General features: G+C 45.1%; 111 protein-coding genes and 2 tRNA genes (1 of these 113 cut by a window edge). 35 read left to right on the forward strand and 78 right to left on the reverse strand.

All coding sequences use genetic code 11. The features are described 5' to 3' along the window. Positions 1-183: 183 nt before the first annotated feature. The 15 genes from VRK_RS10705 to VRK_RS10775 all read right to left on the reverse strand — a co-directional run bounded on the left by VRK_RS10705 (position 184) and on the right by VRK_RS10775 (position 16,192). The gene (locus VRK_RS10705; protein ID WP_059121356.1) at positions 184-1,317 is read right to left on the reverse strand and encodes a flagellin; all 1,134 of its coding nucleotides are present in this window, start codon (positions 1,315-1,317) and stop codon (positions 184-186) included. Between the two features lie 545 nt (positions 1,318-1,862). Continuing rightward, positions 1,863-3,002, reverse strand: a complete 1,140-nt coding sequence (locus VRK_RS10710; protein WP_059121357.1) for a flagellin — start codon at positions 3,000-3,002, stop codon at positions 1,863-1,865. Positions 3,003-3,437: 435 nt separating this feature from the next. Beyond that, positions 3,438-4,631, reverse strand: a complete 1,194-nt coding sequence (flgL, locus tag VRK_RS10715) for a flagellar hook-associated protein FlgL (RefSeq protein ID WP_059121358.1) — start codon at positions 4,629-4,631, stop codon at positions 3,438-3,440. A 13-nt stretch (positions 4,632-4,644) separates the two neighbouring features. Beyond that, positions 4,645-6,519 (reverse strand): flagellar hook-associated protein FlgK, encoded by a 1,875-nt coding sequence (gene flgK, locus VRK_RS10720; protein WP_059121359.1) that lies wholly within the window; start codon positions 6,517-6,519, stop codon positions 4,645-4,647. A 154-nt stretch (positions 6,520-6,673) separates the two neighbouring features. Then, on the reverse strand, positions 6,674-7,612 hold the full coding sequence (gene flgJ, locus VRK_RS10725) for a flagellar assembly peptidoglycan hydrolase FlgJ (RefSeq protein ID WP_059121360.1): 939 nt from the start codon (positions 7,610-7,612) through the stop codon (positions 6,674-6,676). Positions 7,613-7,622: 10 nt separating this feature from the next. Next, a complete protein-coding gene (locus VRK_RS10730; RefSeq protein WP_059121361.1) occupies positions 7,623-8,714 on the reverse strand; it encodes a flagellar basal body P-ring protein FlgI in 1,092 nt (363 codons plus the stop codon). A 70-nt stretch (positions 8,715-8,784) separates the two neighbouring features. After that, on the reverse strand, positions 8,785-9,567 hold the full coding sequence (gene flgH / locus VRK_RS10735; protein WP_059121362.1) for a flagellar basal body L-ring protein FlgH: 783 nt from the start codon (positions 9,565-9,567) through the stop codon (positions 8,785-8,787). 24 nt (positions 9,568-9,591) lie between these two features. Further along, positions 9,592-10,380: a flagellar basal-body rod protein FlgG gene (gene flgG, locus VRK_RS10740; protein ID WP_059121363.1), complete on the reverse strand. Its 789-nt coding sequence runs from the start codon at positions 10,378-10,380 to the stop codon at positions 9,592-9,594. A 19-nt stretch (positions 10,381-10,399) separates the two neighbouring features. After that, positions 10,400-11,149 (reverse strand): flagellar basal body rod protein FlgF, encoded by a 750-nt coding sequence (locus tag VRK_RS10745; protein ID WP_059121364.1) that lies wholly within the window; start codon positions 11,147-11,149, stop codon positions 10,400-10,402. A gap of 185 nt (positions 11,150-11,334) precedes the next feature. Further along, positions 11,335-12,639, reverse strand: coding sequence for a flagellar hook protein FlgE (gene flgE / locus VRK_RS10750; RefSeq protein ID WP_059121365.1), 1,305 nt, complete (start codon positions 12,637-12,639; stop codon positions 11,335-11,337). Positions 12,640-12,666: 27 nt separating this feature from the next. Beyond that, positions 12,667-13,377, reverse strand: a complete 711-nt coding sequence (gene flgD / locus VRK_RS10755; protein WP_059121366.1) for a flagellar hook assembly protein FlgD — start codon at positions 13,375-13,377, stop codon at positions 12,667-12,669. 17 nt (positions 13,378-13,394) lie between these two features. Continuing rightward, complete coding sequence (flgC, locus tag VRK_RS10760) at positions 13,395-13,811, reverse strand: flagellar basal body rod protein FlgC (RefSeq protein WP_038183591.1); 417 nt, start codon at positions 13,809-13,811, stop codon at positions 13,395-13,397. A 5-nt stretch (positions 13,812-13,816) separates the two neighbouring features. Beyond that, positions 13,817-14,212 carry a flagellar basal body rod protein FlgB gene (flgB, locus tag VRK_RS10765; protein WP_059121367.1) on the reverse strand — a complete coding sequence of 132 codons (396 nt, stop codon included), beginning with the start codon at positions 14,210-14,212 and terminating at the stop codon, positions 13,817-13,819. A 202-nt stretch (positions 14,213-14,414) separates the two neighbouring features. Then, the gene (locus VRK_RS10770; RefSeq protein WP_059121368.1) at positions 14,415-15,242 is read right to left on the reverse strand and encodes a CheR family methyltransferase; all 828 of its coding nucleotides are present in this window, start codon (positions 15,240-15,242) and stop codon (positions 14,415-14,417) included. Continuing rightward, positions 15,239-16,192, reverse strand: coding sequence for a chemotaxis protein CheV (locus tag VRK_RS10775; protein WP_059121369.1), 954 nt, complete (start codon positions 16,190-16,192; stop codon positions 15,239-15,241). Before VRK_RS10775 ends, VRK_RS10770 begins: the two co-directional genes overlap by 4 nt. 84 nt (positions 16,193-16,276) lie before the next feature. Between VRK_RS10775 and flgA the strand changes: the two genes are divergently transcribed. The 3 genes from flgA to VRK_RS10790 all read left to right on the forward strand — a co-directional run bounded on the left by flgA (position 16,277) and on the right by VRK_RS10790 (position 17,947). After that, positions 16,277-17,020 carry a flagellar basal body P-ring formation chaperone FlgA gene (gene flgA, locus VRK_RS10780; protein WP_059121370.1) on the forward strand — a complete coding sequence of 248 codons (744 nt, stop codon included), beginning with the start codon at positions 16,277-16,279 and terminating at the stop codon, positions 17,018-17,020. A 118-nt stretch (positions 17,021-17,138) separates the two neighbouring features. Next, positions 17,139-17,459, forward strand: a complete 321-nt coding sequence (flgM, locus tag VRK_RS10785; RefSeq protein ID WP_059121371.1) for a flagellar biosynthesis anti-sigma factor FlgM — start codon at positions 17,139-17,141, stop codon at positions 17,457-17,459. A gap of 62 nt (positions 17,460-17,521) precedes the next feature. Continuing rightward, complete coding sequence (locus tag VRK_RS10790) at positions 17,522-17,947, forward strand: flagella synthesis protein FlgN (RefSeq protein ID WP_059121372.1); 426 nt, start codon at positions 17,522-17,524, stop codon at positions 17,945-17,947. 141 nt (positions 17,948-18,088) lie between these two features. Here VRK_RS10790 and flgP read toward each other — a convergent pair whose 3' ends face one another. After that, positions 18,089-18,520: a flagellar assembly lipoprotein FlgP gene (gene flgP, locus VRK_RS10795; protein ID WP_059121373.1), complete on the reverse strand. Its 432-nt coding sequence runs from the start codon at positions 18,518-18,520 to the stop codon at positions 18,089-18,091. A gap of 9 nt (positions 18,521-18,529) precedes the next feature. Beyond that, complete coding sequence (locus tag VRK_RS10800; protein WP_038183568.1) at positions 18,530-19,165, reverse strand: FlgO family outer membrane protein; 636 nt, start codon at positions 19,163-19,165, stop codon at positions 18,530-18,532. Positions 19,166-19,336: 171 nt separating this feature from the next. Between VRK_RS10800 and VRK_RS10805 the strand changes: the two genes are divergently transcribed. Both VRK_RS10805 and VRK_RS10810 read left to right on the forward strand, forming a co-directional pair. Next, positions 19,337-20,476 (forward strand): flagellar assembly protein FlgT, encoded by a 1,140-nt coding sequence (locus tag VRK_RS10805; protein WP_059121374.1) that lies wholly within the window; start codon positions 19,337-19,339, stop codon positions 20,474-20,476. Between the two features lie 86 nt (positions 20,477-20,562). Then, positions 20,563-20,638: transfer RNA gene (locus VRK_RS10810), tRNA-Arg, on the forward strand. Positions 20,639-20,651: 13 nt separating this feature from the next. Here the strand turns inward: VRK_RS10810 and VRK_RS10815 are convergent. Together VRK_RS10815 and ompW are read right to left on the reverse strand one after the other, a co-directional pair. After that, the gene (locus VRK_RS10815; RefSeq protein WP_059121375.1) at positions 20,652-21,248 is read right to left on the reverse strand and encodes a class I SAM-dependent methyltransferase; all 597 of its coding nucleotides are present in this window, start codon (positions 21,246-21,248) and stop codon (positions 20,652-20,654) included. A 203-nt stretch (positions 21,249-21,451) separates the two neighbouring features. After that, positions 21,452-22,096, reverse strand: coding sequence for an outer membrane protein OmpW (gene ompW, locus VRK_RS10820; RefSeq protein ID WP_059121376.1), 645 nt, complete (start codon positions 22,094-22,096; stop codon positions 21,452-21,454). Between the two features lie 303 nt (positions 22,097-22,399). Between ompW and VRK_RS10825 the strand changes: the two genes are divergently transcribed. After that, positions 22,400-22,825 carry an Hsp20/alpha crystallin family protein gene (locus VRK_RS10825; RefSeq protein WP_059121377.1) on the forward strand — a complete coding sequence of 142 codons (426 nt, stop codon included), beginning with the start codon at positions 22,400-22,402 and terminating at the stop codon, positions 22,823-22,825. A gap of 74 nt (positions 22,826-22,899) precedes the next feature. On the opposite strand, the gene VRK_RS10830 is transcribed toward VRK_RS10825, so the two are convergent. Further along, positions 22,900-23,811, reverse strand: a complete 912-nt coding sequence (locus tag VRK_RS10830; protein ID WP_059121378.1) for a DMT family transporter — start codon at positions 23,809-23,811, stop codon at positions 22,900-22,902. Positions 23,812-23,923: 112 nt separating this feature from the next. On the opposite strand from VRK_RS10830, the gene VRK_RS10835 reads away from it, so the two are divergent. Beyond that, a complete protein-coding gene (locus VRK_RS10835; RefSeq protein WP_059121379.1) occupies positions 23,924-24,439 on the forward strand; it encodes a MarR family winged helix-turn-helix transcriptional regulator in 516 nt (171 codons plus the stop codon). Between the two features lie 300 nt (positions 24,440-24,739). Then, positions 24,740-25,246 carry a hypothetical protein gene (locus VRK_RS10840; protein ID WP_059121380.1) on the forward strand — a complete coding sequence of 169 codons (507 nt, stop codon included), beginning with the start codon at positions 24,740-24,742 and terminating at the stop codon, positions 25,244-25,246. Positions 25,247-25,409: 163 nt separating this feature from the next. Here the strand turns inward: VRK_RS10840 and VRK_RS10845 are convergent, their stop codons facing one another. Both VRK_RS10845 and gltX read right to left on the reverse strand, forming a co-directional pair. Next, a complete protein-coding gene (locus VRK_RS10845) occupies positions 25,410-26,411 on the reverse strand; it encodes an OmpA family protein (RefSeq protein ID WP_059121381.1) in 1,002 nt (333 codons plus the stop codon). A 260-nt stretch (positions 26,412-26,671) separates the two neighbouring features. Then, positions 26,672-28,099 (reverse strand): glutamate--tRNA ligase, encoded by a 1,428-nt coding sequence (gltX, locus tag VRK_RS10850; protein WP_059121382.1) that lies wholly within the window; start codon positions 28,097-28,099, stop codon positions 26,672-26,674. Between the two features lie 246 nt (positions 28,100-28,345). Here gltX and VRK_RS10855 point away from each other — a divergent pair, with 246 nt between their 5' ends. Further along, entirely contained in the window at positions 28,346-31,084 is a 2,739-nt protein-coding gene (locus tag VRK_RS10855; protein ID WP_059121383.1) for a heavy metal translocating P-type ATPase, read from the forward strand. Positions 31,085-31,169: 85 nt separating this feature from the next. After that, positions 31,170-32,048 (forward strand): TraB/GumN family protein, encoded by an 879-nt coding sequence (locus VRK_RS10860; RefSeq protein WP_059121384.1) that lies wholly within the window; start codon positions 31,170-31,172, stop codon positions 32,046-32,048. Between the two features lie 79 nt (positions 32,049-32,127). On the opposite strand, the gene VRK_RS10865 is transcribed toward VRK_RS10860, so the two are convergent. Beyond that, positions 32,128-32,204, reverse strand: a tRNA-Pro gene (locus VRK_RS10865). Between the two features lie 654 nt (positions 32,205-32,858). Here VRK_RS10865 and smrA point away from each other — a divergent pair. After that, positions 32,859-33,440, forward strand: coding sequence for a DNA endonuclease SmrA (gene smrA, locus VRK_RS10870; protein ID WP_059121385.1), 582 nt, complete (start codon positions 32,859-32,861; stop codon positions 33,438-33,440). A gap of 118 nt (positions 33,441-33,558) precedes the next feature. On the opposite strand, the gene upp is transcribed toward smrA, so the two are convergent. Further along, complete coding sequence (gene upp / locus VRK_RS10875; protein WP_059122740.1) at positions 33,559-34,185, reverse strand: uracil phosphoribosyltransferase; 627 nt, start codon at positions 34,183-34,185, stop codon at positions 33,559-33,561. 234 nt (positions 34,186-34,419) lie between these two features. On the opposite strand from upp, the gene purM reads away from it, so the two are divergent. The 5 genes from purM (at position 34,420) to nudI (ending at position 38,355) form a co-directional block, all read left to right on the forward strand. Beyond that, on the forward strand, positions 34,420-35,460 hold the full coding sequence (gene purM / locus VRK_RS10880) for a phosphoribosylformylglycinamidine cyclo-ligase (RefSeq protein ID WP_059121386.1): 1,041 nt from the start codon (positions 34,420-34,422) through the stop codon (positions 35,458-35,460). A 3-nt stretch (positions 35,461-35,463) separates the two neighbouring features. Continuing rightward, positions 35,464-36,111, forward strand: coding sequence for a phosphoribosylglycinamide formyltransferase (gene purN / locus VRK_RS10885; RefSeq protein ID WP_059121387.1), 648 nt, complete (start codon positions 35,464-35,466; stop codon positions 36,109-36,111). A 239-nt stretch (positions 36,112-36,350) separates the two neighbouring features. Beyond that, the gene (locus tag VRK_RS10890) at positions 36,351-37,220 is read left to right on the forward strand and encodes a radical SAM protein (protein WP_059121388.1); all 870 of its coding nucleotides are present in this window, start codon (positions 36,351-36,353) and stop codon (positions 37,218-37,220) included. Beyond that, positions 37,217-37,957 carry a deoxynucleoside kinase gene (locus tag VRK_RS10895; RefSeq protein ID WP_059121389.1) on the forward strand — a complete coding sequence of 247 codons (741 nt, stop codon included), beginning with the start codon at positions 37,217-37,219 and terminating at the stop codon, positions 37,955-37,957. The genes VRK_RS10890 and VRK_RS10895 overlap by 4 nt, the downstream gene beginning before the upstream one ends. Then, complete coding sequence (nudI, locus tag VRK_RS10900) at positions 37,927-38,355, forward strand: nucleoside triphosphatase NudI (protein ID WP_059121390.1); 429 nt, start codon at positions 37,927-37,929, stop codon at positions 38,353-38,355. The genes VRK_RS10895 and nudI overlap by 31 nt, the downstream gene beginning before the upstream one ends. A gap of 38 nt (positions 38,356-38,393) precedes the next feature. Here the strand turns inward: nudI and VRK_RS10905 are convergent, their stop codons facing one another. Then, on the reverse strand, positions 38,394-39,239 hold the full coding sequence (locus tag VRK_RS10905) for a class II glutamine amidotransferase (RefSeq protein WP_059121391.1): 846 nt from the start codon (positions 39,237-39,239) through the stop codon (positions 38,394-38,396). A gap of 29 nt (positions 39,240-39,268) precedes the next feature. Beyond that, the gene (gene lpcA, locus VRK_RS10910; protein WP_059121392.1) at positions 39,269-39,844 is read right to left on the reverse strand and encodes a D-sedoheptulose 7-phosphate isomerase; all 576 of its coding nucleotides are present in this window, start codon (positions 39,842-39,844) and stop codon (positions 39,269-39,271) included. A gap of 313 nt (positions 39,845-40,157) precedes the next feature. On the opposite strand from lpcA, the gene fadE reads away from it, so the two are divergent. Then, complete coding sequence (fadE, locus tag VRK_RS10915; protein ID WP_059121393.1) at positions 40,158-42,644, forward strand: acyl-CoA dehydrogenase FadE; 2,487 nt, start codon at positions 40,158-40,160, stop codon at positions 42,642-42,644. Between the two features lie 122 nt (positions 42,645-42,766). On the opposite strand, the gene VRK_RS10920 is transcribed toward fadE, so the two are convergent. Further along, a complete protein-coding gene (locus VRK_RS10920; RefSeq protein ID WP_059121394.1) occupies positions 42,767-44,014 on the reverse strand; it encodes a TIGR03503 family protein in 1,248 nt (415 codons plus the stop codon). 14 nt (positions 44,015-44,028) lie between these two features. Then, positions 44,029-44,766 (reverse strand): DNA polymerase III subunit epsilon, encoded by a 738-nt coding sequence (dnaQ, locus tag VRK_RS10925; protein WP_059121395.1) that lies wholly within the window; start codon positions 44,764-44,766, stop codon positions 44,029-44,031. A 57-nt stretch (positions 44,767-44,823) separates the two neighbouring features. Here dnaQ and rnhA point away from each other — a divergent pair, with 57 nt between their 5' ends. Continuing rightward, positions 44,824-45,285 (forward strand): ribonuclease HI, encoded by a 462-nt coding sequence (gene rnhA / locus VRK_RS10930; RefSeq protein ID WP_059121396.1) that lies wholly within the window; start codon positions 44,824-44,826, stop codon positions 45,283-45,285. Between the two features lies 1 nt (position 45,286). On the opposite strand, the gene VRK_RS10935 is transcribed toward rnhA, so the two are convergent. Continuing rightward, the gene (locus tag VRK_RS10935; protein ID WP_059121397.1) at positions 45,287-46,018 is read right to left on the reverse strand and encodes a class I SAM-dependent methyltransferase; all 732 of its coding nucleotides are present in this window, start codon (positions 46,016-46,018) and stop codon (positions 45,287-45,289) included. A gap of 51 nt (positions 46,019-46,069) precedes the next feature. Here VRK_RS10935 and gloB point away from each other — a divergent pair, with 51 nt between their 5' ends. Then, positions 46,070-46,828: a hydroxyacylglutathione hydrolase gene (gene gloB, locus VRK_RS10940; RefSeq protein ID WP_059121398.1), complete on the forward strand. Its 759-nt coding sequence runs from the start codon at positions 46,070-46,072 to the stop codon at positions 46,826-46,828. 74 nt (positions 46,829-46,902) lie between these two features. Further along, positions 46,903-48,477 carry a lytic transglycosylase gene (locus VRK_RS10945; RefSeq protein WP_059121399.1) on the forward strand — a complete coding sequence of 525 codons (1,575 nt, stop codon included), beginning with the start codon at positions 46,903-46,905 and terminating at the stop codon, positions 48,475-48,477. Positions 48,478-48,562: 85 nt separating this feature from the next. Here the strand turns inward: VRK_RS10945 and VRK_RS10950 are convergent, their stop codons facing one another. The 20 genes from VRK_RS10950 to rpsB form a co-directional block, all read right to left on the reverse strand. Further along, positions 48,563-49,423 (reverse strand): endonuclease/exonuclease/phosphatase family protein, encoded by an 861-nt coding sequence (locus tag VRK_RS10950; protein ID WP_059121400.1) that lies wholly within the window; start codon positions 49,421-49,423, stop codon positions 48,563-48,565. A 97-nt stretch (positions 49,424-49,520) separates the two neighbouring features. Further along, on the reverse strand, positions 49,521-49,859 hold the full coding sequence (gene glnB / locus VRK_RS10955; RefSeq protein ID WP_038183495.1) for a nitrogen regulatory protein P-II: 339 nt from the start codon (positions 49,857-49,859) through the stop codon (positions 49,521-49,523). Positions 49,860-50,129: 270 nt separating this feature from the next. After that, positions 50,130-51,488 carry a tRNA lysidine(34) synthetase TilS gene (gene tilS, locus VRK_RS10960; protein WP_059121401.1) on the reverse strand — a complete coding sequence of 453 codons (1,359 nt, stop codon included), beginning with the start codon at positions 51,486-51,488 and terminating at the stop codon, positions 50,130-50,132. A 184-nt stretch (positions 51,489-51,672) separates the two neighbouring features. Continuing rightward, entirely contained in the window at positions 51,673-52,632 is a 960-nt protein-coding gene (accA, locus tag VRK_RS10965; protein WP_059121402.1) for an acetyl-CoA carboxylase carboxyl transferase subunit alpha, read from the reverse strand. Positions 52,633-52,676: 44 nt separating this feature from the next. Beyond that, positions 52,677-56,156: a DNA polymerase III subunit alpha gene (dnaE, locus tag VRK_RS10970; RefSeq protein ID WP_059121403.1), complete on the reverse strand. Its 3,480-nt coding sequence runs from the start codon at positions 56,154-56,156 to the stop codon at positions 52,677-52,679. 81 nt (positions 56,157-56,237) lie between these two features. Continuing rightward, complete coding sequence (rnhB, locus tag VRK_RS21005; protein ID WP_059121404.1) at positions 56,238-56,852, reverse strand: ribonuclease HII; 615 nt, start codon at positions 56,850-56,852, stop codon at positions 56,238-56,240. After that, positions 56,853-58,004, reverse strand: coding sequence for a lipid-A-disaccharide synthase (lpxB, locus tag VRK_RS10980; protein WP_059121405.1), 1,152 nt, complete (start codon positions 58,002-58,004; stop codon positions 56,853-56,855). A 92-nt stretch (positions 58,005-58,096) separates the two neighbouring features. Further along, the gene (gene lpxA, locus VRK_RS10985; protein ID WP_059121406.1) at positions 58,097-58,885 is read right to left on the reverse strand and encodes an acyl-ACP--UDP-N-acetylglucosamine O-acyltransferase; all 789 of its coding nucleotides are present in this window, start codon (positions 58,883-58,885) and stop codon (positions 58,097-58,099) included. 1 nt (position 58,886) lies between these two features. Continuing rightward, entirely contained in the window at positions 58,887-59,318 is a 432-nt protein-coding gene (fabZ, locus tag VRK_RS10990) for a 3-hydroxyacyl-ACP dehydratase FabZ (RefSeq protein ID WP_197413155.1), read from the reverse strand. Between the two features lie 149 nt (positions 59,319-59,467). Further along, complete coding sequence (gene lpxD, locus VRK_RS10995) at positions 59,468-60,499, reverse strand: UDP-3-O-(3-hydroxymyristoyl)glucosamine N-acyltransferase (protein ID WP_059122742.1); 1,032 nt, start codon at positions 60,497-60,499, stop codon at positions 59,468-59,470. A 7-nt stretch (positions 60,500-60,506) separates the two neighbouring features. Then, on the reverse strand, positions 60,507-61,016 hold the full coding sequence (locus tag VRK_RS11000) for an OmpH/Skp family outer membrane protein (RefSeq protein ID WP_059121407.1): 510 nt from the start codon (positions 61,014-61,016) through the stop codon (positions 60,507-60,509). A gap of 16 nt (positions 61,017-61,032) precedes the next feature. After that, positions 61,033-63,453: an outer membrane protein assembly factor BamA gene (bamA, locus tag VRK_RS11005; protein ID WP_059121408.1), complete on the reverse strand. Its 2,421-nt coding sequence runs from the start codon at positions 63,451-63,453 to the stop codon at positions 61,033-61,035. A 51-nt stretch (positions 63,454-63,504) separates the two neighbouring features. Continuing rightward, on the reverse strand, positions 63,505-64,863 hold the full coding sequence (gene rseP / locus VRK_RS11010) for a sigma E protease regulator RseP (RefSeq protein WP_059121409.1): 1,359 nt from the start codon (positions 64,861-64,863) through the stop codon (positions 63,505-63,507). After that, complete coding sequence (gene ispC, locus VRK_RS11015; RefSeq protein WP_059121410.1) at positions 64,860-66,071, reverse strand: 1-deoxy-D-xylulose-5-phosphate reductoisomerase; 1,212 nt, start codon at positions 66,069-66,071, stop codon at positions 64,860-64,862. The genes rseP and ispC overlap by 4 nt, the downstream gene beginning before the upstream one ends. Before the next feature lie 63 nt (positions 66,072-66,134). Continuing rightward, on the reverse strand, positions 66,135-66,977 hold the full coding sequence (locus VRK_RS11020) for a phosphatidate cytidylyltransferase (protein ID WP_059121411.1): 843 nt from the start codon (positions 66,975-66,977) through the stop codon (positions 66,135-66,137). Positions 66,978-66,988: 11 nt separating this feature from the next. After that, the gene (gene uppS / locus VRK_RS11025) at positions 66,989-67,744 is read right to left on the reverse strand and encodes a polyprenyl diphosphate synthase (protein ID WP_059121412.1); all 756 of its coding nucleotides are present in this window, start codon (positions 67,742-67,744) and stop codon (positions 66,989-66,991) included. 91 nt (positions 67,745-67,835) lie between these two features. Further along, the gene (frr, locus tag VRK_RS11030; protein ID WP_059121413.1) at positions 67,836-68,393 is read right to left on the reverse strand and encodes a ribosome recycling factor; all 558 of its coding nucleotides are present in this window, start codon (positions 68,391-68,393) and stop codon (positions 67,836-67,838) included. A gap of 34 nt (positions 68,394-68,427) precedes the next feature. Next, positions 68,428-69,165 carry a UMP kinase gene (gene pyrH, locus VRK_RS11035; protein ID WP_059121414.1) on the reverse strand — a complete coding sequence of 246 codons (738 nt, stop codon included), beginning with the start codon at positions 69,163-69,165 and terminating at the stop codon, positions 68,428-68,430. 162 nt (positions 69,166-69,327) lie between these two features. Beyond that, entirely contained in the window at positions 69,328-70,170 is an 843-nt protein-coding gene (gene tsf / locus VRK_RS11040; RefSeq protein ID WP_059121415.1) for a translation elongation factor Ts, read from the reverse strand. 130 nt (positions 70,171-70,300) lie between these two features. Continuing rightward, complete coding sequence (gene rpsB, locus VRK_RS11045; protein ID WP_059121416.1) at positions 70,301-71,032, reverse strand: 30S ribosomal protein S2; 732 nt, start codon at positions 71,030-71,032, stop codon at positions 70,301-70,303. Positions 71,033-71,392: 360 nt separating this feature from the next. Here rpsB and map point away from each other — a divergent pair, with 360 nt between their 5' ends. The 3 genes from map to VRK_RS11060 all read left to right on the forward strand — a co-directional run bounded on the left by map (position 71,393) and on the right by VRK_RS11060 (position 75,597). Further along, on the forward strand, positions 71,393-72,235 hold the full coding sequence (gene map, locus VRK_RS11050; protein ID WP_059121417.1) for a type I methionyl aminopeptidase: 843 nt from the start codon (positions 71,393-71,395) through the stop codon (positions 72,233-72,235). Positions 72,236-72,447: 212 nt separating this feature from the next. Next, positions 72,448-75,072 carry a bifunctional uridylyltransferase/uridylyl-removing protein GlnD gene (gene glnD, locus VRK_RS11055; RefSeq protein WP_059121418.1) on the forward strand — a complete coding sequence of 875 codons (2,625 nt, stop codon included), beginning with the start codon at positions 72,448-72,450 and terminating at the stop codon, positions 75,070-75,072. Positions 75,073-75,213: 141 nt separating this feature from the next. Continuing rightward, the gene (locus tag VRK_RS11060) at positions 75,214-75,597 is read left to right on the forward strand and encodes a DUF3461 family protein (RefSeq protein WP_059121419.1); all 384 of its coding nucleotides are present in this window, start codon (positions 75,214-75,216) and stop codon (positions 75,595-75,597) included. A 47-nt stretch (positions 75,598-75,644) separates the two neighbouring features. Here the strand turns inward: VRK_RS11060 and pgpA are convergent, their stop codons facing one another. The 14 genes from pgpA to VRK_RS11130 form a co-directional block, all read right to left on the reverse strand. Beyond that, on the reverse strand, positions 75,645-76,151 hold the full coding sequence (gene pgpA, locus VRK_RS11065; protein WP_443083425.1) for a phosphatidylglycerophosphatase A: 507 nt from the start codon (positions 76,149-76,151) through the stop codon (positions 75,645-75,647). Beyond that, positions 76,152-77,129, reverse strand: a complete 978-nt coding sequence (thiL, locus tag VRK_RS11070; protein WP_059121421.1) for a thiamine-phosphate kinase — start codon at positions 77,127-77,129, stop codon at positions 76,152-76,154. A gap of 100 nt (positions 77,130-77,229) precedes the next feature. Continuing rightward, a complete protein-coding gene (nusB, locus tag VRK_RS11075) occupies positions 77,230-77,697 on the reverse strand; it encodes a transcription antitermination factor NusB (protein WP_059121422.1) in 468 nt (155 codons plus the stop codon). Further along, a complete protein-coding gene (gene ribH / locus VRK_RS11080; RefSeq protein WP_059121423.1) occupies positions 77,697-78,167 on the reverse strand; it encodes a 6,7-dimethyl-8-ribityllumazine synthase in 471 nt (156 codons plus the stop codon). The genes nusB and ribH overlap by 1 nt, the downstream gene beginning before the upstream one ends. Positions 78,168-78,306: 139 nt before the next feature. Then, the gene (gene ribBA, locus VRK_RS11085; RefSeq protein ID WP_059121424.1) at positions 78,307-79,416 is read right to left on the reverse strand and encodes a bifunctional 3,4-dihydroxy-2-butanone-4-phosphate synthase/GTP cyclohydrolase II; all 1,110 of its coding nucleotides are present in this window, start codon (positions 79,414-79,416) and stop codon (positions 78,307-78,309) included. Positions 79,417-79,497: 81 nt separating this feature from the next. Next, a complete protein-coding gene (locus VRK_RS11090; protein ID WP_059121425.1) occupies positions 79,498-80,157 on the reverse strand; it encodes a riboflavin synthase in 660 nt (219 codons plus the stop codon). A gap of 16 nt (positions 80,158-80,173) precedes the next feature. Then, positions 80,174-81,289, reverse strand: a complete 1,116-nt coding sequence (ribD, locus tag VRK_RS11095; protein WP_059121426.1) for a bifunctional diaminohydroxyphosphoribosylaminopyrimidine deaminase/5-amino-6-(5-phosphoribosylamino)uracil reductase RibD — start codon at positions 81,287-81,289, stop codon at positions 80,174-80,176. Between the two features lie 12 nt (positions 81,290-81,301). After that, complete coding sequence (gene nrdR / locus VRK_RS11100; RefSeq protein WP_059121427.1) at positions 81,302-81,751, reverse strand: transcriptional regulator NrdR; 450 nt, start codon at positions 81,749-81,751, stop codon at positions 81,302-81,304. Between the two features lie 111 nt (positions 81,752-81,862). Beyond that, positions 81,863-83,113 (reverse strand): glutamate-5-semialdehyde dehydrogenase, encoded by a 1,251-nt coding sequence (locus VRK_RS11105; protein ID WP_059121428.1) that lies wholly within the window; start codon positions 83,111-83,113, stop codon positions 81,863-81,865. 14 nt (positions 83,114-83,127) lie between these two features. Then, positions 83,128-84,267, reverse strand: coding sequence for a glutamate 5-kinase (gene proB / locus VRK_RS11110; RefSeq protein WP_059121429.1), 1,140 nt, complete (start codon positions 84,265-84,267; stop codon positions 83,128-83,130). Between the two features lie 118 nt (positions 84,268-84,385). Then, positions 84,386-84,778, reverse strand: coding sequence for a sigma factor-binding protein Crl (gene crl / locus VRK_RS11115; protein ID WP_059121430.1), 393 nt, complete (start codon positions 84,776-84,778; stop codon positions 84,386-84,388). Between the two features lie 84 nt (positions 84,779-84,862). After that, the gene (gene frsA / locus VRK_RS11120; RefSeq protein WP_059121431.1) at positions 84,863-86,107 is read right to left on the reverse strand and encodes an esterase FrsA; all 1,245 of its coding nucleotides are present in this window, start codon (positions 86,105-86,107) and stop codon (positions 84,863-84,865) included. Between the two features lie 98 nt (positions 86,108-86,205). After that, positions 86,206-86,670 (reverse strand): xanthine phosphoribosyltransferase, encoded by a 465-nt coding sequence (gpt, locus tag VRK_RS11125; protein ID WP_059121432.1) that lies wholly within the window; start codon positions 86,668-86,670, stop codon positions 86,206-86,208. Between the two features lie 37 nt (positions 86,671-86,707). Next, a complete protein-coding gene (locus VRK_RS11130) occupies positions 86,708-87,997 on the reverse strand; it encodes an NCS2 family permease (protein WP_059121433.1) in 1,290 nt (429 codons plus the stop codon). Positions 87,998-88,829: 832 nt separating this feature from the next. Between VRK_RS11130 and VRK_RS11140 the strand changes: the two genes are divergently transcribed. From VRK_RS11140 to rimK, 3 genes are all read left to right on the forward strand, one after another. Then, complete coding sequence (locus tag VRK_RS11140) at positions 88,830-90,311, forward strand: aminoacyl-histidine dipeptidase (RefSeq protein ID WP_059121435.1); 1,482 nt, start codon at positions 88,830-88,832, stop codon at positions 90,309-90,311. A gap of 356 nt (positions 90,312-90,667) precedes the next feature. Beyond that, positions 90,668-91,108: an ATP-dependent zinc protease family protein gene (locus tag VRK_RS11145; RefSeq protein ID WP_059121436.1), complete on the forward strand. Its 441-nt coding sequence runs from the start codon at positions 90,668-90,670 to the stop codon at positions 91,106-91,108. Continuing rightward, a complete protein-coding gene (gene rimK, locus VRK_RS11150) occupies positions 91,105-92,010 on the forward strand; it encodes a 30S ribosomal protein S6--L-glutamate ligase (protein ID WP_059121437.1) in 906 nt (301 codons plus the stop codon). Before VRK_RS11145 ends, rimK begins: the two co-directional genes overlap by 4 nt. Before the next feature lie 89 nt (positions 92,011-92,099). Here the strand turns inward: rimK and VRK_RS11155 are convergent, their stop codons facing one another. From VRK_RS11155 to VRK_RS11165, 3 genes are all read right to left on the reverse strand, one after another. Beyond that, positions 92,100-93,461: a sodium-dependent transporter gene (locus VRK_RS11155; RefSeq protein ID WP_157371902.1), complete on the reverse strand. Its 1,362-nt coding sequence runs from the start codon at positions 93,459-93,461 to the stop codon at positions 92,100-92,102. Between the two features lie 218 nt (positions 93,462-93,679). Further along, positions 93,680-94,738, reverse strand: a complete 1,059-nt coding sequence (gene dinB / locus VRK_RS11160) for a DNA polymerase IV (protein ID WP_059122743.1) — start codon at positions 94,736-94,738, stop codon at positions 93,680-93,682. Positions 94,739-95,016: 278 nt separating this feature from the next. Next, positions 95,017-95,946: a DMT family transporter gene (locus VRK_RS11165; protein ID WP_059121439.1), complete on the reverse strand. Its 930-nt coding sequence runs from the start codon at positions 95,944-95,946 to the stop codon at positions 95,017-95,019. A gap of 93 nt (positions 95,947-96,039) precedes the next feature. Here VRK_RS11165 and VRK_RS11170 point away from each other — a divergent pair, with 93 nt between their 5' ends. After that, complete coding sequence (locus VRK_RS11170) at positions 96,040-96,933, forward strand: LysR family transcriptional regulator (RefSeq protein ID WP_059121440.1); 894 nt, start codon at positions 96,040-96,042, stop codon at positions 96,931-96,933. Positions 96,934-96,979: 46 nt separating this feature from the next. Here the strand turns inward: VRK_RS11170 and VRK_RS11175 are convergent, their stop codons facing one another. The 9 genes from VRK_RS11175 to bolA form a co-directional block, all read right to left on the reverse strand. After that, complete coding sequence (locus VRK_RS11175; RefSeq protein WP_059121441.1) at positions 96,980-98,047, reverse strand: PA0069 family radical SAM protein; 1,068 nt, start codon at positions 98,045-98,047, stop codon at positions 96,980-96,982. 227 nt (positions 98,048-98,274) lie between these two features. After that, positions 98,275-98,508: a (Na+)-NQR maturation NqrM gene (gene nqrM / locus VRK_RS11180; RefSeq protein WP_059121442.1), complete on the reverse strand. Its 234-nt coding sequence runs from the start codon at positions 98,506-98,508 to the stop codon at positions 98,275-98,277. A 272-nt stretch (positions 98,509-98,780) separates the two neighbouring features. Continuing rightward, a complete protein-coding gene (nqrF, locus tag VRK_RS11185; protein WP_059121443.1) occupies positions 98,781-100,004 on the reverse strand; it encodes an NADH:ubiquinone reductase (Na(+)-transporting) subunit F in 1,224 nt (407 codons plus the stop codon). Between the two features lie 32 nt (positions 100,005-100,036). Continuing rightward, positions 100,037-100,633: an NADH:ubiquinone reductase (Na(+)-transporting) subunit E gene (nqrE, locus tag VRK_RS11190; protein WP_038183383.1), complete on the reverse strand. Its 597-nt coding sequence runs from the start codon at positions 100,631-100,633 to the stop codon at positions 100,037-100,039. Between the two features lie 6 nt (positions 100,634-100,639). Beyond that, the gene (locus tag VRK_RS11195; RefSeq protein WP_059121444.1) at positions 100,640-101,272 is read right to left on the reverse strand and encodes an NADH:ubiquinone reductase (Na(+)-transporting) subunit D; all 633 of its coding nucleotides are present in this window, start codon (positions 101,270-101,272) and stop codon (positions 100,640-100,642) included. After that, a complete protein-coding gene (locus VRK_RS11200) occupies positions 101,272-102,057 on the reverse strand; it encodes a Na(+)-translocating NADH-quinone reductase subunit C (RefSeq protein ID WP_059121445.1) in 786 nt (261 codons plus the stop codon). Before VRK_RS11200 ends, VRK_RS11195 begins: the two co-directional genes overlap by 1 nt. Continuing rightward, positions 102,044-103,294 carry an NADH:ubiquinone reductase (Na(+)-transporting) subunit B gene (locus VRK_RS11205; RefSeq protein ID WP_059121446.1) on the reverse strand — a complete coding sequence of 417 codons (1,251 nt, stop codon included), beginning with the start codon at positions 103,292-103,294 and terminating at the stop codon, positions 102,044-102,046. The genes VRK_RS11200 and VRK_RS11205 overlap by 14 nt, the downstream gene beginning before the upstream one ends. A 5-nt stretch (positions 103,295-103,299) precedes the next feature. Continuing rightward, the gene (locus VRK_RS11210) at positions 103,300-104,640 is read right to left on the reverse strand and encodes a Na(+)-translocating NADH-quinone reductase subunit A (RefSeq protein ID WP_059121447.1); all 1,341 of its coding nucleotides are present in this window, start codon (positions 104,638-104,640) and stop codon (positions 103,300-103,302) included. A 465-nt stretch (positions 104,641-105,105) separates the two neighbouring features. Further along, the gene (gene bolA, locus VRK_RS11215; protein ID WP_059121448.1) at positions 105,106-105,420 is read right to left on the reverse strand and encodes a transcriptional regulator BolA; all 315 of its coding nucleotides are present in this window, start codon (positions 105,418-105,420) and stop codon (positions 105,106-105,108) included. Positions 105,421-105,603: 183 nt separating this feature from the next. On the opposite strand from bolA, the gene VRK_RS11220 reads away from it, so the two are divergent. From VRK_RS11220 to VRK_RS11250, 7 genes are all read left to right on the forward strand, one after another. Beyond that, a complete protein-coding gene (locus VRK_RS11220) occupies positions 105,604-106,740 on the forward strand; it encodes a methyltransferase (RefSeq protein ID WP_059121449.1) in 1,137 nt (378 codons plus the stop codon). Positions 106,741-106,946: 206 nt separating this feature from the next. Then, on the forward strand, positions 106,947-107,516 hold the full coding sequence (locus tag VRK_RS11225; RefSeq protein WP_059121450.1) for a YajG family lipoprotein: 570 nt from the start codon (positions 106,947-106,949) through the stop codon (positions 107,514-107,516). Beyond that, a complete protein-coding gene (locus tag VRK_RS11230) occupies positions 107,516-108,115 on the forward strand; it encodes a peptidylprolyl isomerase (RefSeq protein ID WP_059121451.1) in 600 nt (199 codons plus the stop codon). Before VRK_RS11225 ends, VRK_RS11230 begins: the two co-directional genes overlap by 1 nt. A gap of 11 nt (positions 108,116-108,126) precedes the next feature. Continuing rightward, positions 108,127-109,494 carry an AmpG family muropeptide MFS transporter gene (locus tag VRK_RS11235; protein ID WP_443083426.1) on the forward strand — a complete coding sequence of 456 codons (1,368 nt, stop codon included), beginning with the start codon at positions 108,127-108,129 and terminating at the stop codon, positions 109,492-109,494. 58 nt (positions 109,495-109,552) lie between these two features. After that, entirely contained in the window at positions 109,553-110,449 is an 897-nt protein-coding gene (gene panE / locus VRK_RS11240; RefSeq protein ID WP_059121453.1) for a 2-dehydropantoate 2-reductase, read from the forward strand. After that, the gene (locus tag VRK_RS11245) at positions 110,439-111,041 is read left to right on the forward strand and encodes a DJ-1 family glyoxalase III (RefSeq protein WP_059121454.1); all 603 of its coding nucleotides are present in this window, start codon (positions 110,439-110,441) and stop codon (positions 111,039-111,041) included. Before panE ends, VRK_RS11245 begins: the two co-directional genes overlap by 11 nt. Positions 111,042-111,046: 5 nt before the next feature. Beyond that, positions 111,047-112,249 carry an aminotransferase class V-fold PLP-dependent enzyme gene (locus VRK_RS11250; RefSeq protein ID WP_059121455.1) on the forward strand — a complete coding sequence of 401 codons (1,203 nt, stop codon included), beginning with the start codon at positions 111,047-111,049 and terminating at the stop codon, positions 112,247-112,249. A 49-nt stretch (positions 112,250-112,298) separates the two neighbouring features. Here VRK_RS11250 and csdE read toward each other — a convergent pair whose 3' ends face one another. The 3 genes from csdE to mltA all read right to left on the reverse strand — a co-directional run bounded on the left by csdE (position 112,299) and on the right by mltA (position 114,761). Further along, on the reverse strand, positions 112,299-112,730 hold the full coding sequence (csdE, locus tag VRK_RS11255) for a cysteine desulfurase sulfur acceptor subunit CsdE (RefSeq protein WP_059121456.1): 432 nt from the start codon (positions 112,728-112,730) through the stop codon (positions 112,299-112,301). A gap of 16 nt (positions 112,731-112,746) precedes the next feature. Beyond that, entirely contained in the window at positions 112,747-113,556 is an 810-nt protein-coding gene (gene tcdA, locus VRK_RS11260) for a tRNA cyclic N6-threonylcarbamoyladenosine(37) synthase TcdA (RefSeq protein ID WP_059121457.1), read from the reverse strand. A 101-nt stretch (positions 113,557-113,657) separates the two neighbouring features. Next, positions 113,658-114,761, reverse strand: a complete 1,104-nt coding sequence (mltA, locus tag VRK_RS11265; protein WP_082671372.1) for a murein transglycosylase A — start codon at positions 114,759-114,761, stop codon at positions 113,658-113,660. Between the two features lie 198 nt (positions 114,762-114,959). Here mltA and argA point away from each other — a divergent pair, with 198 nt between their 5' ends. Then, a protein-coding gene (gene argA / locus VRK_RS11270; protein WP_059121458.1) for an amino-acid N-acetyltransferase crosses the window boundary here: on the forward strand, positions 114,960-115,343 show its beginning. It continues 960 nt past the right edge of the window; only the first 384 of its 1,344 coding nucleotides appear in the window; it begins with the start codon at positions 114,960-114,962; its stop codon lies off the right edge, out of view.

The following is a 115,343-nucleotide window of genomic DNA, read 5'->3' on the forward strand; positions in this document are numbered from 1 at the left end:
CACCATCATTCTAACCCAGACATTTGTCTGGGTTTTCTTTTATCTGTATCTGAATCGCGCAAATAACACCTGATAATAATCGATTCTAGTGCTTATTCTATTCTGATTAAAATCTCTTATCCCGTTTGCTAACCATAAAAAAATCCAGCCGAAGCTGGATTTTTCTCGTCAGGATAAAGCAGATTATCCAAGTAGTCCTAATGCAGCACTTGGTGCCTGTTTCGCTTGTGCCAAAACAGAACTTGATGCCTGAGAAAGGATCTGAGACTTCGTCAATGCTGTAGTTTCTTTCGCAAAGTCGGTATCTTTGATCCGGCTCTTCGAAGCATTCACATTCTCATTGATGTTATCCAAGTTACTGATCGCATGTCCGAAACGGTTTTGGAATGCACCGAGCTCAGCACGATGACTATCCACATACTTCAGTGCAGCATCAACGACAGCAACCGACTGTTGGGCACCGCCAACCGAAGTGACATCAATATTGCTGACTGTTGTTTCTTTACCTTCACCGATACCCAGTTCACCCGCGAGACTGCCACCAAAGCTCACTGTACCATCCACTTTATTATTATCCGTGAATAATTGCAGTTTGCCTTCATCATCAACGGACGCCTTAACCATGTCAGTCTGACCATTGATGTAGGTTGCCAGCTCTTCAATATCATCACCTGCTTTCGCATTGATATTGATGGTTTGCTCGCCGGTGAGTTTGTCATTGACTGTAATGGTCAGATCATTGGCACCATTTTGAACCTGCCAATCTTTCCCTTTACCGTTTTCAGCAATATAAGACATGCCGCCCATCTGGTTATTGTCGCTACGCATATCTTTCAGATGGAGCATAACCGCTTCACCGCTATCAGAACCGATCTGGAAAGATTTGGTATCGAAAGTACCGTTTAGAAGCTTATTACCACCAAATGATGTTGTTTCCGCAACACGGTTTAATTCATCATTCAATGCTGTAATTTCTTCCTGAATCGCAACACGATCCGATTTCGAGTTAGAACCATTCGCTGATTGAAGAGACAAGTCTCTCATCCGTTGCAAAATGCTGGTTGTTTCATTCATTGCCCCTTCCGCAGTCTGAGCAATTGAAATCCCGTCATTCGCATTACGAACAGCAACACCCAATCCCCGGCTTTGAACACTCAAACGGTTTGAGATTTGAAGGCCAGCCGAATCATCCTTAGCACTGTTGATTCGATATCCTGAGGATAAGCGTTCCATTGATGAGTTCATCGACTTCGTTGCACTGTTAAGATAGCGCTGTGCAGTCATCGCAGAAACGTTTGTGTTAACATTAACCGCCATAGTGGTTTCTCCTATTGATTTTCCGACGTCGCGGAAATTCTTGACTGTTTTCCGACGTCTCGGAAAACTATAGTTCTCTCAAAGTTCGACCTTTTAGCGACTCAGGATGAATTTCCTTTAGAAAAAAGGTGGTTTTTTCGTAGCGAAGTGATGGTCCGGAGGAGAAAATGAGAGAAGTAACACAAATTTCATATAAAACGAAGAAAAAACTCAAGTTTTTCTTCGTTGTGCCGAGGGAGGCCGAATTCATGCCACAGATGAGTCAATCACAATAGCACTTGAAGTCTTCCGATTTGGGGATAACGAATTGATATGATGAGAAAAGAAAAGCCCCTTATCTTTGAGAGAACCGGGGCTATTGGTGGCAAGTCAATCACGTGGAGATCAAGAGAAATGAACACATCATGACTAACCGGGCGTATGATGAGGAATGAATATAAAGCAGGTGTTAAACTTGAGAGAGCTTTATACCATCCACAAATCACACTTTACCAAGCAAGCTTTATCACATACCCACGTCTGAGCTGAATGATAAAGCTCGGTTACTACTGCAATAGTGACATTGCAGAGTTTGGTAACTGTTTTGCCTGAGCAAGTATTGAAGTACCTGCCTGTTGCAATATTTGAGCTTTTGTCATCTGCGTCGTTTCTTTCGCAAAGTCGGTATCTTTAATCCGGCTCTTCGACGCTTCAACATTTTCCTGTATATTCGACAAGTTATTGATACTGTGGCTTAAACGATTTTGTTTTGCCCCTAGATCTGCACGTTGTGCATCAACATAATGAAGGGCAGCATCAAGAACACCGACAGAGTTCTGTGAATTACCAACATTCATGATATCGGTTGTTTGAACCGTCGTATTCTGTCCCGGACCACCATTCAGACCTAACTCGGTGGCTAACCCGCCGGATATGGAGAGGTTCCCCTGAAGATTAGATTCCGGCATAAAGAGCTGCAGGTGTCCATCATCATCCACAGACGCGGTAACATCATCCACCTGACCATTGATATAAGTTGCCAACTCTTCGATGTCATCACCCGATTTTGCCATGACATCCACTGAAACCTGTTCACCATTTTTCTTGGTAAACTCTAACTTCAGATCTCGAGCATTCGCTGGGACTCCCCAACTCATGTCTTTCCCTTGTTCGGACACAAATGTCTGACCGCCCATACGGAAATCATCGGCACGAATACTTGTAAGACCAACAATGATCGCTTCACCGGAACTGGCACCAATTTGGAAAGCAGACTCACCAAACGTACCGTTCAACAGTTTACGACCACCAAACGAAGTCGTTTCTGCAATTCGGTTCAATTCATCCTGAAGGGCCGTATACTCTTCATTCAGCGCCTTACGCTCAGATGAGGAGTTCGTACCGTTTGCAGACTGGAGTGCCAGATCTCGCATCCGTTGCAATATACTGGTTGACTCATTCATTGCCCCTTCAGCAGTCTGTGCAATCGAAATACCGTCATTGGCATTTCGCATCGCGACATCCAACCCTCGGGACTGAGCAGTCAACCGGTTCGAAATCTGAAGACCTGCCGCATCATCTTTTGCGCTGTTAATCCGGTTTCCCGAAGACAGACGCTCCATTGAGGTGTTCAACTCACCCGTTGCCTTATTCAGGTAACGCTGAGCGGTCATCGCTGACACATTGGTATTGACTGTGATGGTCATAGTTTGCTCTCCTATTGAGTCCGCAAGCTTTCTGCGAAGCGGTCAGCTTTAACTCTTATTTGGAAGCACTGACCGTAAATAACTTGCCACATCTGCAACATTGCCGGTTCCAAACCGATAACTTGCGCTCTGATAGATTTAATTCAATTACTGTGCCAACTTTAAAATAAAAAAATTATTAAATAAAATCAACATGTTAAACACAATCAAATCGCACAATAACGTATCTGGTTATCTCTGCAATCCTGTTTCATTTCCGCTTTGCCGCTTCGTTGCCGCTTGATTGCCTCAGCAATGACAACTTTGACATTTACCACTGACAAAGCTTTGCTTTCTCAAAACGAGCCTCAAATCAAAGCTCTCGTCTCAACGAAAAACAATATTCAACACAACTCCTTTCGCGACTTATGGCATGGCACATAAGGCAAGTGAAAGTTAGATATAATTGAACAGTGTTAAGTCCTTCGTTTTACTGAAAGCCTGCTGAGATGCCTGAAGTGAACGAGTATTCTCATTAAACTCGATCACGGCATCCGCATAATCAAGATCCTCAAAACTGCTTTTAGATTTTGCCAATGTCAGTTTGAAGTCTTCATGTTCTTGTTCCTGAATATCCAATGTATTCAGCCGCGCACCGATATCTGTTCTCACTTTTGTTAAGTGAATAAAGGCCGCATGAAATTCTCTGGTCACTTGATGGAGCTTCGCGGTCGCTGATCCATCGGCAACGGAGTCGCGTGAGTACTCCATTGCCTTTTTGAAACTGTCAAAAATGTTGAATGTCTTTCTGGGAGACAGCTCGATAACATCTCCCGGCGAAATTTGGCCTTTCAGCTCAATATTCACACCTTCGTAATTGATACCGGTTTTAGGATCGAATTCTCCGGCCTGAACGGCGCTACCATCTTGTTCCAACTGATAGCCATATTTGCCATTACCCATATCGACAAAGGTAACCGTATATTTTGACTGATCCTGAGGATCAGTATTGGTTGCTTTTTCCAGCAATAGCTCAGAGCCTTCCTGCAACCGATAATCGGGCTCATAGTCCCCAAAAGGATTATCGATTTGCATAAACACTTTACTGCCGGGATTATTGAACGGCATTTCCAGACTATTAGAGATTTTCATCTTGCGTTGATAATCATCACCGGCATAAGTCACATTGCCTTCTTTATCACGAAAAAAGGGCTGCTTATCCGGTTTGGTACCGGCAAAAATGTAGTTACCCAGTTCATCCTGAACATTCGCCAGATTGAGAAAGTTATCGGCTAACTCTTCCAGTTCACGCTCTTTCGCCTGACGATCTTCAGGTGATAATGAACCGTTGATCATCTCCATGACGGTACGCTTTGCCTCATCGGCATAATCTTCCGCATTGGAGATAATGACTTCTTGATGTCCCAATCGGTTACGAACCAGAACAATCGAATCAAGGTATTGGCGCAATTGCTCTTCTTGCTGACCAACATTCTGAATGTAATGCGTTGCCAGTGGATTATCACTGGGAGACATCAGTTTTTTACCCGACGCCAATTGAGCCTGATTGTGATAAATTTTAGCTTCTTGACGGCGAATATCATTCTGAACAGCCTGATAGTTATGGAAGCTTGAAATACGACCAACCATAAGATCCTCCTCCCTATCTCAACTGTAAAATGGTATTAAAGGTGTCATTGGCCGCCTGCATAATCCGCGAAGATGCCATATATGCTTGTTGAAATTTCATCATATTGGCGGCTTCTTCATCCAGATTCACACCTGACACGGAGGCAATCCGTTCTTGGGCTGCTTCTTTCTCGAGGCGGGCCACATCAGTCAACCGAGACGCGGTGGACATTCTCAGACCGACATTGGTATTCAGATTGTGGTAGACATCCAGAATCGTGGACTCATTGTTATCCAGTTTTTTCTCGGTCTGGATATCCTGCATTTTTCTCAGGTTGCCGTTATCCCCTTCAGAGGGCACCAAGTTCGCGGTAAACTTGTCTTTTGGCAAAGCACCGGCAGACAGTTCAAATGTCGTGCCCATCACAGTCACAGGGCCTGATGGCGGATAAGCTTGATTTTCTGCCACAATATTGCCGTCTTTATCTTTAACCGTGAAGGTATCTCCTAGTTCAGAGACATCAATTTCAAATTCTCGCAACTCACCGGCTTGTACAATTTTAAAAGTGGCGCTTCCCTGAGCGAAGGTGGTTGAAGCTTCATAACTCTGAGCGGCAATTTTTGCCGGATCGTTCATTTCCATTTTGATGGTTGCCGCACCGGAACGAGTTGGCCGAACGAGCACTCGCTCACCCTCTTTCGGTTCATTGCGAATTTCAATTCTCATCCCGTCAAGATGGATTTCTCCACTACTGGGAGAAAGCACCCGCTGCTCACCATTCGGTAAAATCGCAATGTAGTCACTACCGTTATAAAGTAGTGAATACTCACCACCTTTCAATTGTGAAACATCTTCGATATAAGCCGCCATATCCGCTTCAGAGTCACTACTAGTGATCACCCGCTCTTTGGCAATCCGTTCATCGTTCACATCGGTGAACATCAAGTCACCGATGTCGCCGTTCAGATCAAGCCCCTGCCGCTGCAACTTATTCACGTCATAAGAGAAGCTGGTCGCAAGCCGGCCAATTTCATCAAGCACGTTAGGAATTTCGTTATCGCGCATATTAAATAACGCCCCGATCTTGCCGCCCATATCTTTAGACGTAATCGCTTTAATCCCCTTCCCTTCAACCATCGCCAGACGCCATTGATGTGTATCGGGATAACCATCAATCATCTTCAACTGGCTGGCTTCAGTACCAGAAACCAAGGTGTGTCCATTACCAATATGAATATTGAACCCCTCGGCATTTTTCCGTGGCGTTACGGTTACTTTGGTGTACTCGGAGAGCTCTTTCACTAACTTTTCATGTTGGTCCATCAGGTCATTATGTGGCCCGGGAGTACGCATCATTAAACGCTGTAAATCTCTAATCTCTAAAGCAAGTTGGTTGATTCTCTTGATACCGAGATCCAATCCTTTATTGACCGTCTCATACTGGCGACGAATCGTTTCATGAAAATCATTCAGGTTCTGAGTCATTAACTGAGATTTTTCCAGCACCACTTTCCGTGCACCCATATCATTGGGGCTATCAGCCAGCGTTTTCAGTGCGTCAAACCACTCGTTCATGTTTTCCGGGATTTTCTTGGAAGCAACAGAAGAGAGCATCTTGGATAACATATCCAGATTTTGCTCGGTATCATGCTTGTAGGAGTAATCGGTGGTGGCAATATTTAGCTCTTTGACGGCAAACTGATCCCATGAGCGGCGAACATTTTCCACATGGACACCCATGCCATAGGTCTGACCGCCGTACATACGCGGAGCATTCACGCCCTGAATCACAGATTGACGACTGTAACCTTCTGTATTTACGTTAGATATATTGTGACCGGTCGTGTTGAGCTGTCTTTGAGATGTTAAGACACTCTGAGTCCCAATATTCAATAAATCAGACGCCATACCGCCCCCACAAGATAAAAATCATCAGTAAAAACTGAACCTTCTATCAACATGGTAGCAATATGTATGCCATTAAATTAATCAGATAAAATACAATGAGTTATTAAGATGCCGGAAGAAAATTTCCACCCGGCAGAAGAAGAGAGGAAGTGTACTAATCCATTTGCTGAATTTGAGAACGAACACGCAGAACCTTGTCAGCGTAATCAGGGTCAGTTGCATATCCTGCTTGATGAATTCCTTCAATGAAAGAGGTCGGATTTCCCTGATGATTATTCAGTGCAGTTATGTAACGAGGATTCTTTTTCAGGAAGTTAACATAGTCATCAAAACTGTCTTGATACGAGTCATAAGATCGAAATGAAGCTTTTTCAACAACTGGTGTCTGGTCATAATATTCTAGGGTCTGAGTCGCCATTTTACCGCCCTGCCAACTCCGATCCGCTTTGATATTAAACAGGTTATGGCTGCTGCCCCGGGCGTTCGCGACGACTTTAGTCCCCCATCCTGTTTCCAGTGCGGCCTGAGCCAACAATACCGATGCGTCAATGCCCAGAGCCCGGGCTGCTTTTTCGGCATAAGGCTTCAATGTCTGGATAAAGGATTCAGGTGAATCGAATCGACGCGGCTCTGTCACCGCGTCAGATGACTGAATATCGGCAAGATTTGCCTGCTCGGACACTTGCTGCTGATGCTCACGAACACGAGCCAATGCCTGCAACAAAGGATCAGGTTGAGATGACTTTTGATCGGGTTGAGAGCTCTTCCCATCTATATTGGTAGAGAGCTGAGCGACAATCATATCTGCCAGCCCTAACCGACCTGAAGAACTCAATTGGCCCGCCATCTGTTCATCCAGCATCTCGCGGTAAAAATCTTCCGTTTTACTATGCAACAGATCGGATTCAAAGCCGGAGTTCGCTTTGCGCATCGACTTGAAAAGCATTGATGTAAACACCGCCTCAAATTGTTTGGCTGCAGCGGTTAATGCTGATTTCTCACTCGCTTTATCACCACTGACCGCTTGCTTACGCAATTGGTCCAGTTGGGTAATATCCTGAACAAAGCCGATATCTTTTACATCATTGACCATTGCGTGCCCCTTAAATGATAATCAGCTGGCCTTCAATCGCACCGGCCTGTTTGAGTGCCTGCAAAATAGCCATCAAATCAGATGGTGCTGCCCCGACCTCATTCACTGCACGGACGAGATCATCAAGCGTCACACCCGGCTGGAAATTAAACATTTTTCCTTTCTTCTCTTTCACAGAGATATCGGAATCCGGTACCACAGCCGTTTGGCCATTTGAAAATGGCTCAGGCTGGCTCACACTCAGTTTCTCTTTGATAGCAACAGTCATGCCACCATGAGTAACGGCAGCCGGTTTTAACCGTACGTATTGACCAACCACAATCGTGCCTGTCCGTGAATTGACAATAATTTTCGCGGCACCCACAGCGGTATTAAATTCAAGGTTTTCAACTGCAGAGAGAAACGCAACACGCTGCCCCGCATCTCTTGGTGCCCGCACTTGCACGGATGTTGCATCAATTGCTGTCGCCATTTGAGGACCAAGAAATTGATTGACGGTATCCGCCATACGCTGGGCAGTGGTGAAATCAGAATCGATCAGATTAAAGGTAATGTAATCGCCCCGGGCAAATGGGTTGGGGACTTCACGTTCAACACTGGCACCATTGGAAATGATACCGACGGTAGGGTTATTGCCAACGATTTTTGAACCATCAGCACCATCAGCACTGAATCCACTGACCACCAGATTGCCTTGTGCAATCGCATAAACCTGACCATCCAGACCTTTGAGGAAAGTCTGCATTAGAGTGCCGCCACGTAAACTTTTTGCCGAACCAATCGAGGAGACGGTGACATCAATGGTCTGTCCCGGCTTGGAGAATGGTGGCAACTCAGCTGTGACAATCACAGCGGCAATATTTTTAGTCTGCGGTTTTGTTCCGCGCGGCAATTGAATGCCGAAATTTTGCAACATCGCATTGAAACTTTGATCGGTAAATGGTGTTGACTCCCCGGTTCCCGGCAACCCGGTGACTAAACCATAGCCCACTAACTGGTTACTCCGCACCCCGGCCACTTGTGCGACATCTTTAATTCTTGCCGCCTGCCCCTGCAAGGAAACAAACAGTGTCGCCAGTAAAAAAAGTGTTAACTTTTTCATTCAATTTACCTTGTGCTTCTCTACCATGCACGTCATCTTCTATGCCAAAAAAACGACGTTTAAACTTAACTTATAAAGCAATATTGAAAAATCGTGCCAAAAAGCCAGGCTCTTGCATATCTTGATTGGTTCCGGTCCCTGAATACTGAATTCGGGCATTCGAAATCCGATTCGATGAAATGGTATTATCAAAACCGATATCATCCGGACGAACGGTACCACTCAAACGAATGTACTCATCACCAGTGTTCAATGTCAGCCATTTTTCACCACGAATCACGAGGTTCCCATTGGCAAGCACATCAATGACTTCAACGGTGATTGAACCCGAAATACTGTTACTCTGGTTGGCTGCCGCACTACCGGAAAATTTATTATCATTACCTAATTTGTATGAAAAGTTGTAATCACCAATTTTCATTTCCTTACCACCGACTTCCAACGGATCCATCGAAGCATCATTCTTTTTCGATAAATCAGCATCAGCACTTTTGGCTGCTTTGGTGCTTTCATTCAGTGTGACGGTGATGATGTCGCCGACTTGTCTCGGCTTTGAATCATTATATAAGCTAGTCGCAGCGCTCAGATTAAACAAAGATCCCGTTTCCGCAGCATAGTGCTTCGGGCGATGGTTGGGATGGATCGGTGCCCAGGCTGGATCATCGGCAACCGGGTCGGCACGCCGACTCAGTCCATCCAACAATCCTGAACTACTGGTATCTCCGGATTTATCGCCTTCGACTGCATCAACCAACGTTGTGCCATTCTCACTTGGTGTTTCCGTTGAGCCTTGTGGCATGAGTGAGCAGCCGGATAAGAGACCAATCAATCCCAAAGTCAATAAGCGTTTCATCGAATACCTCTCATATAATCCGGATTAGAGCTGCTGGTTCACGTAGCTCATCATCTTATCTACCGCAGAAATGACTTTGGAGTTCATCTCATACACGCGCTGTGCTTCGATCAGATTGACTAGTTCTTCGGTGACATTCACATTTGAACTTTCCAACATCGACTGACGAATATTGCCCAAACCATCCAATCCGGGAACCCCTTCTTGCGGATCGCCGCTGGCACCGGTGGGTAAATATAAGTTCTGGCCGACAGGCTCAAGACCTCCGGGATTAATAAAATCAACCGTCGTGATTTGACCGATGACCTGATTATTTTGCTGTCCACGGATCCGGACGGAAACCTGACCGTCGTTGCCAACCGTTACAGAGACTGCATTTTGCGGCACCACGATTTCAGGTTGTAATGGATACCCGGCACCAGATGTGACAATGGTCCCTTCAGCATTTAAGGTAAACTGCCCGTTTCGTGAATATCCCATGTTGCCGTCAGGCATCATAATCTGAAAGAACCCGTCGCCTTCAATCATCATATCCATACTGTTATTGGTTGTTTGCACATTACCGTTGGTATGAACTTTCTGCGTCGCAACAACTTTAGAGCCGGCACCGAGCATTAACCCGCTCGGCAACTCGGTATTCTGCGAGGATTGACCGCCAGGTTGGTTGATATTTTGATAGAAAAGGTCTTCAAACACCGCCCGGCTTTTCTTAAAGCCCACGGTGGAGGCGTTCGCAAGGTTGTTCGAAATCGTCGCAATATTCGTCTGCTGCGCATCTAAACCTGTTTTACTTACCCATAGAGCTGGATGCATGTTCTTCTCCTTTCACTCATTAACCGGTGCGCAACAGAGAGTTGGATGCTTTATCCATTTCTTCTGCTGTACTCATCATTTTGACTTGCATTTCAAACTGACGCTGTAGATCAATGAGATTGGTCATTTCTCCGACAGCATTGACATTGCTGCCTTCCAAGGCACCGGTCAGTAATGTCACGCTCGCATCCGCATTAAATACGGTATTCAGCGCTTTGGCCCGAAACAGGCCCACCGAGTCCTTGTATAACGTCCGATTATCAGGGCGAACCAATTTAATTCGTCCGACAACTTCCAGAGCGTCAGCCGGTGCACCTTGAGGAATGACGGATACGGTGCCATCTTTGCCGATCTCAATTTTACTCAGTGGAATTGGCAAGGTAATCGGTGCATCATTGTCACCCAGAACCAGATGCCCACTGCCACTGGTCAGTAAACCATTGGGGTCGATCTGGAAGTTCCCGTTGCGGGTCAGGCCTTCAGTGCCGATATCATCCAACACCGAAATCCATCCATCCCCCTGAATGGTGACATCCAAATCTCTGCCTGTTGTCATAACGCTGCCTTGAGCAAAATTATTTCCCGGACGTTCCGTCATACTAAAGACTCGGGTTGGTAGCCCATCTCCGTAGCTCTGCATGGAGCGAGCCTGAGCCAGATCAGCCCGAAAGCCAGTCGTGCTCACATTGGCTAAGTTGTTCGCTCTGAGCTGCATTTCCTGCATATTTTGCTTTGCGCCACTCATTGCCAGAAACAATGCACGGTCCATAATTTACTCCTATCATCGTCATACGATAGAGATAAAGCAATTGGTGTGCCAAGTGTAAATAATTATATAATTCAGATAATTATGAGGAAAAATAGAAACAGAGAGGCTGCTTTTGCCGCAAGATTGCCGGAGGAGGAGGGAAAAGTCAGACCGACTTTGCCGTCGGTCTGAATAAACGTGACTAATTAGCGGATCTGTAGAATCGTCTGTTGGGTCTGGTTATGCACTTCCAATGCACGAGAATTCGCCTGGAAGTTCCGTTGTGCAGAAATCAAATCCACCAACTCTTGGGTCATATCAATATTGGATTGCTCCAACGTCCCGCTATTAATCGTACCAAATGAGCCTTTATTGGATTCACCCCAGATCTTATCACCAGAAGCATTGGTCGAATCCCACTGGGTTCCGCCTTTCTTATCCAGCCCTTGTTCATTCGGAACCCGGACTAAAGCAACACGACCCAAGGTCACATTCTCACCGTTTGAGTATGTCCCAAGAATACTACCTTCTTCATTGACATCGACTTTGGTCAAAAATCCGGTTGTCGCACCATCTTCATCAAACTTCGTCAGCTCAAACGGTGCTGCGAATTGAGTTGAAGAATCCAGACCGAATGAAAGCACTTGGTTAATATCTGCACCATTGAGGTTAATTGGGTTTGCCCCGGCACCCAATGGTTCAGAAACGACATTTTGTCCGTTGTTGATACTCGCCAAAGTCCCGTCATTGTTAAATTTCAGAGTATGACCAACATGCCCTGTCGGAGTCGTCGCATCACCACCGACGATGTTGATCGGTTTTTCGCCAGCCGAATCGGTCATCGTATAGTAGACCTGCCAAGCATTCGGCTGAGTCTGATCCTTGAGGTAATACGTTGTCATTTTGTAGGCTTGCCCCATCGAGTCATAGATTGTCGATGAAGTCGAACGGTTATAGGTTTCCGGATCCTCAAAATCGAACAGCGCAGGATCTTTCAAGTCACCGTTTGCTGGCAGGTTAACGCCGACATCAATATTGGAGGTCTGCTTCGGTTTACCGAACTCAGCAGGAATATTGATTGGTGATGCCTCATAAGACAATACATCACCCGTTTCCGGATTGACGTTATATCCGAGCAGATATTCGTCATTCGAGGTAACTAAATAATTATCATGGTTAATGTGAAAAGCACCGTTACGGGTCAACTCATTTTGTTGTGGTACCAGACGATCTTTTGCGACGGCAAAAAAACCGGTTCCGGAAATCCGCAAATCCATGGGGTTGTTGGTATAAATACTCGACCCTTCATGAAACTGTTGAGCGACTTTGTTTACCTGAACCCCTTTCCCCGGGGTTGTTTTCGCATTGGTAAACAATGAATTTGAATATACATCACCAAATTCTGCACGCGATTCTTTAAAACCATAGGTGTTCGCGTTGGCAATATTGTTACTGGTGGTATTGAGGTCAAGTTGAGCGGCCGATAAACCACTTAATGATACATATGACATCCTGAATTCTCCTATCTAGCTAGCGTATTACGCTTTGCCTACTTCCAGTACCTCAGCAAGTCGAACTGGCGAATCAAAGCCAGCCAGATTGAGTAGTACGTTACCATCACCTTTGCCAAGAAGAACGCTGTTGACGTTTGCATAAGTTGAAACATCAAACTCTTTGCTCTTTCCGTCGACGAGACCTGAAGCTTTAACTTTATATTTGCCTCCCGGTAAAGGGTTGCCGTTTTGGTCTTTGCCGTCCCATTCAATCCGGTTATCACCCGCAGGCTTTGCACCGACATCAAATGTTCTTACCAGTTGCCCGGCAGTATCTTCAATCCGGACCAGCAAATTATCGACAGATGCGGGAAGTTTCACCATCGCCGCCATGTTGCCTTGATCTTTCTTCACGCCACTGGCTCCGGGAACAAGGACGTCCCGACCGACTAATGAAGAAGCCTGCAGCGCTTGATTAGACGTCATCGAAGAATTAAGACTTTCAAACTGAGAGTTCATCTTCCCGATACCATCAACCGTCGCAAATGATGCCATCTGAGCAATCATCTGATCATTACTGACCGGTTTAAATGGATCTTGCTGTGCCAGTTGTTTGGTGAGCAGTGACAAAAAGTCTTCCTGTTTCAGATCCTGTTTACCAGTGACCTCATCAGGCTTTTTCTGCTCTTGAAGTTTCTTGAGTTGATCGATATAGGACAAGCTGCCATTTTGACCAACATTATCTATTCCGGCCATATGTTATCTCCTATACCTCACTGACCCATCTGCAATGTTCTGAGCAACATCTGCTTACTTGCTTCAGCCAGTTGAACATTGGTTTCATATGCTCGTGAAGCTGAAATCATATTTGCCATTTCTTCCATCACATTCACATTCGGCTTATAAATATAACCATCTGCATTTGCCAGAGGATGGTCAGGATTATATTCCGCAACTAATGGTTTGTTACTTTCCAAGACCCCTAAGACCTTCACCGGTACGGTATAGTCATCTTTAGATTTTGCTCGGTTTAATTCAGCGGCAAATATCGGATGACGCGCCTTATAAGTATCTTTTGCAGAACTACTCACACTATCAGCATTCGCCAAATTACTTGAGGTTGTATTTAGACGAACAGACTCAGCACTCATGGCAGAACCTGTAACATTGAATACGTTAAATAGACTCATCTAATTTACTCCCCTTTAATTGCTTTGGTCATTCCTTTGAACTTTCCACCCAGAAAGTCAAGGGAAGCCTGATGACGAAGCTGATTTTGCATAAAAAGATTTCGTTCTAAATCGACATCAACCGTATTGCCGTCACCGGTATCAGGTTGTGTCGGGATGCGGTAAAGCTCTTCCCCTATCATCGACATGGAGGCAGGAATATGCCGTCCATTGGTACGAGTCAGACTAATACTTGCCCCCGAACTTGCCGCTTGTAGTGCTTTGTCAAAATCTAAAGCTTTTGCCTTATATCCCGGCGTATTCGCTTGCGCGATGTTGCTGGAAATCATCTCTGCATTACGCTCACGGACACCGACAGTGTACTGGTGAATGCCTAACGCTTTATCAAATGAGATTGCCATATACGCCTCTTCATGGATATATTGATTGCCACACCATAACTTTAGCAATTTATGTACCAACTTTAACGCTTATTCTGAGATAATCACGGTGAACATATCATCACTTTACTTCATCATGAATATAGGCAAATTTCAGACCAAAGTTGTAACGGTAAAAAAGAAAAACCCGGCAATGCCGGGTCTAAAAAGAGAATGAAGATATTTATTTAAGTTTATAGATAATGCCGGGGTTACAACGCACCATCTCAAAACGATCCGTCAGGCCAGTCAACGATTCAGAAGCTCCCAACAACAAATATCCGTTCGGATTCAAGCTATTCGCCATTTGATTGAGAACTTTCGACTTCATATCCGCTGAGAAGTAAATCAAAACGTTCCGGCAGAAAATAATGTCAAACTTACCCAGCAAAGAATAACTTTCCATCAAATTCTGAGGTTTAAAACTCACCAACCGTTTTACATTATCTTTGATCTTCATTCTGCCATCTCCGGCATCTTCAAAGAAAGTACGGCGGCGTTCGGGGGATAAACCACGTCCCAGCGCTAAACTATCATAACTACCGATACGGCAAATATCTAACATCGTTGAAGATATATCCGTCGCAGTAATCGAACAATTTGTTAACAATCCCGGTTTCTTCTGCTGTGTTTCTAGAATCGTCATCGCAATCGAATAAGGTTCCTGACCGGAAGAACTCGCTGCCGACCAAATTTTAATCGGCCGACGATTGGCTGCCAATTCAGGCAGCAATCGTTCTGACAGGACAGTAAAAGGGTAACCATCGCGAAACCACAAGGTTTCATTGGTTGTCATGGCATCGACAGCGGCAATTCTTAGATCTCGGCTGACACCTCTCACCACTTCTTTCAGTAATGTCGATAAGGAGTCCATCTTATACTTTGTAACTAACGGACTAAGACGGCTTCGAACTAGATATTGCTTACTATCCCCAAGAACAATCCCACATTGAGACTCTAAAAAGCGGCAAAAATCTTTATATTCTTGTTCGCTGATCGTTATTGCAGTCATTCACTTCTCTTTAGCTCAGTATCAACCAATGCAGCTTTTACCGCATTACCAAGTTCATCAGGATTAAACTTCGCGATGAATGTATTCGCGCCTACTCTTTCTACCATAGCCTGATTAAATACACCACTTAATGATGAATGGAGAATAACATAAAGATCTTTCAGCTTCGGATTACGACGAATTTCAGCAGTGAGAGTATATCCATCCATCTCAGGCATTTCGATATCTGAAATAACCAATGAAATATGATTAAATATATTGTCCGTGTCAGAAAGCTCAATCAATTTTTCATAAGCTTCCTTACCATCTTTTACGGCAATCACTTCAAATCCGATCGACTCCACTGCACGCTGTACCTGTTTACGGGCGACGGTTGAATCATCAGCAATCAAGATACGACGAACAAATTCCTGTTTCGTATTTTCTTCGGCATGAGCAATCTCTTCTGCAATGGTTGAATCCATCGTTTCATCAACCGGAGCAATTTCCGCTAGGATTTTCTCAACATCAATAATTTCAACCAGTTCGTTCTCAATATTGGTAACAGCCGTCAGATAGTTTGCTTTCCCGGCTCCTTCAGGCGGTGGTAAAATTTCTTCCCAACGCATATTGACAATACGTTCGACCGAAGCGACAAGAAACGCTTGAATTGTCCGGTTAAACTCAGCAATGACAACAAAACTTTTCTCGACATCGGTCGTTGCCCGTCCGCCAATCGCTAAGCTTAAATCAATGACAGAAACGGTCTGTCCACGAATGTGAGCAACACCTTTCACTAAACGATGTAGATTTGGCATTGCAGTCAGCTTTGGGCACTGCAACACCTCTTTTACTTTAAATACATTAATGCCGTAACGCTGGCGCCCATTCAACCGAAATGTCAACAATTCTAAGCGGTTCTGCCCAACGAGTTGTGTACGCTGATTCACAGAATCAAGAATACCCGTCATAACCCCATCTCCATCTCTCAAACTTTTTCTGTAAAAAAGTGATAGTCTACAACAAGCGATGAATAAATTAAGGGAACCAGAATCATGTTCAAGAAACTGTGCTTATCCCCTCTGCCTTTTACTAAGTGTAGAGCTTTCTTTAAACTTTTTTATAGCATTATCGTCATTTTATCTGTTTTCTTTAATATTTCGACTCAGGCAGCAACTCAAGAACAACTTGATCATATTAGAGAAACCGCAGAGAAATACGCTACCACTGTTATCGAGCATCCATCAGGCGGGAAAATTGTTGCCACAGCGGCACCTCTTGATAATCGGATACAAGCATCCGATTGTCCAACTGGATTAAAGGCTTTTTCCTCATCAAGAAATGGTTCTGCAAGCCATATCACTGTTCTTGTTGAATGTCCGACAGATAATTGGCGGATTTATGTTCCCGTTCAGTTGGATATCACAGTCCCTGCCGTGCTCGCTGCCACCCCGCTCAATCGAGGACAAATCATTAGTCAACAAGATGTTACTTTGGGTATGGTAGATCTGCTTCGCTTCCGACAGCAAGGTTTTTCGACAATTGATCAAGTGATCGGAGCAAAAGTAAAAAGAAACATTCCACTAAACGATATCATTAGTGACCGGGATATCTGTATTGTATGCCGTAATGAAACCGTGACAATTAAAGCAGTTAAAAATGGTTTATCCATTATTACGCAAGGCACAGCATTGTCAGACGGTGACTTGGGTGAACAAATTCGGGTTAAAAACGATAAATCCAACCGAATTATTGATGCACAAGTCTCAGGAATTGGTGAAGTGACAGTCCGGTTTTAACATTTCTAACCATGGCGCATAAAAAAACATCATTTTTGGCAAAGAAAATGCTAAAGTAAAAAGTAGGTCTGTCGATATTGACGGTACAGATGTTTAACTTTGATAAAAAGGCTCAATTATGGCAAGCATTGATAATGTGCGTTCTGGCCAGTCTCTGACGAATACGAGTCGGAAATCGACCCGTACAGAGAACAATACATCAAACTCAGAGAAAATAAATCACCCTTCATCATCGGATAGAAAAGATGCTGTATCTCTGAGTTCACAAAGTAAAGCAATGGGTGAAATTCATAGCAAACTTGCATCAAGCCCCGCTTTTGATAGCGCGAAAGTTGAGGCAATTAAAGAAGCAATCGCGAATGGTTCTTATCGTGTTGACGCAGAAAAACTAGCAGACAACATGATCAAATTCGAAAAAGAGCTGGATGGTCTGCAATAATTGACCGATTGTTATCGGTCGATACAACAGATATCTGTGCCAAGAAATCAGGTAATTAAGTCATGGCGGCAATACAAGACCTACTTGAGTTTCAGTTGAAAAACGCTCAGTCTCTCTCCGAACTTTTAGAACAGGAGAAGGTAGTCATTACGCAACGTAATTCATCGCAAATTGAAGCTATTGCCAAACAGAAAATTACTTTGATTAACCAGCTCAACGAAACTGACCGACGGATTGAATCACATTCTCATGTATCGAGCCTGCAAGAGGATGAGACATTGAAAAGTCTGGTCGAACAGATAAAGTCCGTCATTTGGGATTGCCAACAGGCAAACAGTATTAATGGCGAAGCCCTCAATCGAGCTCAGATGAGTTTTCATAAACTGAACAATTTGATGCAACAGAGTCAGGGGAAAATGGGCATGACTTATACCGCCGAAGGGCAAACGCGTTCCATTTCTACTTTGGGCACGAATATCAAAGCTTAATACAAGTTCCCCATTATTATTCTGTTCTCTCCACACTCTCGTAGAATTTAATGTAAAAAAGCGGCAATCATTGCCGCTTTTTTATGTTCTGGAGAGAAAGGACTTGCCGCTATGGGCAATAAAATTGTCAATCATGACAGATTAAAATAAAGTCTGCTGCCGCTTTTCAGGAACCTGCTGAACTTCACCATAATCTCTCAGCTTTTCCATTTTATCCACGTTCAAACGCAGCTCTGTTACATAACTATCTCCGACTTTATAACTTCTGACAACCTCGGCCCCCCGAATCACTCCGTCAACAGCACCAGATGTCGCTTCCGTTCCAAGTCTTTGATCCATGAGTTCCGCTCGCCCGCTAACCCGCATACCATAAACCTGCTCAGCCAGCTCACGATAAGCATCAATTTTAGATGCTCGCATGGCACGAACTTGCTTTTCTTCTACATTGCGACCTTTTTGTTCACTAATCGAAGCATAGCCGACAGCTGTCAGCCATTCCTGCTTATTCATGGTCTGCAACGGCTGGCATCCGACCAACAATAAGAATATCGTACTCATTAACCAAACTTTCATCAGCAACTCCTAAGGACGCAGAATAACAGTGTAAGGTTGAGTCATTGTTGGATCAGAACGAATCAATACCCCATCTTCAGTCCGAACCGCATTCAATGTATCCAGATCCCGGCCAATTCGATCCGCTGGCAAGAATCCCTGAGCGGTCGCGACAACCACACGGGATTGCATCCCAACCACCCGGGCATTGACCAGTACCCCGCCTTCCTGACGCAACATTGTTCCGGTCAGCACATATTGAATTTCCTGCTGTTGGGCCAGATCTTTCCAATCACGACTAAACGCAAAATCCCCTTGATGGGTCACCTGAATGGAACCTGTTGTTTTAAAGTCAACAACTTGGAACCCTCGTTGTTGCAACTGATGAATGAACCCTTCCGTGACTGAATTCCCTAACCAGTTGGTGGTATCCATATTTTGCAAGTCAACGAATGAAGTGACTGCAATCGGTGTTCTTGCCGTGACACTGGTATTCGACTTCATTAAATCTTCAGTCATACTCTCAACAAAAAAATCTAAAGTGTGACGAGGACTTTCTAATAACATAAACTGGGAGCCTTTATAGGGCTCTTTACCATTATATATCGGGGCATAGGCGCACGCTGTTAAAAATAATGCGGGCACTAACGATAGCCATTTTTTCATTTTCCGCTCTCCAGATAGCTCGGTCATTCAAGCGTCCAGTTTTTGACGCAAAAGTGGAACACTCTTTGCTTTTCTCTTGTTATTCATCATAAAGAAAAGCTTTGCCGATAACTGCTCTTGTCACCGTTATCAGAATAACAAGCAAATTTTATACCTGATTGGTAGGTAAATATGAAAAATGTAGGAACCATCCTCTTATCACTTTCTTTGTTCATATGCGGTACAGTACCGGCAACGGCCTCATGGTATGAAGTCACCGGCAGTGCGGCGATCGTGTCATCTGAATCTCAGGCAAAGCTATACGCACTTGAAGATGCTGTATATAAAGCGATCCGTTTTTCCGGTGCGGATATCGGTAGCATCAGTAACCTCTACCCATTACTGGATGCTCAACGTACTGAGTTTCAGTTTACCAATCATGAGGTCCGCTACATTCTGGTCGAAGAACAAGCGGTCAAAAACAACGTTGCCTATGTCAAAGTTCGGATCGATATTTATCCATCTTCATCTGGTTGTCAGGTGGAACAATATAAGAAAACCGTATTGGTGAGTAATATTACGCTTGCTTCACCGCAACAGGCGGTGATGGGACAGATCTATCAGATTGGCGATGACTTTGCCCAAGTATTAAATAAACAGTTGGATAAAGAATCTCATAGTTTTATCTCGGTCGGCACAACAAATTATGAGATTGATAAAAATCATCCGGCTCGACTCAAAATGATAGCTGAAGATAATAATGCCCAATACATTATTGCCGGCAATATCACAGACCTCACGGCAACAATTGCTGCTGCCCCATCAGGAAATGAAGTGGTTAATCGTCAGTTTGCAATGGATCTGAATGTCTTTGATGGCGAAACAGGCAACGCGATCATCAATCGTAATTATCGTGAAATCGCCCGTTGGCCGTTTCCGAGAACCAGCCAGGTCGATACCCAAAGCGCTCGTTTCTGGTCTTCAACTTATGGTGAAATGTTACTCCGTCTCAGCCGTCATATGATGTTGGATCTTGAATCAGAACTGTCGTGTAAAATCACTTTGCCGGAAGTCATTTCTAAATCAGACCGTATCGTGATGATGAATTTAGGAAGAATCCACGGTGTTCAAAAAGGAGATAAGCTTCAATTATGGCATACAGGTTCCTTTATCGATCAAAGAGGATTAGCCCGGAATAAGGTCACTCAAAGCGATATAACACTGACAGTCAATCGAGTTTATGAAACGGAAGCGGAACTGTCGGTTGATCAGGCTGAATTAGCTGATAGCATTCAAATTGGCGATGTAATGCACAAACAGCTCATGAAATAAAATCAGGACTTAACTTATCTCAGTTAAATCAGTACTATATGAATATATTGCTGTACAGTTATCTCAGCTGTGCAGCAAATACCGATGTCCCCTTAGTTCAGTTGGATAGAACAAGGACCTCCTAAGTCTTAGACGTGAGTTCAAATCTCGCAGGGGACGCCACATCGGCCAAGTCCTATGGCATATTCTTCATTATTGCCTGAACGACATGGCTTCTACCGCGATGCATGACACCTTCATAGATCTCCCTCTCTTTCTCTTCAATATACCAAGGAGACAACGTCGGAAGTTCCTGAATCAAAACCTGCCTCGATAACATCATATCAGCTTCAGGAGGGCCGCCAGTTTTATATTTCAACTGTTCTGGTGTATATCCTTCAACCAAATAAACTCCCTTCGCTTTAAGACTTCTCGGTAATGACTGGTGTAATTTTTGCCGCACCACGGGCGGAAGATGGCAAAAGACCGCCACAACGGCTTGCCACTGTGCTAGCCCTAAATCGAACTCACTCAGATCAGCCTGAATAAAATTCACAGACACATGATTCTCGGCTGCAAACCGACGGGCTTTTTCGAGCGCAACGGCAGATAAATCCACAGCCGTCACGTCATAGCCACATTTCGCCAGATAGACAGAGTTCCGTCCTTCACCATCAGCCAGACACAAAACCGATCCTAACGGCAAGTATTGATGTTGCACGCTTTCACGCAGAAAATCATTTGGTTCTTTGCCATAAATATATGTATCGACCTGATATCGGTCATCCCACACAATATTACCTCATTATTTAAATTAGAAAGTTCTAATTTATAGAAAACAAGTTGTCATTTCAAGCGACAAGCAAATTCAACCCTCGTGATTCAACCACTTAGCAGAACGACGAGCATGAGCAAAACCTTGAATGATGAAAGATTGCACGAACGAAAAAGGCAGCTTGATAAGCTGCCTTAGTTGTATATAAAAAGGTGGGGGGGCTAAAACTTATAACCACCAGAAATCATCACGATAACTGGATCAATGTGCACTTCAGTGGATTTTTCAGCGCCATTGAACTTATAGGTTGCCGTAGAATCAATATCGGCATACCAAACTGAAGCGTTTACAAACCAGTTGTCATTGATCATGTAGTCAACACCGGCATTCACCGCCAATCCCCAAGAATCATCTAGCTTCAGATCACTTAAGCCGGCAGAAGCACCGGTACCATTGATTTTTTCATCAAAAAATGTGGTGTAGTTGATACCTGCACCCACATAAGGGCGAATTTGTGAATCTGACTGACCGAAATAGTATTCAAACATAAATGTTGGCGGCAGATGTTTCGTCTCACCAATCTCACCTAAATTAGCAAGTGGTGTGGAGATATCATGAGAAAATGGTGTCGCAGCCAAAACTTCAAAGCTGACGTTATCCGTAATCATATAACCAAGAGTTAAACCAAGCTGAGTATTGGTATTGACTTCCAATTCTTCCTGACTGCCTAGGATTTTATCACTGCTATCATTCGGGATAACCGATGCAATCCCGGCACGCACAATAAAATCACCCTCTTGATGGGCAAAAGCACCAGCAGAAACAAAGGCTGTCATGATGGCTAATCCACAAAGTGTTTTTTTCATTATATTTTTCCTTGTCATTGGGCTAAAAGACTTTACTGGTGCGCACGGTAGCACATAAAAACCACACTGTTTTGATGGAAATCAATTTGTAAAATTTATACACAAAAATCGCATCATTATGATAAAAAAATCACATTTTCTATGAAACATAATGTTACAAAACTTTAAAAAAGTATTCATAACTACATAAAGAATGCTGCTCGCAAATTGATTTAAATCAATTTATCTGCATATTTTCATTTAATTCTCAGAACGAGTTCTACACTTATAGAGAGTTTGAAGATGGCAAACAGGAGGATTGTGATGAGCTTAATTCCACGAGACTCATGGTCTGATTTCTATCATTTGTTTGATCATGCTTTTCCGTCTATTCGGCCAAGTTTCAATATCGAATCTTTTGCTCCACGGGTTGATGTACTGGATAAAGAAACTGCATTTGAAATTATCGCGGATTTACCCGGAGTCGAAAAAGATGATATTTCGGTGAGCTGTCAACATGGCACTCTGACTATCGAAGCATCGACCTTAAAAAATGAACAGAAAACCGATGGAGATAAAGTCATTCACAGAGAGCGTTATCAAGGCAAAATGGTACGTAGCTTTACTTTAGGTGACAATATCAACGCGAAAGAAATTTATGCGGAGTATCAAGATGGTGTACTGGTTGTTGTCGTGCCGAAAATAGAAATGAAGCCGGACGAAGCAGCTCAGCACATTAAAATCAACTGATGTCTGAAAGTCTAAACGACTAAAAAGCGGTGTATCCCACCGCTTTTTCTGTTTAATTCATAATGAAATTCTCGTTATTTTTCAGAAAGTGGCTGAAGATGATTTTTCGATGTACTACGGTGCTTCTGATAACTTTTAACGAACTGTGGGAATAAAGACATCACAATCATGCCTATCATGAGGCTGTATTGTATCGGTGTATAAGATTCGCCCACCAACATCAGACCACACAGAATTCCTGCAACAGGATTGGCAACCCCGGCAAACGTAAATTCAACGACAGAAAGCTGTTTCAGCGTCCAGACACAGAGGGTGTATGCAACCGTAGTATTCAGAATACAAAGCCAAAACAGTCCTAACAGGTTCTTTCCTGACAGGTGCTGCCATGCATTGATATAGAGAGTCGGCTCATAGCTCAAGTGAACTAATGTAATTAATAACAATGCAAGGCCACCAAGAATTAGTTGCCAAGTCAGCACACTCCACCACGCTAATTTCTGACTCAACATTTGAGTCAATGTGCTGCCGCAAATCAGGCATAAGATACCAATGAGCATCGCGGAAAGCCCGATCAAACTCAGATTCAGACGACTGGGGTCAAATAGTAACGCAGCGAATCCAAGCAGAGCCAAACCAGAAATCATCTGAATGACTGAAGGTCGTTGTTTCATCACTATCCATTGGGCCAGCATGGCAAATACAGGCACAGCCATCATCCCGACACTGGATATAGCTGAAGGTAAGGTAAGCGCCATCACAAATATACAGCAGAAAAATATAGCAATGTTCACCAACCCGGTGGTGATCAATACTTTCCAAGTCCCTTTATCAGGAAAAGTCGGCTTAATTGTGAAAAGGATTAAACCTGCCGGTAAAGCTCGTAACACACCGAGCAACAACGGGGGCCAACCCGGTAATGTTGCCTGAGTAACTGCATAAGTCGTTCCCCACAAAAATGTTGCGACCATTGCTAATATTATATTCATATAAAGTATCTTTACATTGAGATTTTATTAATCATAAAAAAGTAATTTATCTTTGTAAAGAATCTTTATGTTAAGATATTATGTACAATCTTCTAACTAGATACATGTAGCAATGGATATTATCGACAGGATCGTCAATCAGTGGGCGGCAGAAAAACCAGAATTGAATACTCTGCCAATGAGTATTTTTGGCCGGGTACTGCATTTGACTAAACATTTAGAGCAGGAAATCGCCAGCATTCATAAGCGATATGATCTAAAAATGGGAGAGTTTGACGTACTGGCAACATTACTCCGCTCTGGCGCACCTTATCAATTAACCCCTTCTGCATTAATCAGCACCGCGATGCTTACCTCCGGTGCGATGACAAATCGGCTCGATAAGCTGGAAAAGAAAAATTTAATTACCCGCATTCATAGCCACGTTGATCGTCGGAGTATCTCTGTGCAATTGACCGAGCAAGGTTACCAACTCATCAATCAAGCACTGACGGAACATGTACAGGCTCAGGAGAGATTGATCAGCGTCTTAAACCAAACAGAGCAATCACAGCTCTCTGCCCTGCTTAAGTCTTGGCTATCATCATTTAATAACCCAAATAACCCGTCAGACAGTGATATTGAGTAAGAAGGTGTATCGGTGTTACTTTTCTTGCAATAAAAATTGAATGGATTTCTCGAATATTGTCACAATTGTTGTGTGTTATCTCAAACTAGCTCAGAATACCTGAGGCGTTGGTCGTATGACTTGGATCAGTCCGAATTGAATCCTTATCTGGATTGAAGAATAGATTGAAACGCGCTGATCATAACAGCCATGATCTGTATTCTCTGTCTCCATACTCATGACTGAAGTGAACGGAACCACTTCACCTTAGTGGTGATTTGATCTACTATTGTTAATAATAAAAATATAGATAACAAACGGATGAAGAAGAGTAATCTTGAAACCAATACTGGCCATCGCTTTATTTCTAAAGCGAAAACAGCTTACAAAATTCACATACATACGCCAGATGATAAAGTTTTACACCGCTCTGTTGGTTTCATTCGTATTGGTGAAAAAAAAGGGCTAAAAAAAGCGATCTTGCTCCGTAATGAACTTGGTCGTCAAATGTGGGGAAAGCACTGGCGAATGCTGCTCAAAGATCCTTACCTGATGACTCGGTTACCCCACAGCCTTGAACCTAAGATTATCTATAAACCTCGCCCCACAAAAGAGAACCCAAGCTATCGGGATGCTTGCTACATTGCAGCCTGGCGGACTTATGACAATCAAGGGAAGTGCCACTTCAAGAGCGTTGTCTGTTCAATCAACAAGCATGGTAAACTGGCCGCATATACAAGAACCAAAAAGGCGCTGCTCGACGCTCATAAAGATTATCTCGACATTCTTATTTTTATGGGCAGATTAAATAGCATCGACCTGAAGTAATCACGATCTTACCGTCTTCACCGATCCATTCCATTGGTATCGGTATCGTGCACATTTCCTATCATGATCTTTTTTACTGATAAATAAGAACGCTGCGATATGCGTGCTTTAAGCTCTCATATCACAGCGCTCAACAAAGTTGAATCCGATAGTAGCAACTTGTTTATTCTTTAATGACAACCTGATAAGTAAATATCGGTATTTCAACTTCAACCCGACGGTTTTTCGCCCGGCCTTCTTTGGTATCGTTGGATGCTACGGGAGCTGATTCCCCCATGCCGCGAACGGTGATTCGATCAGCATCAATCCCCTGAGAAACGAGCTGCTCGGCAACAGCCTGAGCTCTTTTCAATGAAAGTGATTGGTTGTATTCCTTTGAACCTGTTGAATCGGTATAACCAGTCACCGTCGCTGTTGCTTGAGAATGACGAGACATCAATTCAACGGCTTCCTGAAGATCAGCAACGCCCTGTTTGTTTAGTACAGCACTGTTTAACGCAAAACTACTTTCACTACTCAGGCTTTTCTTCACCGTTTTAATCACTGGCGTGTCAGCCGACTCTGCCGGAACAGGTTCAGGTGCTTCTTCAACAACGGCCGGTTCAACAATAGTAGGCCGAGGCTCACTTGTCGTAACGGGTGTAGACTCCGAGTGGCCAAAACGATATGTCACACCTAGTGTTGCCATATTACCTTCAGCTCGAACAATATCATTATTCATATCAGTGAGCGTCTGATATTCCAGACGCACAGCAACATTGTCAGTCGCATTCAGTTCAAGACCAGCCGCCGCCAGATAAGACCAATCATCTTTAGAGCCATAGTCAACGTAAGCACCACCGAGTTTTGCATACAGGTCGAGGTTTTTATAGAGAGGAAAGTCAAACTTAGGCGCAATGGTCACCGCGTTGACATGATCATTGACCATGCCAGCCCCGGTAAATTTTCCCAGATAATCATATCCGGCCTCAAGTGCCACATGATCCCAAACCTGATATCCAAGAAAAGCACCGACTGCCGATGAATCGTCATCGCAGACATCTGTCGGACGACATCCGTCATCCAACCAAGACTGACCCACTTTACCACCGACATAAACCTCGGCATGAATCATTGCGGAAACCATCCATGATGTTACAGATACCACCATTAACATTTTATTCATGCTTCTATTCCTTTTTTATTGTGAATGCTCGAATTTGCCTCAGCACCGAACACATAGAATCAGTGTCACTCTATTGCATCACTGTAAAAAATGAGAGAAGAGGGTGTTAAATTACTGTCACCTTTTACCGAGTCTGAAACACGACAATGGATCAGTTGCATCAATCCAGCTCAATGCAACATATATTATATACAATCGGAATAGAAAAAGCCGCGACATACGTTGCGGCTTCTCAACTATATTCAAATTATCTTGTGGCGTTAGCCTGCATTCGCTTCTCGCTGCTCAATAAATTCGAGTGCCATCTGAATCCGCTTCATGACACGCGCTTTACCAATGAGTTGCATTGTTGCATCGACAGACGGAGACTGCCCCCCGCCAGTGACTGCAACACGCAACGGCATCCCCACTTTGCCCATCCCGAGTTCAAGGCTCTCACATACATCAGCAATGACCTGATGAAGACTCTCAGTGGTCCACGTCTCCAGCGCTGTTATTTTTTCCAAAGCCAGTGCGAGAGGCTCTTTGGCAACCGGACGTAAATGTTTTTTCGCGGCAACATCATCAAACGCATCAAAATCTTCATAGAAATAACGCGCCTGCTGCGCCAGCTCAACCAGTGTCTGCACGCGGTCAGCCAGCAGTTGAATCACTTCCGTTACCGCCGGGCCATTTTCAGGGTTGATTCCCTGATGGTCCAGATGCCATTGCAGATGTCCGGCAACATATTCAGGATCCGAGTGTTTGATATAGTGATGGTTTAACCATAACAATTTATCCGTATTAAACGCAGATGCCGATTTGCTAATCGCATTCAGACTAAAATGTTCAATCATTTCATCACGAGAGAAGATTTCCTGATCACCATGAGACCAACCCAGCCGTACTAAATAGTTATTTAATGCTTCTGGCAGGTAGCCTTCATCACGATATTGCATCACCGAAACAGCGCCATGACGTTTCGAGAGTTTGGCACCGTCATCCCCTAAGATCATGGCACAATGCGCAAACGTCGGAACCGTTGCTCCCAGCGCTTCATAGATATTGATTTGACGCACGGTGTTGTTGATGTGGTCTTCCCCCCGGACAACATGGGTGATGCCCATATCCCAGTCATCGACAACCACACAGAAATTATAAGTCGGAGAACCGTCGGTCCGGCGGATAATCAAATCATCGAGTTGATCATTACGGATTTCTATCCGTCCGCGAATTTGATCGTCAAATACGACACTTCCCTCTTTCGGATTACGGAAGCGCACCACAAAAGCATCGCCATCTTTTGCCGCGTCATTCACAGCTTTGATTTTCGGATGATTGGCATCATAACGAGGATTCTCTTTGTTCGCTTCCTGCTCGGCACGGACTTCATCCAACAGCGCTTTAGATGCATAACACTTATACGCTTTTCCGGCAGCAAGTAACTGCTCCACAACTTCATCATAACGGTCAAAACGTTTCGTCTGATAATAAGGGCCTTCATCCCAATCCAACCCTAACCAGCTCATGCCTTCCAGAATTGCATCGACCGCTTCCTGCGTTGAACGCTCTAAATCGGTATCTTCAATTCTTAAAACAAACTCCCCGCCCTGATTTTTTGCATAGAGCCAAGAATACAGTGCCGTACGGGCACCACCGACATGAAGAAACCCTGTAGGGCTTGGAGCAAAACGCGTTTTAACCGTCATGAGATTTACCTTTATTCTGATCGAGTTTATTAACTTCAGATCTAGATGTATCAGCCAAAATTTGGCCAGTATTCTAGCACCTGAGTATCAATCTCGACAATGACCCTTTATCCTGATCTTTCAGACATGTCAGTGGATAGCTCGTCATCGCTTCAGCAACAAGAACCGACAATAGCGAAATGCCTTGACCTTCCCCTTGCGTCAAGGTTTATTTTTAAGCAACATGGGATTGAGGAAGAGGCAAACATGCATCATTTAAAACTACCGTTATCAGGCTTGCATTGTATGGGCTGCGCTCGAAAAGTAGAACGTCAGCTAAAAGCGAATTTGAATGTCGAAATCCACAATCTATCCCCGTCTCTTATTGAGATGGATACCGATGCATCCATCGATGAGATCGTCGAAAATATCGAATCTCTCGGATATCAGGTTGGTAAAAAACAACACTACACATTGCAGGGGTTGCACTGTGGCAAATGTGTCCAAAAACTCACCGACCTCCTGAGTGAAAGTGAACAGATTCAAGATTTGGATGTGACCAAGGCGTCGCTCTCACTAGTCACAACCTTACCGCAACAGACCATTCTCGATAAAGTTGCATCACTTGGTTATGAAGCCTTTACAGAAACACTACCTTCAAGCAGAAATCCTGCACCCCAAACCACAGAAACAGAAAAACAGACGGAATCAACTCCGGATGCAACAAAACCCCGTCAACAGCATCGTGCGGACATCACGACAAATTTACTCGTCAAAGGGATGACTTGTGCCAGTTGTGTTTCTTCCGTAGAAAAGGCCCTGCTATCCGTTTCCGGTATTGAAGGCGCTCAGGTCAATTTATCAGAACAGAGTGCCGCGACATTTTCAGCACAACAGCCGAATCAAGAACAGTTGATTGCCGCGATACGTTCTGCCGGATACGACGCTGAAATCGTTGATGACCCGGCACTGCAACAGGAAAAACAGCAAGCCCATTTAATGACGACGCTCAAATATCATCGCCGCCACGCTATCATGGGACTATCACTGGGTGTTCCGATTATGGCATGGGGTATCTTCGGCGGCAGTATGCTGATCCAAACCCAACAACAGCAACTGGGCTGGGGTATCGTCGGCCTGTTATGTTTAGGGCTACTGTGTACCGCAGGCCAAGGCTTCTATCAAAGTGCATGGCAGGCACTGCGGCACAAAAGAGCCACCATGGATACACTGGTCGCTTTAGGTACGGGTGTCGCATGGCTTTACTCAATCATGGTCGTCATCGCTCCAGACTGGTTTCCAATCCAAGCGCGTCATGTCTATTTTGAAGCCAGTGCCATGATTATCGGTCTTATCTCTTTGGGACATGCCATTGAATCAAAAGCCAAAGCAAAAACGACCCAGTCGTTACAGGCATTGATCCAACTCCAACCCCAACAAGCAACACTCATTACCGAAAGTGACGATCAAAGCATTCCTGTATCGCAGATTGAGAAACGAATGCATCTGAGAATTAAACCCGGAGATAAACTCCCGGTTGACGGAGTCGTCATAGACGGAGAATCCTATCTGGATGAATCCATGCTGACCGGAGAACCGATTCCTACCCTGAAACGTGCCGGAGATACAGTCTCCGCAGGGACCATCAATCACGATGGCGGTCTGGTGATTGAAGCAACCGGTGTCGGCAGTGACACGATGCTTTCCCGTATTATTCAGATGGTCAGAAGAGCACAAAGTAGTAAACCGCCAATCGCAAAACTCGCCGATCAAATTTCTGCGGTGTTTGTCCCCGTTGTCGTGGCTATCGCTATCGTGGCTGCATTGGTCTGGTTTTGGTTCGGGCCCGAGCCCAAAGTAAGCTACATGCTTGTCGTTGCTACAACAGTTCTGATTATCGCTTGCCCCTGTGCATTGGGACTCGCAACCCCGCTATCGGTGACAGTTGGTGTCGGCAAGGCCGCAGAAATGGGGATCCTGATCCGCGATGCCGAGGTACTCCAAACCACCAGCCACATCGATACGGTAGTCTTTGACAAGACAGGTACATTAACTGAAGGAAAACCAAAGGTTCAAGCGGTTGAAAGCTTCCAGAGGGAACAACACGAGTTGTTATCCATCGCCTACGCACTAGAACAACAATCAGAACACCCGTTAGCTAAAGCGGTGTGTGAGTATGCACGTTCAAAACAAATCTCAGCGGCTCAGATTTCATCATTTCAAAATCTGCGAGGACGTGGTGTCAAAGCGGCTTACAACGATCATGCTGTTCATATTGGTTCGGTGCATTACATGACATCTTTGGGGTTCTCATTCAGCCAGATACAAACCACACTTGATAATGTTCTGGCTCAGGCATGGACACCGATTCTGATTGCCATTGATCAAGATATTCAAGGCGTGATTGCCGTGGCAGACCCAATTAAAGCTGATGCGGCAGAAGCGATTCAAGCACTCAATGCGCTGGGGATCAAAACAGTGATGTTGACGGGTGATCATCACGCTGTCGCACAAAGTATCGCCAATCAGTTAGGTATTCAGGAGATCATTGCACAGGTCCTCCCCGATCAAAAAGCAGCACATATCATCGAACGTCAACAGGCCGGACATAAAGTCGCAATGGTCGGTGATGGCATTAATGATGCCCCTGCGTTAGCGCAAGCTGATCTCGGTATTGCAATGGGGAGTGGCAGTGATGTAGCCATCGAAAGTGCTCAAATGACATTTCTCAACAGCTCACCCCTGTCAATTCTTAATGCCATCTCACTGTCAAAAGCAACCGTAAAAAATATCAGGCAAAACCTGCTCGGTGCTTTTATTTACAATACCCTCGGTATTCCGGTCGCAGCCGGTGTATTGTATCCATGGTTCGGCTTCCTGCTCAGCCCTGTCATTGCAGGTGCTGCGATGGCTTTATCGTCGATTACTGTGGTCACAAACGCCAACCGGTTACGGTTATTCCAGAATCAGCATCAGCCACATGACTCAGGACAAAAAGCTAAATGATTTTGGATCATAAACAGTTGCTCATCAGTCACGACGCAATCTATGCTAGCGTTCAGATGAATGCCAGAAGATAGGAAATCAACTTATGCAACTTACCCGTCTGCTTTCAGTCGGTGCCATTATTCTCAGCTTCTATACCCATGCTGAGCCACTGTACTGGCTTGCCAGTAAAAATCAGATGCAACTGATGCTATTGGGATCGATTCATGTCGGGCACCCGGATATGTACCCTTTACCGAAACCGGTGATGGATTTTCTTCATGGCAGTGATGGATTAATTGTTGAAGCCGATATCCGTCAGGCAAACAAGTTACAATATCCGCCCGTCAAGTGGACATCACAGCAAGTGCTCTCCGCTTCAGAGCTGGAAAAATTAGAAAATATCGCTGAACAGTTAAACCTCAATGCTCAACATCTGAAAGCGTCACCGCCATGGCAAACAGCGATCGGTTTACAAATGCAGGCAATCAATCGGTTAGGGTATCGCGCTGATCTCGGCATTGATCAATATATGATTCAACAAGCAGCGTCAGAATCCATTCCGATTATTGGCCTCGAATCACTCCAGTCTCAAATCGATCTACTGGCTGGTATGAAGCAGAATGGTAAAGAGCTACTGACGACAACGCTGAAAGACTGGGGAGAAAACACACGTGAAACCGAGTGTTTGGTGGCGAGCTGGCATCAGGGCGATCCAGAACAATTGAAACAACTGATTGACCATCATGACATGTCCCAGGAAATGTCTGAACAGCTTGAGATCCAAAGAAATCATCGCTGGTTAAACCAACTGACGTCCCCGCCGATCTTTTCTGAACATTCCTCAAAATACCTCATCGTCGTTGGCGCCTTACACTTAATCGGTCAGGAAAACTTAATTCAATTACTGACCAAGCAAGGATTCACCGTCACCCGACAAAATACCATTCAGAAAGGGACGATTCAGATGAATGAATGTCACTAAACAATCACCACCGCCCAAGGAGGTGGTTTAGGAATGACAAAACGAAAAAAGCCTCAGCATATGCTGAGGCTTCTTAATATGGTCGGTGAAGAGGGATTCGAACCCCCGACCCTCTGGTCCCAAACCAGATGCGCTACCAAACTGCGCTATTCACCGAGTCTTGGTTGGACAGCTGTCAATAGCGTCTCAACGGATGGGTATAATACGGATTCTTATTATAGACGCAACTCATTTTCGCTAATTTTTCAAAAAAAATAATCAAGTGTTCAAAAGACATCCATCTCTGGCTATAAATGTGACAATGGACACATGAATTTCAACAAATAAGCAACTTCATCAATACACTTGATCCAGATCATCACTTTATTCATTGACTCACTTTATGTTTAGTACGTCTTCGCAACTTTGCAGAAACATCACTTGAAACTGAACATCAGGGTTTTGCTTTGACAGACAGTTTGTCACTGCGTAAACACGGTTTGGTCACAGTGTGTCGTTTCTTATCAACAAAGTCATGAATGACAAATCTCCTCACTAGATCGCTTAGCTCCTGTAAAAACAGTTATAAGCTATGCACCGGAGCGGACTCTTTTCCACTCCGGTTTTTTATTTTTATCTGCTGCGAATCTTTCCCAACATCCCTCAAACGCAATTCTTTAGCCGATACACCGATTTAGCCGAGCCCCCAGTGTTTATGCTACACACCTTTGGTAAACGAATATTGCGAGAGTCTTGCATCTGAAAGTCACTTCGGTATATATACCAAATGACCTCAAGGTACGTGATTGACAACAATTCGGAGGAATACGCATGTCTCAGGAAGATTTCGAGTTATTTCAACAAATGATGGAAGATGTCAAACCTCTGAAACACGATACTGCCGAACTCAAAAAAGATTTACAGGTTACCGATGCGCATCTTGCCCGGCAAGACGCAGCGATGAAACTAGAACAGCATGAGTCGGATTACTTGTCTCTGGAACATGCGCCACAAATCAAACCTCATGATCTGATCGAATTTAAGAGAAGCGGGGTTCAAGACGGTGTTTACAGAAAACTCAGACTGGGCAAATATCCGATTCAGGCGCGTTTGGATCTGCACCGTAAAACACTGGAACAAGCGCGTGATGAGATTGTGAAATTTTTACGTCAATGTATGCGAATGGATATCCGGACCGTACTCATTATTCACGGAAAAGGCGAACATTCAAATCCACCGGCACTAATGAAAAGCTACGTCTCATACTGGCTTCCCCAGATCGATGAAGTCCAGTGCATCCACAGTGCACAACGATTCCACGGCGGAAGTGGCGCACTTTATGTTCTCCTGCGTAAAAGTCAGGTACAAAAACTGGAAAACCGCGAGCGGCACCAAAAAAAACGGCCTCACTAAATGAGACACCAACAGCCGATACACTTTCTTTATCCACGTACTTTGGATGACAAATCCGAAAATAAAAAAACAGTCAGACTTCGCGAGACTGACTGTTTTTTTATCTGATGAACCAAATTTACTTGGTACCGAAGATTTTATCTCCGGCATCGCCGAGCCCGGGCACAATATAACCTTGTTGATTCAGATGATCATCGATTGCAGCAGTGTACAATTCAACATCAGGATGCGCTTTTTCTAAGGCTCGAATCCCTTCAGGTGCAGCAACCAGAACCAAGACTTTAAATTGTGTACATCCCTGCGCTTTCAGCAAATCAATCGTTGCAATCATCGAACCACCGGTTGCCAACATCGGGTCAATAACCAAAGCAATTCGCTCCTCGATATTTGAAGCAATCTTATTAAAATAAGGCACCGGTTCGAGCGTTTCTTCATCCCGATAGATACCCACCACGCTAATGCGGGCACTCGGGATATGCTCAAGTACCCCATCCATCATCCCCAGTCCGGCACGAAGGATTGGCACAACGGTGACTTTTTTACCTTTGAGTTGATCCACTTCAACCGGGCCATTCCACCCTTCAATCGTCACTCTCTCGGTTTCAAAGTCTGCGGTTGCTTCATAAGTGAGTAAGCTGCCGACTTCAGTGGCTAACTCGCGAAAGCGCTTGGTACTAATATCTATCTCTCTCATCAAACCCAATTTGTGTTTGACAAGCGGGTGCTTCACTTCAACAACTTTCATCTGCATCTCCGACATTCAATCAAATAAACTTTCCGATTATACATACTTTCTATCGTTAATTTTATCCTTAACCTCAGGGAATATCATGATTTAGCGCATTGAGAAGCCATGATTGCCAAGTATTTTCAGTCTATCCCGCCAGATAAAAAAATCAGCGCAAACGTTTTCCTTTTACTTTTTTCCCCTGTAGAATAGCGCCGTTTTCATATCCAACCAAAGAACGAGGATGACCCCGTGAGTGGCAAAAACACATCTCTGAGCTATAAAGATGCAGGCGTTGATATTGATGCAGGCAACGCGCTTGTAGAGCGAATTAAAGGTGCAGTAAAGAAAACGCGTCGCCCGGAAGTGATGGGTGGTATCGGTGGTTTCGGTGCCCTGTGTGAATTACCAACCAAATATAAGCATCCTGTGCTTGTATCAGGAACGGATGGTGTCGGCACTAAATTACGTCTGGCACTGGATATGAAAAAGCATGACACAATTGGGATCGATTTAGTCGCAATGTGCGTCAACGATTTGATTGTACAAGGTGCAGAGCCACTGTTTTTCCTTGACTACTATGCCACCGGAAAACTGGATGTCGATACCGCAGCAGACGTCGTTTCAGGGATTGCCGAAGGCTGTCTTCAGGCCGGTTGTGCACTAATCGGCGGAGAGACCGCAGAGATGCCCGGCATGTATGAAGGCGAAGATTACGATGTCGCTGGATTCTGTGTCGGTGTCGTTGAAAAAGAAGCAATCATCGACGGTTCTAAAGTTGAGTCCGGTAACAGCTTAATTGCCGTTGGCTCAAGCGGCCCTCATTCCAATGGCTATTCATTGATCCGTAAAATTCTGGAAGTCTCGAATGCTGATAAATCCGAATTGCTGGAAGGAAAAGCCGTCGGTGAACATTTACTCGAACCCACTAAAATCTACATAAAATCAGCACTCAAGCTCGTTGCTGAACACGATATCCACGCCATTTCTCATATTACCGGTGGCGGATTCTGGGAAAATATTCCACGTGTGTTACCGCAAGGAACCAAAGCCGTCATCGATGGTAGCAGTTGGGAATGGCCGGCTATTTTCAAATGGCTGCAAGAAAAAGGGAACGTCGAGACTTACGAAATGTACCGTACTTTCAACTGTGGCGTCGGTTTGATTATCGCGTTGCCGGAAGCGCAAGCGCAAGCGGCGGTCGAACTTCTCCAGTCAGAAGGAGAAAACGCTTGGATCATCGGACATATTGCAGAAGCACAGGCTAATGAAGCGCAAGTAGAGATTAAATAGTTCATGAAAAGTATTGTCGTTTTAGTTTCGGGCAACGGGACCAACTTACAAGCAATCATTGATGCTTGTGACTCTAAAATGCCTAATGGCAGGGTTACTGCTGTTTTTTCAAACAAAGCAGATGCTTATGCGCTGGAAAGAGCCAAAAAAGCAAATGCAGCGGCAATCTTTGTCGATCCCAAAGCCTTTGACACACGGGATGCATTTGACCGTTCACTGATGGAGCAGATTGATGAATACGCGCCAGACCTGATAATTCTGGCGGGTTATATGCGTATTCTGAGCGCAGAGTTTGTTCGTCATTACATGGGAAAAATGATTAACATTCACCCTTCACTGCTGCCGAAATATCCCGGGCTGAATACTTATCAGAGAGCCATTCTTGCCGGCGATGAAGAGCACGGTACCAGCGTTCACTTCGTGACAGAACAACTTGATGGCGGCCCGGTCATTCTACAAGCCCGGGTTCCTATCGATGACGGGGATACTATTGAATCCCTGACTCGTAAAGTTCAAGAGCAGGAACACCGGATCTACCCGTTAGTCGCTCAATGGTTTGTTGAAGAGCGCGTCGAGATGCGTGATGGTAAAGCCTACCTTGATGGCGAACAACTGGGGATTTATGGCTATAAAGGCCATTCAGCGCGTTAATCACCGATTTTTTCTCAATCTTGAATAGGCGTCTCTTCGGAGCCGCCTTTTTTATTTCATCTTCGATTATATTCACGCCAGTATTCAACTGGCCTTGTACTGATACTTTTATTCACAATTCGGTTCACAACCGTGTCACATCGCTTACACCTTACGCAAACCAAACAAATGCATCTATTTGCGCAATACCAATATAAAGACTATGGTTATTTGAATACACATAGACTGGATTACTAAATATGTTAGATATCAATACATTATTATTAGATTTTCGAATTACATCCTACTGTAATCTCGACTGTGATTTGTGCTTCAGAAACCCGGGAATTGAAGATCAATCAACCGAAAGTGCATTAAAGATATTAGACAAAATGTATCAAGTCGGATTTCGCCGGGTGGGGTTTACCGGAGGTGAACCAACCACACGGAAAGATTTTCTAGTTTTAATCGAACACGCTAAAAAACTTGGCTTTATGACTTATCTATCGACCGTTGGTCACCGCTTTATTATGGATCACGAGCGGTTAAATGGTGTACTGGACTGGGTTGGCATTCCTATTGATGGTATAGAAAAACAAACCAACAGTGACATCAGAAGTGAGAAAATGGGAAACCAACATCGCGTGATCAAAGATATCCTCATCTGGTTATCACAGACAAATAACACCATCAATATCAAACTCACCACCGTTGTTTCTCAGACCAATGCCCATCAAATCTCCGATATTGTTCGTTGGGTAAATAGTTTTCCCTATAAGATTCAATCGTGGCGGTTTTATCAATTCTGTCCACTCGGTGTGGGTAAGGAAAAACGGGATAAATTGGAAATTGATACTGATTTATTTCTCAGCACAATGACACAGACAAAAAATGAATTCCCGGACTTGCCATTGAGTTGGGCCACATTTGAAGAACGGGACAAAGCCAATATCGTTATGGAACCCAACTTTGATGTTATTATTCCCGACGGAGAAAACTATACCTATCTATGTAATATGGAAAAAGATTCACCAGAACAGATCATTCACCATATTTTTGGTCAACCTGAAATTATGGAAAAATGTGAAAACAATCGCTTCTGGCTTGATGAAATGGAGTTTATCTCATGAATCAACATCATCTCTATACTCCTCCCTGGACAGTCGGTGAACTGCCGGATGCACCCAATGCCAACCCATTATATATTGTTCTGTCCGGTAACTCCGGTGTTGGTAAAAGCACACTACTCCGCGCGATCTCAACCCATATTTATGAAAACAATCCTCAGACAATTGCGATTGATGAAAAGTCACTTCATCATCCATTACTACAAAACCTTTTTGATAAAACAGCAACGTACGGTTACCCATTACAGCTTAATTTTATGATCCAGCGAGTGCTTCTGGTTAAATCTTGGCTAGATAAAGGCGTTAATGTTATTATGGAGCGCTCTCATATCGAGGATTATATATTTGCAAATTTTATGTATAAGCAAGGATATATATCTGGAGAACAACATAAAGCATATATGTCTTTATGGCATGAACTTATGGATATCATCCCCGATCCTGATGTGATTATTTACATGAATTTTCCGCCCGACTTTTCATTAAAAAATTTATTCAATGACGAGTTAAAAGGAATTCGTCCCCGGGAATTTCCTGATGAAACCACTAAACAACGGTGGATTCATGGCTGGGGAGAGGAATATCAATCATTGCTTGATAACTTACCGGCACATTTGAAAGATCGGGTCATTGAATATAATCAGCAGATGACGATTGAAGCCATTACCAATCTAGTTATCAATAAAATTCAGAATAAACAGGAGCCTTTATGCGACAGAGAACCATTGTTTGTCCCTTGATTACCAATAACGGGGATTACTTACTTTGTAAAATGGCGAATGATCGCGGTGTATTCCCCGGTCAATGGGCGCTTCCCGGGGGAGGAATGGAACCGGGAGAAACAATGGAAGAAGCATTAAGGCGTGAAATCAGAGAAGAATTAGGCCCTGATTTAGAACTCACGCGAATCTCCCCTTGGACATTCAGAGACGATACTCGGGTCAAAACTTATCCCGATGGGACTCAAGAAGAAATCTATATGATTTATCTGATATTCGACTGTGAAAGTGCCAATCGTCATATTGCAATTAATGACGAGTTCCAAGAATTTAAATGGGCAAGTCCCGAAGAGCTCCTAACGCTGGATCTCAATGACGCGACAAAAGTGACCTTCGCACAGAAAGGGCTGTTGAAATAATGCCGGAGGCTTGCGCATTGCAAGCCTCTGCTGTTCCTTTATTCGAGTGGCTCCGTCGGTGCCTGAGAGCCGGGTTTTGCTTCCGCGAACGGTACATCGGCTAACTGACACTGGTTGGTATCAATTAACTCTCCGTGATGAAAGACATTGTATTCTCCGGGCTTCATTCGATGCCACTGCTCGTTCAACGTCAGTGGCTGAGTCGCAATTACAGTGACAATATCATTGGGTGTCGTTTCTTCCTGAAAATTGACTTCAACTTCTTCATCAATCAACGTCGCCTTACCAAAAGGTGCCCGACGTGTAATTGAATATAAATGATTGGTACAGTAGGTCATCACATACTCGCCATCGGTCAGGAGCATATTAAAAACCCCCAGTTGTCGAAGTTGATCACACTGCGCGGCAATGAAACGACAAACTTCTATCGCATCGTCAGGTGGTGTCGGATATTGATCATCCAAACGCTTTAACAACCAACAAAATGCGAGTTCGCTGTCTGTACTCCCCACGGGACGATGGTTGGCGGTATCGAGATCCTGATAACCACTCAGTTGTCCATTATGGGCAAATGTCCAGAAACGCCCCCAAAGTTCGCGTGTAAACGGATGGGTATTCTCTAAACTGACGCCACCACGATTGGCCTGACGAATATGGCTGATCACTGCACGACTTTTGATTGGATATTTCCGAACCAGCTCTGCAATGGTGGACTGATAGCCCGGCTTCGGGTCCTTAAATGTGCGAAACCCCTTGCCTTCATAGAACGTAATCCCCCAGCCATCACGATGCGGGCCTGTTCTACCACTGCGCTGAATCAGCCCAGTAAAACTAAAACAGATATCGGTCGGAATATTAGCGCTCATGCCGAGCAATTCACACATAACCTGCACTCTCCCTATTAAACCGATACTTAAGCCATTTCTTTCTCGATCAACATGATCAAGATATGGATGATTTTAATATGAATTTCCTGAATGCGATCAGCATAACCGAAATGAGGGACTCGAATCTCAACATCAGCAACGCCAGCCATCTTGCCGCCATCTTTACCGGTTAACGCAATTGTTTTCATCCCTTTGGCTTGTGCCGCTTCAATCGCTTTCAAAATATTACCGGAATTCCCGGAAGTCGAAAGCCCGAACAATACGTCGCCTTTGGCACCGACAGCCTCGACATAACGAGAAAATACAAATTCATAGCCAAAATCATTACTGACGCACGACAGATGGCTAGGATCTGAAATCGCAATCCCCGGATAACCCGGCCGATTATCACGGTAACGTCCCGTCAACTCTTCAGCAAAATGCATCGCATCACAATGGGATCCACCGTTCCCACAAGAAAGCACTTTACCACCCAGTTTAAAAGAATCTGCAATCAGCTTGGCAGCCGCCTCAATCTGAGCAATATTGTGCTCATCACTTAAAAACTTGTTTAGTACGTCGGCAGCTTCGTTCAGCTCGTTCTTAATTAAATCGTGGTACATAACTCAATTCTCTTTGATGTATGCTGAAATGGCACTCTTACGACAAGAGCGATACTGTTTATCCGGATCACTCAGGATATCGTGGTGAAATCTTCCGGAGATAATCATGAGTTTACCCCAACAATTCATTCTGTCGAGCCTTGCTCTGCAGAATCCTGTTTCTTCCCTCAGATTCAGCGCATCATCTCACCAAATCATCAGAAAGTGACTCACAATTCGATCTCCTTAACACTTTTGCAACATTGTAACTGGTAAGACCTCTTTGATAGTTCTACGATAGAAACATCTGAATCTCCCGATTAAGGAAAAGAATATGAGTATTTTGCTCTCGATCGTCGTATTACTCGCGGTATGGGGAATTTGCGCCTATCATCGTCTCTCAATGGCATTGGGAACAGGAATGCTTACTGCGTCACTGATTGTGTTAACGCTACTTGGCCATGTCGGTTTCACATTCTGGGTCATTTACGCACTGGTCATTGCCTGCGTCACTGTTCCATCGATTCGGCAAAACCTGGTGACATCCCAAATTTTTACGCTCTTTAAACGTCAACTCCCAACGATGTCTAAAACCGAAAAAGAGGCCTTAGATGCAGGAACTGTGTGGTGGGAGGCCGAGCTATTCCGAGGCAAGCCAGACTGGCAACAACTACACCGCTATCAGGCACCTCATCTGACCGAAGAAGAACGTGCATTTTTAGACGGACCGGTCAATCAGGTCTGTGAGATGGTCAATGATTATCAGGTCTCTCATGAACTGGCAGACTTACCACCTGAAATCTGGGAATACCTCAAAGAACAGAAATTCTTTGCCATGATTATCAAAAAACAATATGGCGGCCTGGAATTTTCAGCCTACGCACAATCTCTGGTGCTACAAAAACTTGCCGGTGTATCCGGTATTCTGGCTATCACGGTCGGTGTCCCAAACTCTTTAGGTCCCGGAGAATTATTGCAACATTACGGTACCGAGGATCAAAAAGACTACTATCTACCTCGGCTAGCAACCGGTCAGGAAATTCCCTGTTTTGCCCTCACCAGCCCTGAAGCGGGTTCCGATGCCGGTTCAATCCCTGACTTTGGCGTGGTTTGTAAAGGAACATGGGAAGGAAAAGAAGTCGTCGGAATGCGTCTGACCTGGAACAAACGCTATATTACGCTTGCCCCCGTGGCAACCGTATTAGGGTTAGCATTTAAATTACAAGACCCGGATCATCTACTCGGTGAAGAAGAAAATATCGGCATCACCTGCGCGTTGATTCCAACCGATATGGCTGGCGTAGAAATTGGGCGTCGTCACTTTCCACTGAATATTCCATTCCAAAACGGTCCGACTCAGGGAAAAGATGTCTTTGTTCCGCTCGATTTCATTATCGGCGGCCCGAATATGGCCGGTAGCGGCTGGCGCATGCTGGTTGAATGTCTGTCGGTTGGTCGCGGCATCACCCTGCCATCCAACTCAACCGGTGTCACCAAAACAGCGGCAGTCACAACCGGAGCCTATGCAAGAATCCGTCGTCAGTTCAAACAACCGATTGGAAAAATGGAAGGGATAGAGGAACCCTTAGCGCGCTTAGGCGGGAACGCCTATCTGATGGATGCCGCCTGTCAACTCACCGTGACCGGTATTATGCAAGGCGAGAAACCATCGGTCATCTCTGCCATCGTCAAATATCACTGTACCCACCGCGGGCAACAATGTCTTAAAGATGCAATGGATATTACCGGCGGGAAAGGAATTTGCCTTGGCCCATCGAATTTCCTTGCCAAAAACTATCAAGGAGCCCCAATCGCAATTACGGTTGAAGGGGCAAACATTCTCACCCGCTCAATGATTATCTTCGGTCAAGGCGCAATTCGCTGTCATCCCTATGTACTCAAAGAAATGGAACTGGCTCATTCTCAAAGTGAGAACGCGATGGCGCAGTTCGACCAGACGCTCAGCGCGCATATTGCTTACACCGTAAGTAATGCCGCTCGCAGTTTCTGGCTGGGTCTCACCAATGGGCTCGGGTCGGCAACACCGCATCAGGATGAAACCAGACGTTACTATCAGAGACTCAATCGTTACAGTGCCAATCTCGCACTCATGGCAGATCTGACAATGCTGACCCTCGGTGGTAGCCTGAAACGCAAAGAACGCATATCAGCCCGTTTGGGAGATTTGCTGAGTCAATTGTATTTATCTTCAGCGACACTGAAACGCTATGACGATGATGGCCGTCACATCGGAGATTTAGACTTGGTTCGTTGGGCTTTGGAAGATAGCCTGAAACAGATGGAAGTGGCGCTGTCGGAATTGCTGGACAACTACCCGTCCCCTATCTTGGGTTACCTGCTCAAACGGATACTGATGCCCTTTGGACGTGTTTGCCACGGTCCCAGCGACAAACTGGATCACCGGGTAGCGAAGCTATTGCAATCCAACACTGCGCCAAGAAACCGTCTGGGGCGTTATCAATACTGGTATGCAAGTGAACATAACCCTGCGGGTCGGATTCATCAGGCGCTGGACACAATCATTCAGGCAGAACCGATTTTTGATAAGATTTGCCAGTTGAAAGGTAAACATTATCCATTTACTAATTTGGACCAACTGGCGAAAACAGCGCTGGATGAACAGCTGATTTCAAGCGACGAGTCCGATTTACTGATCAAGGCAGAACAGGAACGACTCTATGTGATTAATGTCGATGACTTTGCACCGGAAGCGTTAGCTGCGGGATCACTGGATCATCCGAAACAGGAAAAAGCAAAACGTACTAGCCGCAAAGCAGCCAGTCCGGTACAAGAATCATAATCGGCAGGTGTCGCAGAAAGTAGAAAAGGCAGTGATCCCCATAAGCAAGAATGCCAGTCAGTGATGCTGACCGGCATTCTTTTATACGAATAGCGTTCCCCAAATCACCCAGGGTACCACCATTACTTTTTCGGCATATCGAGCTGTAGTGACACTTCAGATTTTTTCGCTTTCATCTTGCGGACAACTATCCAGATCACTAATCCCAGAATCAAAGCGCCGATATTCCCTAATGCGATATAAATCAGCTTCCACTTCCTCGCTGACTCCCGCTGTTGCAGTATCTCTTCCTGCTGTTCCTGCTTAATTTTTTCAGCGAGGGCTTTCTCTTGCATAAGACGCGTCTGCTCGATATTCAGATCTTCCACCACACTATACGTATGTTCAGGGATAGGAAAAATAAGCGGCCGCTGAGAGTTGACCTCAGTCGCATAGACTTGGCCATTCCATTTAAAGTTACCCACTTCACCATTGTTAGGAATCGTCAGTTTAACGGTCAGAGATTCACGGCCGGATTGGCCTTCGGCAGTAAAGTGGTTGTCATACCGATCCCAGTGATCGATATGTGCAATCACCGACCCCGGTTCGATGGTTCCTTCTAATCCGGTAAACACCACTTGATGGGGTTGATCATCAACACGGGACTGAATAAAAGACGTGGTAATCGGTGACGGATAAACCAGCACTTCTTGTTCCTGCGCACGTAAAAAGACGCCATTCCCTGAGGTAATCCGGGCCCGGTATCTTCCCGGTTCAGAGAAAACGTTCAATTTGACGGTAAAGACACCATCTCCGGGTTTCTCATCGAGTCCCCGGCCATCATCGGAAAATTCCCCGATCACATCCGGAGTCGGGCGCGCTTCTTTGACCAGTTGGGCTTCATTCTCGATATATTTAGTAAAGGTCACTTTCAGTTTTACGCGATCCAAAAAATCACGAATCGTTAACGGTTTATCATCGGAAGTCAGTCTGGCGGTAAACTTAATCTCTTCGCCCTGATATAACCGTAACGGGAGCTGGTCGGTGGTCAACGCCAGATTTGAGATCAATCTAATATTATTTTTGGGTGTTACTTTCCCCACCGCTTGCCAAGGGCCGGGCATAGGCTTATCAATTGAGATAATATCCATTGATGGTTCCTGATACCAACGCACATTATCCGGATGCCGCCATGAATAGTATTTGGTACCATCGGGGCGAACTAATACCACAGGTTTCGAGGGCTTTTCTCGGTAAACGACGAAAGTAATCTGACTGATCGTCGGGTCCACCCGAACACGATTATCCAACAAAGACACCGGAGAATTTGTTGCAGCATAACTTCCCAGCGATACCCATAGCCCGATAAAGATCGTTAACACCCGCAACATATATATTCACTCTCCTACTGACGCCAAAGACAGCTGCCATTTTTTTCAACTAAATCTAAACGATCTTGATGTGCTTGTATTTCATCGGCAGTTGCGCTTAAAACCTTTAGTGATTTTCGGCCGGTAGCCACTCTGCGAATCGCTTCACCGCCATCTCCGGAGCTTTGTCCTGCCGAGAACTGCAGTGAGGTTTGCCCACCAGTCATGAACAAATAAACGTCAGCAAGAATCTCCGCATCGAGCAAAGCCCCGTGCAATGTCCGATGTGAATTATCGATGCCATACCGTTCACATAACACATCCAGATTGTTCCGCTTACCGGGGAAAATCCGTTTAGCCATTGCCAGTGTATCCGTCACCTTGCAATACTGCTCGGTTTTACCAATATTGGCATTCAGCTTGGCAAATTCATAATCCATGAAGCCGACGTCGAACGGTGCATTGTGGGCGATCAGCTCAGCCCCGCGAATAAATTCCAGAAAAGCCGCATGGACATCTTTATACTCCGGTTTATCGACGAGAAATTCATCGGTAATACCGTGAACTTCAATCGCTTCGGGCTGAATTTGACGATCCGGCTTGAGATAGACATGAAAATGTCTGCCGGTCAGTTTACGATTGATGATTTCAACCGCTCCGATCTCGACGATCCGATGTCCTTCATAGTGCGGACCACCATCTTGGTTCATACCTGTGGTTTCCGTATCAAGAACCACGATACGATGTATTTCAGAATTGTTGCTAGTATTCATTGGGATAACTGTGTCAGACTATGTTGATTCAATCACTGTGGCTTATAGTATCAAATCATGGCGAAACAGGTGGAAATTTTCACAGATGGTTCTTGTCTCGGCAATCCGGGACCGGGTGGGTATGGGATTGTTCTGCGTTATAAAAGCACTGAAAAAAATCTTTCTCAAGGCTTTCGGTTAACCACGAACAACCGAATGGAAATGATGGCAGCCGTTGTCGCACTGAAAAGCCTCAAAGAGTCCTGTCATGTCATTCTGACAACGGACAGCCAGTACGTCCGGCAGGGGATTACTCAATGGATTCATAACTGGAAAAAGAAAGGCTGGAAAACCGCAGATAAGAAGCCCGTCAAAAATGCAGACTTATGGCAAGCACTGGATCAAGAAACCCAGCGCCATAAAATTGAATGGCGCTGGGTCAAAGGCCATGCCGGTCACCGGGAAAATGAAATTTGCGATGAGCTGGCTCGCACAGCGGCCGAATCACCCACCGCTGATGATCAGGGATATCAACCGTAACTTATTGCTCAGAATGGACGCTGTAGTTGACTCGAACCGGGCTCAGCGAACGTTTTAAACGCCAGTGCGGTTTAATCGGCTTCAGCGGATAGGTTCTTTTTCTGGCAACGATAAAGTACAGACTACCGAACGTACGACAGCAATCACTGATATTGTTTTCCAGCCAAGTCCAGAGCGGGCGATAATTCTGGACCGGAAACAACGCATACCGTTCACATTCAAGCACTTGATAATTCAAAACGCCGAGCCAATCACTGATACGGCTGGGCGTAAACATACGCCCACTCCACGGCAAATATTTCTTGCGCCACGGTAAGATACTCGCACATCCGGTCAGGCTCATCGGATTAAATCCAGTCACAATCAGATAACCATCATCAACCATCACCCGATCAACTTCTCTGAGCATTCGGTGCGGATCATTACAATAATCGAGTTGATGCGCCAAAATGACTACATCAATACTTTTTTCCAGAAAGGGTAAGTCATAACCATCGGCAATGAGTGTATGCAATGGGTTTTTTATATCCAAATGGACTTGATGTTGAATATTTGAAAGACTACTGGCAAGCTCACAACTTAAGCCGCCCAATTTCAACATATGATAACCAAATAATCTCGGCCACCACTCATCTAACCGGGTCTGTATCGACTCACTGACCCATTGACCATTTTTCAACTGGTCCCAAGAGTGTGGCTTATCGATTTTTTTTTCACTGCGTGCCGGTTCCATGACTGCCCCGCTACATAAGCTCAATAAAAAGAAGGTGAATGGAGATAACTCATGTTAAACATCAAAAGCATACCTGCATTTCGCGATAATTACATCTGGCTCATCCAAAATCGAGATCAACACTGTGTCGTTGTCGATCCCGGCGATGCAGGCGTTGTCATCGACTACCTTACATCCAATCATCTGACTTTAGATGCCATCCTCATTACACATCATCATGCCGATCATACCGGTGGCATCAGTGAACTCGTGCGACACTTTCCTCATATTCATGTCGTCGGTCCGATCAATGAAGCAATACCGGGCATCACTCATGCCGTCTCCGGTGGTGATCAAATTGAAGTTTTCGGCCATATATTCCATATTCTCGATTTAAAAGGTCATACTTTGGGACATATTGGCTATTTGGGTGAATCTGAAGTTTTCTGTGGTGACACGCTATTTTCTGCCGGATGTGGCCGCCTATTTGAAGGGACTGCGGAGGAGATGTGGCAGTCATTACAAAAATTGAGTGCCTTGCCGGAAGATACTAAGGTCTACTGTGCTCATGAATATACGGCCAGTAATATTGCTTTTGCGTTAGCCGTCGAGCCGGAAAACCCGGAACTACAGGCTTATCGCGATACAGTTAACCGTTTGCGCGCCCATCATCAGCCCACTGTACCAACAACCATAGGGCTAGAGAAACAAATTAATCCTTTTTTGCGCCCGGATCAGGCTGAAATTATTAAATCCGTCTCAGATAGGACCTCCGACCTTGACCCCCTTTCTGTTTTTACAGTATTACGTGAATGGAAAAATGAATTTTAACACTTCCTCTCTTGTCATCATTATCCCGAGACAAGTATTATCACGGGCTGTGTAAAAAGGGCTGCTATTAATTTATGAGAATACATATCAGTTGGGTGCTAATGTTGTTAGTCACCGGATGTCAAACCACCCAACCGTTTGAACAAGCGAGTGATTCCGAACCGACACATACACCGTCTCCGGAGCATTCAGAAAACGCAGCCGCAAAGCCGCCTGCAACGTTCCGGACGGCTGTCGAAAAACAGAAAAAAATACCAACTCCACAAGAACAAACCGACTTGTGGCAACGCATTATTATGCAGTTCCGTCTGCCGGTACCGGATGAAGCATCGGTGAACCGATATCGGGCTTGGTATCTCAAACATCCCAGACATTTAGAAACGGTCGCCCAAAGAGCAACACCGTTTCTCTATCTGATCGCCGAAAAGATTGAACAACGTCATCTGCCGCTGGAACTCGCACTACTCCCCGTCGTTGAGAGCTCGTTCGATGCCTTTGCCTACTCTTATGGCAGAGCAGCCGGTTTATGGCAGTTTGTGCCTTCAACCGGAAAAATATATGGTCTGAAACAAAATTTTTGGTATGACGGACGTAGAGATGTTGATGCGGCAACCGATGCTGCATTAGATTACCTTTCCTATTTGAACAAGAAATTCGATGGCAATTGGTACCATGCTATTGCAGCCTACAATAGTGGCAGCGGTCGAGTCTCATCCGCGATTCGAAAAAACACAAGAAAAGGGCAGCCAACCGACTTCTTCTCATTAGATTTACCCAAAGAGACCAGTGGTTATGTCCCCAAACTGCTGGCACTGGTCGATGTGATTGCCCATCATCAGCAATACGGGATAGAACTTCCGCCGATTACCAACCAACAAGTATTGGCTCGCGTCGATCCCCAAAAGCAGCTCGATCTTGCCGTTGCCGCAAAGTATGCCGGCATCAGCGTCAAAGAGCTTCAAAGCTATAATCCAGCTTTCAATCAATGGGCAACATCACCGAATGGTCCATATCAGTTACTGATTCCTGTCGATAAAGTCAGCATTTTTGAACAGGCCATTGAGGCCGATGACGGACGAGGTATGAAACTGATCCGTTATCAGGTTCAGTCCGGTGATGCGCTGAGCACCATTGCTCAAAAATACAATACGACGACAAAAGTCATCCAAACGGTCAATCATCTTGATGGGATGCTGATTCGGGTCGGACAGTATCTGATGATTCCAACCTCAGTCAAAGATGAAAAAGCTTACGCACTCAGTATGAGCAATCGTCTGGCGAAGATTCAGTCCAGAGTCAGAGGGCAATATAAGATGACTCATCATGTTCGCTCAGGGGAAAGTTTATGGACGATAGCCAAACACTACCATGTCTCTCATCAGTCTCTGGCAAAATGGAATGGGATGAGCCCGAAAGATCCGCTCAATATTGGCAAATCACTGGTTATCTGGAAAAAAGCCAGTGACGGTGCAATCATCCGAACCTTATTTTACAAGGTTCGCAATGGTGATACCCTCAGTGGCATTGCCAGTAAATTCAGAATCAGAACATCCGACATCATCAAATGGAATAGCCTGATGGAAGAACAATACCTCCAACCCGGCCAGCAATTGAAATTATATGTCGATGTAACCAAAGTTAGTGTTTAAACACACAACAATCGCTTTACCGGAACAAGCATTATCCGGTAAAGCGCTTTTCATTGAGTAAGAACTCTCGATCGAGAAAAATACACTAATTCGGTAAAGAGAAAGAAACCTGAATCGGATTATGATCCGATGCGGTTGTCTGTACCACGCTGGCCTGATTCAGGATCAGCCCACGGTAAAATACATGATCAAGCGGATGAGAAAGAAACTGCCTACGCTGATCATGAGTGAAGAGCACTTCCTGCATCGATAATGATGTCATCATCTGATTAATTAATTGAATCCTCGCATCACTCCAGCTATTAAAATCACCGGCAAACAAGATCGGTCCCTGATGAGACGCCAATTGTTGTGTCAGCTGTTGTAGCTGCCCCTGAAATGCTTCTATCCCAAGAGAAAAATTAATAGCATGGACATTCACCACGGCCAACGTCTGCCCCTGAGATTGACTTAACGGGTAATAGGCGACCAAAGCCGATTTCGGCAGACGAATCAGCGGCTCGTCAGCAGTATACGCACAAGCTGAGATGGGCAGTTGCCGCGCAATATTCATCACACCGGCAGACTTGTTTAAGACAGAAAAAGCACGGACCTGTAACGCAGACAGATTCTGTTGCATCAGCCATTGATACAACGGTGAACCAAAACTTGATTCCTGAAGTAAGATCAACTGTTTGTGCCGACTATATTCGGTCAGTGCCGGTTCCCAATCGGAGCGGTTCTCTTTATAGATATTCCAAACCAAAACATTCAAAACCCCTTGAGTATCTATCGCAGCAGGAATATGACCATTTTGATAACATTGCTCACCAAATAAAGGCGCTGATGACTTGGCAGGCACCAACGTCATCAACTGTGGTGAATCCGGTACTTGAAAAACAATCGTCGTGCCTAATCCAGAGAGAAGTAACAAGGCAGCAAGAATGATCGCCAATCTTTTTTTCATGGTGTGTTTTCCGGAAAATAATCAAAGAATAAAACGGCAGGAATGAATCAATCGTTCATGACAAAGAAGGAGCCAGCGGCTCCTTCCGTTAAGTTAATTAGATAGCATCTTCGTCTTCTTCACCCGTGCGAATCCGAATCACGCGCTCAACATCTGTAATAAATATTTTGCCGTCGCCAATTTTTCCTGTTTGTGCCGTTTCAATAATGGCATCAACACACTTGTCAACAACATCGCTGGATACAACGATTTCCAGTTTCACTTTCGGCAAAAAATCCACCATATATTCAGCGCCGCGATATAGCTCTGTGTGACCTTTCTGACGACCAAATCCTTTGACCTCTGACACGGTCATCCCCGTAATTCCGACATCGGCAAGCGCTTCCCGAACATCATCGAGTTTGAACGGTTTAATAATAGCTTCTATCTTTTTCATGTTCATCCTTTAAACTTTATGGGTTGCTGATATTATCGATTACCAGAAGAAAACATTCAACAATCCCTCAACTGATAAGCAATCATCGCGCCAATATGAAATGAATGGATTAATAACACTTTCTAGGCATTATCCGCAACCAGCACCTTGAGATTCGATTCCACCCGAACCAACCTCAAACTAGCACAACGAGAGGCTTGTGCAATACCATCAAACAGCATGACCTCATCAATCATACGTTGTTCTGCTCTGACATCCAGCTTCAGCTATCTATGTAGCGGTGCCCCAAATCAACTCATAGTCTGAACCAGAAAAGTGCTCATCAACAAACAAACCCGCTACGGCTATCACCTGCTGTCCGCTGATTAGAATCGGCACTCTCCGCCGTTGCCAGCTAGGAATCCGGTATTCTTGAAACAGCTTCTTCAATTTGTGTCGTCCTCTCCGTCCAACGGGAGAAGCAACCAGACCTTCAGGGTTAAAGGTCACCCGAAGGGGCATCGACAGACAACGTTTATCCAACCCAAACGCAACTTGTTTCTCAGTCGTGCCCTCTGTCAGTAAAACACTCTCTGTCAATAAAGCACTCTCGGTTAATGTTAGTGTGCCCAGTCCATCAGGAAGTTCAACCAGATGATTGATTTTTATCTGGCATTGCCAGTCACTGATATCTGCATAAACCGGAATACAATAGAGATAACCGTCAAAGCGACGAACTTCATCATTACCGATACGACAGCGCGGATTAGCATCTGCTTTGGCCTGCAAAACCTGATGACTGATATTTTCCAGCTGAACCCGACTCGGCATCTGATGTCCGAGCTGCTCAAGCCACATGCGTAATATCTGTGCCCGCACCGCTTCACCACAATCTAATAAGCAGCGGATCGACAAACGATTGTCCGGCTGCAATGCCGCCTGATAACGCTCTTGGAGTAACTCATTGAGTAAGGCTTCTTGACTGGCACATAACTCGGCACTGCGTTGTACCGCTTGTGGAAAATGAGGCCAGCGATCCACCAGTAAAGGCATCACCTCGTGACGAATAAAATTCCGGTCAAAACGAGTATCCTGATTACTCTCATCTTCAACCCAACTTAACTGATGTGTATTGGCATACGCCTCAATCTCTGCTCTGGAGCGATGCAATAATGGACGCAATAGCCATCCCTGATGAAATGACATCGATGCCGCCATACCCGATAATCCTTTCGGACCACTGCCTCGTTTGAGAGCCAGCAGAAATGTTTCCAGTTGATCATCACGATGTTGTCCGGTCAGCAGCAGATCGCCCTTGTTGATATAGCGCTGTAACGCCTGATATCTTGCCTGACGTGCCGCAGCTTCCACACCTTTACCTTGCATATTGAGCTGAATATATTCCACCTGAAAAGGTATCTCTTCTTCAGCACACCATTGCCGGCAACACTCAACCCATCGGTCAGCAGATGCACTCAGTCCATGATGGACGTGCACCGCCATTGCCGGACATTGATTGTCCCGCATATAGCGAGCCAATAGATGAAGCAAGACTCGCGAATCAACACCACCACTCAATGCCAGAATACATCGAGCCTGCGATGATTGAATATGGTTGGTCATAAACTGAGAAAAATCGTGATAAAGCATTGCGGTCGCATTTCAAAAAATCACAGGAGGCAGTCAGTTTACCTTGGGCTCTTGCCAGTGAAAACCGGAATTAGCCTCAATGAGGTAACGACGCATAAGTAAAAGGGAGATCCGATTCGGATCTCCCTTTTAATCGTATTCAATACGCTGGCACAACAAAACACGTTTGTACCATCAATCGCACTTAACAATAACCATAACTCATTAGTCGCTGATAGCGGCGATCTAATAAAACATCCTGATCGAATTGACGCAGTTCCTGAAGCTGTCGTTGCAACGTCGCTTTCATTCGCTGTGCCATTTGCTGATGATGGCTATGTGCTCCCCCTAAAGGCTCTTCGATAACCTCATCAATCAGCCCCAGCTCTTTCAATCGTGGTGCTGTTAGCCCCATGGCTTCAGCCGCTTGAGGTGCTTTATCAGAGTCACGCCACAAAATAGAGGCACACCCTTCAGGAGAAATTACAGCGTAGGTTGAATATTGCAACATGTTGACATAATCACCGACACCAATAGCCAAAGCACCACCGGAGCCCCCTTCACCAACCACATTACAAATGACCGGTACTTTCAAACTGGACATCACTTTCAGATTGGTAGCAATCGCTTCTGATTGGCCGCGTTCTTCAGCGCCGACACCGGGATAAGCACCAGCCGTATCGATAAACGTAATAATCGGCATGTTAAAACGTTCCGCCATTTCCATCAGACGCAGGGCTTTACGATAACCTTCAGGTTTTGGCATCCCAAAGTTACGCTTCACCTTCTCCCGAGTTTCACGCCCCTTCTGATGACCAATGATCATCACAGGCTGACCATCCAGACGTGCCATACCACCGACAATGGCTTTATCGTCAGCATAGGCACGATCACCTGCCAATTCATCAAAATCAGTAAAGATATGTTTGATGTAGTCCAAAGTGTGCGGACGCTGAGGGTGGCGGGCTAATTGAGCGACTTGCCACGCACCTAAGTCACTAAAGATTTTTTTCTTCAGCTCGATGCTTTTATTTTCTAGCTGTTCGATCTCTTTATCGAGATCGATTGAGGTACTCCCGCCATGACGGGAGACATCTCGCAACGCTTCGATTTTCGCTTCAAGTTCTGCAATTGGTTTTTCAAATTCTAGAAAATTCAGGCTCATTTACCGATCCTTTTTGACTCAGCTTTCTCTGTTTTCAGCTGAATTTAGTTAAATTCGAGTTCAACTTGGCCGGGACCAAGCAGTTGTTTCAGTTCATCCAGCAATGTATCGTTCGGCGTCACTCGCCATTCTGTACCCAGGGTCAATTTCGCTCTGGCATCAACCCGTTGATAATAAATATGTATCGGTACACTACCGGAGCGGTGAGGTTCCAGAATACGGCTGAAACGCTCAAAAAATGGTTCATCAATCTGTGTTTGAGTGATTGATAAAGACAAACTCTTTGCATATTTTTCTCGTGCTGAATCTAAATCCATCACTTCGCGGACAGTCATTTTAAGCCCACCACTGAAGTCATCAAAGCTGACCTGTCCGTTTAGGACCAGAATTTTATCTTTTTCAAGCAATTCTGCATACTGTTCCAGCGCATCGGAGAACAACATGGCTTCTAACCGACCGGAACGATCATCCAATGTCAATATCCCGATACGCGAGCCTCGCTTCGTCGTCATTACCCGTGCGGCAATCACCAATCCCGCCACTTTTAATGATTGATCGCGCCGGGTTGGCGTCACATCCTTTAATCGACAATCGGTATAATAATTGAGTTCCTTCAGATACGCATTCACTGGGTGCCCGGTTAAATAAAGCCCCAGCGTATCTCTTTCCCCTTCAAGCCATACCTTTTCCGGCCATGGCGGCACTTGGGTATACCGTTGTTCTACCGCTTCCGGAGCATCGGTCAACACACCGAACATATCCGTTTGACCAAAAGATTCAGCCTGACGATGTTGGCTGGCAGCTTTGACAGCATCATCCAGAGAAGCCATCATTGCTGCGCGATGTGGTCCCAGACGATCGAGCGCACCGGCATAAACCAGCTTCTCGATAACACGCTTATTCACCCGTTTTAGGTCAACACGCGCACAAAAATCAAATAAGTCTTTAAAATGTCCACCGGCATTGCGGGCTTCGAGAATAGCATCAATCGGGCCTTCACCAACACCTTTTATCGCCCCGATACCGTACACGATAGCGCCCTGTTCATCGACATTAAACCGATAAAGCCCTGAATTAATATCAGGCGGTAGCACCGTCAGATTCATTCGGATACATTCATCGACCAAACCGACCACTTTTTCGGTATTGTCCATATCCGCAGTCATCACCGCGGCCATAAACTCCGCTGGATAGTGCGTTTTTAGCCATAGTGTCTGATATGAGACTAGTGCATACGCTGCCGAATGCGACTTGTTAAACCCATAACCGGCGAATTTCTCCACCAAGTCAAAGATTTTCATCGCAAGTTCACCATCAATACCGTTATTGATCGCGCCTTGTTCGAATATCGCCCGCTGCTTCGCCATTTCCTCTGGCTTCTTTTTCCCCATTGCACGGCGCAACATATCAGCACCGCCCAATGTATAGCCAGCCAAGACCTGAGCGATTTGCATGACCTGTTCCTGATAAAGAATGATGCCATACGTTGGCTCAAGAATCTCTTTGAGCGACTCATGCTGCCACTTTTCATCAGGATAAGAGATCGGCTCGCGCCCATGCTTCCGGTCGATAAAGTTATCCACCATCCCTGACTGCAAAGGCCCGGGACGGAATAACGCTACCAATGCGATGATATCTTCGAAACAGTCCGGCTGAAGTCGTTTAATCAGATCTTTCATCCCGCGCGATTCGAGCTGGAACACCGCAGTTGTTTCTGAGTTTTGCAGGTTGCGGAATGATTGTGAGTCAGCCAGTGGAATCGCTTCGATACGAACCGGAGGTTCCCCTCGCTTTTCTCGTCGAGGATTAATCAGACCCAGCGCCCAGTCGATAATCGTCAGTGTCCGCAGCCCCAAAAAGTCAAACTTCACCAGTCCCGCTGTCTCGACATCATTTTTATCGAACTGAGTGACCGGATAGTGACCTTCCGGATCACAATAGATGGGGGCAAAATCGGTAATCGTCGTCGGTGAGATTACCACCCCACCGGCATGTTTACCCGCATTCCGGGTACATCCTTCCAGAATCCGACACTTGTCGATCAGCTCTCGGACTTCCTCATCGACATCATAGAGTTCTTGCAGCGCCGGCTCAGCTTTAAATGCTTTTTCCAGAGTCATGCCCGGATCGGGTGGCACCAGTTTAGAAATACGATCCACGAATCCAAACGGATGTCCCAAAACCCGTCCCACATCACGAATGACCGCTTTCGCCGCCATCGTACCGAAGGTGATGATCTGAGAAACTGCATCTCTTCCGTACATCTCGGCAACATGTTCGATCACTCGGTCACGTTTATCCATGCAGAAATCGACATCAAAGTCAGGCATGGAAACCCGCTCAGGGTTAAGAAAACGTTCGAAAAGCAGATCGTATTCCAACGGATCCAAGTCAGTAATTTTCAGCGCATAGGCCACCAGAGAGCCGGCACCGGAGCCTCGCCCGGGCCCCACAGGGATGTCATTATCTTTGGACCACTGAATAAACTCCATGACGATCAGGAAATAACCGGGAAATCCCATCTGGTTAATCACATCGAGTTCAATCTGCAAACGCTCATCGTATGCCGGACGTTTTTCCTGCCTGACTTGTGGATCAGGAAAGAGGAATTCAAGTCGTTCTTCTAGTCCTTCTTGCGATTTTTTAACTAAAAAGTCATCGATATTCATCCCTTCCGTGGGGAAATTCGGTAAGAAATACTCGCCTAACCGCACCGTCACATTACAGCGTTTGGCGATTTCGACTGTATTTTCCAACGCTTCAGGGATATCTTTGAACAGCTCACACATCTCATCTTCGCTACGGAGATATTGCTGCTCACTATAGTGTTTAGGTCTGCGAGGATCATCCATTGTGTAGCCATCATGAATAGCCACTCGGATTTCATGAGCTTCAAACAGCTCCCGGCTTAAAAAGACGACTTCATTGGTGGCTACAACCGGTAAATCATATTGCTCCGCCAGTTCTATGGCAAAGTGCAAATAGGTTTCTTCGTCGAGACGCCCGGTTCGGGTTAATTCAAGATAAAAACGGTCGGGGAAATAGGTTTGATAGAAATGGACACACTGTTCAACCAGTTTCTGGTTTCCTTTGAGTAAAGCCTGTCCGATATCACCATTTTTACCACCGGACAAGACGATTAAACCTTCCGAGTGTTCAGCCAACCATTCTTGGTCAATTACGGGCTGGTGCTGGATATGCCCACGAAGATAGGCTTGTGAGATGAGCCAAGTCAGATTTTTATAGCCGGTGTTATCAGCTGCAAGCAATGTCAGGCGAGTCAGATCATCACCGAATGCTTGCGAACGTACTAAAAAATCAGCGCCGATAATCGGCTTTACGCCACAGCTATGGGCTGTACTATAAAATTTCACTAAACCGCACAGGTTGGTAAAATCGGTCAACGCCATCGCCGGCATTCCCATCTCTGCAACCTTCTTGACTAAAGGAGGCACTTTCGACAGCCCATCAATCATAGAAAAATCACTATGAATTCTGAGATGGATAAATTTAGGGTCAGACATGTTGATGAATATCCTGTTCAGAAACGGTAAAAAACCACCGTCTCCGTATGTAAAAACGCGATAACCAAATATTGTACGTGATTATCGATCTAAGTCCAAAATACGTCGTACAGGCTTGAAACTTCTGCGATGTATATCAATCACACCATAATGTTCAATCGCTTTCAGATGCGCTTTGGTCGGGTAACCTTTATGCTGTGCAAATCCATAATTTGGATATTGTTGATCCAACAGCATCATTTCCTGATCTCGAGTAACTTTCGCCAAAATCGAAGCGGCACTAATTTCTGCCACGCGCAGATCGCCTTTTACAACAGCCATCGCAGGAACAGATAATGACGGAATCCGGTTACCATCGACCAGAACAAAATCAGCGGCAATCGGGAGTGCATCAACCGCTCGCTGCATTGCCACCATCGTTGCCTGTAAAATATTCAGACGATCAATTTCTTCTGCTGAACAACGCCCAATCGCCCACGCAATCGCTTTTTCCTGAATTTCGGGAAAAAGCGCCAATCGTTTTTTTTCGGACAATTTTTTCGAATCGGTTAAACCCGAGATCGGTCGGGCCGGATCTAAAATCACTGCGGCAGTCACGACGTCGCCAACAAGAGGCCCGCGGCCAACCTCATCCACCCCGGCAAAAAGCTGGTAACCAAGCGGATATTCAAAAGGAGGGAATTCAATGTTAGCCATTTACAATCGCTCTATCAGGTTTAAAACAGCGTTGGCCGCCTGTTTATCTGCATCTTTGCGGATCAACTGGTGAATTTCTGTGAACTTGCTTTGCATCAGACAATTATCACCATCGAATAGAACACAGACTTCCCGGTATAAATTTTCCACCGTACATTCGTCCAGCAGTAATTCCTTCACGATCTCTTCATCAGCAAGGATATTCGGTAACGAAACATATTTTGTTTTGACCAATCGCTTCGCTAAGAAATTGGTTATCGCATTAAATCGATAGCCGACCACCATGGGACGATTTACCAGCATGCATTCTAATGCCACGGTCCCGGAAGCAAGCAGTACCGCATCCGCCGCCGTAATCACAGTTCTCGCTGTACCGTCAACGAGCACAAAATCTAATTCAGGTGCAACTTCCTGCCACACTGCTTCAAATTGAGCACGTCGTTTATTATTCACCAGTGCCACTACAAACCCTAAATCGGGATAACGCTGACGAAGTTTCTGACAAGTTTCAATAAAAGGACGACTTAACATTTTCAGTTCGCTGCCCCGACTCCCGGGAAGTACGGCTAACCAACGTTTTTCTGTCTCCAGCCCTAATGAAGCCCGGGCCTCATTTTTATCCGAAGACAACGGAATCGCATCCGCTAATGTATGGCCGATAAATTCACATGGCACGTTAAACCGATCATAAAAAGCTTTCTCAAACGGCAGAAACGCCAAGACCAGATTGGTTGCCTGAGCAATCTTATAAATACGCTTTTGACGCCATGCCCAAACAGAAGGGCTCACGTAATGAACGGTGGTGATATCGGCATCTTTCAAATTCCGTTCCAGACGCAAATTGAAATCCGGTGCATCGATGCCGATAAAAACATCAAGATCAGCTTCTTTGAAGTAACGAATAAGGTGGGATTTTATCTTGAAAAGACGAGGCAGTCGCCCTAAAACCTCGGCTAACCCCATGACAGCCAGTTCTTCCATATCAAATAAAGATTCACAACCCAGCGCCTTCATTTTGGGGCCTGCGATTCCCACAAAATGAGCATCAGGATATTGTTCTCGAATCGCTTTGATCAATCCTTCACCCAGCGTATCGCCAGATAACTCACCGACCACGATGCCAATATTGAGCGGCTTACTTTTATCCAACATTGTCGATTTTGAATCCCTAATAGACTACATTGATGAACCAACAAAAAAAGATCGCTCAATTCAAAGCGATCTTTTTGATGATTGAGCACGAATCAACGGATAATACCGCGTACGGATTGAACCAGAAAATCCAGAAAAACCTGAACAGCGGAGCTTGATTGCGCTTCTTTGGCAATTTCTGTTTTTGCTTCATCCAGCTTGAGACCGCTGCGGTACAATAACTTATATGCCCGGCGAATCGCGTGAATCTCAGATTTTTCAAATCCACGCCGCTTCAGACCTTCGACATTAATACCGAATGGAGCACAATGGTTCCCCTGAGCCGTGACATAAGGCGGAACATCTTGAACGACTATCGAGCCACCGCCCAACATCACATGTTCCCCGATATGGCAAAACTGGTGAATTGCACACATCCCGCCGACAATCGCGTAATTGCCGACTTTTACATGTCCGGCAAGCGTTGCGTTATTGGCAAAAATACAGCGGTCACCAACGATACAATCATGTGCGACATGTGCATTGATCATAAACAGGTTATCACTTCCAACTCGTGTTATCCCTTGATCCTGCACTGTACCTCGGTGCATTGTGACACTTTCACGAATGGTGTTTCGATCACCAATCACTAGCTGCGTGTCTTCGCCTTTATATTTTAAATCCTGGCAAGCTTCACCAATTGAAGCGAACTGAAAAATACGGTTATCTTGGCCGATTTTCGTTGCGCCTTTAACAACAACATGGGACAGTAACTCAGTTCCGTCACCGATTTCCACGCTGCTTTCGACATAACAAAATGGGCCTATTTTTACATTCGCACCGATCAGAGCACCGTCTTCAACGACCGCTGTAGGGTGTATCTGAGCTGTTTCATGAATCATACTAAAACTCTCTACGAGCACATTTTAGTTCCGCCGAACAAACGACTTCACCATCAACTTTTGCCACTCCGGTGAATAGCGCAATTCCCCGACGATCTTTCAGGAACTCCACTTCAACGATTAATTGATCTCCCGGAGAGACGGGTTTGCGAAACTTTGCATTGTCAATACTAGCAAAATAATAAAGCTCATTCTCTTTCGGCGCGCCAAAAGTTTTAAATGCAAGTAAGCCGGTAGCCTGAGCCATTGCTTCAAGAATCATGACTCCCGGAAACACCGGTAATTGAGGAAAATGTCCGGTGAACTGAGGCTCATTGAATGAAACATTTTTCAAGCCAACTAAATACTTCCCTTCCTCATAATCCATCACGCGATCAATCAGCAAGAATGGGTAACGATGTGGAAGGAGTTTCTGAATCTCAGTGATATCCATCGTCTTATTTTCAGTAGTCAAAGTCATATTCCTATATAAATCAATAAAAACCAATCTGGGTATTCCCAACAAAAAAGGCTCACACGATGCGAGCCTTTCTCTATACCCTTCCCCGTTCAATCAAATCCGGCTCAGGATACATCGCAGAATTAAGATTCCACTTGTTGCTCCAACTGTTGTTCAACGGCTTTCAACCGTTTATGCATATCTTCAATCCGAAGGACTCGGGCTGCAGTCTTACGCCACTCTTTATTCGGTTGAAGAGGAATTCCTGAAGAATAAACACCTTTCTCAGAAAGACTCCGCATTACCATCGCCATGCCGGTAATTGTAACACCATCTGCAATTTCAATATGTCCATTGATAACTGAAGCACCACCAATGACACAATATTTTCCTATCGTCGTACTTCCGGCAATAATCGTACCACCAGCTATTGCCGTACCATATCCGATGTGCACGTTATGGGCGATCTGCATCTGATTATCAAGGATAACATTCCCCTCAATGACCGTATCATCGAGAGTCCCCCGATCAATCGTCGTCGATGCGCCGATTTCAACACGGCTACCGATTCTGACTGTCCCCAACTGCGGAATTTTAATCCATTCCCCTTGTTCGTTGGCATAACCAAAACCATCAGAACCGATAACGGTACCCGATTGAATCAAACAATCAGAGCCGATCATCACTCGATGATAAATACTAACATTCGCCCATAAACGGGTATTGTTACCAATCTCAGCATGTTGACCAATAAAACAGCCGGCACCGATGACAACATTATCTCCCAAAACGACGCCAGATTCGATGACAGAATTGGCACCAATAGAGACATTGCTTCCCAGAACAGCATCTTCAGCAATGACAACAGATGCTGCAATACCTGATGCAGGTGCCGGTGTTGTATCCAAAGCTTGAGCCACTTTAGCAAAAGCGACATACGGATCATTCACGACCAATACATTCTTTGGACATAGCGACTGATGTGAAGCTTTGACCATGATCACCGATGCCTGACAGCTGGCTAAATGCTGTGCATATTTCGGATTTGATAAGAAAGTGATATCACCTTCTTTTGCAGTATTCATCGGTGCGACAGCACTCACCGTAACGGTCGGGTCGCCAATTATTTCACCATTGGTGATATCTGCCAGCTCGGCTAATGTCAGTTTTACCATCATATAATTATTTCAACGCTTTAATAACCTTGTCTGATAGGTCATATTCTGGTTTGCCATATTGCATAACCTGTGTATCAATGACCATATCAAAACCTTCTTTCTGGGCAATTTTTTCTACCGCATCATGAATGATTTTCAGTAGTTTACCCTTTTCTTCCGCCTCTCTCTTAGAAGAAGCTTGTTCTAATGCCTGTGACTTAATTTTAAACTTACTATCAAGTTGTCCAATTTCGATGCGAAGTTTCTCAACTTCACTTTCACTCATTAATGAACTGTCTCTTTTTAGTTTTTCAACTTTCTCTTTGGCTTCAGTCCGAATGCTTTGTAGCTCAGCAGCTTTATCCTGAAACTCTTGCTTCATTTTTTGCAGAACAACTTCTCTTTGAGGAAGTTGTTGGAACACTCTTGCAGTGTTGATATAGCCAATCTTCTGCGCAGCTTCGGCAGCCACACTAAAACATGACATGCTCAAAACAGCTAAACCAACACTGATCGCTTTGATATGATTCCTCACAATTAATATCCTCATTTTAGAAAGTTTTACCTATCGTGAAGGAGAAGAATTCTTCATCGTCTCCTTCATATTTCTTAATCGGCTTGGCAATTGCAAACACAAGTGGCCCCATAGGAGACATCCATTGCAATGCTGCCCCATACGACGATCGGTACTTCGTCGGATCAGAATAATCGTAATAGTATGCATTACCATAATCTGAACCGCGATCATGATAATTAAACTCAGTATCCCAAACACTCGCCATATCATAGAAGACACTGGTTCGAACCTGATTCTGAGCCTCTTCTGATACAAACGGGGTCGGCACAATCAACTCAGCGCTGGCTTGCATCATCGCATTACCACCAGCCGATTTATTGGTCGCCGTCAGGGTACCATTGTTACTATCGGCAAAGCTTTTAAATACGGCTCGAGGGCCGGCTGAATTTGAACTGAATCCTCGCAAAGTGGAGAATCCACCTGCATAAAAGTTCTCATAAAATGGGTAGAGGTTATCGTTATCACCATTTTTCCCGTACCCATTCCCGTAACCCAGTCTTCCTCTGAGCAACAAGGTAAAATCATGCTGTTTTGTCAGAGGGATATATTGTCTGACGTTATATTGGGCTTTGAAATACTGAGTATCAGACCCCGGAACCGTAATCTTGTAAGAAGCACGCTGATAATTACCTTCCGTCGGGAAATAACCTTTATCGAGATTGTTACGTGTCCAAGTAAAATCAAGGTCAAAATCATCAGTGACAAAATTAACCGTTGACCCGGTATTGGCGTCGATGCCCTGAGACATCAGGAATTTTTCAATCTGCAAATAAGGCGACAGATTACCAATCATGTTATGTGTATACCCGATACCAAACGCAAAACGGTTGAGTTCATCGTAAGGGAATCCCCAGGTCAGATTGGTTCCGTAACTTTCATTGGTATAGTCAACAATCCCTGCTTCTGACGCTTCAAATTCATTATAGAAGATCTTGCCCCCTAAGCTAACGCCATCCAAATTCCAGTAAGGGTCGTTATAACTCAAAGTGACATTTTTCTGATAGTCATTAATGGTTGTCGTAATCCCGACACTGTTTCCGGTGCCCAAGAAGTTTTCTTGTTGCAATCCTACCTGAAAACTCATGCCAGATTCAGTACCATAACCGATACCAAAATTGACACTGCCTGAGTTAGCTTCTTTGACGTTATAAACGAGATCGACCTGGTCATCGCTGCCGGGAACCCGAACTGTCTGTACATCAACCGTTTCGAAAAATCCCAGACGATTCAAGCGGGTTTTACCGGCATCAATTGATTTAGAATTCAGCCAGCTACCTTCCATCTGACGCATTTCACGGCGAAGGACTTCATCTTTAGTCACCGTATTGCCGACAAAACGAATATCTCGGACGTAAATCCGCTTTCCGGGAGACACCTGAACCACAAGAGAAACTTCTTGCTTGTCATCATCAAACTCAGGGATGGTTCGAACTGTCGGATAAGCATAGCCGGATTCACCAAGGATTTTCTTGATGTTGCTTTCCATTGCCGTCACAGAAGAACCTTTGTAGATATCTCCTTTTTCAAAAGGTACCAGCGTCTCGAACTCTTTTTCTTTGCCGATTAAATCACCTCTGAAGGTCACTTTTTTAACCGTATAGGGCCGGCCTTCATTTAAGTTGAGGGTAATATAAACCCCCTTCTTATCCGGAGAAATTGAGACTTGAGTCGAATCAACCTGAAATTTCAGATACCCGCGATCAAGATAAAATGACTTGAGTTTTTCCAAATCACCAGCAAGGATTTGCTTTTGATATTTATCTGAAGATAAGAAGTTCCACCATGAGACATCGGCATTCAGATCAAAACGTGCCAGTAATTCTTCATCACTGAACACATGATTACCAATGAAATTGATCTGCTGAATCTTGGCAGAAACGCCTTCGGTAAACACAAATTTAAGATCGGCACGATTACGTGGCAGCGGTGTGACAACCGCCTTTACTGTCGCATTGTATTTCCCGACACTGTAGTAGAAATCTTCCAGACCTTTTTCAATGTTACTCAGTGCAGTACGATCAAGCGCTTCACCTACCCGAACCCCTGAAGCTTTCAGGTTTTCGGTTAACTGCTCATCTTTAATCGCCTTGTTACCTGAAAAAGAGACACTGGAAATCGTTGGCCGTTCTTTCACTTTAACGACCAGCGTTCCCTTATCCCGAAATACCTGAATATTCTCAAAGTTACCGGATGAATAGAGAGCCTTGATTAAATCGGCAATGTCCTGAGATCCAACCGTGTCTCCGACACGAATCGGCATTTTCAATAATGCAGCACCAAGCGTGACACGTTGCAATCCATCAACTTGAATGTCCTGAACAACAAACCGCTCGGCACCGTAAACAGACATACTGCTGACAAGCGCTGTTGTCAGGATAAGCTTTTTTATCGCCATCGTTATTCTAATTATTCCTTTGTACAACCATGCCTAATCAATGCAGATTCATCACAGGCGTGTAAAATCATTAAACATGGCGATTGCCATGAGTGAAAATATAATTGCACCACCGATTCGGTACCCAATCTCTTGAACCTTTTCCGGAACAGGATGTCTGGTAACCGCCTCAATTGCAAAAAACATCAGATGTCCCCCATCCAGCATCGGAAGCGGCACTAAATTGATGATTCCCAAATTAATACTAATTAATGCCAAGAATCCTAAGAAATAAACTAATCCATATTCTGCCGTTGTTCCGGCACCTTTCGCAATTGAAATCGGCCCGCTTAAATTATTCAGTCCGACATCACCAACCAACAGTTTTTTCAACATGCTGAGGGTCAGATGAATCACTTGCCCCGTTTTCTCAACAGACTTGGGAATGGCTTCAAAAACACCGTACTGTAAATTATAACGATAATTTATCGGCCACTCATCCACCATTGGAGAGATGCCCGCAAAACCGATGGTTCGCCCATCAGATAATATCTTAGCATTCGGAATTAGTGTGATATCAAGATGTTGTCCATCTCTTAATACAGACAGATCCAGAGCTTCATTCGGACTGTTCTGTACCGACTGAACCAACTGTTGCCACGAAGACACCTCTTTACCATTGATAGCAACAATCTTATCATCTTTTGTTAATCCGGCGACAGCACCTGCACCTTCGTCAATCACTTGTTGCAAAACTGTTGAGACCTTCGGTGAATATGGTTTAAAACCAAGCGCCTTCATTGGAGACTCTTTTTCTGGGTCAAAGTTCCATGCTGACAGATCAAGATGCAAAATTTCCTGATGGCCAATATCATCCGGTTCACGAACTGTGAGTGTCATTTGTGTATCGCCAATATGGGAAATAAACGCCATATTGACTGATTCCCAGTCCCCGGTTTCCACACCAGATACCGACTGAATTTCCATGCCGGAACGTAATCCGGCATCCGCGACAATCGAAGTGGGCGCAACTTCACCAACCACCGGTTTTACTGCAGGAATGCCAATACAATACACAGCCCAATAGGCGAAAACTGCAAATAGAAAATTAAAGACTGGGCCAGCGGCAACAATTGCGGTCCGTCTCCATAAACTTTTCTGGTCAAAGGCCAGATGTAGCAAGTGTTCAGGGACATCAGCAACACGACTATCAAGCATCTTCACATATCCCCCCAACGGGATCACTGAGATGCTATATTCGGTTCCATCTTTTGCGATTCGACGCCAAATAGAACGCCCGAAACCAATTGAAAATTTCTCGACCTTGACCCCGCAACGCCGTGCAACCCAAAAATGACCAAATTCATGCACGGCAACCAGTATGCCCAATGCCAGAATGAATGAAATGAAGTTCCACAGAATACTGTTCATAACGAATACTCTTTGACTAATTGCTGTGCCGATTGTCGCGCTATCTTATCGAGCTCCAGCAGAGATTCCAAATCCATGACAGAAGAGGCGCTCGCTGTTGCACACATTTTTGACAAAACGCGCTCATTAATCACGGCTATGTCTGTAAAACAAATCCTGCGATTTAAAAATGCTGCAACAGCAATTTCATTCGCGGCATTCAGCGATGTCGTCGCGTGTTGCCCCTCGTAACAAGCATCAATCGCCAACTGCAAACAAGGATAACGCTCCATATCAGCCTGCATGAATGTCAGCTCGCTCAACTGAGAGAAATCCAGTGGTGCAACGCCCGACGAAAGTCGCTGTTCAGGATAACCCATCACATAAGCAATTGGTGTTGCCATGTCAGGTTCTCCCATCTGAGCAATCACACTCCCATCACGATACTGAACCATGGAATGAATCACTGACTGAGGATGAATAAGGACCTTAAGCTGATCGCGCGAAGTATTAAATAACCATTTCGCTTCAATATACTCAAGCCCTTTATTCATCATTGTGGCTGAATCAACAGAAATCTTAGGCCCCATAGACCAATTAGGATGAGCAATGGCCTGCTCCGGAGTAACATCTGAAAGAGTATTAATCGGTGTATAACGAAATGGCCCGCCGGAGCCCGTTAACAAGAGATGAGATATACCACTTTCAGCCAGATTGCACCGTCCCAAAACTTGCTGACAGTCCGGTGGAAGTGATTGAAAAATCGCATTATGCTCACTATCAACAGGAAGTAACTGAGCACCATACTCTTCAACAGCGTTGATAAATAACTGGCCGGACATCACTAAGGCTTCTTTATTAGCCAGTAATACCCGCTTCCCAGCTTTAATCGCAGCCATCGTCGGCAGTAATCCGGCTGCGCCTACAATCGCAGACATCACGGTATCAACATCATCAAGTGCTGCAACATCACACATGGCCTGTATGCCTGACAACACTTCAGTCTTCACTGAGTCTGACTGCAAACGCAGCTTCAGTTGCTGAGCCGCCGACTCCGATGCCATCACCGCATATTGTGGTTGCCAACGACAACACAATTGGTACATTTTCTCAACATCACTGCCGGCAACTAAGGCAACGACAGAGAATCGTTCGGGATTTTTTTCCATGACCCGAAGTGTACTGGCACCAATGGATCCTGTAGCTCCTAAAATGGTTAATTTACGCATAAAAAAAATCGTATCACTCTTTTTGGGACATCATTGCAAAACCCGAACTGCACCAGCGATCTACTACACCTGAAAGTACAGGAATGCAAATACAGGGAATGCGGCAGTCAAACTATCAATGCGATCTAAAATACCACCATGCCCGGGAATAAGATGACTACTGTCTTTGATTCCTGCGACACGCTTAAACATACTCTCGACCAAGTCACCGAGTACCGAGAAAATAACCGTCAATAAAATTGTCACTAACATCATGCTGGTACTTGAGAAATGCAATTCAAACCATTCAACCAATCCAAAAGCGACAAGACATGCAGCCACGACCCCACCGATTAAACCTTCGATGGTTTTATTCGGACTAACTTCTGGCGCCATTTTATGCTTGCCAAAAAATCGGCCAGAAAAATAAGCAGCACTATCTGCCACCCAAACAATCATACAGACAAAGAGAACCAACTTTGCACCGTGGTACGGATCAACCGATAGTTCTTCTGTTCTTAACAGTAAAACACTCCAGAAGAATGGAATGAGTGTGAGTAACCCAAACAGATGTTTGAGTCCTTTTGAATATTCCCAGAGTGGTCGAGATTTTGGATAAGAAACAGCAAGATAGCTTGCAACAACCCACCATAGAAAGCCACTCCACAAAAGGACTTGATACGGAAGCGGAAGAGTGTGACTCATCGAAAAATTCTCAGGCAAACACCACAGACTCAAACCGCCGATGAAGACAGCAGGCAGCAGCGAAATAAGACGGGCATCTAAACTAATAAATTGTGTCCATTCCCAAAAACCAAATAGCGCTAACAGAGCCAATACAGCGATGAAAATACTCAACGGTAATTTAAAAATCCCTAATACGACTAGGGGAGCCAACACCAAGGCGGTAATAATTCTCAGCTTCAAATCCTGAACCTTTATCTCTTATCCATCATTGCTTTAATTTGTTCACCGGTACACCCGAAACGTCGTTCACGATTTACAAACCAAGTCATTGCTTCAATTAAGCTTTCTTCATTAAAATCAGGCCAGAAAGTCGGTGTGAAATATAACTCAGCGTAAGCGAGCTGCCACAACATAAAATTACTGATCCGGCACTCACCACTCGTTCTAATTAACAAATCAACATTTGGTAAATCGGACATCGTTAGATGTTGAGCCAGTATACTTTCGGTAATATCGGCTGGTGTCAGTTCCCCTGTCGCGACTCTTTCAGCGACTTGCCTTGCGGCTTGAGTAATGTCCCATTGCCCACCATAGTTTGCTGCAATATTCACGACCATCCCGGTATTCTTAGCCGTCAACATTTCTGTCTGAGCAATTTTATCCTGTAAGCGAGAATTAAAGCGAGAGGTATCACCAATGACTCGTAATCGAAGATTATTTTTGTGAAGTTTCTTTGCTTCTGTAGACAAAGCTGTAATAAACAACTCCATCAGTACCCCGACTTCATCTTCAGGTCGCCGCCAATTTTCGCTGCTAAAAGCAAACAAAGTCACCGCCTGAATGCCGAGTTGGGCTGCAGTCGTTATCGTTTTTCTTACCGCTTTGACACCATTTTTATGTCCAAAAACTCTCGGTTTTCCCCTAGCTTTGGCCCATCGTCCATTACCATCCATAATAATAGCAATATGTTGGGGAAGTGCGTCAGACGAGAGTTGTGATTTTTGCATAAGAAACGAATTGATTTTCAATAAAATATTTCAAACAAAAAGGCGCTGTACTGGCTTCGCTCAGCGCCTCAATTATATATGGAAAGACCAATTAAACTTCCATCAACTCTTTTTCTTTTGCAGCAAGAACTTCATCGATATTCTTCACAGCAGCATCAGTCAGTTTTTGGATGTCATCTTGGGCTTTATGCTCTTCATCTTCTGAAATTTCTTTATCTTTCAATAAATTTTTCAGCTCATTGTTTGCGTCACGACGAATGTTACGTACCGCAACTCGTCCGCCTTCTGCTTCTCCGCGAACAATTTTAACCAAATCACGACGACGTTCTTCCGTCAACGCTGGCAGTGGTACGCGGATGACAGTACCGGCAGACATTGGATTTAATCCCAAGTCAGACATCATAATGGCTTTTTCTACCTTCGGTGCCAATTCTTTGTCAAAAACAGTAATCGCAAGTGTTCTTGAGTCTTCGGCAATGACGTTCGCAACCTGATTCAATGGTGTCGGTGCGCCATAGTATTCTACGGAAATACCAGAAAGCAAACTAGGATGGGCTCGTCCTGTACGAACTTTAGATAGGTTACTTTTGAGCGCGTCTACGCTCTTATCCATTCTCTCTTGAGCGTCTTTTTTGATTTCATTAATCACATTATCACCTTAATTCTTACTCAACCTATAAAGATTACAATGAAGCCTTGTTGTTTATGAGTGTCCCTTCAGCTTCACCCATCACAATTCGACGCAGAGCTCCAGGTTTATTCATATTAAAGACTCGGATTGGCATTTGATGATCTCTGGCGAGCGTAAAAGCCGCCAAGTCCATGACCCGTAGTTCCTTTTCAAGGACATCGTTATAAGTCAGCCTATCATACAGTTCTGCATCAGGGTTTGCTACCGGATCAGCACTATAAACACCATCAACTTTTGTCGCTTTGAGCACAACGTCAGCTTCAATCTCAATACCACGTAAACATGCAGCAGAATCGGTTGTAAAGAAAGGATTCCCGGTTCCTGCTGAAAAGATCACCACGCGTCCCTGACGCAGCTGACTGATCGCATTGGCCCAGTTATAATCATCACACACACCATTCAATGGAATTGCAGACATGACTCGTGCATTGACATAAGCTCGATGCAGTGCATCACGCATTGCCAGTCCATTCATGACGGTTGCCAACATCCCCATATGGTCACCGACAACACGATTCATCCCTGCTTTGGCGAGTCCTTCGCCACGAAATAGATTTCCGCCACCAATCACAACACCGACCTGAACGCCTAACTCAACCAGTTCTTTCACTTCCTGAGCCATCCGATCAAGCACGGTCGGATCAATACCAAAGCCTTGCTCACCTTGCAGAGCTTCACCACTGAGTTTTAACAAAATACGTTGATATGCAGGTTTCGGATTCGTTGTCATGGTGTTTTTACCTTCTCAAGAAAGTTATTCATCGATTAATGGTCATGAATAGATGCTTGCAGATAATTATAAACACATATTCATCACAATTAATGATGGTTTCATTCGTGAAAAGACCGTAGCAATAGCCACGGTCCTTTTAATCGCTTCACGAATCAGAAATTAACCTTTCTGAGCCAGTGCAACTTCTTCAGCAAAACTTAGGCTTTCTTTCTTTTCAATGCCTTCACCGACTTCAAGACGGACAAACGCAGAAACAGAAGCACCTTTTTCTTTCAGAATTTCGCCGACAGATTTCTTAGGTTCCATCACGAAAGGCTGACCAGTCAGAGAAACTTCGCCTGTGAATTTCTTCATCCGGCCTTCAACCATTTTCTCTGCGATTTCTTTTGGCTTACCTTCATTCATCGCGATTTCAACTTGAACTTCACGCTCTTTCGCAACAACGTTAGCAGGTACATCATCAGGTGTTACATATTCAGGGCGAGATGCAGCAACATGCATTGCGATGTGCTTAAGTGTTTCAGCGTCGCCTTCACCGGCAACAACAACACCAATTTTCTCACCGTGACGATAAGACGCCATCGCTGAACCTTTAATATACTGAACACGACGGATAGTGACGTTCTCACCGATTTTTGCAACCAGTGCAACGCGTGTGTCTTCAAATTTAGCCTGTAGTTCTTCTACAGATGCTTTAGAAGCAAGCGCTTCAGCAGCAACTTCATTAGCAAATGCGCCAAAGTTTTCATCTTTCGCGACAAAGTCAGTTTGGCAGTTCACTTCTATAAGAGCGGCAATGCCTTCACCTTCTTTGATAATGATCGCGCCTTCAGCTGCTAGGTTACCTGCTTTTTTAGCAGCTTTAGCAGCACCACTTTTACGCATGTTTTCGATTGCAAGTTCAATATCGCCGTCTGTTTCAACAAGCGCTTTCTTACATTCCATCATACCTGCGCCAGTACGCTCGCGCAGTTCTTTTACTAGAGCAGCAGTAACAGCCATTCTCTATTCCTCGATTGATTCTGGATATGGTAAAAATTAGGGGCCAGTTTGCGGCCCCCAATGTTAACTATAACCTAGTCGATATGTCACAGATGTTGCACATCGGACTAAGTGTGACTCAGAGCCGCAATTATTCAGCTTCTACGAAACCATCTTTTTCAGCAACAGCAACAACAACATCTTTGTTACGGCCTTCGCTGATAGATGAAGCAGCAGCATTCAGATAAAGTTGAACTGCACGGATTGCATCATCGTTACCTGGGATAATATAGTCAACACCATCTGGGTTAGAGTTCGTATCAACGACTGCGAATACAGGGATACCCAGATTGTTCGCTTCTTTAACTGCGATGTGCTCGTGATCAGCATCGATGATGAACAGAGCGTCTGGTAAACCACCCATATCTTTGATACCACCAAGAGATTTCTCTAGCTTCTCCATTTCGCGAGTACGCATCAGAGCTTCTTTCTTGGTCAGCTTATCGAAAGTACCGTCTGTTGATTGAGCTTCAAGGTCTTTCAGACGCTTGATTGACTGACGAACGGTTTTCCAGTTGGTTAGCATGCCGCCTAACCAGCGATTGTTAACATAGTATTGGTTGCTTGCTAATGCAGCTTCTTTGACAGATTCAGATGCAGCGCGCTTTGTTCCTACAAACAGAACTTTTCCTTTTTTCTCACCGATTTTTGCCAGCTCAGCCAGCGCTTCGTTGAACATAGGAACAGTTTTTTCTAGGTTAATGATATGAACACGGTTACGAGCACCGAAAATGAAAGGCTTCATTTTTGGATTCCAGTAACGAGTTTGGTGACCGAAGTGAACACCAGCTTTTAGCATATCGCGCATTGATACAGTTGCCATATTTTCATCCTCTATGGGGTTAGGCCTCCACATCTCCCATGCATCCGACCTTTGAGCTTTTCAGCCAAGGCACCCCGGAACACGTGTCGAAATGTGTGTGATTTAAAGAAGTAAATGGAAGAAATGCAAATAGACTCATATCTCTTGTGTGAGATAGGAATCGAGTCTGTCATTCCGGCGCGCTTTATATCATATTTTGCTGCTTACTGGCTAGAAAAAAATATCATCCCCGTAGGCATCACCGCTTAATATTCAGGTTTATCATGTTGCATTGATGTTGCTCGCTTGCGCTCCAGCCTGCGATTGTTAAAATAAGCTATCAGCACGATACAGTGCATATCAAAAAAATAGAGATTACCGATGTCTGTAAATATAAAAACCGCAGAAGAAATTGAAAAGATGCGTGTTGCCGGCCAGCTTGCGGCAGATGTACTCGAAATGATTGAACCCCACGTCAAACCCGGTGTAACGACAGAAGAGCTGGATCAAATCTGCCATCGGTACATCACAGAAACCCAACAGGCTATTCCGGCTCCGCTCAACTATCATGGCTTCACAAAATCCATTTGTACGTCCATCAATCATGTTGTCTGTCATGGTATTCCGGCAACTGAAGATAGTACCTATGGTCAGATTCAGCGCCCCGCGGTCCTGAAAGACGGTGATATCATCAACATTGACATCACCGTCATTAAAGATGGATATCACGGCGATACTTCCAGAATGTTTTTGGTCGGAGATGTCTCTCCGGCAGATAAGCGCTTGTGTATGGTGGCACAAGAAAGCCTTTATTTGGCGATGAAAATCGTGAAACCCGGAATTCGGCTGGGTGAAATCGGCACCGCGATCGAAAAATACATCAAAACGAACAATAAAAATAACCCACGGATGAAGTTTTCGATTGTGAAAGATTACTGTGGTCACGGTATCGGGGCCGGATTCCATGAGGAACCACAGGTTGTGCACTATAAAAACAGTGACCGAACTGTACTTCAAGCGGGGATGACATTTACCATCGAGCCGATGATAAATGCGGGTAAGTTTAGCTGCCGTCTGGACGAAGAGGACGGGTGGACGGTCTATACCGCAGATTGCAAAAACTCAGCACAGTGGGAACATACACTACTCGTCACCGATACAGGTTGTGAAGTGCTCACCTTACGCAAAGACGAAACAATTCCCCGTTATTTAAACAATCTCTAAATCAAAATCAGCCTGCATGTCGCGATGCTCTCTGGCATTGCAGGCACCTTTCACTCGCTAAGAAGCGATACGATTTACCACTCAAGACGATATAGATTCGCTTCATGGCTGTTTTTTCCTATTGGACGCACAGGGAAAAGGTAGGTTTCTGCATGTATCTTTGATAAATTCATATTCACAATTAAGATGTATGTCGCATGGATGCTACTAATATGCATGTTCAATCCCCACTTACACTACAAGATGAACAACTGACGCTCGAATCGCTGAAAAATCAGCTGGAAATGTTTGCTGATGAGCAAAAACAACAGTTTCTCAATGCTCATTCAGTACCGGATCTGGTTTATGGCCGGGCAGAATACATGGATCAATTACTGCAACGTTTATGGCAGTTTTACAATTTCCATCAGATCGAAGCCCTCACGCTGATTGCTGTGGGCGGTTATGGCAGAAAAGAACTTCATCCGTTGTCAGATATTGATATTTTAATTCTTTCCAAACAAAAGCTTCCGGCTCAAGTTCAGACCCAAATCAGTAAATTCATCACACTGCTCTGGGATTTAAAACTTGAAGTCGGTCACGCCGTCAGGACAATTGAAGAGTGCAGTCTGATTGGCCGTGAAGATTTAACCGTCGCCACCAACCTGCAGGAAGCCAGAAGGCTTGCCGGTTGTGAAGAGATATATCATCAACTCAAACTGATCATTCTATCGGAATCGTTCTGGCCGACAGAGACATTCTACCGAGCCAAGGTTGAAGAACAGAAAGCGCGTCATGCCCGTTATCACGATACGACCTACAATCTGGAACCCGATATCAAATCGACACCTGGTGGATTGAGAGACATCCATACGCTCAGTTGGATAGCCAGACGACATTTCGGTGCGACCTCACTGTTTGAAATGAGTAGTCACGGTTTTCTCACCGATGCTGAATACCGAGAGCTGGCAGAATGCCAGGAGTTCTTATGGCGGATTCGTTTTGCGCTGCATCTGGAACTCAAACGCTACGATAATCGCCTGACGTTTGCCCATCAGGCTCAAGTCGCACAACATCTTGGTTTTCAGGGAGAAGGCAACCATGCTGTTGAGATGATGATGAAAGAGTTTTACCGCACGCTTAGACGGGTCGCAGAACTCAATAAAATGTTACTCAAACTCTTTGATCAGGCGATTCTCGATGAAGACGAATCTCTTCTGCCGACAATTCTCAATCAGCATTTTCAAAAACGGGGCAACCTCATAGAACTCCGAACCGAAGGGCTGTTCCAACACCATCCGGAAACGATTCTGGATATGTTTATCCACATCGCGAACGATTCTCAGATTGAAGGTGTGGCCCCGACGACCATGAGACAGCTCAGAACAGCCCGCCGCCGACTCAGCTACTTTTTACACACCCTGCCTTTAGCACGAGAAAAGTTCATGGAACTGGTCCGGCATCCGAATGCCCTGACCAAAGCTTTCAGTCTGATGCATCGTCATGGTGTCTTATCTGCGTATCTGCCGCAATGGAGTCACATTGTCGGACAAATGCAGTTCGACCTCTTTCATGTTTATACTGTCGATGAACACAGTATTCGTTTGCTAAAACATATCCGGATTTTCAGTGACCCCAAAAATCATGAACACCACCCGATCTGCTGTGAAGTCTACCCCCGTCTGCAAAAGAAAGAGTTACTGATTCTCGCCGCCATCTTCCATGATATCGGTAAAGGACGAGGCGGTGACCATTCAGAAATCGGGGCGGTAGAAGCCTATGATTTCTGTATTGAACACGGTTTATCCAAGCCCGAGGCAAAATTGGTATCATGGTTGGTCCAAAATCACTTACTGATGTCGGTGACAGCCCAACGACGCGATATTTATGATCCAGAAGTGATTATCGAGTTTGCCAAAACGGTTCGTGATGAAGAGTATCTTGAATTTCTCGTCTGCCTGACCGTTGCGGATATCTGTGCAACAAATCCAGAATTGTGGAACAGTTGGAAAAGAACCTTACTGGCAGAGCTGTTTTATTCGACGCAGCGGGCACTCCGCAGAGGTCTGGAGAATCCGGTGGATGTCAGAGAGCGAATCCGCCACAACCAGCAACTTTCTTCAGCTTTATTAAGAAAAGAAGGGTTCAGCCTGCAAGAAATTGATTCGTTATGGCAACGTTTCAAAGCAGACTATTTCTTACGCCACACACATAAGCAAATCGCTTGGCATTGCACGCATATGTTACGCCACCAAGCACCAGATGAACCGCTGATCTTAATCAGCAAAAAAGCCACGCGTGGTGGCACGGAAATTTTTGTTTATACCAAAGATCAACATGCACTGTTTGCCACGGTTGTCGCTGAACTCGACCGCAAAGGCCTGAATGTTCATGACGCTCAGATAATGACCAGCAAAGATGGTTACGCGCTCGATACATTCATGGTGCTGGATCAAAATGGAGATACCATTGATACAGAGCGCCATCAAACACTGACGTCTCATCTCCGCCGAGCCATCGAACAAGGAACGCCTGCCCTGCATAAAACCCGCAGGACGCCCAGTAACTTAAAACATTTCACGGTTAAAACACAGGTCGATTTTCTGCCGACCAAGAGTAAAAAACGTACACTTGTTGAATTTGTGGCACTGGATATGCCCGGATTACTCGCGACCGTCGGTGCAACATTTTCAGAGCTGGGATTCGATATTCACGGAGCCAAAATCACGACTATCGGTGAAAGAGCTGAAGACTTATTCATCATTACCAGTACCACACATGGCAAACTGAGCATGGAAGAGCAGGAAAATCTGAGACAGGTTTTAATCGAGAACGTGGATGCGCTAATGCCACATTAAGTGGTATCAGCATCATCCCAAACCGGGTATCAATAGAGCGATCTATTCCACAACTTTCAATGCAAAATAGGAACATACGCTATCTCAACCGATAAGAGGCTGATACATTGATATTATCACTAGTCATCAGAGAGATAGCCTATGTTCCCACACCTCAGCAATCTGGGAATTAATGATCCCACCCAGATAGAACGCTACACAGTCCGTCAGGAAGCCCTGAAAGATGTGCTGAAGATTTATTTTCGGAAACAAAAAGGAGAACTGTTTGCGAAGAGTGTCAAGTTTAAGTACCCGAGACAAGTGAAAAATGTGCTGGTCGATAGTGGTAGTCACCAGTACAAAGAGGTCACCGAAATCAGTCGTAATCTCACATTAGTTATTGATGAGCTCAACCACATCACAACCCCAGAACAACTCTCCGAACAAGATCTGAAAGAAAAAATACTTAGTGATCTGCGCCATCTGGAAAAAGTAGTGACCAGTAAGATCCACGAAATTGAAAATGATTTAATGAAATTAAAATGATATATGAGGTTCCCGCTTGGGAACCTCCTTTTCACCACAACCGTATCTCAGCCAAACCATCCGCTGCCAAAACCGATCCCAGTAAGCACAACCCCAGCCATCACACCGGCAAGCACATCATCAATCATGATGCCGAATCCCCCTGCGACATGCTGGTCGAGCCAGCGAATCGGCCATGGTTTAACCATATCGAAAAAGCGAAATAACACAAAACCGAGGATGATCCATGACCACTCACCGCTCCCCTGAACCATATAGGGAACAATTAACATGGTGATCCAAAAACCGACAAATTCATCCCAGACAATCGAACCATGATCGTGAACATTCATATCATCTGAAGCCTGCTGACAAATCTTTATACCGATCAATGCAGCAAAGAGAGTCACAGCCAGATATATTCCAAATGGCAGTTGAGACAGCAATAGATAAAATGGAATTGCGGCCAGCGTTCCCATTGTACCGGGAATGACCGGGGATAAACCACTGCCAAATCCTGTCGCCAGCAAATGCCAAGGGTTATCAAGATGCAGCCGTTCTGTGGGTTTCATCAATTACTTCTCCTGCTGAAAATGGTCATAACCTGCCAACTCCCACGATAAGGGATTGCCTTCATGATGTAATTCCCATTGTCCTTGAGACCGAATTTGTCCAATGCAAGTCAGCGGTGTATCACAATGAGAAAGCGCACTTACTAATGAACCTTTATTCTCCTCCGAGACAGTAAAACAGAGTTCATACTCTTCGCCACTGGTTAACGCATACTGTTGTGCTTTGACCCTATCGCCCCCCAAATGCTGTAACAGCGCTTCGGAAATAGGTAAACGACTGACATCAATGCTGGCCCCCACCCCTGAACCAGTCAGAATATGTTGTATATCAGCAATCAAGCCATCAGATATATCAATCGCAGCCGATGCCTGTGTTAATAATGATTGTCCGGCAAGAATTCTGGGGGTCGCAAAGTAGTGACGCTTTTCGAGCTCCCGGCTCACGTTATCAAGGTTTTGCTTCGCAGATAAAATCAGCTCTAATCCAGCTTTACTATCTCCCAGCGTGCCTGTGACATAAATCCAGTCTCCGACCTTTGCTCCATGTCGAGTCAGCGCCTGCGCTTCCGGCACGAAACCATGTACCGTCAGCGTGATACTCAACGGTCCTCGGGTGGTGTCACCACCGATCAATTGAATATTGTAGTAACTTGCCAACTCAAAAAAGGCATCACAAAATCGACTCAACCACGCTATATCCGTTTCAGGTAATGTTAAAGCCAGCGTACACCATGCCGGAGTTGCCCCCATCGCAGCCAAATCACTTAAATTAGAGACAAGGGCTTTGTGTGCGATCCAGGCCGGATCGGCCTCAGGAAGAAAATGGGTTCCAGATACCATCGTATCTGTACTGATCGCAAGCCGGACTTGCTCGGGTACTTTTACAATCGCGCAATCATCGCCAATACCAAGCTGAACATCTTTACGCTGTGTTTGTCGTTGCTTAAAGAAACGATCAATTAAACGAAATTCACCAGTCATAAATTTTTCCTGAATATGGAGACATGTAAATCATGCACATAAAAAAGGTCAGCTCTCGCTGACCTTCTTATTTTAATCGCTTTTTACTTCTTGCGGACACTTATTTCTTACGAACATGAGGTGCCGCTTTATCCAGCACACCATTGACAAATTTATGGCTATCTTCTGCTGCAAAAGATTTTGCTAATTCAATCGCTTCATTGATCACGACCTTATAAGGCACATCTTCGCGACGCGTCATCTCATACATCGCCAAACGAAGCAAAGCAAGTTCCATCATATCCAGATCTTGCATCGGACGTGAAGCATAAGGACGAATTTTGCTATCCAGCTCAGTGTGGTTTAACACGACACCGGCGAGCAAATCACGAAAATACTCAACATCAGTTTCAGGCGCACGAAGTGCTGGCTCCGTTGCGCGATGCTCTTCATCATCATACTTATCACTAGAGAGAAACTGAGCCTCAATCGTTGAGACATTTTCACGGGTAATTTGCCAAGAATAAATAGCCTGTAAAGCAAACTGGCGTGCATTACGACGTGCGGCTGGTTTCACATGAGCCCCCATTAGGAATCAATTGCAGAAAGAACATTAATCATTTCAAGTGCGCTCAGTGCAGCCTCTGCACCTTTATTACCAGCCTTGGTTCCTGCGCGTTCAATCGCTTGATCGATAGTATCAACCGTCAATACGCCAAAAGCGACAGGCAAGCTATACTCGAGAGAAACTTGAGCTAAGCCTTTATTACACTCATTACAAACATAGTCAAAGTGTGGCGTACCACCTCGGATCACCGTCCCAAGAGAGACGATCGCATCAAACTGACCAGTTTTTGCGACTCTCTGCGCAATAAGTGGCAGTTCAACAGCACCCGGACAACGAACAACCGTAATATTCTCATCACTTACCTGACCATGACGTTTCAACGTGTCAATTGCACCGGAAAGTAAACTTTCATTAATAAAACTATTAAACCGTGAAATGACAATCGCAATTTTCGCGTGAGGTGCCGGGAAACCTCCCTCAATCACTTTCATAAACTTTCCTTAAAACTCTGTTCATCAGCGAGAATCGGCGGATTCTAGCATAGTTCCATCATTAATTTCTAATGGTATTTCTGAAGACGCCCGGAAACAGATTCCCTGTTTTTATCCGAGCATCTTCCCCTCGGATGACTTACTGGCTGACATACTCCACAACATTCAGTCCAAATCCACCCAATGCATGATATTTTTTATTCGCAGACGAGAGCAGCTTCATATCTGTGACTCCCAAGTCAGCAAGGATCTGCGAACCGACACCGACACGGCGGGAAGTCCCTTGTTTTTTCGCCATCGCAGGGGCTTCACCTTTATCCTGTAACTCAAACATTTTGACCCGATGAATAATCAGTTCCGGAGACTCTTCATTGCCGAGCAGAACTAGCACACCGCCTTCAGCACTAATGCGTTTCATCGCATCTTCAATACTCCAACTCCGATCAGCATTTCGATCACTATGAAGTACATCCGTGAATGTGTTAATCAAGTGAACACGGACCAGAGGAACATCCTGACTCTCTTGCTCTTTTACCAGTGCATAGTGAACCTGATTATCGATCACATCACGATAAGTGATTAAATCGAATTCCCCATAAGCGGTTGGCAACTGACACGTCGCAACACGCTCAATGGTTGTTTCCGTGTTGTTCCGGTATTCAATCAGGTCGGCAACCGTCCCTAGCTTAATTTGGTGTTTCTCAGCAAAGACTTCCAAATCGGGACGTCTTGCCATGCTACCGTCTTCTTTAAGAATTTCGACAATCACCGAAGCTGGTTCCAAACCGGCTAATCTTGCCAAATCACATCCAGCTTCAGTATGTCCGGCGCGAGTCAATACGCCACCATCCTGAGCTGCAAGTGGGAAGATATGACCCGGCTGAACGAGATCAGAAGCCTTCGCATCTGGCGCAACCGCAGCCTGAACAGTCCGGGCACGATCACCGGCTGAAATACCGGTGGTGACACCTTCGGCAGCTTCAATCGAAACCGTAAAATTAGTGGTAAACTGGGCGTTATTATCTTGTACCATCGGACCCAGTCCCAAACGCTGACACCGCTCTTTGGTCATCGTCAGACAAATCAGTCCCCGCCCATGCGTTGCCATAAAATTAATCGCTTCTGGTGTAATATGCTCAGCGGCAATAATCATATCACCTTCATTTTCGCGATCTTCATCGTCCATCAGGATAACTATTTTACCCTGACGAATATCTTCGATAATTTCTTGGGGGGTGCTAATTGCCATCGTTTTTATCCTCGGTACTGAATTTAGTCTATTGTTCTGTATGATGCTTCAATGCAATCTCAAACAACAAATGGTCATCATTCAAGCAAAACCATTTTGTTGCAAAAATTCGAGTGTCATGGAAGAGTTCTGTTCACGCTTTTCAGTGGCTCCGGCACTCAGTAATCGCTCCAGATAGCGAGCCATTACATCGACTTCAAGATTCACTTGTCGTCCAACCCGGAATGCATGAATGGTGGTTTCTGACGACGTATGGGGAATGATCGTCAGTTTAAAAGCATTGTGGCGTAATGCATTGACCGTCAGGCTGATCCCATCGACAGTGATTGAACCTTTTTCCGCCACGTAACGACAAATGTCTTCCGGTAAAGCAATCCAAAACTCTATCGCTCGACCAACCTGAGCACGCTCAATAATCTCACCAACCCCATCGACATGACCGGAGACAATGTGTCCGCCAAAACGAGTGGTCGGTAACATTGCCTTTTCCAGATTGACGCGGTCTCCCACTTGGGCGTGGGCAAAACTCGACTTATTGAGTGTTTCCAGAGACAAATCTGCGGTATAACTTCTCGCAGTCCGGGCCACAACCGTCAGGCAGACACCGTTAGTCGCAATGCTGTCACCCAGTTTTACATCGGACATATCCAGAGAACCGACTTCGACCTGAATGGAAACATCTTCACCTTTCGGGGTAATCGCTGTGAGAGTCCCGATAGATTCAACAATACCAGTAAACATGATGTTACTCTTATATTTATACTTTGGGAGAATGATACTGCGGTATCACAGTCATACGAATGTCGGGGCCAACCCGAACCACATCAGAGATATCGAGCTGCAATACATCTTGCATCGATTCGAAACCAAACTGACCAAACAATCCTCGTCCGTCACTACCCATTAATTTCGGAGCCAGATAGAGAATAATTTCATCAACTAACTGCTGTGACAGCAATGCCTGAGAGAGTGTCGCACCCGCTTCAACCCAAAGATGATTCACTTGATGCTTGTCAGCTAACTGACGTAACAGAGAACGAAGATCGAGCTTACCTGTTGAGTCAACAGCGACACAAATATCTGCGTCGTTCTGCCCCACCGTCAACACGGCCCCGTCGCCATCATACAGCTTCAGTTCGGCATGTAAGCGGTGATGCCGATCCAAAATGATTCGTGTCGGTTGACGGATATCAGCCAATGGATAAGTCTGATAAACCGACTCAGGAAGCGCATGACGCCGAACTGTCAGGGCTGCATCATCCGCAATAACCGTTTGGCTGGTTGACAAAATTGCACTGGCTCTGGCCCGAAACTTTTGCACGTCGGCCCGAGCTTGCGGCGATGTGATCCATTGACTGGCGCCGTTTGCTAAAGCAGTCTGTCCGTCAAGGCTGGCCGCCATTTTCAACTGAACCCATGGCATCCCGGTTCTCATTCGTTTGAGGAAAGCAGGATTGAGTGCGTTTGAATCGGCTTCCAGTAATCCAGTCAGGACTTCAATTCCTGCGGCTTGCAGCATCGCAATACCACGGCCGGCTACTTGCGGGTTTGGGTCTTGCATCGCACAAATGACTTTCACCACCCCAGCCTGAATCAAACCTTCAGCACAGGGGGGTGTTCGACCATAGTGGGAACAAGGCTCCAGTGTAACGTAGGCCGTTGCGCCTTGTGCTTGCGCGCCAGCCTGCCGCAACGCATGAACTTCCGCATGAGGTCCACCGGCCTGCACATGATAACCTTCCCCCACGACTTGACCAGCTTTGACTAAAACACAGCCAACATTCGGATTTGGGGTTGTGGTGTAAACGCCTTGCTTTGCTAACGCGATCGCTCTTGACATCATTTGATAGTCAAACGCGCTAAAAACACTCATCAATACAGCCTTCTAGTCTTCCAGTCTGGCAATTTCTTCACCAAATTCCCGAATATCTTCGAAGCTCCGGTAAACCGAGGCGAAACGAATGTATGCGACTTTATCAAGTTCTTTCAACTGTTCCATCACTAAGTTACCAATCAAATCACTAGGAACTTCTCGCTCACCCGTCGCCCGCAGCCGCGACTTAATCGTGCTGATGGATAGGTCAATGGCATCAGCACTGACCGGCCGTTTTTCCAACGCCCTCAGCATACCATTGATCATTTTATCCTCATCAAACGGTTCACGATTACCATTTGACTTAATCACTCTGGGCATCACAAGTTCTGCGGTTTCAAATGTGGTAAACCGCTCATGACAAGCCAGACACTGTCGGCGCCGACGCACTTGGTGTCCATCGGCAACCAAACGCGAATCGATCACTTTCGTATCATTTTCCGAACAAAAAGGACAATGCATAACACCTCCACTCCAATGAGAGTGAGTTTAACGGAATTGCTCACAGGAGGGAAAGGAAAAGGGGCAGAAATGCCCGCTTATCACACAATCCATTTGATTCATCTGAAAATATCAACTTCTGGATAAATAATCAGCCCGGCCGACCCACTTATAACTGGTGAGTTCTTCAAGCCCCATCGGTCCCCGGGCATGTAATTTTTGCGTTGAAACAGCGACTTCGGCACCTAAACCAAACTGAGCACCGTCAGTAAAACGCGTTGAAGCATTGACATACACCGCGGCAGAATCGACAGCATTGATAAATTGTTCAGCATGATCGAGCCGATTGGTCATAATCGCATCCGAGTGACTGGCATGATGCTCACGCATATGTTGAATGGCTTGATCGATATTATTAACCACTTTCACACCAAGCGTATAACTCAGCCACTCCGTATCAAAATCACCATCCTGAGCAGCTCTCAGAGATACTGCACCCGCCAGCCCCGCCTGCGCTGATGCATCAGCAACAAAAGTCACCTGTTCACTCAAACGCTGAGCCAACAATGGTAAAAACTCAGCGGCAATCTGCTCATGAACCAATAGTGTATCCAATGCATTACAAGCCGATGGACGCTGCACTTTCGCATTTTCAATCACATCCAGAGAGCGGTTCAGGTCAGCACTGTCGTCGATAAACATATGGCTGATACCAAATCCACCGATAATTACCGGAATGGTGCTATTTTCCTGACACATTTTGTGTAGCCCGGCACCACCGCGTGGAATAATCATATCGACGTATTGATCCAGCTTCAGTAGCTCGCTGACCAGTGCTCGTTCCGGATTCTCAATATATTGAACGGATGCGGCTGGTAATCCGGCTTTTTCCAATGATGATTGAATAACTTTGACCAGTGCCATATTCGAGTTAAACGTTTCTTTGCCACCTCGTAATATACTGGCATTACCGGTTTTCAAACATAACGCGGCAATATCAATCGTGACATTGGGTCGCGCTTCATAAATAACACCAACAACCCCTAATGGCACACGACGACGAGAAAGAGACATCCCATTTTCCAGAATACGGCTATCCATTTCTCGTCCAACTGGGTCCTGTAAACCAACCACATTGCGTACATCACTGGCAATGCCGGCTAAACGCTCGGTATTGAGTAATAACCGATCCAACAAAGCATCACTCAATCCCGACTGACGCCCCAGCTCAATATCCTGTGCATTCGCAGCCAAAATTGCATCGCGATTCGCTTCCAGCTCATCGGCAATGATGGTTAAAGCTCGATTTTTCTGTGCCGTTGTGGCGGTTGATAATTGAAAAGCGGCTTCTTTAGCGGCTTTTCCCATCAATATTAGGTCCACGCTATTCTTCCTTTTTATTCCTGAATCACAACCATATCATCCCGATGTACCACTTCGGAACCATAATCATGCCCCAACAGTTCATGAATTTCTTTACTATGTTTGCCCTGAATGATCTCCAGATCCTGACTGGAATACGAAGAAATCCCCCGGGCAATGACCTGCCTTGACTGATTGAGAATGATTGCCACATCGCCCCGGGAAAACACACCGTAAATTGCGATGATCCCTTTTGCCAGTAAACTACTTCCCTGAGAAACAACCGCGTTCACGGCACCATCATCAATCATAATCTCACCGGATGCAGCAGGCCCTGCCAGAATCCAACGTTTGCGATTTTCCAACGCTTCTTCCAGCGGTAAGAATCGAGTGCCTTGAGGATGTTCGCTCAATGAATCCGCAATCACATTCGGGGCCCGCCCAGAAGCAACAATTACTTCAATACCGGCTCGACGAGCAATATCTGCGGCTTGCAACTTGGTTGCCATACCGCCGGTTCCGAGTGTCGTGCCGCTTCCCCCTGCAATTTTCCGCAGCGTGTCATCAATTTTTTTGACTTCTCGAATCAACTCAGCATTCGGATCCTTGCGCGGGTCAGCCGTAAATAATCCTTTTTGATCCGTTAAAAGCAGTAGCTTATCGGCACCACATAATATTCCGACCAACGCGGATAAATTGTCATTATCGCCGACTTTAATTTCAACGGTTGCCACAGCATCGTTTTCATTCACTATCGGGATAATGTCATGCGCTATCAACGAATTCACGGTATCTCGTGCATTTAAAAAACGTTCACGATCTTCTAAATCGGCACGGGTCAGTAACATCTGACCAATTTTGAGACCATAAATCGAGAATAGAGACTCCCAAGTCTGGATAAGCTGGCTTTGACCAACGGCTGCCAGTAACTGCTTACTTGCGATCGTATTCGGTAATGCCGGATAGCCGAGGTGCTCCCTTCCGGCAGCAATCGCCCCGGAAGAAACTAAAACAACGGCATGTCCCTGACGCTTCAACTCAGCACACTGCCGGACAAGCTCTACCATTTGTGCCCGGTCAAGCGCTAGCGTTCCGCCAGTCAGGACACTGGTTCCCAACTTGATAATAATTGTTTTTGATTGTCGTTCTTTTTCAGGTTGTTCTATCGCCATCATCAATCATACGATCTAAGTAGAAAAGGAGAGATTCTTTTTAGCAATCAAAAGGGCAATTCACAAGTAGAAAAAGGTGCTGCTGCACCTTTTTTAACAGAATGAGAAAATAAGATGAGAACTATTTATCGACCAAAAGTGGATCACAGGTGGCTAGCTCACAACCAAATTGATCTTTGAGTAACGTTTCCAGCTTCGCGTGGAACGCTTTTTGAGTTCGATGAACTTCTTCTAGTGCCTGAGGTTGAGGCTCTTCAAGGACCCAATTTCCGGCGCGATCATATCGACCAATCGCATATTTTGCTTCGAACAGCTGTTCATTCGAGTGTGATAATGACATCCACCACCCCCAAAACTCCCTCACTTCCGGTGATTTTTTATCATTGACACAAACGGCCAGACAATCAAACAGGTAAGTTCCACTCTGATATTGTTCTTCTCTCAAATATGGACCTAACAATCTAAAGGCTGCATTTAATCGGTGATGGGTTGGTTCCTTACTCAATTCTGGCATTTCAGCACTCCTTTTTTACAGAATTGCATGTCACTCTAAAAGTTCAACAAAGCGCATATCTAGTAAATAAAATAGCACAAAAAGTCACTGAATCAGTTCATCTTCGAGCCAGTTTATCGCCAAATCGAGGGCTTGCTCATATCCGTGAAATAATGTCTTTGACTTAATCTCTTTTGCCCGACCACCAACGCTATAGGATGCAACTAGTTGGTTATCTGAATAAGGCGATACCGGATCGCCTTCCAATCCCAAGGCCAGAATGGGTGTTTTTGTCTTTCTACCGACAAGAAATCCTTGGGCTTTGAGTGACCACGCCCGCAACTGCATTGATAAACTGTCAATATCGACCACGCTTTTTCCTAATCGGGATGCCAGTACATCCAGATACATCTTCGGCATCCGTTTTAGTTTTTCAGGAGAAGACAAAATATCATGCACTGGAGCCCCCAAAGAGATACAGGCTCTGATTTTACTGGACTCAACAAATGACAGCCGGATCATCGCATTGCCGCCGAAACGAAAACCAATTAATCCGACCCGGTGGTGATCGACCCAAGGTAAACGAGCAAGCTGATTAAGAACGGCTTGGTGGAGAACGGAGGTATCTTCGGTTAAAGGCCATTGCGAATTATACCCAATGGACGGCATATCAACCGTCAACATTGCAATATCCCTCTGCGCCAGATAATCTCGGAATAAGCGCCACATATCGGTTTGCAGACTATCCAGACCGGCCGTTACAATGACAACTGGCTGAGGGCGCTCCGTATGCGATAAATGCAAATGAGCAACAATTTTCTTGTTCTTATACGGAAACTCCAACTGTTTCACAATGTATCCAGAACGTTTTGCAGCTTCCGTATAGGCGGTGTTTGCCAATGCCTGAGCCTGGATGGCAAGCGTGTCATTCTTAAGATGTGGGTATCCAGCAATACTAAAACATAAGGAAGCGGTAAACATTCGCTCGGCCGCAGCCTCGCCCTCAAGCTGATCGGACTCGTGCTGATAACGGACACCTAATTTATTCCATTCATAAGCCCAGTTTCCTTGCCGATATCCCATCACCGTATCCAGCCATTTATCGACGGTTCTGGAGTGCAATGAAGATGCGATCCGCGCTAATACTTCTTCCTGATCAATCGAATCAATACCCTGCCATGCCCATTGCATTCGCCTTAATGTCCGATACCAAGCACCCTCAATTTTCTGAGCCACAAATCCTTGGCTGCTTGACATGTATTGGGTCAATGCCGAGGTTTCTTTAGCCTGTTTATGATTGTCAAATAATCGCTCAGAAAGGTTTTCACTGTTCTTGTTACTCTTAGGCATAAATCGGGACCACTTCGGAAAATGTTTAAATTCATCAAAAAAAAATGGTCCGTAACAGGACCATTTTCTCAAATTAGCATCAATTCATACGAACAGATCTATTTCAGCTTACGATTCACTGGCTCAACATAGGATAGTACAGTATCCCAAGGTTGTTCAATCCATGTATCCTGAGCGACATCAACGATGTATTCGTCGACTAAATCTTTACCGGCTGGCTTGGCACACACAGTCACAAGTTTAGCTTTTGGATACAACTCGCGAATTTTACGTGCTGTATCACCGCTATCTACCAAATCATCGACAATCAAATACCCTTCACCATCATGTTCAGGTGCTTTAAGCACGTTCATATCGCGCTGATGATCATGGTCATAACTAGAAATACAGATAGTATCGACGTAACGAATACCCAATTCTCGGGCAAGAATTGCTGCTGGCACAAGTCCACCGCGACTCACCCCAATCAGACCTTTCCACTGTTCTGCGGGCATTTGGCGCTCGGCAAGCTGACGACAATACATCTGCATATTATCCCATGTAATCAGGAATCTTTTGCTCATTGTTTTCTATCCAATTTTTTATCTAAAATCTAATTCGTTAACCTGCGATATATTTTACAACAAAAATCGCAGCCATGAACCACACGCTGAGTGAAACATGACGGGCTTTACCACTCAAGAGTTTAATTACCGCATAGGAAATAAAACCTAAAGAGATACCTTCTGCAATTGAAGATGTGAGAGGCATCATTAAACAAGTCACGACAACGGGTGCAGCCTCTGTGAGATCACGCCAGTCAATACCAACCAACCCGGAGAGCATCAGAATAGAAACATAAAGCAGCGCACCTGCGGTTGCATACGCGGGAATCATCCCTGCAAGAGGCGCAAAGAATAAAGCAAACAGGAAGAGAATTCCAACCACAACGGCCGTCAATCCTGTCCGTCCGCCAGTTGCAACACCAGCAGCACTTTCAATAAAAGAGGTTGTATTCGATGTTCCGAGTAACGCACCAGCAACAGTTGCTGAAGAATCAGCCAATAATGCCCGGTTCAAACGAGGAATTTTTCCGTCTTCACCGATAAGATCTGCTTTTTGAGCAACACCAACTAAGGTCCCGGCCGTATCAAACAGGTCAACAAATAAGAATGCAAACACAACCGAAATCATCCCGACATCTAATAACGCTGAGAAATCTAGCTGTAGAAATGTGGGGGCAATACTTGGTGGCATCGAAACAAGCCCACCCCAGTGGACATCACCAAGCATCAAACCAATCGCACTGATCGCCAGAATAGCGATCATCACACCACCTTTTATATTGCGGTAAACCAGAGCGATCGTGAGGAAGAAACCGAGGGCACCTAAGACGCAGTGAAGTGAGGTAATATGACCAAGAGAAACCAGTGTGGCTGAATTATCAACGATGATACCTGCATTTTTTAATGCGATGAAAGCAAGAAATAAACCGATCCCCGATGAAATGCCGGTTCTCAAAGACATCGGTATCGAATTGATAATCCATTCCCGAATCTTAAATAAACTCAGCAAGATGAACAACACGCCTGAAGCAAATACCGCAGCCAAAGCAACTTGCCACGTATACCCCATGCCGAGTACGACGGTATAGGTGAAAAATGCATTCAGTCCCATCCCGGGAGCCAACGCAATCGGATAATTTGCGATAAATCCCATGATGAAACAGCCAACAGCGGCCGCCAAACAGGTTGCAACAAAAACAGCGCCACGATCCATACCTGTATCGGCTAAGATCGCTGGATTGACAAAAATGATGTAAGCCATGGTCAGAAAAGTCGTAATTCCCGCAATGACTTCTGTTCGCATGGTTGTCCCATGTTCACTCAGTTTAAATAGCTTCTCGAGCATGATGGTTCCTGTATAGATTCAAGTAAACGGTTGCGTAAACGATTGGGAGGCGATTATAGAGAGTAAAGACGGCAAATTCTAGCGTAATTGATATAAAAACTGACCTAATAGTCAAGTTTATGAAACCTTGTAAATATTCCGATTTACACTACAAAAGTCATCAAAAATCCGCTTGTCATCCCCATAAGAGACTTAACTTAATAAGGCCAGACAATACCATGTGAAAGGATAAAAAAACGCCACTTCACATGGAGTGGCGCTGGAAAGGGGTCAAAATCTTCCAATAAATTTAGGGGTGAACAAAAATGTCCGAGCTGCAAGTTTCTATCGTTTCCAACTCTACAACAGACCATCAGAGCAAATTGGTCTAGTCAGAGTCCTGAATATCCCCATTAATCTCGCAGGGGAAATGCTCCATTCAGGCAACACCATAAACTGGTTAAATAGAAGCATTGCAAACAGAATCGAATATACCATAAAGAAAATTTATTACAATAAAATCGTGATAAAAATCAAATAAAACTAATTTCTGTCAATTTTTATTGAGGTTTATGTAATTAAATTACCAAATTTAAACTTAATTATGAAAATTTATTCCTTAATCATAACAATAATAATCAATATAATTCATATTAATTTTTCAAAAAAACATTTCTCCTGCTATCCCCTGCATGATGAGGGTGATATTCTCTTGCTATCGACTGGTGCGCATGGGTCTTCAGTACAAGCTTGTCTTCACTAACGAATGCTTCAGTACAATGAAGCCTTAAGCACCAATTCAATTTGATTTGATCCACTTTTCATTGACCACCTTGTGAAACAGGAGTTTTCAGTGTCAGAATTCCAATCCGAAATTAGTCATCTTTCACCCTCTCTCGTCTGGAAGTTTTTCGATAAGATATGTTCTATCCCGCATCCTTCATACCATGAAGAAAATCTAGCGCAATACATTATCGAATGGGCTCAGGGGCAATCACTTGATGTCAGGCGTGATCCAACGGGTAATATTTTTATTAAGAAACCAGCAACATCAGGTATGGAAAACCGAAAGGGTGTCGTGCTGCAAGCGCATCTGGATATGGTGCCACAGAAAAATGAGGAGACCGTTCATAACTTCGAACAGGATCCGATTCGTCCTTATATTGATGGTGAGTGGGTCACCGCTCAAGGCACAACCCTTGGTGCAGACAATGGTATCGGGATGGCAACCTGTCTGGCGGTTTTAGCCTCAGACAATATCCAACACGGCCCTTTAGAGGTGCTGTTAACGATCAATGAAGAAGCAGGTATGGCCGGTGCATTTGGTCTGGAACCGGGTTACCTTGAAGGAGAGATCCTGCTGAATACCGACTCAGAACAGGAAGGGGAAGTTTACGTCGGATGTGCCGGAGGAATTAACGGACTGCTCGCTTTTGATATTGAACGCTGTCAAGTTCCGGCAAATCATGTGATCCGAAAACTTCAGCTCAAAGGTCTCAAAGGCGGCCATTCTGGCTGTGATATCCATCTCGGCCGAGGCAATGCCAATAAACTGTTAGCGCGATTTTTGGCACAACATGCCGAGCCCCTCGCGCTCCGGCTGATTGATTTTCAAGGCGGCTCGCTGAGAAATGCCATTCCTCGTGAAGGTTTTGTTACCTTATGTCTGCCTGCAGAAAATGTATCCAAACTGACAGAAGCATTCCAATGTTTCACCGCAACAATTAGTCAGGAGCTGGAACAAGCTGAAGGGAATATCATAACTGAATGCCATGACGTTGAGCTGAACTCGGAACAATATCAGGTATTTGATTTATCGACGCAGCAACGTTTCATTGCAACACTCAATGCCAGTCCCAATGGCGTGATTCGCATGAGTGATGATTTTCCCGGAGTGGTCGAAACCTCACTGAATCTAGGAGTCGTCAAAACTGAAGCATCAACAATTTCGATCCTCAGTTTGGTCCGTTCTTTAATCGACTCAGGTCGTCAACAGGTAGAAAGCAGTCTGAGGTCTATTGCCGAACTTGCACATGCAAAAGTTGATTTCTATGATGCTTATCCTGGTTGGAAGCCTGATACGAATTCAGCCATTATGGCCATTTTCAGAGAACAGTACGAAAATATCTATGGTCATAAACCGCATATTATGGTGATCCATGCAGGCCTCGAGTGTGGATTATTTAAGCGCCCCTATCCGGATATAGATATGGTGTCGTTCGGTCCGACTATTAAGTTCCCGCATTCTCCGGATGAAAAAGTGCAGATCAGCACAGTTCAGCAATTCTGGGAACAAATGATCGTCATGCTGAAAAGCATCCCCGAAAAAGACTAAGTCATGATATGCCGTAGCGGAAAATAACACCGTCCGCTGCGGTGAACACCATACCAACATGACGTAAATTTAAGCAACTTATCCCATTGAAAATAAAAATAATTTAGTTGTAAGCTTCAATGTACGACATCTATCATGATTATTTATCGTTACGGATAATTTTTTTATTCGCTCAATACTGAAACTGCTGGTAGTGTTCCCTCTGGCAAAGTCACATCTGTTTAAAAATCAAGCGCGCTTCTGTATAAGATGCTCCCTAATAGCTATGATTGCCAATGGGGGAATAGCCTTGCAGGAATAAAATTGCCCAGCGCCTTTCCTATCGATTCAACGTCTATTAATCGAAGAACATAAAAATGAATGAAAAAATTATGATTGGCTGGAGAGAAACTCTCAGTCTCCCAGCTTTGGGAATTCACACGATCAATGCAAAGATCGATACTGGCGCAAAGACATCTTGTCTCCACGCATTTAAAGTAAAAACTTTCAAAAAAGAAGGCGTACAATGGGTACGATTCTGGTTACATCCCCATCAAAAGGACGATTCAGAAGTTGTCATTTGTGAGGCGCCAGTAATCGACCGACGCACCGTCAGAAACTCCGGCGGCTATGAGGAAAAACGTTATGTAATCCGTACAGAGATTAAGCTTGGCACGGAGCAATGGCCAGTCGATATTACGCTGACGAACCGTGAAAATATGGCATTCCGAATGTTATTAGGCAGGACAGCGATGCGCCCGAGAATCATCGTTGATCCGGATGCATCATTTCTACTGACTTCTGGTGATAACGCATGAAATTTGGCATTCTTTCAAGAAATAGCTCGCTCTATTCAACTCAGCGACTGATAGAAGCATGTAAAGAGCGAGGACATGAATATAAAGTGATCGACGCCTTACGTTGTTACATGAATATCAACTCAGAAAAACCTGAAATCCATTTTAAAGGGGAGCAGTTATCTGGGTTTGATGCCATTATTCCTCGCATCGGGGCATCAGTGACTTTTTATGGCACGGCTGTCTTACGTCAGTTTGAAATGATGGGGGTTTATCCAGTGAATGAATCCGTCGCCATTAGCCGTTCCAGAGACAAACTTCGCTCCATGCAATTACTGTCCAGAAAGGGCATAGGTATGCCTATCACCGGGTTTGCCAGCAAACCAGATGATATTAAGGACTTATTGAATATGGTCGGCGGTGCACCTGTTGTAATCAAACTTCTTGAAGGAACACAAGGGATTGGCGTTGTTTTAGCCGAAAACCGCAAAGCAGCGGAAAGTGTGATTGAGGCATTTATGGGGCTCAAAGCAAACATTATGGTTCAAGAATACGTCAAGGAAGCCGGCGGCGCTGATATCCGCTGTTTTGTTATTGGTGATAAAGTTATCGCATCGATGAAGCGCCAAGGCGCTGAAGGTGAGTTTCGTTCAAACCTGCACCGGGGCGGAACAGCAACATTGGTCAAGATTTCGCCTCAAGAAAGGAAAACAGCCATTGATGCAGCAAAGATTATGGGACTCAACGTTGCCGGTGTTGACATCCTCCGCTCCTCTCGCGGCCCGCTGGTGATGGAAGTCAATTCATCTCCCGGTTTAGAAGGTATTGAAAAAGCAACAGGCAAAGATATCGCAGGGATGATCATTGAGTTTGCCGAAAAGAATGCGCAATCGAGAAAAACAAGAACTCGGGGACGAGGATAACCTATCCCCTCAAGAGTCAGGTGACAGGCTCTTGAGGGAACATTCTTCACTGAAATCGAGTTACAGAAATAGCAATACGAGTCACTATCCTACTGAGAAAATAGAGAAAACCATATCACGGCAACAACAAAGAGAGGGCAAACATATTTAATATATGCCGGCCATAAACGTCCGAACCAATGTTGAGAAACGCCCGAAAAACCGTGCTCAAGTTCGGTAATTTTAGCGCTATGACGCCAAACCCATCCCCCGAACAGACAAAACATCAAAGCTGCAAGCGGCTGTAGGTATTGTGTTGCCAACATCACCACCAACCCAAAAAGTTCAGCGAAATGATAGAGCACCACCACACTAAAGAGCGCTATGACTGTGCCCAAAGCCCATGTTGTACCATTCCGGCTGGTATTCCACCGTTCACTGACAAGCGTCACCGGACATTCCAGCATTGATATCGATGAAGTCAACGCAGCAATGGTCAATAGCAAAAAGAAGATGATGGCAAAAAACTGCCCGAAAACTCCCAAACTCTCGAACATCATCGGTAATACACGGAAAACCAATGTATCGGAATTGAGCAAACTCCCATCCGCTGCATAAATTTCAACACCTTGCTTCATTGCTACAAACATCGCAGGCATAACGACCAACCCCGCAATAAAGGCAACTCCGGTATCAACCAGTGTGACACTCAACGCCATTTTGGGGAGATTCTCTTTTTTACTCAAATAGGAGCCATACACCAACATTGAGCAACCGCCAATGGTCAGCGAGAAGAACCCTTGTCCCATTGCAGCAAGAATCAAGTCTTTATTCCATATTTTGCTGAAGTCAGGAATCAGATACTGCTTGAGTCCGTCAACGGCTCCGTCTTGCATCAAAATATAAATGAACAATACGGCAAAGAGGACAAACAGAGCCGGCATCAAACGCGTAGACCATTTTTCGATGCCCTGCTTAACACCGCCCTGAACAATCAGAATCGTTAAAACATAGAAAATAACGGTTCCTAACAAATTACGTTCAACCGAGAAACCTTCTAACCACTGAGAGAGTTCTCCCCACCCCAATAGCTGACAGAATGCGGCCAGAAAGAAACAAATGATCCAACCACCGACAATACTGTAAAACGCAAGTACCGCACAGGGAACACTTAATCCCAGCCACCCTACGCCAGCTGCAAATTTCTGGGTTTTCGGTTCAGATGAAAGAGCACGCATACTATCGACTGGATTCGCTTGACCGTGGCGTCCTATTGCCATTTCAACGACCAACATCGGAAAAGCAACAAAAGCAATCAGAATCAGATAAACCAGCAGGAAAGCACCACCACCATTACTGGCAACCTGAGTCGGAAATCCCCAGATATTACCCAACCCTACCGCAGCACCGGAAGCCGAAAGAATAAACCCAAGTCGAGACGCGAAAAAATCACGCGAAGAAGATTGTGCCATACCACTCATACAACATATCAATAAACTAGTTGGCAAGTACAATAATCAAAAAATTGGTTTTTCACAATCAAAAAAGAGTGTCTTCGGTGTTCAGAGCTCAAATGTTCTTATATTTAACTGTAAATAAACATAAACAAACGATAAGTCTCTATTTTTTATCTGTCACTGGATAAGACATCGCGGGTGGCGGAAAATGCGGTAAAGCAGCTAATTTTAAGTCACCAATCAAAACTCATTTGCTCTTTTTCACTCGGTTCGACATTCAGTCCAACAGACAGACCGATAAGGCGAATCCCTCGCCCTTGCTGCCTCAACAGCGCATCTCGCAATAACACAGTAAAAAAATTCTTATCTAAAGTTTGTTGTTTGTGTTCAACTGTCGTTTGCTTAAAATCATCAAATTTCAGCTTAACCCCTTGCCGGATAATTCCCTTTTCCGGGGATATTTTTTCAAGCCGAGTCACTAAAGATGGATATAAGCGGCCAATTACGTCTAAACACTCTGCTTCAGTATAGATATCGGTGCTAAATGTTCTTTCAACACCGACGGACTTTCTAACCCGCGAGACTTCAACAGCCCTTTTATCGATACCATGACATCTGTCCCACAGTGTTTGACCAAAGCGGCCAAAGTGTTTGACTAACAGATGATGCTCATATGCTTTCACGTCCTTGCCATGAAACAGGCCTAACTTGTGTAGCTTTTCTAAGGTAACTTTCCCCACCCCGGGAATTTTTCCCAGTCCCAAGCCATCAATAAAAGTGTGCAACTCATTCGGGGGAATGACACAAATTCCGTTTGGCTTGTTAATATCCGAGGCCACTTTCGCAACAAATTTAAGCGGAGCGACACCTGCACTTGCCGTCAGATTCAACTCAGATTCAATGGTCTTTCTGATATCTTGAGCAATCAATGTCGCAGAGCCTTTAAACAGCGTGGTATGCGTTACATCCAGATAGGCTTCATCTAAAGACAGCGGCTCAATCACATCTGTATATCGGGTAAAAATTTCACGTATTTGCTGAGAAACAGCTTTGTACTTCTCCATATTTCCAGAAATCACCGTCAGTTGCGGACATAGCCTGAGCGCATGAGAAGTTGGCATTGCCGAACGAATACCATATTGACGAGCTTCATAATTACAAGTGGAGAGCACCCCACGCCCAAACTGAGATCCCCCGATAGCCAATGGAATACCTCTCAGGCTGGGATTGTCTCTTGCTTCAACCGCTGCATAATAACAATCAAGGTCTATGTGAATGATTTTATTGGTCATAGTCATTCTCGATACTCAGTGACGTGTATTGAATTGGCTATCAAATAGATTGGTTCTGCTGATCAGTTATGAATAGTATATACTGTAATTATATACAGTATATACTATTTTTTCATGGCCTCTTTTAAGTGAGCATGAGTAAAAAACTACTTGATGAAAGATCAGCAAGGAGCGAGTTCCGTCACTATCGAGATTGATATAAAAGTTCTGTTGCTACACCGAACATAAAAAAGGCGGGAACCACCCGCCTTTCTCATTTGTTCATCGCGTGAATTCACCTAGAATTCAGAGCAAGGTTTAGGCTTGCGTTTCAACAGGTGAATTCGTGGCAGTAGCAGGCCCGTAATGACAATCGCAATCCCGAGTAATTGTAACTGAGTCACGGCATGACCGAGCATGAATGAGGTGAGTACAGAAAAGATCGGGACAAAGTTGAAAAACAGTGCCGCATTCGCTGATCCAAGGTGACGTACACCATTTAACCACAGCAAATAACCCGCAACTGTGCTAAACATGCCAATGTAAACCACTTCCGATATGCCTAATGCTGTACTATTCCACAATTCAGCGAACGGATACACTTCCGGTGATATCAGACACATGATACCAATCACCAAAGCTCCGCTCAGCATACCGATAAAGGTATAAGAAATTACAGGCATCCAACGACTAATCTCCTGACTAACATAGGTATAAAAGCTCCAAGCAAGCATACCACCAAAGATCAACTGATCGCCGTGGTTGATCTGCATAGAGAATAACGTTTCAAGATGCCCGTTGGTGATCACCATCAGTACGCCGGCCAGACTCACCAGCAGACTGAAACATTGTACAAAAGACGGAAAAGTGCGCAGTGCAATACACGCGATCAGAGATGTCATCAGCGGACTAAGCGCCATAATCAGTGAACCGTTGGTCGCATTGGTGGTCGCCAGTCCCGTAAACAGACCAAGGTTGAGCCCGCCCACCCCGACAACGCTGGCCGAAATGACCCAACACCATTGATACCCGCTCAAGTGCATTTTTGGCATACGTTTAACTTTGAGGTATACCGCCAGACATGTGGCCGCAATAATGAAGCGCCAAAACACTAAGGTGAGTGCGTGCACTTCATCTAACGCATGCTTACCGATTGGAAAGCTGCTGCCCCAAAAGAAGGTACAGATAATGAGAAGAACAACCGCTTTCATCGTTGAATTAGATTCCATCGTCACTCCGAATGACTTGCCAAAACTTACTACTTAGTGTATTGCTTTCAATAATTAGATAAATAAGCAATTTTAAGACAGTAAATACCAATAATGAAACCTAGCTATTCGTTAGACGACCTGCGCTGTTTCTGTGCTGTTGCACGTGCAGGCAGTTTCAAAGATGCAGCTCAATCTTTAGGGATGCCACTCTCCACTTTGAGCCGCCGTATCCGACAACTTGAAACGGATCTACAGCTTCGGCTACTCAATCGGGACGCTCATCGAGTTGCACTGACCAGCACCGGTGAACAGTATTTTCAGCGCTCCGCCATGCTGTTTGACGAACTCAATGATATTGATGAAGATCTCCATCGGGATAAATATCAGCCGCAGGGAAAAATCCGTATTTCTGCACCAATCAATGCTGGCTCATACTTCCTGCGAGATATCTTTTATGATTTTTTGCTGCAATATCCAGATATTCAGCTGGATTTGAATTTTTCCAACTCTCTGATTGATATTGAAGCGGAAGGGATGGACGTGGTGTTTCGAGTCGGTAATCCGGTCGTCGACAACTGGATTGCGAGACCATTAAAGCATATCCATTTTATTTTGTGCTCTCATTCTGATTACGATATTTCCAGCATAACCACACCAGAAAGGTTGTGTGGTCACCCCACCATCATTTGTCGTCCAATGATACCGTGGCAGTTAGTACACAAAAAGAATAGTGAAACGTTTGATTATCATCCCCAGAAAGGAATCAGGCTGGAGGTGGATGAGATTTTGACGCTAATTCACGCCATAAAAGCAGGACTCGGTATCGGATACGTACCGGATTACTTTGCACTACCGATGATAGCTCAGGGGGAAATCAATCATGTGCTACCTGACTGGCGCAGCATAGCTCGCACATTATTTATGCTATATCGCGACCGGGACAACTTACCGATGCGAGTCCGCCTGTTCGTCGAGTTTATGATCAAGCACTTTAACGAACACTAACTTCATCGCCAACAGATGACAAAGAGACTGATGTACCTTTTTCATCTCAAAACAGCACCATTTGATCACCACGCCGAGGCGGAACTTGAAAGCGACTGTAATCCAATGGTTCCGATTTTCGTTCCTCAGCACTCATTTTACGCCTTGCCAGATGAAAACGTTGTCGAATGAAATCAGCATAAACACCACTGCCGGTCATTCGTTTACCAAATTCGCCTTGATAGAGTTGCCCACCATGCATACTACGGAGATGACTAAGCACTCGCTCAGCCCGTAGAGGAAAATGTATGTATAACCAATCTTCAAATAAAGGGGCAACCTCATGAGGTAAGCGTAACATTACATAACCAACACATTCAGCCCCCGCTTCAACACTTGTCTGAACTAAGGTCTCTATTTCATGATCGTTAATAAAAGGGATTACTGGCGCGATCATCACGGTCACAGGTATATTTTTCTCTCTCAACGCACGAATCATTTTCAAACGGACAGATCCCGGAACAGCTCTCGGTTCGAGTCTACGCGATAAGTCATTATCAAGCGTCGTTAAGCTGACACCGACATGAACGAGCTGTTCTGATGCCATCGATTGCAATAGGTCAATATCCCTCAAAATCAGAGAGCTTTTCGTAATCAAAGAAATCGGTTGTTTATATTCATAGGCGATATTCAATAGTTTCTGGGTAATCTTTAACTCTTTTTCTATCGGTTGATAGGCATCGGTATTGATACCAAGCGCAATCGGTTGACACTGATAATTCGGATGTCTGAGTTCTGTTTCAAAAACCTCTGGGGCATTTATTTTTGCCGTCAGACGTGTTTCAAAATCAATGCCGGGAGAAAGATCCAGATACGCGTGTGTCGGCCGGGCAAAACAGTAAATACAACCATGCTCGCAACCTCGATACGGATTTATCGAAAAACGAAACGGAATATCCGGAGATTGATTCGATGTAATCAAGGTCTTGGCATATTCGTAGCGAATCTCTGTGTCCGGTGAAGATACAGAATGAAAATCATCTTCCGTTTCAATCATGCGGACTTCAAAACGCCCAGGGATGGCTGACATCGTTCCGCGGCCTTGGAACCGCTTCCCTGATACATCGCGTGACATAACAACTCATGATACTGTTTATATATACAGTATATCATAGACGCAATTTCTCGAGATCGCGATCTAATTTTTTGTGGTTCACCAAATAATTGCAATCACGTCCTACGTGACTGACAGCGTCCAATAGAGAGAATCAAGGAGAGGATGAATTGGAGGGCAGGATGCCGCTCTCAATATGGAAGAGTCCCCGTTGAGAGCAGCACAAACATAAACAGAGCTAAGCTCAATCAAGCAATACGGTCTTTGTTCCATTCAGCTAAACGTTCAGCTCTAGCAGCCGCTTTAGCTTCGCGTTTCTTGCGAGCATCACAAGGTTCAGGACAGTTGCAGACTTTTTCAATACCGACAGCCCCCAGACCACCACAGCTACCACTCACCATTTTCTTTTGGAATATATATCCAACCGCCATCGCTGCAATCACAACAACAAACATTGCAAAAGTGATTAGGAAAGTACTCATATTTATACCTCATTCACGGTTTAGACAGGCGGGAAGCAATCCGGAGAGAGCTTCTTTGAACCACATTTCGTTTTACAATCACTACAACTTCAGTGATTCATCCACCAACTGATCATTTTCCCCCGATTACCAAAAACCTCAATCTCACCAACAAACCTTTTAGTCCCTTCGATGAGATACTCTGTCATTCAACCATGACAAAATTCAGCACTTGGATAAAACAATGGCTGACTTTACAGTCAGCCATATCATACAGGGGATGAAATGACGGCTTAACCGCCGAAGTCATCCAGAAGAATATTTTCTTCTTCAACACCTAGCTCTTTCAGCATGTTAATCACGGCTGCATTCATCACAGGTGGTCCACACATGTAGTATTCACAATCTTCAGGAGCATCATGATCCTTCAGATAGTTCTCATACAGAACGTTGTGAATAAAACCAGTATAACCATCCCAGTTATCTTCTGGTAATGGATCTGACAGGGCACAGAACCACTTGAAGTTATCGTTCTCTTCTTGTAAAGCATCAAAATCTTCTACATAGAACATTTCACGCTTCGAACGTGCACCATACCAGAAACTGATCTTACGCTTAGACTTCAGACGTTTCAGTTGATCAAAGATATGTGAACGCATTGGCGCCATACCTGCACCACCACCGATAAAGACCATTTCTGCATCGGTATCTTTGGCAAAGAATTCTCCAAATGGACCAGAAATTGTCACCTTATCACCCTCTTTCAGAGACCAGATATAAGATGACATTTGACCTGGTGGTACATTCGGATTATTCGGCGGCGGTGTTGCGACCCGAACATTCAGCATGATAATGCCAAATTCTTCAGGATAGTTTGCCATCGAATATGCCCGAATGATGTCTTCGTCGACTTTCGACTCATAACGGAACAGGTTAAATTTTTCCCAATCAGAGCGATACTCTTCAGGGACATCAAAATCAGAGTACTTAATATGGTGTGCCGGAGCTTCAATCTGGATATATCCGCCCGCACGGAACGGTACAGATTCACCATCAGGGATTTGTAACTTCAGCTCCTTAATGAAAGTCGCCTTGTTATCATTAGAGATAACAGTACATTCCCACTTTTTCACCCCAAAGATGTCTTCCGGCAATTCAATTTCCATATCTGCTTTTACGGAAACCTGACATGCCAGACGTTCACCTTCGCGAGCTTCACCTTTAGAAATATGGCTTAATTCTGTAGGAAGAATGTCACCACCACCCGATTTAACTCTTACTTTGCACTGGCCACAAGAGCCACCACCACCACAAGCGGATGATACGAAAATACCAGATCCTGACAGTGCGCCCAGAAGTTTACCGCCCGGGCTTGTGACGATCGCTTTCTCAGGATCGTCATTAATTAGAATCGTAATGTCACCTGTTGGAACAAGCTTAGATTTGGCAAATAGAATCACCAAAACTAGAACCAGTACAATCAGAGTAAACATCACTACACCAAGAATAATGTCCATTGACTATTCCTTATTGCTGCGGTTTACCCGACTTACAGTTGAACACCAGAGAATGACATAAAGCCTAACGCCATCAGACCGACCGTGATAAACGTGATACCAAGGCCACGTAACCCGGGAGGGACGTCAGAATATTTCATTTTCTCACGGATACCTGCAAGCGCAACGATTGCAAGCATCCAACCAGCACCGGAGCCAAAGCCATAAACAATTGACTCAGCAAAATCATACTCGCGCTGTACCATAAACGATACACCACCAAAGATCGCACAGTTCACCGTAATGAGTGGTAAGAAAATACCCAGTGCGTTGTATAACGGTGGGAAGAAACGGTCAAGAACCATTTCCAGAATCTGTACTAACGCAGCGATCACCCCGATGAAAGTGATAAAGTTCAGGAAAGTCAGATCAATACCATCGACCAGTGCATTTTCTTTCAAAACGAGGTTATAAACCAAGTTATTGACCGGCACCGAAATGGTTAACACAACAGTAACGGCGATCCCCAAGCCAAACGCTGTTTTGACTTGCTTTGACACAGCCAGAAACGTACACATCCCCAGAAAGAAAGCCAGAGCCATGTTTTCCAGAAAAATGGATCGTACAAGCAAACTAATATAATGTTCCATTGTTCCTTACTCCTTCGCTTCCACTTGTTCTGGTTTGAACACACGGATGATCCAAATCAAGAAACCAATCAAGAAGAATGCAGATGGTGCAAGCAGCATCAAACCATTTGGTTGATACCAACCACCATTATTCACTAATGGCAGAACTTCCATCCCAAAAATCTTACCCGAACCAAATAGTTCACGGACAAAACCAACGCTGATCAGGACAAAACCATATCCCAGACCATTGGCAATCCCGTCAATAAACGAAGGAATCGGTGGTTCTTTCATCGCAAATGCTTCGGCACGTCCCATAACAATACAGTTTGTGATGATCAAACCGACGAAAACAGAAAGTTGTTTTGAAATATCATAAAGATATGCTTTCAATATTTGGTCAACCACAATAACTAATGAAGCAATGATTGCCATCTGGACAATGATCCGCACACTGTTAGGGATATGGTTACGAATCAATGAAACGAAAAAGTTAGAAAGAGCGGTTACAAATGTTACCGCCAATGTCATAACAAATGCCGTTTCGAGCTTCGTTGTGACCGCGAGTGCGGAACATACACCGAGGACCTGCAATGCAATCGGGTTGTTATCCAACACCGGAGCTAACAGACTCTTTTTCAGATCTTTCACAGTAGACATTAGTTCAGACCTCCGTCACGGACTTTTGCTAAAAATGGACCAAAGCCCTTATCACCCAGCCAGAAGTCAAATTGGTGCTGAACACCCACACTGGTCAGAGTCGCACCAGACAGTGCATCAACGCCATGTATAGATCCTGCAGGTGCACCACCTTTGACGATCTTAATTGCTGGTTTGTGATTTTCATCATAAAGCTTTTTACCAACAAACTGTTCACGCCAGTTTGGGTTTTCCACTTCACCACCGAGCCCAGGGGTTTCACCTTGCTCATAGTAAATGATGCCATCAACAGTATTACCATCTGTCTCTACAGCGACAAAAGCATACATCATTGACCATAATCCTTTACCATGGATTGGCAGGATCAAACGCTGAATTTTGCCATCCTGCTTCACAAGATAGACCAAACCATAATCAGCCCTATAGCGGATTTTCGCTGGATCTTCAGCTTCAGACAGTCTCAGAGATTGTGATTCATTTTTAGAAGCAGCTCGCTGATCATACTGAAAAGCAGTTTGTCCCTCTGGTGTTTTCTCAACCAATTCACCTGTTTTAAAATCCACCAGTTTCGGTTCGATATACTGTGTATAAAGTTCTTTCACGCTACCGGATGACATATCAACACCGGAAACTTCCAGAATCTTTTCCTGCTTATCCAAAACTGCATTTGTTTGTTGCTTACTACGCAGCCCTACAGCTGCCGTTGAAACGATGATTGAGCACACTAAGCTCAATACGATAACAACAAACAACGTTTTCTTAATGCTATCGTTATTGTTTGCCATAGCGCGCTAATCTCCGTTTGACATTCTTTTCAACAACAATATGGTCGAACAGTGGTGCAAAAAGATTCGAGAATAGAATCGCCAGCATCATTCCTTCCGGATAAGCTGGGTTGACAACACGAATCAAAACACACATTGCTCCAATCAACATTCCATAAGCCCATTTACCTTTATCGGTAAACGATGCTGAAACGGGATCAGTCGCCATAAAGAACATACCAAAAGCAAATCCACCAAGAACCAGGTGCCAATGCCAAGGCATATTAAACATTGCGTTGGTATCTGAGCCAATCACATTAAACAGGGTTGAAAGCGCAATCATACCGACCATAACACCACCGATGATCCGCCATGAAGCAATCCCCATATACACGATAAAAGCAGCACCAATAGCGAGCGCTAACGTAGACACTTCACCAATTGAACCGGGAATATTGCCAAGGAATGCATCCATCCAAGAGATAGTGGCACCTGTAACATTATTCACCAATGCACTTTGACCGCCTTGCGTCCACTGACTCAGTGCAGTTGCACCAGAGAAACCATCGGCAGCAGTCCAAACCACATCACCGGAGATCTGAGCCGGATAAGCAAAGAACAGGAATGCACGACCAGCCAACGCTGGATTGAGGAAGTTACGCCCCGTGCCACCAAACACTTCTTTACCGACGACAACACCAAAGGTGATCCCCAGAGCGGCTTGCCATAAGGGCAATGTAGGCGGAACAATCAGTGCAAACAGAATTGATGTAACAAAGAAACCTTCGTTGACTTCATGTTTCCGTACAATACAGAACAAGACTTCCCAAAAACCACCGACAATAAATACAGTCAGGTAAATCGGAAGAAAATATGTCGCACCAAGCAACATTTTACTGCCCCATCCTGCCGAGTCGGCCATCAGGGTACCGCCCAATAGTTCAGTAAACCAGTAATGCCAGTTGCCATCGATCACACTTGCCAGTTGTTGACCTTGATACAAGTGATTTAATGCAGCAATTGCCTGACCACCAGCGTTATACATCCCCCAGAACATTGCAGGGAAAACTGCTAACCAGACCATGATCATGATGCGCTTTAGATCAACGCTATCACGGACATGTGAGCTTTTTCTTGTTACCGTGCCCGGTGTATAGAAAATTGTTGCAGCTGCTTCATACAGTGCATACAACTTCTCATACTTGGCGCCCGGCTCAAAATGATGCTCGATGTCTTCAAGAAACTTTTTAAGACCCATGGAAATTACCCTTCCTTCTCAATCTTGTCGAGACACTCACGAAGTAACATGCCGTACTCGTATTTGCCCGGACACACAAAGGTACATAATGAGAGATCTTCTTCATCGAGCTCTAAAATCCCGAGACGCTGAGCACTGTCAGTGTCACCGGCACAGAGATCACGAAGGAGCAATGTCGGTTCCATATCAAGTGGCATTATTTTTTCATAATTGCCGATTGGAACCATTGCACGCTCACTACCATTTGTGGAGGTTGTCATATTGAAAAGCTGTCCTTGGAAAAGGTGTCCAAGGTACGAACGTGTGACTGAGAATTTATGTTTACCGGGAACTAACCAGCCAAACAATTCTTTCTCACGACCTTCTCGAAGCACTGAAACTTGAAGATGGTAACGGCCAAGATAAGCGTGAGGACCACTGGCTTTCACTCCGGAAAGGACTGAACCAGAAATCACACGAACTTCTCCGGGCATAATTTCGTTATCGACCAATTCGTCTAAGCTGGCTCCAATCGTCGTACGAACCAGACGAGGTTTATTCACAACCGGTCCAGCCAGAGAAACCACACGATCAACGTACAACTCTCCGGTCAAGAATAAATGACCGATAGCAATAACGTCCTGATAGTTGATACTCCAAGCCACATGGTTGAGATCCACAGGATAGAGGAAATGCATGTGTGTTCCGGGCAATCCAGCTGGATGCGGCCCTTCGAATACATGCTCTTCCACATTCGATTGAGCGGAGCGAGGTAAGCTCTTTCCTTGTTTACAAACGTAGACTTTACCTTCTGTCAAAACAGATAAAATGTCTAAACCTGCAACGAAAGCATCTGATTGTTCATTAATAATCAGTTGTGGATCAGCAGCCAAAGGATTTGTATCTATTGCAGTAACAAAGATAGCTTTGGTTGCAGAATCGATAGCAGGAACCTTGCTAAAGGGACGAGTACGGAACGCAGTCCACATGCCGGAATCAACCAACTGTGTTCTAACTTGCTCGCGATCCAAGCTTGCAAGTTGACTAGCGTCAAACTTATCGAACGTCTCCTGCGCATCACCGGCAGCTTCAATCACAACTGATTGAAGTACCCGTTTTGCACCACGGTTCACTTCGATAACTTTACCGCAGACCGGTGAAGTAAATTTCACACCCGGATTCTTCTTATCTTCAAAAAGAATTTGAGCTTTCTTTACTTCATCACCTACGCGGACATGCATCGTAGGACGCATACCAACGTACTCTTCGCCAAGCAAGGCGACTTTGCTGATGGCTTTACCATCACTTATCACCTGGGAAGGAGTTCCAGCAATAGGAAGATCCAATCCCTTCTTTATTGTAATCATACGCACTTGCACTATTTTATCGGGAAAAAGATTCTTTAAAATTCTGTAAATAAACTGGCTTTGTTTAGTTATTCAAATCGGGCATAAACGCCGAGAAAACTAAATGAGCCCTAGACACGACACTGGTATCCAGCCTTGATTCTTATTTGCAACAAGGTCATAACACCCTATTTAAAACACGTCTCTCACTCATGTGAGGCATATTTATCAGACACGGGAGTGTACCATCTTTTAGGCATTTGATGCCATGATCTAAGCTGCTTTTCTTTCTTCATTACGGTGCAATATAATGCAAAAAATTATCATAAATTTGATGAATAGCACACTTATCGCAAGCGATGTCGAAGATGTATATTTTTAGTAAATGAGTTGTTCAATCAAATAGATAAGCGGATTTAAAGTACAAACAGTCACAGTGGAGACAATCATGTCCCATGATTGTAAATGCACTCAGCCCACCACCGTTCAATTCTCTTTCTGGCCGCCACCATGACACATCGGACTATCAGGCACCTGAGTATTTTGTCGCCACTGTTCAGGGGTATAGGTATGAATCGACAATGCATGAACCTGACCGGCTAATTCATCAGCTAAAACCTGATTAACTGCTCGGTGTTGTTCAATTAAACGTTGTCCGTCAAACGAAGGGCTGACAATCACAACTTTGAAATGGCTTTCAGATCCAGCAGGCACATTGTGCATATAACTTTCATTCAGCACTTGCAGGTATTCTGGCTGGAATGCCTGATGTAACTTCGCTTCAATAGTTTCTTGTATCATGTACTTTCTCTCTCCGAGATCACCGAAAAAACGTGTTGAGCACAGATAAAAACATTCCGGTGAACCTGTGGCGACATATATTACTACTCTCTGACGTTTAGCAAAAGGTTTCAGTTTCTTGTTTGTGCTGCATTTGCGACAATAATCGACAATTTAATAAATCGACTCACCTGATTAAAAACGATGAAGACAGAATTATCATTCAATAACCGCACACTGACATTACATCGCTACCCTGAGCAACACTATGAAAACTTACAGGCATGGGATGCCGGAGACGAATATCTGATTCGTCATGTTGAAGCCATGGCATTATCGCCCGGCAAACATATCCTAATTCTGAATGATCATTTTGGCGCACTAGCATGTTGGTTTGCCCGCGATCATCAAGTCACCCTGATGAGTGATTCATATCTGTCACATCAAGGCGTGCAAAAAAATTTGGCTCGAAACGGCGACCACGCGATCTCCTGCCTGACAACACTCGCAGAACTACCTGCTGATATTGATTTGGTTTTATTTCAGTTACCCAAAAATAATCGGCACCTCATCTGGCAACTCAGTCAGCTCCGCACTTCTCTACCGGAAACTTGTCCGGTCATTGCGGTCAACAAGGCGAAAGAAATCCACACATCGACATTGCAACTGTTTGAGAAATATCTCGGCACAACTCAAACGTCACTCGCTTGGAAAAAACATCGCTTGGTGTTTGCCAGTGCCGATGCCCCTCGCCAGTCGGTATCCCCGGAATTGATATGGGACGCAGAGATAGATCACAAGCCGATCCAGTTGGTTAATCTACCCAATGTCTTCTCCGGAGAAAGTCTTGATCTCGGAGCGCGCTTTTTTCTTTGCCACATTCCGGAAAAACCGAATTGCAAACACATTATCGATTTAGGATGCGGTAACGGTGTCCTTTCGATCAAAGCCGGACAACGAAACCCTCAAGCGGCTTTAACTTGTATCGATGAAAGTTTCATGGCTGTTGAATCAGCCCGAAGAAATTTGAACTATCATTTCGGCAACCGGGCAAATATGCAGTGTATCGCTAATAATTGTCTGGATAGTTTAGCCCCTGCGTCAGCGGATTTGATTTTATGTAATCCACCGTTTCACCAACAGAATGCCATTACCGATCATATTGCCTGGCAGATGTTCTGTGATGCAAAGCATGTTCTGGAAAAGAGAGGTGAATTATTAGTGATCGGTAACCGTCACCTCGGCTACGATGGAAAACTCACAAGAATATTTGGAAAATCTAACGTAAAAACTGTCGCGATGAACAAAAAATTTGTTATCTTACAGGCAACTAAACCGTAAGCCGCTAAACTTCTGACCATGTGGGTCAGAGAACATGAAGGACAATGGATAGATGATATCAAACCGCGCTATTCTCTCTTCAGTTTTCAGTATTGGCTTATGGATGAATCTATGATGTTTTTACACAAACCTAGAGTTCCATACAGACTTGGTTTTCCATACATATCTGTTAATGTGATTACTCGATTTTGAACAAGGAACCACTCATGAAAAAACTGGTTATTGCAGCGACTGTCGCACTGCTTGCCGCCTGTTCAGGCCCACAGCAGCAACAAATCAACTTTGCCCCTCAGCCGGCCCTCAGCCAGAGTGATATTGTGAAAGGGAAGTCTTTTACCCTGATGAGTAAAGATGTCAGAACCTCTCAATATGTTGCGTTAGTTGATAGCGGACGTGCCCATATCGAACCGGTTCATGCGCGTCAGAATGTTCGTATCGCGATTGAGAATGCGTTGTCACAACAATTTTCTTCTCAAGGGTTTACAACCAGCGTCAATAGCGAAAACTCAGTGACGGTAGAAATCCAAGAAGCGTTGGTTTCAGTGAAACATTCAATTATGGAAAGCGAAATGAATGCAAGCGTTGTGCTTGAAATCACAGCAGAAACGCCAACCGGAAAATTGGTAAAGACTTACCATGGTACCGCGAAGAAAACGTCAACATTTAGTGCATCAAATGATGATATCGAAATGGTCTTTAATGATGTCGTCAACAATGTCCTGAAAAAAATTGCCCAAGATGACGAGCTGAAAAATTACATGCGGGAGCACTTTTAATGCGTCGGTATCGCTTCTCAGCCCTACTGGCCTGTTGCTTTTTTTCACTGTTTAGTCTTGGCGCTTCTGCATCCCCCAGCGTGGCATTTGAAACCACGCTGGGTTCGTTTACAGTCGCCTTGAACACTGAGCAAGCGCCAGTCACGGTCAAAAATTTCTTGCGTTATGTTGAAGATGGCAGTTACGTCGGCAGTATTTTTCACCGGGTCATTCCCGGCTTCATGGTTCAGGGAGGTGGATTCAGCACCCAAATGGAACGATTGAAAACTTACCCGCCAATCGCGAATGAAGCCAATAACGGTTTGTTAAATCAAACCGGAACCATTGCAATGGCCAGAACGCAGGATCCGAACTCGGCAACCCGACAATTCTTTATCAACTTGGTTGATAATGATTTTCTCAATTATGGAGAACGGCCACCGGGTTATGCGGTGTTTGGCCGGGTCACTTCAGGGCTTGACGTGATTCAAAAGATAGGTCAACAAAAAACAGGCGTCCGGAACTACATGAAAGATGTTCCGGTAGAGCCGATTATTATCACGCGTGTTTTTGTTGTCCCTGAAAAAGACACCACAGCAACGACGCCACCAACACAATAGAGGTTTATTCGTTGCAAAAATCATCCAATACATGGAAAGCGACTGTCCAGAGTTATCTCGATAAACGCTTAGCATGGGTTCTCATGCTCGGCTGTTCCAGTGGCTTTCCTTGGGTCTTGATTGGTTCCAATATGTCCGGCTGGCTCAAAGATGCAGGATTTACCAATACAGATATCGGTTATTTCAGTAGTATCTTTGTCGCCTATTCGGTGAATTTTTTATGGTCTCCCCTCGTCGATCGGCTCCATATCCCGCTGGTGAGCCGATGGCTCGGGCAGCGGCGTAGCTGGATTTTTGTCTGCCAATGCATCATCTTGTTGTGCACACTGGCCATTGCCTCATTTTCGAATCCCACCACCCACTTTATGATGACCTACGGGGTTGCGTTGGTGATCGCATTTGTCTCGGCGACTCAAGATATTGCGATTGATGCTTTTCGGATCGATAGCTTCAATAAAGCTGAAGAATCAAAGCTGCCTCAGGCTTCAGCAATGGCAGTGATCGGTTGGTGGACCGGTTATTCTTTGCCCGGTTATCTGGCATTTACCAACGCAGATCAGTACGGTTGGAACACGGTCTATTTTGGGATGGCAGCGGTGATGGTTGTGCTGATAATCTTCACGCTGATGACCAAAGAGCCAGTCACCCACCGGGATCGTTTACAGCAAAAAGCTGAAGAGCGTCACCATCAGTATATTGAATCTCCGGTACTACTGTGGCTTTCTGTCACCGTGGTCGAACCGTTTGTTGATTTCTTTAGACGAAACGGGATTCGGGTTGCGTTAACCATCTTATTATTCGTATTTTTGTTCAAAATTGGCGAAGCGTTTCTGGGCAAAATGTCAATTTCATTTTACCGGGAAGTGGGATTCACCAATGAACAAATTGGTTACTATTCGAAAATGATCGGTTGGTGGACAACCATGTTCTTTACTCTGATCGGGAGTATGGTGACTGTACGCTTCGGCATTGTGAAAGGCTTGATGATCGGGGGCGTTGCTATGTCAGCCAGCAATCTGATGTTTTCATGGATTGCGCAGACCGGCCCGAATGAACACCTGTTTCTTGCAACCGTCATCGTCGATAATTTTACCACGGCTTTTTCGACCGTCGCATTTGTCTCATTCCTCACCTTAATGACAGGGCAAGCCTTTTCTGCAACCCAATATGCGCTATTAGCGTCTTTGGGAAATGCCGGACGTACCGTTCTCTCATCATTCAGTGGCGCGATGGTCGATTATCTGAACAACTGGCCGTTATTTTTTGTCCTGACTGCGGTCATGGTCGTCCCGAGTCTGATTATGCTTTACTTACTCCGACAGTACTTTACGGATCTGCTGGAAAAAGCGAAAGCATCCAGAAAACAGGATTGCATTTAAATCAGGCTTGATTAGACTCGCTAATCGTTGGGAACAAATTAATGAGCCATCGTAAAGCATGAATATTCTGGTGATTGGCCCGGGAGCGATCGGCTCGCTTTGGGCCATCAAATTACAGCAAGACGGACATCAGGTCGCAGTATTTGGCAGACAGACAGACTCTGAGTATCAATGCCAATTCGATGAGTCGTGCTACACATTTAACAATCGTCAGGCCGATGACGTCAAACACGCTGATCTTATTTTGCTGACCGTCAAAGCGTGGCAGGTTGCTTCAGCCCTTGATTCGCTGCCCAGCCAGATCGATCCGGACACCATTATCATGCTGATGCACAACGGCATGGGCAGCCTCGATACCATCGGCTCATTATTACAGACCAACCCTGTACTGCTGGCCACCACCACCCACGGAGCCTTCAAACCATCATCATCACAGCTCATCCATACCGGACAAGGTGAAACCTTAATCGGTGCCGCAAATGAGCAAGGTTCTCGGTGTCAGTTTCTGAGAGATGTCTTCGACCATGCGTTGCCGGTCGTTCACTGGCACCCACAGATTGAACACGCACTATGGCGCAAACTTGCCGTCAACTGTGTAATCAACCCTTTAACCGCCATTCATCAATGTCCGAATGGCGAACTCGCACGCCCTGAGTACCAAACTCTCATCACCCGTTTGATTACCGAAGTAAGTACCGTGATGACGGCTGAGAGTATTCCGGTAAATCTTGAACAGCTAACCGCTCATATTTACCAAGTCATCCACGCAACATCGAAAAATCAGTCGTCGATGCATCAGGATGTTTACTACCGAAGAAAAACTGAAATAGACTTTATTACCGGATACCTGATCAGAAGCGCGGCAAAACACGGCATTGCAGTCCCGGAGAATGACGCGTTATATCAACACATCAAAACACTGGAACAACAATGGGAGTCACTCAATGAGTTATAACATTTTGGTACCAATTGCGACCGGCAGTGAAGAGATCGAAGCCATCACAATCATTGATGTGATGGTTCGGGCAGGTTATCACGTTGTGATTGCGAGCGCAGATCCGACCGAACAACTCGTTGTAAAGGCTTCACGAGGTGTCATGTTGACCGCTGAAGTCCTGCTCCATCAGGTGACCGAACAATCGTTTGATGCAATTATTCTGCCCGGAGGGCTCACCGGTGCAGAAAACTTTCGCGATAATCCGCTCCTTATTGAGCAACTCAAACAGCAAAAACAGGCCGGGCGACTGGTTGCTGCAATTTGTGCGGCGCCGGCGCTTGTATTACAGCATCATCATTTGTTCCCGGATGCGCAGCTCACTTGTCATCCGAACTTTCAGCAGCAGATTCCCGAGGCTCAGAGAAGTACACAACGCGTCGTGTATGACAGCTCCGCCAACCTGTTAACCAGCCAAGGCCCCGGCACCGCCTTAGAATTCTCTCTGGCAGTGGTTCGTCTGCTCTCCGGAGAACAACACATGAGGCAGGTTGCTGAACCAATGGTTCCGCCTGCCGGCATAACCCCAGCTCAACCGCTTAATGAGTCGTAACCGCAATGACACTTGATATTTCGGCCATTCGCCAACAATTTTCGTCGTTAAATGATGCTTCTTATGTCTATCTGGACAGCGCCGCAACCACGCAAAAGCCGCAATGCGTGATTGATCGACTCTCTCACTATTACCAGCATCAGAACGCCAATGTTCACCGTGGCAGCCACCACCTCTCGGCCGAAGCAACTCAAGCATTTGAACAAGCTCGCTCATTGGTTGCCAGTTTTATCGGTGCGGCCTCGGAACAAGAAATTATCTGGACAAGAGGGGCAACAGAATCCCTGAACCTGATTGCTCAGAGTTGGGGAGGAGCGAACTTAACCACCGGCGACGAAATTCTGGTGAGTGAAACTGAGCATCACGCCAATATTGTGCCGTGGCAATTAGTCGCGGAGCAAACCGGTGCAAGGGTTGTCAAAATCCCGATGACGGCACAGGGTGAATTTGGCTGGGAGGCTTATACACAACTGCTCAATGCCAGGACCAAACTGGTGGCTGTCGCTCACATGACCAATGTCACCGGAGCCCGCCTACCGTTAGAAGCGATTATTCCGCTGGCTCATCAGACCAGTGCTTTGGTTGTGGTGGACGGCGCACAAGGCATTGTCCATGACCCCGTCAATATGGTTGAGATGGACGCTGACTTCTATGTATTCTCCGGACATAAACTGTATGCGCCCACCGGTATCGGTGTCCTGTATGGCAAAAAGCACCTGTTGGATGCCATGCCGCCTTGGCAAGGGGGTGGCAAAATGGTCGAAAAGGTTTCTTTTGAACAAACCACATTTACCGGATTACCCGGTAAATTTGAAGCAGGAACCCCCAACATAGCCGGTGCCATTACGCTGGCTGAAGCCATTCGCTGGTATCAGTCTGTTGCAGTCGAAGACCGGGAACAGCACCTGCACCAGTTACAACAGTTGGCCTATCAGGGGTTAAGTCAGTATGAAGATGTGCGGGTAATCGGATACCAGCCAAACGCCAGTATTCTCAGTTTTGTGGTGGAAGGCGTGCATCATCAGGATGTCGCAACACTTTTGGATCAACAAGGCATCATTGTCAGAGCCGGGCATCACTGCGCACATCCTTGTATGGATGCGTTTGGCATACAGGGAACCATTCGCCTGTCTTTCGGGATATATAACACCATCGAGGATGTCAAAAAATTCATTGCCGCGTTGGAAAAAAGTCTGAGCTTTTTCTAGCGGCAGCGATCCGCATCCGCACGACACCGAGTCGTATACTGCCTGTCTGTCAGTGCTGACTCAGTGTCTGGATTTGCCGGACGATAGCACGGAGTCCGTTCCCCCGGGACGGGCTGAGATGATTCAACAGTCCTAAACGGGAAAAGTAGTCTTCAATGGGAAAAGCAGCAATCTCATCACGCGTTTTGCCTTGATAAGCTGCCATTACAATTGCAATCAATCCGCGGACAATTCTGGCATCGGAGTCTGCACAAAAGAACCACTGATCCTGTTCAGATTCAGCCACCAGCCAGACCTGACTCTCACAGCCGGAAACCTGAATCCGTTCGGATTTCAAATCCTCCGGCATCACGGGTAACTGTTTCCCCCACAAAATCACCTGACGATATTTGTCTTCCCAGCCATGCAGGTTTTCCATGATTTGCTGAACATCGTCAGCAGTAATTTCGCGACCAAATGGCGACAGCGGTAAATTTGGCATGATCACTCCCCTTCCGTCACTGTTGATATTTGCGGATCAATTTTTCGACAACTTTCGCAGCTGCGACAAAACCAAAGCTCGCTGTGACCATGGTTGCCGCGCCAAATCCCGTCGCACAGTCCATCCGCTTCGGCCCTTCGGCTGTCGATTTCATCGCACATACTGAGCCGTCAGGCTGCGGATATTTTAATTGTTCTGTCGAGAAAACACACTCAATGCCAAACTTGCGAGCCGGATTTTTCGGAAAATGGTAGTCGCGCCGTAAACGGTCTTTCAATTTCTTTGCCAACGGATCCTGAATCGTACGAGTCAAATCCGCCACTTGTATCTGAGTCGGGTCTATTTGTCCGCCGGCACCACCAACCGTGATCACTTTGATTTTATTTCGTCGGCAATAGGCTAATAAAGCCGCTTTGGCTTTCAGGCTATCGATAGCATCCAGCACATAATCAAATTCAGGCTTCAGATACAAATGCTGATTGTCAGGAGAGATAAAATCATCAATTAAATTGACGCGGCAATCGGGGTTGATCAGCCGGATGCGCTCCGCCATCACTTCAATTTTGCTTTGACCGACCGTGCCTTGCATCGCATGAATCTGACGATTAATATTGGTTACGCACACATCATCCATATCGATCAAAGTCAGCTCACCGATGCCGGTTCTCGCCAGTGCTTCAGCGCCCCATGAACCAACGCCCCCCAGACCAATCACACAGACATGCGCTGCCCGGAGTATCTCAACCGCATCATGGCCGTACAGGCGACGAGTTCCGCCAAAACGCTGGTTGTAATCATCAGAAGCCGGCGTATCTAATTCACGCATCACATTCCCCAAAATTAAATATTTTGCAAAAACATCTCGAAAAAGAAAGAGTGCGATTTATACGCACTCTTGCTGCAAAAGTCTAGAACACCAGCCGTAAACTATTCTAACTTTTCCGGCGGTAAAGCCCATGGTGCCTGCGTCGGAGAATTTTCTAACCCCAGTTTCCACACCCGGCCAAAATGACGATAATGACCGGCGGCAATCCCTGCTCGTTCGCCCATGCCATGATACAGATCGAGATGATTATCTTTCACTGCACCACCGGTATCGAGCACAATCAACACGCGCAACTCATGTGTCCCGCTCCAGCTGCCATCGGCATTGAGTAATGGCACTTCGGCCAGAATCGGAGTTCCCATCGGAAAAATCCGCCGGTCACCGGCAACCGAAGCCATAGGAAGCAGTTGAATGCCTGCCGAGCCGGTCACAGGGGCCGCAGCTCTCGGTTCAAAAAACACATAGGAAGGATTCTGTTCCAGCAAGGATTTCACTTCATCTTCAGGATGCGTCATGACCCAATGCTTGATGGCTTTTAACGACATTTCTTCACGCGGAATCTCGCCCTGATCGATCAGCACTTTACCGATACTGATATAGGCCTTGTTGTTTTTACCGGCATACGCAAAATATTCCAGAGAATCGTCATCGCCGAAATGGACAAATCCGCTACCCTGAACCTCCATAATGAACGGGTCAATCAGATTGGCGGCATAACCCAGTTCCAATCCTTGTCCGGTGAGTGCCCCGGCATAAATTTGTGCCCGGGTCGGACAATCGGCTTCACAGGCCGGCATGGCATACACCGGATAATGAAACACCTCATCCGGTGTATGACGCAATTCAATCACCGGTGAAAAATAGCCGGTGAATAAGACATTTCCCTGTTGATCGCCACCTTGGAGCTGAGCAGCCTGAATCCCGTACTGTTGTAATTCTGCCGGATCGCCACTTTGTTGTATCCACTCTTTCAGCTGTTGATAAAGCGGCTGATAAAGCATCGCCAGCGACGGAGAGTTCTGTACCACCAGATCACTCTGAAGCGGAAATTCGGTAAAGTCTCGCGGCGTATTCGACGTAATGCTTTCAGTGCGGTTGAGATCATCTGGCAGTGTGCCGTCAAGATATTGCTGAGCACGATCGGTCGGGTGCACACACCCATTGAGTATCACAGACGCCAACATCAAGCCCAATATTTTTTTCACAGTTCGTTTTCCATCATTTACGGTTGGCAAAGCATGACAAATTGATCCATCATCTGCAATCGACAGTACGGATATTTAGACGAAATTTATCAACTTCTGACATGCAGGCCATCATGGACGAAAAAGCAATAAAAAACGCTTGCTCAACACTGAATAAAAAGTCATTATTTCAACATAAATAAACATGGATATTTCACCGTGAAAAACAGAAGTACTGCACTGGTTAAAGGCTTTCGCCAATCAACACCCTATGTGAATGCTCACCGTGGGAAGACAATGGTCATCATGCTCGGTGGTGAAGCGGTCGCGGACAAAAATTTCACCAATATCATCAGTGATATTGCCTTGCTTCACAGTCTGGGGGTAAAGCTGGTCGTGGTTCATGGTGCTCGTCCGCAAATCAATCAGATTTTGCAGGAACAAGCTTGCGCGACGCCCTACTATAAGGGCATCCGGATCACCAATGAAAAGGCTTTACCGCTCGTCATGCAGGCCGCAGGTCAGCTCCAGCTTTCAATTACCGGAAAACTTTCCTTAAGTCTGAATAATACCCCCATGGCGGGAAATCAACTGAATATCGTC

Source organism: Vibrio sp. MEBiC08052 (assembly GCF_001506075.1).
Taxonomy (GTDB): Bacteria; Pseudomonadota; Gammaproteobacteria; order Enterobacterales; family Vibrionaceae; genus Vibrio.

Bases quoted from the DNA above. Each gene is read 5' to 3' on its own strand.
- crl (WP_059121430.1), bottom strand. From the start codon at position 84,778: ATGCCAGAATTGAGTAAGGAACCAACCCATCACCGATTAAATGCAGCC.
- ispC (WP_059121410.1), bottom strand. From the start codon at position 66,071: ATGCGTAAATTAACCATTTTAGGAGCTACAGGATCCATTGGTGCCAGT.
- VRK_RS10890 (WP_059121388.1), top strand. From the start codon at position 36,351: ATGTTAGATATCAATACATTATTATTAGATTTTCGAATTACATCCTAC.
- smrA (WP_059121385.1), top strand. From the start codon at position 32,859: ATGTCTCAGGAAGATTTCGAGTTATTTCAACAAATGATGGAAGATGTC.
- fadE (WP_059121393.1), top strand. From the start codon at position 40,158: ATGAGTATTTTGCTCTCGATCGTCGTATTACTCGCGGTATGGGGAATT.
- VRK_RS11220 (WP_059121449.1), top strand. From the start codon at position 105,604: ATGAAGACAGAATTATCATTCAATAACCGCACACTGACATTACATCGC.
- flgA (WP_059121370.1), top strand. From the start codon at position 16,277: ATGTTCAAGAAACTGTGCTTATCCCCTCTGCCTTTTACTAAGTGTAGA.
- flgH (WP_059121362.1), bottom strand. From the start codon at position 9,567: ATGAAACGCTTATTGACTTTGGGATTGATTGGTCTCTTATCCGGCTGC.
- VRK_RS11195 (WP_059121444.1), bottom strand. From the start codon at position 101,272: ATGTCTACTGTGAAAGATCTGAAAAAGAGTCTGTTAGCTCCGGTGTTG.
- panE (WP_059121453.1), top strand. From the start codon at position 109,553: ATGAATATTCTGGTGATTGGCCCGGGAGCGATCGGCTCGCTTTGGGCC.
- VRK_RS11245 (WP_059121454.1), top strand. From the start codon at position 110,439: ATGAGTTATAACATTTTGGTACCAATTGCGACCGGCAGTGAAGAGATC.
- ompW (WP_059121376.1), bottom strand. From the start codon at position 22,096: ATGAAAAAAACACTTTGTGGATTAGCCATCATGACAGCCTTTGTTTCT.
- flgM (WP_059121371.1), top strand. From the start codon at position 17,139: ATGGCAAGCATTGATAATGTGCGTTCTGGCCAGTCTCTGACGAATACG.
- fabZ (WP_197413155.1), bottom strand. From the start codon at position 59,318: ATGGATATCACTGAGATTCAGAAACTCCTTCCACATCGTTACCCATTC.
- VRK_RS11175 (WP_059121441.1), bottom strand. From the start codon at position 98,047: ATGTCACGCGATGTATCAGGGAAGCGGTTCCAAGGCCGCGGAACGATG.
- map (WP_059121417.1), top strand. From the start codon at position 71,393: ATGTCTGTAAATATAAAAACCGCAGAAGAAATTGAAAAGATGCGTGTT.
- upp (WP_059122740.1), bottom strand. From the start codon at position 34,185: ATGAAAGTTGTTGAAGTGAAGCACCCGCTTGTCAAACACAAATTGGGT.
- lpcA (WP_059121392.1), bottom strand. From the start codon at position 39,844: ATGTACCACGATTTAATTAAGAACGAGCTGAACGAAGCTGCCGACGTA.
- VRK_RS10790 (WP_059121372.1), top strand. From the start codon at position 17,522: ATGGCGGCAATACAAGACCTACTTGAGTTTCAGTTGAAAAACGCTCAG.
- flgD (WP_059121366.1), bottom strand. From the start codon at position 13,377: ATGGCCGGAATAGATAATGTTGGTCAAAATGGCAGCTTGTCCTATATC.
- nqrE (WP_038183383.1), bottom strand. From the start codon at position 100,633: ATGGAACATTATATTAGTTTGCTTGTACGATCCATTTTTCTGGAAAAC.
- VRK_RS11060 (WP_059121419.1), top strand. From the start codon at position 75,214: ATGTTCCCACACCTCAGCAATCTGGGAATTAATGATCCCACCCAGATA.
- VRK_RS10710 (WP_059121357.1), bottom strand. From the start codon at position 3,002: ATGACCATCACAGTCAATACCAATGTGTCAGCGATGACCGCTCAGCGT.
- VRK_RS11130 (WP_059121433.1), bottom strand. From the start codon at position 87,997: ATGCTCGAGAAGCTATTTAAACTGAGTGAACATGGGACAACCATGCGA.
- VRK_RS10825 (WP_059121377.1), top strand. From the start codon at position 22,400: ATGAGCTTAATTCCACGAGACTCATGGTCTGATTTCTATCATTTGTTT.
- dnaE (WP_059121403.1), bottom strand. From the start codon at position 56,156: ATGTCTGACCCTAAATTTATCCATCTCAGAATTCATAGTGATTTTTCT.
- VRK_RS10770 (WP_059121368.1), bottom strand. From the start codon at position 15,242: ATGACTGCAATAACGATCAGCGAACAAGAATATAAAGATTTTTGCCGC.
- VRK_RS11230 (WP_059121451.1), top strand. From the start codon at position 107,516: ATGCGTCGGTATCGCTTCTCAGCCCTACTGGCCTGTTGCTTTTTTTCA.
- VRK_RS10800 (WP_038183568.1), bottom strand. From the start codon at position 19,165: ATGAAAAAATGGCTATCGTTAGTGCCCGCATTATTTTTAACAGCGTGC.
- VRK_RS10705 (WP_059121356.1), bottom strand. From the start codon at position 1,317: ATGGCGGTTAATGTTAACACAAACGTTTCTGCGATGACTGCACAGCGC.
- tcdA (WP_059121457.1), bottom strand. From the start codon at position 113,556: ATGCGTGAATTAGATACGCCGGCTTCTGATGATTACAACCAGCGTTTT.
- VRK_RS10855 (WP_059121383.1), top strand. From the start codon at position 28,346: ATGCATCATTTAAAACTACCGTTATCAGGCTTGCATTGTATGGGCTGC.
- rpsB (WP_059121416.1), bottom strand. From the start codon at position 71,032: ATGGCAACTGTATCAATGCGCGATATGCTAAAAGCTGGTGTTCACTTC.
- VRK_RS11165 (WP_059121439.1), bottom strand. From the start codon at position 95,946: ATGGAATCTAATTCAACGATGAAAGCGGTTGTTCTTCTCATTATCTGT.
- lpxA (WP_059121406.1), bottom strand. From the start codon at position 58,885: ATGATTCATGAAACAGCTCAGATACACCCTACAGCGGTCGTTGAAGAC.
- VRK_RS10895 (WP_059121389.1), top strand. From the start codon at position 37,217: ATGAATCAACATCATCTCTATACTCCTCCCTGGACAGTCGGTGAACTG.
- VRK_RS10845 (WP_059121381.1), bottom strand. From the start codon at position 26,411: ATGAATAAAATGTTAATGGTGGTATCTGTAACATCATGGATGGTTTCC.
- VRK_RS10830 (WP_059121378.1), bottom strand. From the start codon at position 23,811: ATGAATATAATATTAGCAATGGTCGCAACATTTTTGTGGGGAACGACT.
- lpxD (WP_059122742.1), bottom strand. From the start codon at position 60,499: ATGGTAAAACTGACATTAGCCGAGCTGGCAGATATCACCAATGGTGAA.
- accA (WP_059121402.1), bottom strand. From the start codon at position 52,632: ATGAGCCTGAATTTTCTAGAATTTGAAAAACCAATTGCAGAACTTGAA.
- pyrH (WP_059121414.1), bottom strand. From the start codon at position 69,165: ATGACAACGAATCCGAAACCTGCATATCAACGTATTTTGTTAAAACTC.
- ribD (WP_059121426.1), bottom strand. From the start codon at position 81,289: ATGAGTGTTTTTAGCGCGTTTGACTATCAAATGATGTCAAGAGCGATC.
- dinB (WP_059122743.1), bottom strand. From the start codon at position 94,738: ATGACCAATAAAATCATTCACATAGACCTTGATTGTTATTATGCAGCG.
- rimK (WP_059121437.1), top strand. From the start codon at position 91,105: ATGAAATTTGGCATTCTTTCAAGAAATAGCTCGCTCTATTCAACTCAG.
- VRK_RS11200 (WP_059121445.1), bottom strand. From the start codon at position 102,057: ATGGCAAACAATAACGATAGCATTAAGAAAACGTTGTTTGTTGTTATC.
- VRK_RS10945 (WP_059121399.1), top strand. From the start codon at position 46,903: ATGAGAATACATATCAGTTGGGTGCTAATGTTGTTAGTCACCGGATGT.
- flgP (WP_059121373.1), bottom strand. From the start codon at position 18,520: ATGAAAGTTTGGTTAATGAGTACGATATTCTTATTGTTGGTCGGATGC.
- rnhB (WP_059121404.1), bottom strand. From the start codon at position 56,852: ATGGCTAACATTGAATTCCCTCCTTTTGAATATCCGCTTGGTTACCAG.
- flgG (WP_059121363.1), bottom strand. From the start codon at position 10,380: ATGCATCCAGCTCTATGGGTAAGTAAAACAGGTTTAGATGCGCAGCAG.
- VRK_RS11090 (WP_059121425.1), bottom strand. From the start codon at position 80,157: ATGTTTACTGGTATTGTTGAATCTATCGGGACTCTCACAGCGATTACC.
- flgB (WP_059121367.1), bottom strand. From the start codon at position 14,212: ATGGCAATCTCATTTGATAAAGCGTTAGGCATTCACCAGTACACTGTC.
- VRK_RS11250 (WP_059121455.1), top strand. From the start codon at position 111,047: ATGACACTTGATATTTCGGCCATTCGCCAACAATTTTCGTCGTTAAAT.
- glnD (WP_059121418.1), top strand. From the start codon at position 72,448: ATGCATGTTCAATCCCCACTTACACTACAAGATGAACAACTGACGCTC.
- nrdR (WP_059121427.1), bottom strand. From the start codon at position 81,751: ATGCATTGTCCTTTTTGTTCGGAAAATGATACGAAAGTGATCGATTCG.
- ribBA (WP_059121424.1), bottom strand. From the start codon at position 79,416: ATGGCAATTAGCACCCCCCAAGAAATTATCGAAGATATTCGTCAGGGT.
- VRK_RS10835 (WP_059121379.1), top strand. From the start codon at position 23,924: ATGGATATTATCGACAGGATCGTCAATCAGTGGGCGGCAGAAAAACCA.
- VRK_RS10950 (WP_059121400.1), bottom strand. From the start codon at position 49,423: ATGAAAAAAAGATTGGCGATCATTCTTGCTGCCTTGTTACTTCTCTCT.
- gpt (WP_059121432.1), bottom strand. From the start codon at position 86,670: ATGAGCAAAAGATTCCTGATTACATGGGATAATATGCAGATGTATTGT.
- purN (WP_059121387.1), top strand. From the start codon at position 35,464: ATGAAAAGTATTGTCGTTTTAGTTTCGGGCAACGGGACCAACTTACAA.
- flgJ (WP_059121360.1), bottom strand. From the start codon at position 7,612: ATGGTCAATGATGTAAAAGATATCGGCTTTGTTCAGGATATTACCCAA.
- frsA (WP_059121431.1), bottom strand. From the start codon at position 86,107: ATGCCTAAGAGTAACAAGAACAGTGAAAACCTTTCTGAGCGATTATTT.
- VRK_RS10935 (WP_059121397.1), bottom strand. From the start codon at position 46,018: ATGGAACCGGCACGCAGTGAAAAAAAAATCGATAAGCCACACTCTTGG.
- csdE (WP_059121456.1), bottom strand. From the start codon at position 112,730: ATGCCAAATTTACCGCTGTCGCCATTTGGTCGCGAAATTACTGCTGAC.
- gltX (WP_059121382.1), bottom strand. From the start codon at position 28,099: ATGACGGTTAAAACGCGTTTTGCTCCAAGCCCTACAGGGTTTCTTCAT.
- flgC (WP_038183591.1), bottom strand. From the start codon at position 13,811: ATGAGTCTATTTAACGTATTCAATGTTACAGGTTCTGCCATGAGTGCT.
- nqrM (WP_059121442.1), bottom strand. From the start codon at position 98,508: ATGAGTACTTTCCTAATCACTTTTGCAATGTTTGTTGTTGTGATTGCA.
- flgK (WP_059121359.1), bottom strand. From the start codon at position 6,519: ATGGCGTCTGATTTATTGAATATTGGGACTCAGAGTGTCTTAACATCT.
- VRK_RS11145 (WP_059121436.1), top strand. From the start codon at position 90,668: ATGAATGAAAAAATTATGATTGGCTGGAGAGAAACTCTCAGTCTCCCA.
- bolA (WP_059121448.1), bottom strand. From the start codon at position 105,420: ATGATACAAGAAACTATTGAAGCGAAGTTACATCAGGCATTCCAGCCA.
- VRK_RS10920 (WP_059121394.1), bottom strand. From the start codon at position 44,014: ATGTTGCGGGTGTTAACGATCTTTATCGGGCTATGGGTATCGCTGGGA.
- nudI (WP_059121390.1), top strand. From the start codon at position 37,927: ATGCGACAGAGAACCATTGTTTGTCCCTTGATTACCAATAACGGGGAT.
- thiL (WP_059121421.1), bottom strand. From the start codon at position 77,129: ATGACTGGTGAATTTCGTTTAATTGATCGTTTCTTTAAGCAACGACAA.
- lpxB (WP_059121405.1), bottom strand. From the start codon at position 58,004: ATGTTGGATAAAAGTAAGCCGCTCAATATTGGCATCGTGGTCGGTGAG.
- VRK_RS10730 (WP_059121361.1), bottom strand. From the start codon at position 8,714: ATGAAAAAGTTAACACTTTTTTTACTGGCGACACTGTTTGTTTCCTTG.
- VRK_RS10805 (WP_059121374.1), top strand. From the start codon at position 19,337: ATGAAAAATGTAGGAACCATCCTCTTATCACTTTCTTTGTTCATATGC.
- glnB (WP_038183495.1), bottom strand. From the start codon at position 49,859: ATGAAAAAGATAGAAGCTATTATTAAACCGTTCAAACTCGATGATGTT.
- VRK_RS11155 (WP_157371902.1), bottom strand. From the start codon at position 93,461: ATGGCACAATCTTCTTCGCGTGATTTTTTCGCGTCTCGACTTGGGTTT.
- VRK_RS10905 (WP_059121391.1), bottom strand. From the start codon at position 39,239: ATGTGTGAATTGCTCGGCATGAGCGCTAATATTCCGACCGATATCTGT.
- VRK_RS11225 (WP_059121450.1), top strand. From the start codon at position 106,947: ATGAAAAAACTGGTTATTGCAGCGACTGTCGCACTGCTTGCCGCCTGT.
- VRK_RS11210 (WP_059121447.1), bottom strand. From the start codon at position 104,640: ATGATTACAATAAAGAAGGGATTGGATCTTCCTATTGCTGGAACTCCT.
- tilS (WP_059121401.1), bottom strand. From the start codon at position 51,488: ATGCTTTATCACGATTTTTCTCAGTTTATGACCAACCATATTCAATCA.
- VRK_RS10775 (WP_059121369.1), bottom strand. From the start codon at position 16,192: ATGACGGGTATTCTTGATTCTGTGAATCAGCGTACACAACTCGTTGGG.
- proB (WP_059121429.1), bottom strand. From the start codon at position 84,267: ATGATGGCGATAGAACAACCTGAAAAAGAACGACAATCAAAAACAATT.
- VRK_RS10860 (WP_059121384.1), top strand. From the start codon at position 31,170: ATGCAACTTACCCGTCTGCTTTCAGTCGGTGCCATTATTCTCAGCTTC.
- nqrF (WP_059121443.1), bottom strand. From the start codon at position 100,004: ATGGACATTATTCTTGGTGTAGTGATGTTTACTCTGATTGTACTGGTT.
- VRK_RS10745 (WP_059121364.1), bottom strand. From the start codon at position 11,149: ATGGACCGTGCATTGTTTCTGGCAATGAGTGGCGCAAAGCAAAATATG.
- VRK_RS10840 (WP_059121380.1), top strand. From the start codon at position 24,740: ATGAAGAAGAGTAATCTTGAAACCAATACTGGCCATCGCTTTATTTCT.
- VRK_RS11170 (WP_059121440.1), top strand. From the start codon at position 96,040: ATGAAACCTAGCTATTCGTTAGACGACCTGCGCTGTTTCTGTGCTGTT.
- ribH (WP_059121423.1), bottom strand. From the start codon at position 78,167: ATGAAAGTGATTGAGGGAGGTTTCCCGGCACCTCACGCGAAAATTGCG.
- nusB (WP_059121422.1), bottom strand. From the start codon at position 77,697: ATGGGGGCTCATGTGAAACCAGCCGCACGTCGTAATGCACGCCAGTTT.
- flgE (WP_059121365.1), bottom strand. From the start codon at position 12,639: ATGTCATATGTATCATTAAGTGGTTTATCGGCCGCTCAACTTGACCTC.
- gloB (WP_059121398.1), top strand. From the start codon at position 46,070: ATGTTAAACATCAAAAGCATACCTGCATTTCGCGATAATTACATCTGG.
- rseP (WP_059121409.1), bottom strand. From the start codon at position 64,863: ATGAACAGTATTCTGTGGAACTTCATTTCATTCATTCTGGCATTGGGC.
- dnaQ (WP_059121395.1), bottom strand. From the start codon at position 44,766: ATGAATACTAGCAACAATTCTGAAATACATCGTATCGTGGTTCTTGAT.
- flgL (WP_059121358.1), bottom strand. From the start codon at position 4,631: ATGGTTGGTCGTATTTCAAGCTTCCATAACTATCAGGCTGTTCAGAAT.
- bamA (WP_059121408.1), bottom strand. From the start codon at position 63,453: ATGGCGATAAAAAAGCTTATCCTGACAACAGCGCTTGTCAGCAGTATG.
- rnhA (WP_059121396.1), top strand. From the start codon at position 44,824: ATGGCGAAACAGGTGGAAATTTTCACAGATGGTTCTTGTCTCGGCAAT.
- uppS (WP_059121412.1), bottom strand. From the start codon at position 67,744: ATGCAAAAATCACAACTCTCGTCTGACGCACTTCCCCAACATATTGCT.
- VRK_RS11205 (WP_059121446.1), bottom strand. From the start codon at position 103,294: ATGGGTCTTAAAAAGTTTCTTGAAGACATCGAGCATCATTTTGAGCCG.
- tsf (WP_059121415.1), bottom strand. From the start codon at position 70,170: ATGGCTGTTACTGCTGCTCTAGTAAAAGAACTGCGCGAGCGTACTGGC.